General features: G+C 65.4%; 101 protein-coding genes and 2 pseudogenes (1 of these 103 running past the window's edge). 41 read left to right on the top strand and 62 right to left on the bottom strand.

Going from position 1 to position 114,583, the window contains the following annotated elements; all coding sequences use genetic code 11:
* The 4 genes in view from yidC to rpmH are tightly spaced (at most 33 nt apart) and all read right to left on the bottom strand, a layout consistent with a single transcriptional unit that may run on beyond the window.
* On the bottom strand, positions 1-1,164 hold the 5' portion of the coding sequence (yidC, locus tag NX773_RS19565) for a membrane protein insertase YidC (protein WP_258857959.1). The gene continues 495 nt to the left of window position 1, outside the view; 1,164 of the gene's 1,659 nt are visible here — the first part of the coding sequence; the start codon lies at positions 1,162-1,164; its stop codon lies beyond the left edge, outside the window.
* A gap of 10 nt (positions 1,165-1,174) precedes the next feature.
* Positions 1,175-1,432, bottom strand: coding sequence for a membrane protein insertion efficiency factor YidD (yidD, locus tag NX773_RS19560; RefSeq protein ID WP_258824311.1), 258 nt, complete (start codon positions 1,430-1,432; stop codon positions 1,175-1,177).
* Entirely contained in the window at positions 1,429-1,821 is a 393-nt protein-coding gene (gene rnpA, locus NX773_RS19555; protein ID WP_258857958.1) for a ribonuclease P protein component, read from the bottom strand. The genes yidD and rnpA overlap by 4 nt, the downstream gene beginning before the upstream one ends.
* Before the next feature lie 33 nt (positions 1,822-1,854).
* Positions 1,855-1,989 (bottom strand): 50S ribosomal protein L34, encoded by a 135-nt coding sequence (rpmH, locus tag NX773_RS19550; RefSeq protein ID WP_040378179.1) that lies wholly within the window; start codon positions 1,987-1,989, stop codon positions 1,855-1,857.
* Positions 1,990-2,487: 498 nt separating this feature from the next.
* On the opposite strand from rpmH, the gene dnaA reads away from it, so the two are divergent.
* From dnaA to gyrB, 3 genes are all read left to right on the top strand, one after another.
* Positions 2,488-3,870, top strand: a complete 1,383-nt coding sequence (gene dnaA, locus NX773_RS19545; protein WP_258857957.1) for a chromosomal replication initiator protein DnaA — start codon at positions 2,488-2,490, stop codon at positions 3,868-3,870.
* A 190-nt stretch (positions 3,871-4,060) separates the two neighbouring features.
* A complete protein-coding gene (gene dnaN / locus NX773_RS19540) occupies positions 4,061-5,167 on the top strand; it encodes a DNA polymerase III subunit beta (RefSeq protein WP_258857956.1) in 1,107 nt (368 codons plus the stop codon).
* 166 nt (positions 5,168-5,333) lie between these two features.
* Entirely contained in the window at positions 5,334-7,835 is a 2,502-nt protein-coding gene (gene gyrB / locus NX773_RS19535; RefSeq protein WP_258857955.1) for a DNA topoisomerase (ATP-hydrolyzing) subunit B, read from the top strand.
* A gap of 92 nt (positions 7,836-7,927) precedes the next feature.
* On the opposite strand, the gene NX773_RS19530 is transcribed toward gyrB, so the two are convergent.
* Positions 7,928-8,236, bottom strand: a complete 309-nt coding sequence (locus tag NX773_RS19530; protein ID WP_258857954.1) for a hypothetical protein — start codon at positions 8,234-8,236, stop codon at positions 7,928-7,930.
* A gap of 2 nt (positions 8,237-8,238) precedes the next feature.
* A complete protein-coding gene (locus NX773_RS23685; RefSeq protein WP_258857953.1) occupies positions 8,239-8,850 on the bottom strand; it encodes a hypothetical protein in 612 nt (203 codons plus the stop codon).
* A 241-nt stretch (positions 8,851-9,091) separates the two neighbouring features.
* Between NX773_RS23685 and NX773_RS19520 the strand changes: the two are divergent.
* A pseudogene (locus NX773_RS19520) lies at positions 9,092-9,275 on the top strand (hypothetical protein); the annotation flags it as partial.
* Between the two features lie 108 nt (positions 9,276-9,383).
* Here NX773_RS19520 and NX773_RS19515 read toward each other — a convergent pair.
* Positions 9,384-9,803: a very short patch repair endonuclease gene (locus NX773_RS19515; RefSeq protein ID WP_258857952.1), complete on the bottom strand. Its 420-nt coding sequence runs from the start codon at positions 9,801-9,803 to the stop codon at positions 9,384-9,386.
* Between the two features lie 43 nt (positions 9,804-9,846).
* On the opposite strand from NX773_RS19515, the gene NX773_RS19510 reads away from it, so the two are divergent.
* The 5 genes from NX773_RS19510 (at position 9,847) to NX773_RS19490 (ending at position 15,630) form a co-directional block, all read left to right on the top strand.
* Positions 9,847-11,547, top strand: a complete 1,701-nt coding sequence (locus tag NX773_RS19510) for a DNA cytosine methyltransferase (RefSeq protein WP_258857951.1) — start codon at positions 9,847-9,849, stop codon at positions 11,545-11,547.
* Positions 11,548-11,976: 429 nt separating this feature from the next.
* Positions 11,977-12,210, top strand: coding sequence for a hypothetical protein (locus NX773_RS19505; protein ID WP_258857950.1), 234 nt, complete (start codon positions 11,977-11,979; stop codon positions 12,208-12,210).
* A gap of 9 nt (positions 12,211-12,219) precedes the next feature.
* The gene (locus NX773_RS19500) at positions 12,220-14,124 is read left to right on the top strand and encodes a hypothetical protein (protein ID WP_258857949.1); all 1,905 of its coding nucleotides are present in this window, start codon (positions 12,220-12,222) and stop codon (positions 14,122-14,124) included.
* Positions 14,099-14,878, top strand: coding sequence for a hypothetical protein (locus tag NX773_RS19495; protein ID WP_258857948.1), 780 nt, complete (start codon positions 14,099-14,101; stop codon positions 14,876-14,878). Before NX773_RS19500 ends, NX773_RS19495 begins: the two co-directional genes overlap by 26 nt.
* Entirely contained in the window at positions 14,875-15,630 is a 756-nt protein-coding gene (locus tag NX773_RS19490; RefSeq protein WP_258857947.1) for a hypothetical protein, read from the top strand. Before NX773_RS19495 ends, NX773_RS19490 begins: the two co-directional genes overlap by 4 nt.
* Positions 15,631-15,762: 132 nt before the next feature.
* Here the strand turns inward: NX773_RS19490 and NX773_RS19485 are convergent, their stop codons facing one another.
* Genes NX773_RS19485 through NX773_RS19475 form a run of 3 tightly spaced genes read right to left on the bottom strand, consistent with a single transcriptional unit; the run spans position 15,763 to position 17,111 of the window.
* Complete coding sequence (locus NX773_RS19485; protein WP_258857946.1) at positions 15,763-16,242, bottom strand: T6SS effector amidase Tae4 family protein; 480 nt, start codon at positions 16,240-16,242, stop codon at positions 15,763-15,765.
* Between the two features lie 9 nt (positions 16,243-16,251).
* Positions 16,252-16,617 carry a Rap1a/Tai family immunity protein gene (locus NX773_RS19480; protein WP_258857945.1) on the bottom strand — a complete coding sequence of 122 codons (366 nt, stop codon included), beginning with the start codon at positions 16,615-16,617 and terminating at the stop codon, positions 16,252-16,254.
* Positions 16,617-17,111, bottom strand: a complete 495-nt coding sequence (locus tag NX773_RS19475; protein ID WP_258857944.1) for an Hcp family type VI secretion system effector — start codon at positions 17,109-17,111, stop codon at positions 16,617-16,619. The genes NX773_RS19480 and NX773_RS19475 overlap by 1 nt, the downstream gene beginning before the upstream one ends.
* 297 nt (positions 17,112-17,408) lie before the next feature.
* Between NX773_RS19475 and NX773_RS19470 the strand changes: the two genes are divergently transcribed.
* The 3 genes from NX773_RS19470 (at position 17,409) to NX773_RS19460 (ending at position 20,046) form a co-directional block, all read left to right on the top strand.
* On the top strand, positions 17,409-18,206 hold the full coding sequence (locus tag NX773_RS19470; RefSeq protein ID WP_258857943.1) for a hypothetical protein: 798 nt from the start codon (positions 17,409-17,411) through the stop codon (positions 18,204-18,206).
* 108 nt (positions 18,207-18,314) lie between these two features.
* Positions 18,315-18,857 (top strand): hemerythrin domain-containing protein, encoded by a 543-nt coding sequence (locus NX773_RS19465; protein ID WP_258857942.1) that lies wholly within the window; start codon positions 18,315-18,317, stop codon positions 18,855-18,857.
* A gap of 148 nt (positions 18,858-19,005) precedes the next feature.
* Positions 19,006-20,046, top strand: a complete 1,041-nt coding sequence (locus NX773_RS19460) for a hypothetical protein (protein ID WP_258857941.1) — start codon at positions 19,006-19,008, stop codon at positions 20,044-20,046.
* 50 nt (positions 20,047-20,096) lie between these two features.
* Here NX773_RS19460 and NX773_RS19455 read toward each other — a convergent pair whose 3' ends face one another.
* The 18 genes from NX773_RS19455 to NX773_RS19370 form a co-directional block, all read right to left on the bottom strand.
* Complete coding sequence (locus NX773_RS19455; RefSeq protein ID WP_258857940.1) at positions 20,097-21,833, bottom strand: eCIS core domain-containing protein; 1,737 nt, start codon at positions 21,831-21,833, stop codon at positions 20,097-20,099.
* 9 nt (positions 21,834-21,842) lie between these two features.
* A complete protein-coding gene (locus NX773_RS19450; RefSeq protein WP_258857939.1) occupies positions 21,843-23,210 on the bottom strand; it encodes an ATP-binding protein in 1,368 nt (455 codons plus the stop codon).
* A gap of 2 nt (positions 23,211-23,212) precedes the next feature.
* A complete protein-coding gene (locus NX773_RS19445; protein WP_258857938.1) occupies positions 23,213-24,001 on the bottom strand; it encodes a hypothetical protein in 789 nt (262 codons plus the stop codon).
* A gap of 127 nt (positions 24,002-24,128) precedes the next feature.
* Positions 24,129-24,980 (bottom strand): hypothetical protein, encoded by an 852-nt coding sequence (locus NX773_RS19440; protein ID WP_258857937.1) that lies wholly within the window; start codon positions 24,978-24,980, stop codon positions 24,129-24,131.
* A 38-nt stretch (positions 24,981-25,018) separates the two neighbouring features.
* On the bottom strand, positions 25,019-26,689 hold the full coding sequence (locus NX773_RS19435) for a hypothetical protein (RefSeq protein ID WP_258857936.1): 1,671 nt from the start codon (positions 26,687-26,689) through the stop codon (positions 25,019-25,021).
* Positions 26,690-26,768: 79 nt separating this feature from the next.
* Positions 26,769-30,641, bottom strand: coding sequence for a contractile injection system tape measure protein (locus tag NX773_RS19430; RefSeq protein WP_258857935.1), 3,873 nt, complete (start codon positions 30,639-30,641; stop codon positions 26,769-26,771).
* Entirely contained in the window at positions 30,631-33,105 is a 2,475-nt protein-coding gene (locus NX773_RS19425) for a baseplate wedge protein (RefSeq protein ID WP_258857934.1), read from the bottom strand. Before NX773_RS19425 ends, NX773_RS19430 begins: the two co-directional genes overlap by 11 nt.
* On the bottom strand, positions 33,102-36,887 hold the full coding sequence (locus NX773_RS19420; RefSeq protein ID WP_258857933.1) for a baseplate J/gp47 family protein: 3,786 nt from the start codon (positions 36,885-36,887) through the stop codon (positions 33,102-33,104). Before NX773_RS19420 ends, NX773_RS19425 begins: the two co-directional genes overlap by 4 nt.
* Positions 36,884-37,294, bottom strand: a complete 411-nt coding sequence (locus NX773_RS19415) for a GPW/gp25 family protein (RefSeq protein WP_258857932.1) — start codon at positions 37,292-37,294, stop codon at positions 36,884-36,886. The genes NX773_RS19420 and NX773_RS19415 overlap by 4 nt, the downstream gene beginning before the upstream one ends.
* 5 nt (positions 37,295-37,299) lie before the next feature.
* Entirely contained in the window at positions 37,300-37,599 is a 300-nt protein-coding gene (locus tag NX773_RS19410; RefSeq protein ID WP_258857931.1) for a PAAR domain-containing protein, read from the bottom strand.
* A gap of 12 nt (positions 37,600-37,611) precedes the next feature.
* Complete coding sequence (gene vgrG, locus NX773_RS19405) at positions 37,612-39,396, bottom strand: type VI secretion system tip protein VgrG (protein WP_258857930.1); 1,785 nt, start codon at positions 39,394-39,396, stop codon at positions 37,612-37,614.
* Positions 39,389-40,066, bottom strand: a complete 678-nt coding sequence (locus NX773_RS19400) for a CIS tube protein (RefSeq protein WP_258857929.1) — start codon at positions 40,064-40,066, stop codon at positions 39,389-39,391. The genes vgrG and NX773_RS19400 overlap by 8 nt, the downstream gene beginning before the upstream one ends.
* Positions 40,067-40,081: 15 nt before the next feature.
* On the bottom strand, positions 40,082-40,249 hold the full coding sequence (locus NX773_RS19395) for a DUF5908 family protein (RefSeq protein ID WP_258824290.1): 168 nt from the start codon (positions 40,247-40,249) through the stop codon (positions 40,082-40,084).
* Between the two features lies 1 nt (position 40,250).
* Complete coding sequence (locus tag NX773_RS19390) at positions 40,251-40,751, bottom strand: phage tail protein (protein WP_258857928.1); 501 nt, start codon at positions 40,749-40,751, stop codon at positions 40,251-40,253.
* The gene (locus NX773_RS19385; RefSeq protein WP_258857927.1) at positions 40,738-41,205 is read right to left on the bottom strand and encodes a phage tail protein; all 468 of its coding nucleotides are present in this window, start codon (positions 41,203-41,205) and stop codon (positions 40,738-40,740) included. Before NX773_RS19385 ends, NX773_RS19390 begins: the two co-directional genes overlap by 14 nt.
* 59 nt (positions 41,206-41,264) lie before the next feature.
* Positions 41,265-42,656: a phage tail sheath family protein gene (locus NX773_RS19380; RefSeq protein ID WP_258857926.1), complete on the bottom strand. Its 1,392-nt coding sequence runs from the start codon at positions 42,654-42,656 to the stop codon at positions 41,265-41,267.
* A 240-nt stretch (positions 42,657-42,896) separates the two neighbouring features.
* A complete protein-coding gene (locus NX773_RS19375; RefSeq protein ID WP_258857925.1) occupies positions 42,897-43,658 on the bottom strand; it encodes a hypothetical protein in 762 nt (253 codons plus the stop codon).
* 50 nt (positions 43,659-43,708) lie between these two features.
* Positions 43,709-44,275: a Pvc16 family protein gene (locus NX773_RS19370; RefSeq protein ID WP_258857924.1), complete on the bottom strand. Its 567-nt coding sequence runs from the start codon at positions 44,273-44,275 to the stop codon at positions 43,709-43,711.
* A gap of 334 nt (positions 44,276-44,609) precedes the next feature.
* Between NX773_RS19370 and NX773_RS19365 the strand changes: the two genes are divergently transcribed.
* Genes NX773_RS19365 through NX773_RS19345 form a run of 5 tightly spaced genes read left to right on the top strand, consistent with a single transcriptional unit; the run spans position 44,610 to position 49,720 of the window.
* Complete coding sequence (locus NX773_RS19365; protein ID WP_258857923.1) at positions 44,610-45,077, top strand: MarR family winged helix-turn-helix transcriptional regulator; 468 nt, start codon at positions 44,610-44,612, stop codon at positions 45,075-45,077.
* Complete coding sequence (locus NX773_RS19360; protein WP_258857922.1) at positions 45,074-47,125, top strand: FUSC family protein; 2,052 nt, start codon at positions 45,074-45,076, stop codon at positions 47,123-47,125. Before NX773_RS19365 ends, NX773_RS19360 begins: the two co-directional genes overlap by 4 nt.
* On the top strand, positions 47,122-47,328 hold the full coding sequence (locus NX773_RS19355; RefSeq protein ID WP_258824282.1) for a DUF1656 domain-containing protein: 207 nt from the start codon (positions 47,122-47,124) through the stop codon (positions 47,326-47,328). Before NX773_RS19360 ends, NX773_RS19355 begins: the two co-directional genes overlap by 4 nt.
* 7 nt (positions 47,329-47,335) lie before the next feature.
* A complete protein-coding gene (locus NX773_RS19350; protein ID WP_370662266.1) occupies positions 47,336-48,247 on the top strand; it encodes an efflux RND transporter periplasmic adaptor subunit in 912 nt (303 codons plus the stop codon).
* A gap of 6 nt (positions 48,248-48,253) precedes the next feature.
* Complete coding sequence (locus NX773_RS19345) at positions 48,254-49,720, top strand: efflux transporter outer membrane subunit (RefSeq protein WP_258857920.1); 1,467 nt, start codon at positions 48,254-48,256, stop codon at positions 49,718-49,720.
* Between the two features lie 96 nt (positions 49,721-49,816).
* Here the strand turns inward: NX773_RS19345 and NX773_RS19340 are convergent, their stop codons facing one another.
* Complete coding sequence (locus NX773_RS19340) at positions 49,817-50,698, bottom strand: LysR family transcriptional regulator (protein WP_258857919.1); 882 nt, start codon at positions 50,696-50,698, stop codon at positions 49,817-49,819.
* 84 nt (positions 50,699-50,782) lie between these two features.
* On the opposite strand from NX773_RS19340, the gene NX773_RS19335 reads away from it, so the two are divergent.
* Positions 50,783-51,766 (top strand): quinone oxidoreductase family protein, encoded by a 984-nt coding sequence (locus NX773_RS19335; RefSeq protein WP_258857918.1) that lies wholly within the window; start codon positions 50,783-50,785, stop codon positions 51,764-51,766.
* Between the two features lie 9 nt (positions 51,767-51,775).
* Here NX773_RS19335 and NX773_RS19330 read toward each other — a convergent pair whose 3' ends face one another.
* The 4 genes from NX773_RS19330 to NX773_RS19315 all read right to left on the bottom strand — a co-directional run bounded on the left by NX773_RS19330 (position 51,776) and on the right by NX773_RS19315 (position 56,357).
* The gene (locus NX773_RS19330; RefSeq protein WP_258857917.1) at positions 51,776-52,483 is read right to left on the bottom strand and encodes a DUF2076 domain-containing protein; all 708 of its coding nucleotides are present in this window, start codon (positions 52,481-52,483) and stop codon (positions 51,776-51,778) included.
* Positions 52,484-52,570: 87 nt separating this feature from the next.
* A complete protein-coding gene (locus tag NX773_RS19325) occupies positions 52,571-54,781 on the bottom strand; it encodes a xanthine dehydrogenase family protein molybdopterin-binding subunit (protein WP_258857916.1) in 2,211 nt (736 codons plus the stop codon).
* The gene (locus NX773_RS19320) at positions 54,778-55,761 is read right to left on the bottom strand and encodes an FAD binding domain-containing protein (protein ID WP_258857915.1); all 984 of its coding nucleotides are present in this window, start codon (positions 55,759-55,761) and stop codon (positions 54,778-54,780) included. The genes NX773_RS19325 and NX773_RS19320 overlap by 4 nt, the downstream gene beginning before the upstream one ends.
* Before the next feature lie 8 nt (positions 55,762-55,769).
* Positions 55,770-56,357: a 2Fe-2S iron-sulfur cluster-binding protein gene (locus NX773_RS19315; protein WP_258857914.1), complete on the bottom strand. Its 588-nt coding sequence runs from the start codon at positions 56,355-56,357 to the stop codon at positions 55,770-55,772.
* A 203-nt stretch (positions 56,358-56,560) separates the two neighbouring features.
* Here NX773_RS19315 and NX773_RS19310 point away from each other — a divergent pair, with 203 nt between their 5' ends.
* A complete protein-coding gene (locus NX773_RS19310; protein WP_258857913.1) occupies positions 56,561-56,974 on the top strand; it encodes a hypothetical protein in 414 nt (137 codons plus the stop codon).
* Between the two features lie 14 nt (positions 56,975-56,988).
* Here the strand turns inward: NX773_RS19310 and NX773_RS19305 are convergent, their stop codons facing one another.
* The 3 genes and pseudogenes from NX773_RS19305 to folE form a co-directional block, all read right to left on the bottom strand.
* Positions 56,989-57,597 carry a phosphatase PAP2 family protein gene (locus tag NX773_RS19305; protein WP_258857912.1) on the bottom strand — a complete coding sequence of 203 codons (609 nt, stop codon included), beginning with the start codon at positions 57,595-57,597 and terminating at the stop codon, positions 56,989-56,991.
* A 274-nt stretch (positions 57,598-57,871) separates the two neighbouring features.
* Positions 57,872-58,147 (bottom strand): annotated as a pseudogene (locus NX773_RS19300) (transposase); the annotation flags it as partial.
* Positions 58,148-58,216: 69 nt separating this feature from the next.
* A complete protein-coding gene (gene folE / locus NX773_RS19295; protein ID WP_258824265.1) occupies positions 58,217-58,783 on the bottom strand; it encodes a GTP cyclohydrolase I FolE in 567 nt (188 codons plus the stop codon).
* A 145-nt stretch (positions 58,784-58,928) separates the two neighbouring features.
* Here folE and NX773_RS19290 point away from each other — a divergent pair, with 145 nt between their 5' ends.
* On the top strand, positions 58,929-59,810 hold the full coding sequence (locus NX773_RS19290; RefSeq protein WP_258857911.1) for a hypothetical protein: 882 nt from the start codon (positions 58,929-58,931) through the stop codon (positions 59,808-59,810).
* Here the strand turns inward: NX773_RS19290 and nudC are convergent.
* The gene (gene nudC / locus NX773_RS19285) at positions 59,807-60,628 is read right to left on the bottom strand and encodes an NAD(+) diphosphatase (protein WP_258857910.1); all 822 of its coding nucleotides are present in this window, start codon (positions 60,626-60,628) and stop codon (positions 59,807-59,809) included. The genes NX773_RS19290 and nudC overlap by 4 nt on opposite strands.
* 61 nt (positions 60,629-60,689) lie before the next feature.
* Positions 60,690-61,463, bottom strand: coding sequence for a DUF4142 domain-containing protein (locus tag NX773_RS19280; protein WP_307728695.1), 774 nt, complete (start codon positions 61,461-61,463; stop codon positions 60,690-60,692).
* Between the two features lie 163 nt (positions 61,464-61,626).
* Between NX773_RS19280 and NX773_RS19270 the strand changes: the two genes are divergently transcribed.
* Genes NX773_RS19270 through NX773_RS19255 form a run of 4 tightly spaced genes read left to right on the top strand, consistent with a single transcriptional unit; the run spans position 61,627 to position 66,747 of the window.
* The gene (locus tag NX773_RS19270) at positions 61,627-63,306 is read left to right on the top strand and encodes a carbamoyltransferase family protein (protein WP_258857909.1); all 1,680 of its coding nucleotides are present in this window, start codon (positions 61,627-61,629) and stop codon (positions 63,304-63,306) included.
* On the top strand, positions 63,303-64,658 hold the full coding sequence (locus tag NX773_RS19265) for a N,N-dimethylformamidase beta subunit family domain-containing protein (RefSeq protein ID WP_258857908.1): 1,356 nt from the start codon (positions 63,303-63,305) through the stop codon (positions 64,656-64,658). Before NX773_RS19270 ends, NX773_RS19265 begins: the two co-directional genes overlap by 4 nt.
* An 8-nt stretch (positions 64,659-64,666) precedes the next feature.
* Positions 64,667-65,683: a radical SAM protein gene (locus NX773_RS19260; protein WP_258857907.1), complete on the top strand. Its 1,017-nt coding sequence runs from the start codon at positions 64,667-64,669 to the stop codon at positions 65,681-65,683.
* A gap of 11 nt (positions 65,684-65,694) precedes the next feature.
* On the top strand, positions 65,695-66,747 hold the full coding sequence (locus NX773_RS19255; protein WP_258857906.1) for a glycosyltransferase family 9 protein: 1,053 nt from the start codon (positions 65,695-65,697) through the stop codon (positions 66,745-66,747).
* A gap of 262 nt (positions 66,748-67,009) precedes the next feature.
* Here the strand turns inward: NX773_RS19255 and NX773_RS19250 are convergent, their stop codons facing one another.
* From NX773_RS19250 to NX773_RS19240, 3 genes are read right to left on the bottom strand one after another with little or no spacing between them, the layout of a single operon-like run.
* Positions 67,010-68,182, bottom strand: a complete 1,173-nt coding sequence (locus NX773_RS19250; RefSeq protein ID WP_258857905.1) for a glycosyltransferase family 9 protein — start codon at positions 68,180-68,182, stop codon at positions 67,010-67,012.
* Positions 68,179-69,024, bottom strand: coding sequence for a glycosyltransferase family 2 protein (locus NX773_RS19245; RefSeq protein ID WP_258857904.1), 846 nt, complete (start codon positions 69,022-69,024; stop codon positions 68,179-68,181). The genes NX773_RS19250 and NX773_RS19245 overlap by 4 nt, the downstream gene beginning before the upstream one ends.
* Positions 69,021-69,653, bottom strand: coding sequence for a DUF4254 domain-containing protein (locus tag NX773_RS19240; protein ID WP_258857903.1), 633 nt, complete (start codon positions 69,651-69,653; stop codon positions 69,021-69,023). Before NX773_RS19240 ends, NX773_RS19245 begins: the two co-directional genes overlap by 4 nt.
* Positions 69,654-69,789: 136 nt before the next feature.
* On the opposite strand from NX773_RS19240, the gene NX773_RS19235 reads away from it, so the two are divergent.
* On the top strand, positions 69,790-71,574 hold the full coding sequence (locus NX773_RS19235; protein ID WP_258857902.1) for a glycoside hydrolase family 2 protein: 1,785 nt from the start codon (positions 69,790-69,792) through the stop codon (positions 71,572-71,574).
* A 118-nt stretch (positions 71,575-71,692) separates the two neighbouring features.
* Here the strand turns inward: NX773_RS19235 and NX773_RS19230 are convergent, their stop codons facing one another.
* Positions 71,693-72,850: an MFS transporter gene (locus tag NX773_RS19230; protein WP_258857901.1), complete on the bottom strand. Its 1,158-nt coding sequence runs from the start codon at positions 72,848-72,850 to the stop codon at positions 71,693-71,695.
* 112 nt (positions 72,851-72,962) lie between these two features.
* Positions 72,963-73,193, bottom strand: coding sequence for a hypothetical protein (locus NX773_RS19225; RefSeq protein ID WP_258857900.1), 231 nt, complete (start codon positions 73,191-73,193; stop codon positions 72,963-72,965).
* Between NX773_RS19225 and NX773_RS19220 the strand changes: the two genes are divergently transcribed.
* Entirely contained in the window at positions 73,186-74,214 is a 1,029-nt protein-coding gene (locus NX773_RS19220) for a lysozyme inhibitor LprI family protein (RefSeq protein WP_258857899.1), read from the top strand. The two genes, NX773_RS19225 and NX773_RS19220, sit on opposite strands and share 8 nt — an antisense overlap.
* On the opposite strand, the gene NX773_RS19215 is transcribed toward NX773_RS19220, so the two are convergent.
* Positions 74,211-75,110 (bottom strand): LysR family transcriptional regulator, encoded by a 900-nt coding sequence (locus tag NX773_RS19215; RefSeq protein WP_258857898.1) that lies wholly within the window; start codon positions 75,108-75,110, stop codon positions 74,211-74,213. The two genes, NX773_RS19220 and NX773_RS19215, sit on opposite strands and share 4 nt — an antisense overlap.
* A gap of 93 nt (positions 75,111-75,203) precedes the next feature.
* Here NX773_RS19215 and NX773_RS19210 point away from each other — a divergent pair, with 93 nt between their 5' ends.
* Positions 75,204-76,007, top strand: a complete 804-nt coding sequence (locus tag NX773_RS19210) for an isocitrate lyase/PEP mutase family protein (protein ID WP_258857897.1) — start codon at positions 75,204-75,206, stop codon at positions 76,005-76,007.
* Positions 76,008-76,014: 7 nt separating this feature from the next.
* On the opposite strand, the gene NX773_RS19205 is transcribed toward NX773_RS19210, so the two are convergent.
* Positions 76,015-76,608, bottom strand: coding sequence for a hypothetical protein (locus NX773_RS19205; protein WP_258857896.1), 594 nt, complete (start codon positions 76,606-76,608; stop codon positions 76,015-76,017).
* A 56-nt stretch (positions 76,609-76,664) separates the two neighbouring features.
* Entirely contained in the window at positions 76,665-77,582 is a 918-nt protein-coding gene (locus NX773_RS19200) for a helix-turn-helix domain-containing protein (RefSeq protein WP_258857895.1), read from the bottom strand.
* Between the two features lie 110 nt (positions 77,583-77,692).
* Between NX773_RS19200 and NX773_RS19195 the strand changes: the two genes are divergently transcribed.
* Genes NX773_RS19195 through NX773_RS19180 form a run of 4 tightly spaced genes read left to right on the top strand, consistent with a single transcriptional unit; the run spans position 77,693 to position 81,754 of the window.
* Positions 77,693-78,412 (top strand): ABC transporter ATP-binding protein, encoded by a 720-nt coding sequence (locus NX773_RS19195; RefSeq protein WP_307728693.1) that lies wholly within the window; start codon positions 77,693-77,695, stop codon positions 78,410-78,412.
* Complete coding sequence (locus NX773_RS19190) at positions 78,409-79,797, top strand: ABC transporter permease (RefSeq protein WP_258857893.1); 1,389 nt, start codon at positions 78,409-78,411, stop codon at positions 79,795-79,797. The genes NX773_RS19195 and NX773_RS19190 overlap by 4 nt, the downstream gene beginning before the upstream one ends.
* Before the next feature lie 11 nt (positions 79,798-79,808).
* Positions 79,809-80,570, top strand: a complete 762-nt coding sequence (locus tag NX773_RS19185) for an outer membrane lipoprotein-sorting protein (RefSeq protein ID WP_258857892.1) — start codon at positions 79,809-79,811, stop codon at positions 80,568-80,570.
* A complete protein-coding gene (locus NX773_RS19180; protein WP_258857891.1) occupies positions 80,567-81,754 on the top strand; it encodes a hypothetical protein in 1,188 nt (395 codons plus the stop codon). The genes NX773_RS19185 and NX773_RS19180 overlap by 4 nt, the downstream gene beginning before the upstream one ends.
* A 42-nt stretch (positions 81,755-81,796) precedes the next feature.
* On the opposite strand, the gene NX773_RS19175 is transcribed toward NX773_RS19180, so the two are convergent.
* The 8 genes from NX773_RS19175 to NX773_RS19140 all read right to left on the bottom strand — a co-directional run bounded on the left by NX773_RS19175 (position 81,797) and on the right by NX773_RS19140 (position 89,474).
* Entirely contained in the window at positions 81,797-82,558 is a 762-nt protein-coding gene (locus NX773_RS19175; protein WP_258857890.1) for a LytR/AlgR family response regulator transcription factor, read from the bottom strand.
* Positions 82,540-83,673, bottom strand: coding sequence for a sensor histidine kinase (locus NX773_RS19170; RefSeq protein WP_258857889.1), 1,134 nt, complete (start codon positions 83,671-83,673; stop codon positions 82,540-82,542). The genes NX773_RS19175 and NX773_RS19170 overlap by 19 nt, the downstream gene beginning before the upstream one ends.
* Before the next feature lie 78 nt (positions 83,674-83,751).
* Positions 83,752-84,255, bottom strand: a complete 504-nt coding sequence (locus NX773_RS19165) for an ester cyclase (RefSeq protein ID WP_258857888.1) — start codon at positions 84,253-84,255, stop codon at positions 83,752-83,754.
* A gap of 218 nt (positions 84,256-84,473) precedes the next feature.
* A complete protein-coding gene (gene ssb / locus NX773_RS19160; protein ID WP_258824243.1) occupies positions 84,474-84,974 on the bottom strand; it encodes a single-stranded DNA-binding protein in 501 nt (166 codons plus the stop codon).
* Between the two features lie 135 nt (positions 84,975-85,109).
* On the bottom strand, positions 85,110-86,123 hold the full coding sequence (locus tag NX773_RS19155; protein WP_258857887.1) for a glycosyltransferase family 2 protein: 1,014 nt from the start codon (positions 86,121-86,123) through the stop codon (positions 85,110-85,112).
* 13 nt (positions 86,124-86,136) lie between these two features.
* Positions 86,137-86,475 carry a hypothetical protein gene (locus NX773_RS19150; RefSeq protein WP_258857886.1) on the bottom strand — a complete coding sequence of 113 codons (339 nt, stop codon included), beginning with the start codon at positions 86,473-86,475 and terminating at the stop codon, positions 86,137-86,139.
* Between the two features lie 3 nt (positions 86,476-86,478).
* On the bottom strand, positions 86,479-87,186 hold the full coding sequence (locus NX773_RS19145; RefSeq protein ID WP_258857885.1) for a class I SAM-dependent methyltransferase: 708 nt from the start codon (positions 87,184-87,186) through the stop codon (positions 86,479-86,481).
* An 8-nt stretch (positions 87,187-87,194) separates the two neighbouring features.
* A complete protein-coding gene (locus NX773_RS19140; RefSeq protein ID WP_258857884.1) occupies positions 87,195-89,474 on the bottom strand; it encodes a hypothetical protein in 2,280 nt (759 codons plus the stop codon).
* Positions 89,475-89,855: 381 nt separating this feature from the next.
* Between NX773_RS19140 and uvrA the strand changes: the two genes are divergently transcribed.
* The 3 genes from uvrA (at position 89,856) to NX773_RS19125 (ending at position 95,438) form a co-directional block, all read left to right on the top strand.
* Entirely contained in the window at positions 89,856-92,702 is a 2,847-nt protein-coding gene (uvrA, locus tag NX773_RS19135) for an excinuclease ABC subunit UvrA (protein ID WP_258857883.1), read from the top strand.
* Between the two features lie 150 nt (positions 92,703-92,852).
* Positions 92,853-94,490 (top strand): Eco57I restriction-modification methylase domain-containing protein, encoded by a 1,638-nt coding sequence (locus NX773_RS19130; protein ID WP_258857882.1) that lies wholly within the window; start codon positions 92,853-92,855, stop codon positions 94,488-94,490.
* A 9-nt stretch (positions 94,491-94,499) separates the two neighbouring features.
* Positions 94,500-95,438: a XamI family restriction endonuclease gene (locus NX773_RS19125; protein ID WP_258857881.1), complete on the top strand. Its 939-nt coding sequence runs from the start codon at positions 94,500-94,502 to the stop codon at positions 95,436-95,438.
* A 15-nt stretch (positions 95,439-95,453) separates the two neighbouring features.
* Here the strand turns inward: NX773_RS19125 and NX773_RS19120 are convergent, their stop codons facing one another.
* From NX773_RS19120 to NX773_RS19110, 3 genes are all read right to left on the bottom strand, one after another.
* The gene (locus NX773_RS19120; RefSeq protein WP_258857880.1) at positions 95,454-96,659 is read right to left on the bottom strand and encodes a cyanophycinase; all 1,206 of its coding nucleotides are present in this window, start codon (positions 96,657-96,659) and stop codon (positions 95,454-95,456) included.
* A gap of 159 nt (positions 96,660-96,818) precedes the next feature.
* Positions 96,819-99,563 (bottom strand): TonB-dependent receptor, encoded by a 2,745-nt coding sequence (locus NX773_RS19115; protein WP_258857879.1) that lies wholly within the window; start codon positions 99,561-99,563, stop codon positions 96,819-96,821.
* A 24-nt stretch (positions 99,564-99,587) separates the two neighbouring features.
* A complete protein-coding gene (locus tag NX773_RS19110) occupies positions 99,588-100,556 on the bottom strand; it encodes a MurR/RpiR family transcriptional regulator (protein ID WP_258857878.1) in 969 nt (322 codons plus the stop codon).
* A 190-nt stretch (positions 100,557-100,746) separates the two neighbouring features.
* Between NX773_RS19110 and NX773_RS19105 the strand changes: the two genes are divergently transcribed.
* Both NX773_RS19105 and NX773_RS19100 read left to right on the top strand, forming a co-directional pair.
* Positions 100,747-101,865, top strand: coding sequence for a succinylglutamate desuccinylase/aspartoacylase family protein (locus NX773_RS19105; protein WP_258857877.1), 1,119 nt, complete (start codon positions 100,747-100,749; stop codon positions 101,863-101,865).
* Between the two features lie 2 nt (positions 101,866-101,867).
* Positions 101,868-103,250: a YfcC family protein gene (locus tag NX773_RS19100; protein WP_258857876.1), complete on the top strand. Its 1,383-nt coding sequence runs from the start codon at positions 101,868-101,870 to the stop codon at positions 103,248-103,250.
* Between the two features lie 111 nt (positions 103,251-103,361).
* Here NX773_RS19100 and NX773_RS19095 read toward each other — a convergent pair whose 3' ends face one another.
* Entirely contained in the window at positions 103,362-105,224 is a 1,863-nt protein-coding gene (locus NX773_RS19095; RefSeq protein WP_258857875.1) for a phosphoenolpyruvate carboxykinase (GTP), read from the bottom strand.
* Between the two features lie 365 nt (positions 105,225-105,589).
* On the opposite strand from NX773_RS19095, the gene NX773_RS19090 reads away from it, so the two are divergent.
* Positions 105,590-106,588, top strand: coding sequence for a D-2-hydroxyacid dehydrogenase family protein (locus tag NX773_RS19090; RefSeq protein ID WP_258857874.1), 999 nt, complete (start codon positions 105,590-105,592; stop codon positions 106,586-106,588).
* 144 nt (positions 106,589-106,732) lie between these two features.
* Here NX773_RS19090 and NX773_RS19085 read toward each other — a convergent pair whose 3' ends face one another.
* Positions 106,733-107,488, bottom strand: coding sequence for an L-asparaginase (locus NX773_RS19085; protein ID WP_258857873.1), 756 nt, complete (start codon positions 107,486-107,488; stop codon positions 106,733-106,735).
* 135 nt (positions 107,489-107,623) lie between these two features.
* Here NX773_RS19085 and NX773_RS19080 point away from each other — a divergent pair, with 135 nt between their 5' ends.
* Both NX773_RS19080 and NX773_RS19075 read left to right on the top strand, forming a co-directional pair.
* Entirely contained in the window at positions 107,624-108,109 is a 486-nt protein-coding gene (locus NX773_RS19080) for an asparaginase domain-containing protein (protein WP_258857872.1), read from the top strand.
* 79 nt (positions 108,110-108,188) lie between these two features.
* The gene (locus NX773_RS19075) at positions 108,189-109,784 is read left to right on the top strand and encodes a catalase (RefSeq protein WP_258857871.1); all 1,596 of its coding nucleotides are present in this window, start codon (positions 108,189-108,191) and stop codon (positions 109,782-109,784) included.
* A gap of 205 nt (positions 109,785-109,989) precedes the next feature.
* Here NX773_RS19075 and NX773_RS19070 read toward each other — a convergent pair whose 3' ends face one another.
* Together NX773_RS19070 and dinB are read right to left on the bottom strand one after the other, a co-directional pair.
* Positions 109,990-110,886, bottom strand: coding sequence for a recombination-associated protein RdgC (locus tag NX773_RS19070; protein WP_258824225.1), 897 nt, complete (start codon positions 110,884-110,886; stop codon positions 109,990-109,992).
* 66 nt (positions 110,887-110,952) lie between these two features.
* Entirely contained in the window at positions 110,953-112,050 is a 1,098-nt protein-coding gene (gene dinB / locus NX773_RS19065; RefSeq protein ID WP_307728691.1) for a DNA polymerase IV, read from the bottom strand.
* Positions 112,051-112,339: 289 nt separating this feature from the next.
* On the opposite strand from dinB, the gene NX773_RS19060 reads away from it, so the two are divergent.
* Together NX773_RS19060 and ccoG are read left to right on the top strand one after the other, a co-directional pair.
* Positions 112,340-112,480 (top strand): DUF3149 domain-containing protein, encoded by a 141-nt coding sequence (locus NX773_RS19060; protein WP_258857870.1) that lies wholly within the window; start codon positions 112,340-112,342, stop codon positions 112,478-112,480.
* Positions 112,481-112,493: 13 nt separating this feature from the next.
* Positions 112,494-113,942, top strand: coding sequence for a cytochrome c oxidase accessory protein CcoG (gene ccoG, locus NX773_RS19055; RefSeq protein WP_258857869.1), 1,449 nt, complete (start codon positions 112,494-112,496; stop codon positions 113,940-113,942).
* On the opposite strand, the gene NX773_RS19050 is transcribed toward ccoG, so the two are convergent.
* Positions 113,939-114,478, bottom strand: coding sequence for a GNAT family N-acetyltransferase (locus tag NX773_RS19050; protein ID WP_258857868.1), 540 nt, complete (start codon positions 114,476-114,478; stop codon positions 113,939-113,941). The two genes, ccoG and NX773_RS19050, sit on opposite strands and share 4 nt — an antisense overlap.
* Positions 114,479-114,583 lie beyond the last annotated feature (105 nt).

The following is a 114,583-nucleotide window of genomic DNA, read 5'->3' as shown; positions in this document are numbered from 1 at the left end:
CGACAGCGGGAAGAACAGCAGCTTGATCAGGATGGTGAAGGCGATGATGGTCCAGCCCCAGTTGCCCAGGACCTTGTGGATCATGTCCATGCCCCAGAAGATCGGCTTGGCGATGATGGTTGCCCAGCCGTAGTCCTTGACCAGCTCCAGGCCCGGCGCCACTTTCTCCAGCACCTTCTCGTCCTGCGGGCCAGCGTACAGGCGCACGTCGGTCGAGACGGTGGCACCCGGCGCCACGGTGCCCAGCGGGTACACCGTGTTGATCGCGTACAGGTTGGTGCCCTTCTTCTCGGCGGCGATGGTGCGGCTCACCTTTTCAGGCGGGACGAACGCGGACACAAAGAAGTGCTGCGAGACGCCGATCCAGCCACTGGTCGATTTCTTCGCGTACTCGGCATCACCCTTCTCGATCTTCTCGAACGACAGCTTCTGGTACTTCTCTTCCGGCGTGTACAGGGTCGGGGTGATGTAGGTGCGGTTGAAGTACGAGCTGCCTTCCGGCGTGTTGCCGTCGTGCTCCAGCTGCAGGTACAGCGACGGGCTCACCGGCGCCTGGGTCAGGTTGCTCACGTCGTGGCGCATGTCGATCACGTAGTCGCCGCGCTTGAAGGTGAAGGTCTTGGTCAGCTTGACGCCGCCCTGCTCGGCGTCGAGCACGAGCTGCACCTGGTCCTTGCCGTCGATCGCGCGCGCGCCCGGGCGGGCGGTGAACACGGTGTCGTGGTTCGGCAGCGCGCCGGCCGGGCTGGTGCCCAACAGGCCAGTCTGGGCCACGTACAGGTTGTTGCCGGCGATGTTGAACAGCACCTGGTTCTTGCTCGGGTCCTGCTGGTCGCGGAACTTGAGCAGCTCCAGGCGCTTGATCACGCCACCGGCGGTGTCGATGTCGGCCTTGACGACGTCGGTGGTGATGGTGATGGTCTCGGCCTTCACCGGCGCTGCTGCGCCCGGCACGGCCGGCGTGCCCGGAACGGCGTTCGCCTGCGGCGCGGCCGGCAGATCGGACCCGGCCGGCTTGGCGGCGGGCGCGTTGGTGGCGACCTTGGCCGGCGGCGTCGCCGAGAACATCGACTGCTTGCCGTTCGACACCATCCAATCGTTCCACAGGACGATCAGGGAGACGGCGAACACGATCCACAGGATGGTACGTTTATTGATTTCCATTGGATTTCATTCAGTGGTGATTGCAACCGCAAGCGGCTGGATGAGAGTCCTGCCGCGCGGGCGGAACAGGGTCGACGCCGCCCGGATTCCAGGGGTGGCAGCGGCACACGCGACGCAGCGCGAGCCAGGACCCGCGGCCGGCGCCATGCGTGCGCAGGGCTTCCACCGCGTAGTTGGAACAGGTCGGGTAGAAACGGCAGTTCTGGCCCAGCATGGGCGAGACCAGCAACTGGTAGCCGCGCACCAGCCAGACGAGCAGGCGGCTCATGGGGTGGCCGCCGTGGCGCGCGCCTTCTGGGCGGCGAACAGGCGTTCCAGCTCGGAGCGCAGCTCGGCCTTCAGGGCGCTGGTGGTGGCCGGGCCGGACTTGGTGTTGACCGGGCGCGCCAGGCGCACGATGCAGTCCAGCGGCGGCAGCCCGGTCACGCGGAACAGCTCGCGCGTGACGCGCTTGATGGTGTTGCGCGTGACCGCGCGCGGGGCAAAGCGTTTGGCCGCGACGATGCCCAGCCGCGCATGCGGCAGGCTGTTGGGGCGGGTATAGAGCACGAAATGCGCCGTTTTTTGCGTCGGCCGCAAACGAAAAACGGATGAAAACTCATCCGTTTTAACGATTCGCCGAACGCGCGCGAAGTCGTGCAACCCTTCGCCTGTCATGGCCGACCGCGATCGATCGAGGAGCGACTGGCCTTATACGGCCAGGCGCTTGCGGCCCTTGGCGCGACGGGCGTTCAGGACTTGACGGCCACCACGGGTAGCCATGCGTGCGCGGAAGCCGTGCGTGCGCTTGCGACGGACGACGGAAGGTTGGTAAGTACGTTTCATGGTGGTCTCGCTTAAAGCAAATTAATATGCAAAATCGGGTCTGACGTCTCGTCAGCTTCGGGCGCCAATGACAGGATCGCAGTAGTTAAGCCAGCGTCACGCCACAGCAGATACTCGTTTCGCCCGCTCACATCGCCAGGCGCTGTTGACGACCTGACATGGCATACGGACGGGGAACCCTGAATTAGACAGCATTTTCCGTCCAGCTGTCAAGGTCGCTGTTGTTGCGGGAGGCAGTATTGGCGTGAAACTGTCGCCCCGGCGAAGGCGGGGGTCCATGCTGAGCTACGGGGCCTGCGGCGCATCATTTCGACAGCTCACCCGGTCTATGGGTCCCGGCCTGCGCCGGGACGACGGCGCCGGGGATAGAGGGGGAAGGAAGCGCCGCCAGAGCCGCCCTGTCAAGCCCGCAACGGTGAAAAATTCACGACGCTGCCTGTGGATAACTCCCGCCAGTACAGGTAAAATAGCGTGTTACGTATCAATTAGCTGGCATTCATGGAAAATTTCTGGCAGACCTGTTCCGCGCAACTTGAACTCGAGCTGACGCCGCAGCAATTCAGCGCCTGGATCAAGCCGCTGGTCGCCCTCGACTACGAAGACGGCAAACTGCGCATCGCCGCGCCGAACCGCTTCAAGCTCGACATGGTCAAGTCGCAGTTCGCCTCGCGGATCACGGCCCTGGCCTGCCAGTACTGGGAAGCTCCGATCGAAGTGCAGTTCGTGCTCGACCCGAAGAACAAGAAGCCGGTGGGCGCCGCCAGCGCCCCGGCGCCCGCCGTCAACGGCAATGGCATGGCCGCGCCGATGATTTCGTCGAGCCCGGACAACATGAACATCGCCAACTCGCCCAAACGCGAGCAGAGCCGCATCAACCCGGACCTGACCTTCGACAGCTTCGTGACCGGTAAGGCCAACCAGCTGGCGCGCGCCGCCGCGATCCAGGTGGCCAACAACCCGGGCGTGTCTTACAACCCGCTGTTCTTCTACGGCGGCGTGGGCCTTGGTAAGACCCACTTGATTCACGCAATCGGCAACCAGGTGATGGCCGACCAGCCGGGCGCGCGCATCCGCTACATCCACGCCGAGCAGTACGTGCGCGACGTGGTGACGGCCTACCAGCGCAAGGGCTTCGACGACTTCAAGCATTACTATCACTCGCTGGACATGCTGCTGATCGACGATATCCAGTTCTTCGGCGGCAAGAGCCGGACGCAGGAAGAGTTCTTCTATGCGTTCGAGGCGCTGATCGCGGCCAAGAAGCAGATCATCATCACCAGCGACACCTACCCGAAAGAGATCACCGGCATGGACGACCGCCTGATCTCGCGCTTCGACTCCGGCCTGACGGTGGCGATCGAGCCGCCGGAGCTGGAAATGCGGGTGGCGATCCTGCTGAAGAAGGCGCAGTCGGACGGCGTGACGCTGTCGGACGACGTGGCCTTCTTCGTGGCCAAGCACCTGCGCTCGAACGTGCGCGAGCTGGAAGGCGCGCTGCGCAAGATCCTGGCGTATTCGCGCTTCCACGGCCGCGAGATCACGATCGATATCGTGAAGGAAGCGCTCAAGGACCTGCTGTCGGTGCAGAACCGCCAGATCAGCGTGGAGAACATCCAGAAGACGGTGGCGGACTTCTTCAACATCAAGGTGGCGGACATGTACAGCAAACGCCGGCCGGCCAACATCGCGCGGCCGCGCCAGATCGCGATGTACCTGGCCAAGGAGCTGACGCAAAAGAGCCTGCCGGAGATCGGCGAACTGTTCGGAGGCCGCGACCACACCACCGTGCTGCATGCGGTACGGAAGATTGCGCAGGACCGGGCCAAAAGCCCGGAGGTGAACCACGAGCTGCACGTGCTGGAGCAGACGCTGAAGGGCTGATGGCGGATCGTAGGGTGGGCGGGTTTCCCGCCCACGCGTTCAACCTGCTTTGGCGCTGTCACGGCGCCTCACGCTGGGATTGAACGCGTGGGCAGGAGACCTGCCCACCCTACGGTGATTGCTGTAGGAGAATTCTGGCAAAATAGTGCTGGAAAGACAGTTTTTATAAATACATACCTGAGGGATACCTATGCAACTGGTCAAAACTACCCGAGACACGCTGCTCCGGCCACTGCAAATCGTGAGTGGTATTGTCGAGCGTCGGCACACGATGCCGATTCTGGCCAATATCCTCATCCGCAAGGACGGCGAGAACGTGTCTTTCCTGTCGACCGACACCGAGGTGCAGATCACGACGCACGCGGCGATCGGCTCGGGCGCCGAAGTGACCGGCACCACGGTAGCGGCGCGCAAGCTGCTGGACATCCTGCGCGCGCTGCCGGAGTCGGGCGACGTGTCGCTGACCCTGCTGAACAAGCGCCTGACGGTGCAAAGCGGCAAGTCGCGCTTCGCGCTGCAGACCCTTGCCGCGGAAGAGTTTCCGACCGTCTCGGTGGCCGACAGCTACAACGCCAGCGTGACCCTGCCGCAGAAGACCCTCAAGCACCTGTTCAACATGGTGCACTTCTCCATGGCGCAGCAGGACATCCGCTACTACCTGAACGGCCTGCTGCTGGTGCTGGACGGCTCGCACGTGATCGCGGTCGCCACCGACGGCCACCGTCTGGCCTTCTGCCAGGTCGAGACCGAGCAGTCGTTCGAGCGCCAGGAAGTGATCATCCCGCGCAAGACCATCATCGAACTGCAGCGCCTGCTGGAAGAGAACGACGATCCGGTTCAGCTGGACATCGCTGCTTCGCAGGTGAAGCTGACCTTCGCCGACATCGAGCTGGTGTCCAAGCTGGTCGAAGGCAAGTTCCCCGACTACACGCGCGTGATCCCGAAGGGCTACAAGAACGACTTCACGATCAGCCGTGACGAGCTGCTGCGTTCGCTGCAGCGCGCCGCGATCATGACCAGCGACAAGTTCAAGGGCGTGCGCTGCATGATCGAGCCGGGCATCATGAAGATCAGCTCGACCAATGCCGACCAGGAAGAGGCGGTGGAAGAACTGGAAATCGACTACGGCGGCGACAAGATCGACATCGGTTTCAACGTCACCTACCTGCTCGACGTGCTCAACAACCTGAAATGCGAGCAGGTGAACATCGCGCTGGGCGACTCGAACTCGTCGGCGCTGATTTCGATTCCTGATAACGGCGACTTCAAGTACGTCGTCATGCCGATGCGGATTTAAGAGAATACCTCTCCCTCTGCCGTCGTCCCCCCGCGAAGGCGGGGACCCATGCTGAGCGTCCCGCACGCAAACACCTGGGTTCCCGCCTGCGCGGGAACGACGGTTTTTAGGCCAGGGGCTATGGCCAAAAGCATCGGCCCGAACACAGTTTTAAGAGAAAGCAGTCATGTCCGAGAACACTGAAGCAATCCAAGCCGCCGCGAAAGCGGACGAATACGGCGCAGCCTCGATTCAAATCCTGGAAGGCCTGGAGGCCGTGCGCAAGCGTCCGGGCATGTACATTGGCGACACGTCCGACGGCACCGGCCTGCACCACCTGGTGTTCGAGGTGCTGGACAACTCGATCGACGAGGCGCTGGCCGGCTACTGCTCCGAGATCCAGGTCACGATCCACTCCGACAACTCGATCTCGATCACCGACAACGGCCGCGGCATCCCGACCGGCGTCAAGATGGATGACAAGCACGAGCCGAAGCGCTCGGCAACCGAGATCGCCCTGACCGAGCTGCACGCCGGCGGCAAGTTCAACCAGAACGCTTACAAAGTGTCCGGCGGCCTGCACGGCGTGGGCGTGTCGTGCGTGAACGCGCTGTCCAAGCTGCTGCGCGTGACCGTGCGCCAGCACGGCAAGATCCACCAGATGGAATTCGTGCGCGGCGTGCCGCAGGACCGCCTGATCGAAATCGTGGACGGCTTCGAGGTCTCCCCGCTGAAGGTGATCGGCGACACCGACAAGCGCGGCACCGAGGTGCACTTCTGGGCCGACGAGGACATCTTTGGCACCGTCGAATTCCACTACGAGATTCTGTCCAAGCGCATCCGCGAACTTTCGTTCCTGAACAATGGCGTGAACATCAAGCTGTCGGACCAGCGCACCGGCAAGGAAGAAGTGTTCGCGTTCGAAGGCGGCACGCGCGGCTTCGTCGAATACATCAACCGCGCCAAGACGGTGCTGCACCCGACCATCTTCCAGGCCACCGGCGAGCGCGTGTCGGATAACGGCACCAACATCTCGGTGGACGTGTCGATGCAGTGGAACGACTCCTACAACGAGCAGGTGCTGTGCTTCACCAACAACATCCCGCAGCGCGACGGCGGCACCCACCTGACCGGCCTGCGCGCGGCAATGACGCGCGTGATCAACAAATACATCGACGAGAACGACTTCGCCAAGAAGGCCAAGGTCGAGATCTCGGGCGACGACATGCGCGAAGGCCTGACCTGCGTGCTGTCGGTGAAGGTGCCGGAGCCGAAGTTCTCGTCGCAGACGAAGGACAAGCTGGTGTCGTCGGAAGTGCGCGGCCCGGTCGAGGAAATCGTCGCCAAGACGCTCACCGACTTCCTGATGGAAAAGCCGAACGACGCCAAGATCATCTGCGGCAAGATCGTGGAAGCAGCGCGTGCGCGCGAAGCGGCGCGCAAGGCGCGCGACCTGACCCGCCGCAAGGGCGTGATGGACGGCCTGGGCCTGTCGTCGAAGCTGGCGGACTGCCAGGAACGCGACCCGGCGCTGTGCGAGCTGTACATCGTGGAGGGTGACTCGGCAGGCGGCTCGGCCAAGCAAGGCCGCGACCGCAAGTTCCAGGCCATCCTGCCGCTGCGCGGCAAGGTGCTGAACGTGGAGAAGGCGCGCTTCGAAAAGATGCTGTCGTCGGAGCAGATCACCACGCTGATCGCCACGCTCGGCACCTCGATCGGCCCGGACGAATTCAACGTGGACAAGCTGCGCTACCACCGCATCATCATCATGACCGACGCGGACGTGGACGGCGCGCACATCCGCACGCTGCTGCTGACGCTGTTCTACCGCCAGATGCCGCAGCTGGTGGAGCGCGGCCACGTGTACATTGCGCAGCCGCCGCTGTACAAGGTGAAGGCCGGCCGCGACGAGCGCTACCTGAAGGACGACGTGGAGGAAGCGAGCTACATGATGAACGTGGCGCTGAACGGCGCCTCCTTGATCCCGCGCGACGGCGCCGAGCCGATCACCGGCGAAGCGCTGACCGAGCTGGTGCGCCAGTACAACCTGGCCAACGCGATCATGATGCGCCTGACCCGCGTGATCGACCGCGCCGCGCTGACCGCGATTGTGGCCGGCGGCGTGAAGCTGGACCTGACGTCCCTGGCGGCGGCAGAGGAATCGGCCAAGGCGATGCAGGCGGCCATCAAGGACCCGGCGGTGAAGGTGACCGTGCGCTCGGACGACCTGTCGGAGAAGCACTCGCTGCGCATCGAGCGCATGCGCCACGGTAACGTGCAGGTGACCTCGATCGATTCGGATTTCGTGGCCGGCGCGGATTACGGCGTGCTGTCCAATTCGGCATCGACCTTCAAGGGGCTGATGGGCGAAGGCGCCATCATCCGCCGCGGCGAAGGCGAGAAGATGAAGGAATCGGCGGTTGTCGACTTCCACCAGGCGATGCAGTGGCTGCGCGATGAAGCGGAACGTGGTGTGTCGAAGCAGCGCTACAAAGGGCTGGGGGAGATGAATCCGGAGCAGCTGTGGGAGACGACGATGGATCCGACTGTTCGTCGCTTGCTGAAGGTGCAGATCGAGGACGCGATTGCGGCGGACCAGATCTTCACCACGCTCATGGGCGATGAGGTGGAGCCGCGGAGGAACTTCATTGAGACGAATGCGCTGCAGGCGGGGAATATCGACGTTTAGACGTCCGAGAGCGCGCCACAACAGAAAACCACGCCTCGTCGCGTGGTTTTTTTTGGCCTCACAGCCTCGCTAACAATCGTTCGGTACCATCGCTACTTTTCAGGTACAGCCGCTTCGATCTGTGGGTCGAACTCGCCTAACCGTTTCATAACGATTGCGCTCGCGGCATATTTCTTCTTTAGCTGTGCAAGTTTTCGATCCGTACCTTTGCACAGCCGGTCCATTTCGCGTTTTAGTTCTCTCGCACGCTGTCGATCACCCGGCTCCGGTTCTTCACCGCGCATGTGATCACAGCCCTCCCGGTCATCGATGAACTTCTGTACATCGCGCGGGAACGCTTCGGTCGCGCGCAAGTCCAGTGCCAGCATCAAAGAACACGCAAAGAAAATTTTACGGATCATGGTTATGCTCCGTTATCGGACCAGTGTGGATCGTCACGCCCGCTTCGGTTGTATTTGATCACCCCGTAGCTTGCACCAACTTCCTGCAAAGTCGGGTTAAGACCGGTGTGGGGCCAGTGCACTATTTCAACGGTATCCCCGTCTGCATCGACGATGGATAGGTGCCCTATCCAGCTGATTCTCATGTCGATCCCGAAGCCGCTGGTATGACGGGACGCCAATGCAGGAGCCACCCCTAAATGATCTATCTCGAAGCCATGCACCATCTCGCTTGCAGCAGCAACGGAAGCCTCCCGCGAGTACTTACCGTCGGTCCCGTTATGTGCCCACTCAATTTCTATACCCGGCATTGATGGCACCTTTGACGGATCAAACCCCTGCTTCACAATGCGCCAGGACCAATGCATCAGGTATGCCCGCTCGGGCGGCCTGAACGTGGCCGCAATTTTCACAGTCGCGTTCGCGCTACGCAAGGCGTCAATAAAGGCTCGAACGCTGTCCCGGAACGGCATTTTAAGATCGCGTAATGAATTGCTCCCTGGGAAGCGACCGGTCCAAGCTCGTCCACTCAGCTCCTTCTGCTCACCTAGTCGGAGTGCTCCGGCTTTCGTCATCGTCTCTCCTCGCGGTACAGGTCATCGACAGGAATCAAGTCCTGCGAACTAAGCCGTTATTTGATCAGGGAAACCAAAGGCGAGAATTGAACTAAGTCAGCGAGCGAACAGATCCACCAACAAGTGCCACAACGCCATTCCAGGCCGTCCTGCCAGTGCGCGGCAAGGTGCTGAACGTGAAAAAGGCGCGCTTCGAGAAGATGCTGTCGTCGGGGCAGATCACCCCCTGATCGCCACGCTCATGAATCCGGAGCAGCTGTGGGTGACGACGATGGATCCGACCCGTTCATCGCTTGCTGAAGGTGCAGATCGAAGATGCCATCGCGGCGGACCAGATTTTCACCACGCTCATGGGCGATGAGGTGGAGCCGCGGAGGAACTTCAATGAGACCAATGCGCTACAGGCGGGGAATATCGACGTATAATGTTGCTGGCCCGAGCCTCGTGTGTGTATAAGCAGGGTCACTGAAACGAGCAGATTTTACGCGAGACGGCCGCAATATGCGGCCGTCATTATCGAATCATTGAAACCGTTAGGGCGAACTACGCTGTATTTCGGCAATAAGGCGCTCCAACCTGTTTTCCCCCTCTCTTCGTAGTTCACATTCCCAGACCGTAATCACTCTCCAACCGAACGCGCTCAAAGCTGCCATGTCTCGCGTATCGCGTGCAACGTTCTGTCTGAATTTATGCAGCCATCGTTCTGTGTTAGAAGAAGGAGTGGTCGCATATTTGCAAGAAGGATGGCGGTGCCAAAAGCAACCGTGAACGAATATTGCGACTTTGTATTTTGACAAAGCCAAATCTGGCGATCCGGGCAGGTTGCGAGCATGCAAGCGATAGCGGAAGCCCCGCGCATGCAAGAACCTGCGCACCACCATCTCTGGTAGCGTATTCTTGGACCGGATACCAGCCATCATCTGCGATCGCTTGGCTGGATCGACTACGTCCATCTTTCCTGGTATCCTAAACCGAAGTTTCTACTCGAGACAAAAATTGGTTATTACAGCGCAACCGCCATTTTCAGATCACATCCCTATTGTCGACCTCTTTGCGGGTCCGGGCGGCCTGGGTGAAGGGTTCTCGTCAGTGGAAAGCGACCCCTTTAGGATCATTGTATCGGCAGAGATGAATTCTGCGGCGCGCAGTACACTTCGTCTCCGAGCTTTCTATCGCTTGCTGAAGCGTCAAGGCGGAAGTGCCTTGGGCTCCTACTATAGTTTTTGCAACGGAAAATCTGATCTGGCTTATGACAACACGACGCGGGAGGCATGGGCCGCCTCTGGGGAAGAGGCATGCCAGTTGGAGCTAGGGAACCCAAATGATAACGACAAGCTTGATCGCCGCATCAACATGCACGGCTTGGGCCCGAATTCCCCATGGGTCCTGATCGGCGGCCCACCCTGCCAAGCATATTCGCTTGTTGGTCGCTCACGCAACCGGGGCAATGCCGAGTACAAAGCGGAAGATGACCATCGGCATTTTCTCTACAAGGAATACCTCAGAATCATTCAGAAGTACAAGCCGGCGGTCTTTGTTATGGAGAACGTCAAGGGAATTCTCTCGGCGCGTGTCGGCGAAAACAGAATTTTCGAATCCATTCTAAGAGATCTGTCTGATCCTGACCGAGCCACTGGCATGGCTGCCTCTGGACATGGCTATCGAATTCACTCGATAAGCCACAACACGTCCTTCTCAAGGGGAGACGACCCGAGCAAGATCGATGTACGCGACTTTGTTGTAAGAGCCGAAAATCATGGAGTTCCGCAAGCACGGCACCGAGTTATCTTACTCGGCGTCAGAGAAGACATCGGGCGGTTGCCGAAGACTATCCCGTTGTTGACACCGATGACCGTCGGTAGTGTTATAAGCTCACTTCCACGCCTGCGCAGCAAACTAAGCAGAGACCCAGATTCAGACGAAAACTGGGCTTATTTAGTAAGGAATCACTTCAGTGAGATGGCGAAGGAGATAAAGGGCTTTAAGAATTTGGATGAGCTCTACCGGATACTCGTGGATTCATCACGGGAGGTGCCCTTGGGGCTCGGGACAGGTGGTAGACAGCTGCCCAAACATGGCAAGGACACCGTTGATTCGCACCAGCTCGCCGAGTGGTACCACGACCCCAAACTCTCCGTGTGGCTGAATCATGAAGCTCGCGGGCATATGTCCGGAGACCTTCGCCGATATGCGTACGCGTCCGCGTTCGCAAAGGCATTTGGGCGATCGCCAAAAGGCCATGACGAGTTTTTCTTGCAGGGGCTGAGACCAAACCACGAAAATTGGGAAAGCGGCAAATTCTCAGATCGCTTCCGTGTTCAGCTGGTAGGGCGGCCTGCAACAACTGTGACCAGCCACATTTCAAAAGACGGGCATTACTTCATTCATCCGGATCCGCTACAGTGCAGAAGCTTAACTGTACGGGAGGCGGCTCGGCTTCAAACCTTTCCTGACAATTATTTCTTTATGGGGAACAGGACGGAGCAGTTCCACCAAGTCGGGAACGCTGTCCCGCCCCTGCTTGCGAAGCGGATTGGCGAGATCGTCCACTCATTATTGAAGGTTTCTGCGGCTATTGAAGTTTCCAAACAGCCCCCGCGGTTGAGCGCTCCATCCGATATAACTTTTCCTCCGAGAGAAATTGAAGTGGAAGTCTCTGTTCCAAAAGCAACGCGAGCAGCGCTGCAAGAATCTTGATGCACATGCAGGCGGCATACTCCCCAAAGTAAGCTGCAAGAGCGATAGCCTCAGTGCTAGCCGCCTTCGAGTTCGGCTGTATTCCCTTCGTGACAGCATTCTTTTTTAGCGCGGACAGCTCCATCCCCAGGGGCTTCCGAACTCGTCGCCTATCAGCGATGAGGTGCGCACCCGGCAATTCCGCCGGGCAAACTTCCCGCTGTCAAACCTTTGCTAACGCCGGCCCGTGGATAACTTTTCCAAGCCCGCTCACCCGAGCGCGGTTAGCCGCCCTGCTCCCCTCGAGCGGACTTTAAACCTTTAACTGGTGATGCCGCGGCCCGGCCCCTTCCTGTCGCTTGGCAATAACATTGCATCATTCGCCATGCCTTGACAGGCCGGTGAAATATAGCCACAATTTTTTCTACATTTTTAATATGTAGGGGCTATATGATTGAAGAGAAGCGTGACCCGAGAGCGAAGTTCTTAGAACTAGCAAATGCACGAGTTTCGCGAACCATAAAAGACTTGCGACTCGTCGGCAACTTGCTCAACAGAAAGAACTATGAATATACTAACGATGAGGCAAAAAAGATAATTAGAGCTTTGGAAGCAGAGCTCGACATCCTCAAGTTGAAGCTCAAGAACCAATCTAACGACAAAGACGAGGTTTTCCGTCTCTAAGGGGGGCACATGATTTGCTGGCAGTTCCGGCCGCTGAATCCCAACGACAACTCGGGAATTAGCACCGTGGAAGACAATTTTGCCAACGAAGAGCGCACCTCAGTCGAGATACTCGTCCGAGAGACGCTCCAGAACCCGCTTGATGCCCGCCTAAGCGGCGAGCATGTGCGGGTGCGCTACAACTTGGTGTCAGTAGACCGCAACTCAAGTGCATTCATGCCAAGGCTTTTCGACACAAACTGCCTCAACCACTTTGCTGCAGGAGGCTTGATATCTGAACTTCCCTCTTCAGTTGACTTTCTGGTGATCGAAGACTTTGGTACCTGCGGGCTGGAAGGAACCTTCGAGGATTCATCCGTCGATGGTCCCGGCGAAAACTGGAACGCGTTCTGGTTTCGCGAGGGTGAGGGAGCTAAACCATCGAAAGCAAATGGCGGAGCCGGCCAAGGCAAAATCACTCTATATGCGGCAAGCGCCATTCGTTCCGTTCTCGCATTAACACGACGAAAATCTGACAACGTTGAGCTTTTATTCGGTTGCTGTCGCTTTCGTCGTAACTACAAGCTTGCGGGTGATTCCAAGCGCTGGGCAAAGGAAGCACGCTGGTGTAGCACTAAGAATCCAGAAGCTCTCGCATTGCCTATAACTGACTCACAGATAATCGATGCGTTGAAGGCGGAGCTTCAGCTTGCTCGGGGGGAGAAAACTGGAACTACTTTTATAGTCCCTATGCCACACGGCATTGCATTGGACGACGTTCGCCGGGCGGTTCTGAACGAATTTTTCTTTCCGATTCGTAGAGGGAGACTAACAGTCGAGGTCGGGAACGTAAAGATCGACGAGCATTCGGTTGCGCGGTTGGCTGGCCAGTTGGGAATAAACTCAAGGTATTCAACCGAATATCGAAAATTCCTCGAAGCTGCGATAACCGAGCACATCGCTGTGCCCGCAACAACTACCCTGAAACCGGGTTGGGGAGCCGCTGGCAAGCTCAGCGATTCTAATTTCGAGGAAGGGGGCGGTCTTGCGCTCTCGCAGCAGTTCGGCCAAGGCGGTTTGGTAAGTGCTGATTTCCCGGTTCGAATTAGGAAAAAAGGTGAGGCGCCCGAGACGGGCGTGTTTCGTGTCGTCGTCCAGCAGTATAGCGAGAGCGAGCACAGTCAAGAGCTGTTCGTGCGCCAAGACCTCGGCATTGACGGCGAAAAACGTCTGCGAGGGTCCCGCCGTGTTGTGCCTGTCCTCGCATTAACCTTCATCGACGACCTCAACCTGTCCGCTTTCCTCGTTGCGGCGGAAGAACCAACGCATCGCACCTGGAATGCGAGCAGACCAAGGCTGACCTTGCTTTACGACGGGGCCGCCTCATTAATGAGCAATGTGCGCAACGCGGCGCTGCGTTTGGTCGAGTTTTTGACACCAGAGGGAGTGCGTGACCAAACCGCGTTGGCCCCGTATTTTGCGGTACCCGAGGCACAAGATAGTACAGCCAGGGGCGGCGGCGGAAACAAGCCAACCCAGCGCGGCGGTGAAACTCAGTCATTGCAAATTCCGCCCCCCAAGCCCAAACCGGTAGAGGTCAAATCCGAGAAGGACGGGTTTACTGTCCGAGCGCTGAACAATGAAACAAAATCATCCTTCCCTCTTCATTGCACAGTTCAGACCGCATATGCGACGACGTGGGGAAATCCATTCAGCCAATGGGACGCGGCTGAGTTCTGGCTCAATAGCGAGCAGGACTTCCCGATCACCGCGGATGAGGTATCAAACCTCGTCAGGGACGGCAACGAGCTCCGTTTCGATCTGCTCGGCCCGTCCAGCTACCTTCAAGTTCACGGATTCGATCCTCACCGGAGGCTCGAAGTTCAGCTGCAATACAGGGGGCTCAGCGATGCCGAAAATATCGAGGACTACTAATCCTACCGGCCAACGCCAGCTGGATGCAGCACTGTTCAGCGTGCGAGCCCCAGTAGACGAACATGGGCGCAGAAGCTTTTGGCTGGAGCGGTTTGATTTCGCACACTCTGGCTTACGACCGGGCCTCAAATTGGCATGTATAGCCCATGCCGGCAGCACCGAAGAGTACTTCGAGCTAGGAACGGTTGACCTGCCTGATCACTCCACGCGTTCGCTGCTCGAGCTTGCAACCGATCGTCCCCTCAAATTTCGCTTCCTTGTCTATGAGCTCGGCAATCCTTTACTCATCGGGTTCGCCGACAACGTTCGGCCAGTGGATGAGGCAGGAGAGCTAGGCCACAGTCTTGTGGACATCCTGCCCGGTGATCTCCACGGATGTGCCTGGAAACTGGACTTGCCGGCGACGAGCTCTGGAGATGACAAGCCCGTGTTATTGGTTGACCGCGAGTTATTCCCAACCGCTGCGGCCGCCGCTCGCGACCCTTGGGTTGCAGTCCTTGTGATGCCTGAAGTGATGCGACAGATCGCGAAGATACTGGTAAAGGATCCGGGCTCCCTGAATGACGAGAATTCTTGGACCAGTTCTTGGACCGCCTTCTTCGAGGCAGAAGGAATTGGCTCGCCACCTGACGATCTGGACGAGGATGGCCGTACCAGATGGGTCGATGAAGTCGTGGAAACGTTTTGCGCGAAACCTTCGATCAAAGCCAAATTCAGTTTGGTAAGCAAAGAAATAGGCGGAGATAAACCATGACAGTGTATAAAGTTGCTTCACTTAACGCTGGGGGCATCAGTGTGTTCTCGTCATGGCTTGCTGCCCCCAAAGGAGAGCCCCCCTTACAGCTTCTCTCCGACCCTGCATTTACAGATGATCTCCCTTGGGATTTCAGTGTTGATACTGAGAAAACTTTCGATACATCGTACGATCTTGGGCTTTACCTCCACACTACTGCCATCGGCGACGTTAAGGACCCTTTAGCAGTTGAGCGTGCGACAGGCATGTGGGCTTGGCTCTCGCTTGCGATGATCCGCTCGCTCGTCCGCCGTACAGGTGTTCAGAAAGGCAAGCCGTTGGAGTCTGCTCATTATGTGGAAGCCGATACGCAGAGGGGACGCAGATTAGGGTATCGCCTCATCACGCGGACCGCTTGGCGATTGGTTCGGCTTCATGGAGAAAAAGCTCAAGTTGCACTTGGCTCAGCTAGAAGCCCTTGGGGAGAAATGGCTGAGCAGATGAGTTCAAGGCAAGAGATTTTTTCTCATCCAAGCTTTTGGGCCGTTGCGCACAAGTTGTACCGCAACGAACATGGAGAGCTGAAACGTGGTGCCACTAGTCAGCGGCCCGAAAGCGCGAGAAAGGATCCAAACAATAATTCGGGAAAGGGGGGCGTACGTCGATTACCGGCAACCTTTCGTCAATTCGACCGTACATATCTCACCCGGGCAATGACTCTTGATCAGATGCTTCAAGTCTTACCAAATGAATACGAGAGATGGATAAGTTAGCGACAGGCGCCCATCGCGATACCAAAGGAACTGAAGGGCCTAATCCTTTGGCCGTGTGCAGCTACACAATTTACCGTTTCCGTTAGCTCGCCCGAAGAGTCCCTGGCCGCCGCCGCCGTGTGTGGCTACCAGCTATATTAACGGCCAGAACCAAATTTCCCTACTGCTCCAATAGCACCCGGTGCCGCACACACGAATTCCACCCAGCTGCGGTGAGACAATGTCGATGTGGCCGTGCTCGTAGACACCCGGGATCAGTCGGAAGAACGAGACGATCCCGCTGCGCAAGCCGATGCTCGATTCCGCCTGCTTTGTGCTGAACTTCTCGGGCGAGCCGAACATCGAGCGGGTGGCCAGTATGTGAGACAGCTTGTCCTGCCCGGGCTCGATCATCTGGCCCTTGAAAGGCCCCTTCTTGATGGCGATTCTCCCGCCCGGGATCGTGATTCCGGACCTGATCAGCGCAAGGCTGACACGGGTAGCACAGGTGTTCTCATAGGCTGGATTGCCGATCAGATCATCCCATCCGATCTCACGGAAAAGCGCATCGTGATCAACGTCGATCTTGCGTGGGTAATTCTGCTTCAGCACAGCAAACGACAGGCTCTGCATGGTCACCTCCTAGCGATTGCAGGGGAAGCGTGCGGCGTACAGTTCGATCAACGTCTCGGCGGCGTTACCATGCATCATCCCTTGCCGCTTGCGTAGTTCTGCCCAGATGCGATCGTCGACTTCGTCGGGCTTCATGCGCGGCGGCGCGCACCACAACTTGCCTTGGGTGGCGTCCACGACCCCTGCCTGGTAGCCCTCGGCATAGCGTTGGTCATAGGTGGCCTTTGCGCTTTGGTCCCACTTGCTCACGTTCGGCTCGCCCGTGATCTGCTTCAAGAAGTCGTCGCCGGACAGGTGCCAGAACCAGACTTCACGAGGACTTGCAGCCACGGCGCAAGCGACCAGTGCCGCGCCGGCCAGCAGTGCGGCGCGCATTACGATGCCACCTTGTTCGCAGCCAGGTTCCAGCCGCCCGCGGTGTTGCCGCCTGCCCCGCCGCCGATCTTCTGCTGGGTGTACTTGTAGACGACTTCGGCGAATTTCAGGCCAATGGACTCGTGGAGGATGTGGCCGCCTTCGATGCTGGGCGCAACAGAGGCGATGATCACGTTCTTCAGCTCGATGCGGAAATAGCAGATCGGCTTGCCGTCGCCATCGGCGCGCATGAACTCGAAGACGGCTTTCGGAATGGTTTTCCCCATCGCACAGTACTGCGCGAGGATCGGCGTCGAGAGGTCGGCCATCTTGGTGAACGAAATATCGCTCATCTCCACCCGTTCGGCGGTGTGGCCGCCAGCGGTCGATGCGCTCGCGCTACGCGGCTGAAAGATACTCCAGCGGACGCCGGATGCCTCGATCCAATCTTTGTGCTTGTCGTCTTGCGACTCGCCTTTGATGCCCTCGATCTGCAGGTAAACGTCGATAGCCATGGTGATGTCCTTCTGGTCGTGAAATGATGGGATTGCGGCGGTGAAAACTCCTTCCCGGGCTATTCTTGCCCGCGGTTGACCAACACGACTTATCAGCGCGCAAGCTCGGCAGTTTCTTAGTGTCGAAGTGAGTCCGCTCCGCATGGAAGGGAAAGCTGCACGGCACCACCTCCACTGGGCATACCGCTCGGCGCTGCCAGAAGTACTCCCTCGCAGTACCGAGTAAATACAGCTTTCGCACCGGCTACGTTATCGATTAGTCTTTTCCTTTAGTAAATTTCGGCGAAGGAACTCGAAATGGTGATGAGGACGCAAGGATGGCTGGTCTTGTTGCTGATGGCGACGCTCGCGGGCTGCTACACGCCGGCGCCAAAGCCGGGCGAGATCATCTACCTGAAAATTGATGAGCCTGTAAAACTCCCATTCCACCCCACCAGCTCCGCGATCACCGCGCGCAATGCGCTTACCCAAGGTCTCTCGCGGGAAGACATCGAGAAAGGTCGCCTTGGTTTCGCGGAGTGTGCGGAACAGACAGCGGCTGGCCCCAAGGGGCGCCTCTGGGTCGTGACGGTTCCCGAGAGCATGCATTTCCCGCCGTATTGGCGCATGGAGCCGTTTGCCGAAATCGTTCCCGGCGTGGGGTACGCCGAATCCGGGCCGTTGGGGCGTGCAATCGCCAAGACGCCGGCGCCGCAGGAAAAAGAGCTTGCCCAACTCTCCTATCGAAAACTCGTCAGGTGCGATGCGACCAATACACCCGGGGCACTGCGCGCGGAGCTCACGAAGCTATCGGATCGCTTTTGGCTAACGGATCTGGAACAGCAAGACGGCTGGACCCGTGCATTGCCCAAGGATGCGGTAGCGGACGGACGAGTGTACGACGCGCACTGTGCGCTGGGTACCGACTACACCCGGAGCTGGTATGTGCTGGCCTTGCCTGGCCAGGTCCTGAGCGAGGGACAACTCATCAAGGCGCGGGCCGGGACTGCGGTCGATGATGGGCCCGGAGCGCTCTCGCAGGTGCTCGAGCTCAACCTGAAGGGCTATCGAACGGAAAAAGTATTTAGTCGGCCCGTCATCAGTTGCTCGCAGTAGGCCGTTCCTGCTGACTCCCGGCCGGGCGCACTTGAGGAAGCTCACGCGTTAAAGCTGCAGGCGTGCCACGATCTGCTCCAATTGACTACAACTGGATAGGAGAAAGGCATGCTGCTGCGAAAACTCTTCCAGATGATTGCGGGTTCGGCATTCCTTTATCTGGGCATCGCGAGTCAGGGCACTGCAGCCGCGCAGGAGCCAAAGCATGGCGTCAGGGCGCCGGCGTCCATCGAGGCCGAACACAAGGAACTGCACGAAGAGCTGGCCTCGGCGGTTCGCTCGGGCGGCCGAACCGCCGAGGCAGCGCGCAATGTCGAGAAATTGCTGCAGCCTCATTTCGTCAAGGAAGAGCAGTTCGCACTGCCGCCGCTTGCGGCGCTGTCGGACCTTGCTGCCGGCAAGATGCCGCCGAACGCCGGCGACATCATCCAGATGTCCGATCATCTGCAGCAGGAGATGCCAACAATGCTGGCCGAGCACGCGTCGATCGGAAAAGCCCTGGAGCGCTTGCGCGCGGCTGCGCTGGAAGAGCACAAGCCAGCCGCGGCGCTGTTCGCCGACCACCTCATGGCCCACGCAAAGCAGGAAGAGGAAATCATGTATCCCGCCGCAATCCTGGCAGGCCGATATCTCAAGCTGAAGGAGCTGTAGGCTCGCGCTGCACGCTTGCCGGGCTCGCGCGACCAGCGGCGGCACGCGCCGACCACGTTCCTGCATCTTGTTTGAGTTGCCTTCGCAACAATGCCATGCAAAAATGGCCGCCGACGTTGCTGCATCGTAACCAAACAAGGGGAACGACATGGGCATGTACGCGGGGAAGAGTTTCAAACGACAGCTCGACCAGGCCGGGATTGGCCCCGAGCGCCACGGAAAGCGCGCCGCGAGGCTTGCCGACAACCGTGCGCAGGCAACAGCGCAGCGGCAGCAACAAGCGACGGCCAGGAGTAGCCCCGGCCTCCAGCAGGCGGCCCAGCTACGCAGCGCGACCAGCGCAAGGCCGGCACCGCAATCGGCCTCCCCGGTCGTACAGCGGGTGGTGGACCCGTACAAGGCGGGCCGCGCGCTGCAGTCCAACTACAAGGTCATGCGCGGCCTGTCGCCGCAGCAGATGAAGTATGTCCAGGGCCTGCACGAGGAAGCAAAACACTACTCGAGCGACGAGGCGGTAAAGCTGGCCCAAGGCACCAGCGGGGCCAACAAGTACGAGTGGGACGTCGACAACAACCTCGGCAGTTATCAGTCGCCCCACGCGGACATCCAGAGCATCCTGAACAGTTATGGGCATCCGACCACGGACGTGGTCAAGGTCTATGACGACCTGGCCAATCGCATCAAGTTCGATGTCGGCTCAAACGGAAAAGGGAAGCTGCAGCAAGGAACCGCAAGCGACCTGCATCTCATGTTCGACGCCGCAGAGCCGCTGCACTTTGCCACCAACAACACGCTGGGCAACTGGTGGCAAGACAATCTCGATGGTTACGGTGGCAAAAAGACCGGCAGCGGACTGTACTCGGTGCTGCGCAGCGAAATCACCAAGGATTTCAAGGCCGAAGACTTTGGGAAGAAGACGCTCAACGATTTGCTCTGGAGCGTCAGCGGCAAACCGCCCGAATTGCACCACCTGGAATACAGATCGCTCTTCCCACAGCACGCCCATAAAGCCAACAACCTGATGCTGACCGAGCGCAGCGACAGCGAGTCGCGGTCCGGCATGGGACAACATGAGCTGATGCACTGGGTGGGCTCGGGCGCGAACCCCAACAAGTTCAAGGTGCTCTTGCCGCAGTATCAGGAGGAGTACGAAAAGTGGCTCAAGAACAAAACCGGCGGCGGGCTCTGATCAAGCCGCCTCGCTGAATCCCGTCAGGGCCGGTGTTTTCTCGACGGCGTTCACTGCTGCGCCGGCACTACTGGTGGCGGCGGCGGTTTCATTTCCGTCAGCTTGGCGGGAGTGATCGCGAATGCGAGGTCTTCGCTTTGTGGGGCGATCGACTTCAGGTTAATGGTCACGTCATATTCATACTCTTCGCCGTCGTCTAGCTCGATCTTGTTGAACTCGCTCGTGGCCTTCCCTTGGAAAAACAACTTCCCCTCAGCCTGCGACCAATCTGCCGTGCTGGTCTCGCCAGCATCGACGTTGGCGACCGGTTTGGAAAAGTTGAAGTGTTTTTTCAGGAGTGAGGTCAATTCGGTAGTCAGCAACGCCTGCCCGGCCGCACCTTGCAGATAGGTGACGGGATTGGTCTTCCAGAACGTGTTGACGGCTTGGATGTCCCACTTAAATGTGGACAAATAGTGGCGTTCAAAAATATGGGCCCAGGTGGCAGGAGGGACGTTGACCGTCACTTGAACGGGCACGTCCACGAACGTGGGTCGGGCTCCGTCCTTCGTCAGCGATTTGGCGTCGAAGGTAAAAGTGAATGACCAATTGGCCACCGCGGCGGCGGCGGGGCCACGACCGACCTGGTCGGCCTGTGGATTGTCGAGCCAGGTAGCGCTTCGCTTTTTCACCCATTTGCCGGCATGCTGATACCAGTGCTCAGGCGTGTAAGTGGGGATCTTCTCCGCGTTCAGCGCAGTGAGTTGGGTGCTGACGACGGTTAACAGGGTCACCAAATATTCTTCGACAGCGCTGTTGTGATGTGTGTTCTTCTTGGAGTCGGCTGCCTTGGTTGGCAAGATCTCCGCATACACCAGTTGGTTCAGCTCCCGGATGGCGTCGTCGAGCTTGCGCATTTCCAGCGAAAAGGCGCTTTCCTTGATCACTCCGTTGGCGCCGCTCTCCATTTTCGGATCGAAGAAGTTCCCGGCGCCCTGGATCTGGTCTGCTCGTCCCGGTACGATATTCTCTTGAATGTTGACCAAATGCCCTTCGGTCAGCAATTCGTGCGCGCCTTTGCTGGCCCCGGCCTTTTCCCTGATTAACTCGAGGGCCTCCTTCAGTCCTTCCCATCTGCTTCTCGGGTCACTCGCTACCTGATCCAGCGTTTTGAGCGTGGCGCTGAATGTGCGGAGTGTTTCTTGCGGCACCATGTGGTCGAGCTGCACCTGGTCTTTGGCAAGGCCCCTGATCGTTCGGCGTTCATCGTTTTCCGCGTCAGGGAAATTGCCCTGCAACACACGCCCTACGGAAACAGCGGCTGGCCGCGGCTCAGCGCTTGCGCCGTCGGCGCGCCGTTGCACCGGCAACGCGGCGGCGCGAGCGCCCATGCTGTCCGCTTCCGCCTCCAGCCCGTGATCGTCGTTAACGGACGTACCGCCCATCTGCACCGTCGGCCTGACCCGCCCCTGCGCCTGCTGGACCACGTGCCATGCCTCGTGCGGAAGTTGATGCGACTGTCCGGGAGCCATATGAATTTCGTTTCCCTGCGCATACGCATGCGCATTGAGCTGCGCCGGTTTGGGCGAGCTGTAATGCACCCGCACATGGTCCATGCTCATGCCGGAAAGGGACTCGATGCCGCTTTTCAAATCCTCGGGGAGGCCGCCGGGCTTGGCCGCGGTGCGCTGCGCCACCGGTTCGGCCGCAGCGCGGTTGTCCTGCAAGACGGTCCCGCGCCTGCGCCCGCTGTCCTGCGTTTGCTGGTCCGTCCCTTGCTGCCGCCGTTGGTGCGTCAACTCGCCCATGCCCTGCTCCTAGTGGATCTGGATCGTCTTGTTTTCTTTTCGGAACTCGCGCTTGATGCCTTCCATCAGGTCGTCACGCGTCACCTCACGCCGTTCGCGGCTGATCGCGTGCAGCGCGCAGTGGCGCAGCACGTTGATGATGGCGCCGCCGGCCAGTTCGTAGTCCTGGGCCACCTTGCGCAGGTCGATCTCCGGCGCCAGCTCGCACACGCCGTGGAACGCGTTGGCCCACAGTTGCAGCCGCTGCGCGGCCGATGGCATGGTGAAGTTGATCATGGTCTGGAAGCGGCGCGTGAAGGCTTCGTCCAGGTTGGCCTTGAGGTTGGTGGCCAGGATCACGGTGCCGGGAAAATCCTCGATCCGCTGCAACAGGTAGCCGGTTTGCTGGTTGGCGTGGCGGTCGTTGGAGTTGTTCGCGCTGGTGCGCTTGCCGAACAGCGCGTCGGCTTCGTCGAAGAACAAGATCCAGTCCTTGTAGCTGGCCGCGTCAAACACCTTGCCCAGGTTTTTCTCGGTTTCGCCGATGTATTTGGACACGATCATCGACAGGTCCACGCGGTACACGTCGCGCCCCGTCGATTTGCCCAGCAGCGCCGCGGTCAGCGTCTTGCCGGTGCCGGGCGGTCCATAGAAGGCGGCGCGAAAGCCCGGCTTGACCTTGCTGGCCAGCCCCCAGTCGCGCATCAGCGTGGGGCCGTGCGTGAGCCAGGCGCGGATCTCCTGCACCTGGGCCATCACCTGGTGGTCCAGCACCAGGTCACGCCACTCCAGCGGCGTGCTGATGGGGCTGGCCGGGAACGAGGCGCTCAGCTCGGGCCGCACCTTTTCACCGCTGAGCAGGTAATGCAGCCATTGCTCGGACATGCCGAGCACGCCGGACAGCGGCGGCAGCCGTTCGTCCTCGCGCTCCAGGGTAAGCACCTGTTCGGCACGCAACCGGTGTTGCGGAGCGAGGATGCGCAGGGCGTCCAGCTGCAGCGCCGGGTCGTCCGCGCCGAGCACGAAGGCGAGCGTCTGCCCGGTCGGCAGGAAGCCGCTGAACGACTTGCTGGGACAGCCGCCAAATTCGCTGAAGCCGCGGTCGATCAGCCCGTTGATGCCGAAGAAGATGTCGAGCGCCTGCGGACGCAGGTGCGGCGCGATCGCCAGCGCCAGCGCCAGCCGTTCGCAGCTGTCGAGCTGCCATGCCAACACTTGCGCGGCGTACACGCTTTCGTCCGCCACGAGCGCGGGCGGCTCGATCTCGCGCCAGCGCCGTTCGTGCCCTTCGTGCTTCAGGTAGCTGGCGATGGCCTGACGCACCACGACGTCCAGCCAGTCCAGCTCGCGCTGCAGGGCGGCCAGGTTCTGTGCGGGCGACGGCGCCTGTTCCACCATCGCTAGGCCTCCAGCCGTTCCACGTCGTCCAGCGACAGGTCGGCCCAGGAGAAAAACTCGATGCAGGTATTGAGCGTGAGCTCGTTGGCGCGGCTCAGGTTGAGCAGGCTGGCTTTGTTCCAGCTCGCGATTTCCAGGTGGCTGTGGCGCGCTTCGTTATCGAACAGGTGGTTCAGGTAGCGGTCGTGCATTTTGTCGCTCAGGATGAGCTTCTTGGCCTTGAAGAAATACGCGGGCTGGCCGCGCCCCACTTCGTAGCTCGCCATGCCCTGGCTGCGCTCGGTCCTGGCGCTGGCATGGCCAAGCAGCGCATGCCAGTTGCCGTCGTCGCCAGCGGCCGACATTTCGAGCCTGGCGCCGGGCTGTCCCGCCACCGCCAGCGCCCATTCGTCGGTGCGGGCGATGCCGGTGACAACATACACTTCGCGAAACCCGAAATGCGTCTGCGTCAGCTTGATGGTGGCGTCGTCACGCAACTGGTGCCAGTTGCGCAGCAGGCGCGCGCGGGCCTCCTTGCAGTAGAACAGGAAGTCGCCGGCCTGCGCGAACTCCAGCGCCTGCCGCGTCCATTGCCGTTGCTCGCCCTCGCCGTCGTCGCTCCAGCGCGCCTCGCTGGCGGCAAGAATCACGTTGCGTGCCAGGCTGAAGTCGGGCGGCGCAAGGGGAACCGGGGCGCTGGTATGCAGTGGCTCGACCAGGTGCGCGTGCTCCAGGTTGAGCAGGGGCTGAAACCGGCCCTGCAGCACCTGGCAGACATCGCCGACCGCCACCGCCTGTGTGAGCGGCTGCATGGGTAGCCATCCCGTTTGCAGATAGCAATCCCGATAGAAGTTCTTCTTGAACATGGGCGCCTTTCGTAACAATGGGCAGGCGGACCGGCCGCCTGCCCTGTGCGGGCCTGTTGTCGCGCGTGGCCGGTCAGGCGGCGTACGCAGCGGCGGTCGCGGCTGCAAGCCCCGCCTGGTACGAGTTGAGCCTGACCTGTGCGTCCGCGAGCTCGGCCTGGGCGTGCGACAGCTGGCTGGTGACGATGTTGTTGCTCGTCAGGGCCTGGTTGTAATTGGCCTTGGCGTCGTCGTAAGCCTGCTGCAGCATCGCCACGATGCCGGGCACTTCCATGCTCGAGGGCGCCGCATTGGCCGCCATCAGCACCTTGCCGGACTGCGAATCCCACAGGTAGGACATGCGTTCGCGCAGCTGTCCGGACTGCCGCGAACCCAGCGCGAGCACCTCGCTCGATTCGAGCAGCGTTGCCTCGGCCACATAGCAGCTTTGCAGCGCCGCGAGCGAGAGCGCGATAGCGTTGTTGGCATTGGCGGCGGCCTTGGACATGTTGTCGATCAGCTTGTCGGGCACGAGCGGGTTGTTGGCCTTCTGCTTGTTGACCAGCTGCGCAGTCTTGTTGATGTACTCGATCGACAAGATCAGCTTGTTGACCAGCTCGGCCATCTGGGCGGCCACGTCCGAGGCGCCGGAACTGGCTTCGTTCACCTTGCTGGTGGCGGTCGTCATGCTGGCGACCAGCGAGGTCGCGCTCGACAGCGCGTCCTTGCCCAGGTTCAGGTTGGCCAGGGCCGACTCCTGGTCGTCGTCTGCCTGCGTCAGGTACAGGTTGAATTGTTGCGACTTCGCCTGCAGGGAACTGACGATGGCCTGCTGCTCGGCCACATCGTACTGCGCCTGGGTTACCGAGCTGGTCAGCGACTGGATCTCGGAGTTCTTCTTGTCGGCCACACTGAGTGCGAGGCCGGGTGCCGAGGTATCACGCATGTGTTTCTCCTTGTTTTGGGTATTCGATGGATGGACGGTCAGGCGCCGGGCAGTTGGATGGTGTCGCCGAACGCAAGCGTGCTCACGTAGGCGCTGGCGCTGGCCCCGGTCACGGTGGCAAGGACGTACGGCCGGTAGGTCGCGCCGGGGCGCAACATGTTGCCGTAGTTATCGGTACTGCAGGAATTGAAGTCGATCCTGACGTTCGGCTTGATCGGGCGCGGCCTGCTCGACGGCGCGGCCGCGGCTGCTTCCGCCTGGCTGGCATCGGCGGGCTCCTCCGCCGGGGCAGCCGGCGCCACCACGAACTTTTCATAGTTCGCCGGCGCCACCTGCAGGGCGATGTCCAGGTCGAAGTAGATTGGCGACGGCTCCTTGCTCAGCAGGCCCAGCGCGAAGTCGTTCTGGTCTTCCTCGACCAGGATGCAGCGGTACTCCAGCTGGCCGCCGGCCGGGTAGAACGGCGCGGCGTAAAAGTTCACGAACAGCGGACGGTCCGGCTCCGCCGGCTGCGGCAGTTTCGGCGTGATGTTCTGCGCCGTCGGCAGCACCTCGGCCACCATGAAGCGTGCGCTCGGCGCCGACAGCCAGTCCGAGTAGTTGTTAATGAAGAACTTGTACTCGTTGGAGAGCACCGCGTACAGGAAGGCAACGTAGGGCTGGCCCGGCACAATGTTGTTCAGGTACACATCGGTGGCGAAGCTCAGCTGCATGCCGGTGGCCCCGATTGCCTTGAACTGGGTATTGCCATCCTGCGCGTTGAACAGCTGCTCGGCCAGGTCGGTCGTCAGCGTGGTCTTTTTCGCTTCCGGCACCAGGGCCACGAAATATTGCGGGGCCATCGCCGGAATCTTGAGGTCGCCGGGCACGGAGTAGAAGTCCGGCGTGGCCAGCCCGTTGTAATTCACCGTGACCGTGCAGCTCGGCGGGGTCGCGGCCAGGTCTACCGATGCAACGGAGACCGACAGGCCCACGTTCAACTGGGCATTGGCGTTCTGGTACGCCGCATCGATGGCGGCCGCTTCGCAATCGGCGTCCTTCACCGCGCCCTCGGCCTGGCGCTCGGCAATGCTGGCCTGGCCCACCGCGGCTTTTTCGGATACGTACAGGTCATTGAACTTGTCGAACTCGGCCTGCGTTGCCTTGAGCAGGCCGTCGACCTTGCCCTTGAATGCGGTAGCCTGCGTGAGCACCGGGCCGGAGATGATTTCCGAGGTATTGCTGGAAGCCATCATCGCCATGTCGGACACGCGCCGCGATTCGTTGGCAACCTCGTTGATCAGCGCGTTCGCGTTCAGGAGCTTGCTGTACACATCGGTCTTGTACAGCGACGCGGTGGCATTGTTGAGCGCCGCACCGATTTCCGCCGCCACCATGGCGATGGCATTGGAGGCGATCTGCACGTTGGACGCGGCGGTCGCCATGTTGGTATTGCTGGTGGTGACGGTACCGTTGGCCATGGTGGCGGTGGCCAGCAGGTTGACTGCCGCATTGTCGTTGGACAGGCACTCGGTGTTGATGGCCCCGGCCGACTTCAGGGTGTGCTTGGTGGCGCCCACCTTGTCCAGCGCCGTGAGCTGTGCGCCCTGCGCGTAATACAGGTTGTAATGCTCGGAGGTTTGCGTCGAATCGAGCCGGTCCTGTTCGGCCGCCAGGGCCCCGAGGGTGGCGATCGCCGTGCTTTTCAGGTTTTCTTCATAGGTATTCATCAGCTTCCTGTCCCTTCCACGAGTTATTGCAAATCACGACGGCGTGCGCGCTTTTCCGCCAACAATCCCGGAAAACCGCTCATACCGTCGGCCAGGTTACGTACACCGCTTTTTCCATCCAGGGCAGCTTGATGAAGGAAAAGGTAAATGGAGAGCGTGCCAACAGCACGTCGTAGGCACGCCTTTCCTCCACCACCAGGTTCCACCGCTCGCCGCCCTCACTCAAAGAACCGCCCCGCACCAACCAATTACCTCTGAAACCTTGTATCGAACTACTGCCGGCTGCACGCCAATACCCGATCGCCGCTTCCAGCAGGCTCTCGCAGAGCGCCCTGTCGTTTGCGGACAGGTCGATGCCGGCTTCCACCGGCTCGTGCCATGCCAGGCCACACAACACCTTGTTCAACAACAGCAAATGCTCCGGCGTCTCGCTGTGGCCGGTCGCCAGAAACTGCAGGTAGTGCACGGCGCGACGCTGCGCGTGCGCGCTCACGAAGCGGTCGCCCGCCACCAGCCCAAGCCGGGTGAACAGGGGCCGGAACCAGTCCTGCAACAGCACCAGGCCCGCGTTGTGGATGCTCCACGGGGCCGCCACGCGTTCTTCCACCGGATCGGGCCGGCGTGCCGGCTGCTTCGGCAACCTGGCGAGCGGCTTGATGGCATCCGGCAAACGCGCGAGCGGCGGCTCCCCGCGGCCGGACAAGGCCTGCGCGAGGGGGGCGCGCAACGCGGCGGGCGCGGCCTGCAGGTGCGGCTCCATGGCCTGCCGCAGCGCGCCGGTGTCCAGGTCCAGCTCGCGCGCCAGGCGCCACGACAAGCCGGCGGCGAGCTGGTCCGGCGCAAGCGCAGCCCAGTCGCCACCGAGCCAATGTTCGAGCACGAGCCGCAACAGCACCGCCTGCCTTTGCTGCGCGCCAGTGCCGGCGAGCTCCAGCCCGGCCAGCCACTCGTGCAGTTGGTCCAGCAGGGCGGCCTCGGCGTGGCGCGCGGGCGTGGCCGAGCGCATGGCGTCAAGCAGCCAGCTGAACGGCATGGTGCTGGACAGGCGGAACATGACCGCGCTGTCATGCTCCAGCCCGCGCAGGATCGATGGCAGGCGGCCCGCGCCGAGCGTGCACAGGTCGAACAGCAGGCGCGCCAGGTCCAGCGGCCCCGCGAGCCAGGCGGGCGGGCGGCCGTGGCGCAACAGGTAGCGGGCAGCCTCTGCCAGGCGCGGGTGGTCCAGGTAGCGGCCCAGATAGTCCTGCTGGAACGCGCGCGGCGCCGCCGGCCGCGGTGGGGCGACAGGAGCCGACGGATCGAGCCGCACCGGGGCCGGCGCGCGCGCCGACATCAGCACAAAGGCCTTGCGCCAGTGCGATTGGCCGAGCAGCGGCAGATGCGCCAGGCACGCGGCCACACACGCCTGCACGCGGATCCCGAGGCGCAGGCAGGCGCTGGCCGCGACCCTGGCCAGCAGCTCGCCGGCATCGAGCCCGTGCCGACGAGCGTCGAAGCTCACCATCCAGAACACCTCGTGCAACTGCCGGTCCAGCACGGCGGCGGCGCCCTGCCAGCAGCCGCTTTCGCGCAGCAGGGCCGACCACTGCCGCAGCGCCTCGTCCGGCGCGCGCAACCCGGCCGGCAACTGCGCCGCCAGCCAGCGTTCGACCGGTTCGACGTGGCGCAGACGGCCCAGCCGTTGCAGCAGCTGGTACTTGTCCGGCTGCGCGGCCAGCCAGGTCCGGATCGCATCGCCATGGTCGGCCTGCCGCCACAATTGCTCCAGCGCCTGAACGGAAGGCGGCGTGCGCCCGGCCAGCAGCTGGCGCAGCGCGTCGAACAGCTGGGTGCGCGGCGATTGACCGGCGCTCTGGGGAACGACCGGCGCAGCGTCCGCCGCCTGGGCCGGGCCCAGCAACGGCAGCAGCCATGCGCGCGGCTCGCCCGGCGCCCCGGTGGCGGCCTGCCCGTCCAGGCCGCCACCGGGGTCGAGACAGGCCCGCAGTTGCTGTTCGAACGCCTCGATGTCCACGCCGCCCGCCTGCCGCAGCAAGGCGGTCAGCGTGCGCCAGTACGCCCGCGGGTGGAAAGTCGTTCCACTGCCGTGGCGGCCCTGGCGGAACGCGGGCAGCGCTTGCAACAGCAGCGCCGGCAGCTCGAGCGCCAGGTCGATCCGGTCGAGGCTGGGCAGCAGGCCCTGCCGGTGCCAGCGCGGCAGGAGTTCGGCCAGCGACGCGCTGAATTCGCCGGCGGCCGGCTCGAACATTGCCAGCACCGCCTGCCAGTCGGCCGCGCCGGCCAGCGCCAGCAAGCGCTGGGCCAGCACGGCATCGCTGACGCCGCGCAGCACGGGCTCGCGCAGCAGGGTGCTTGCGCGCGCCGGCTGCTGCGCCAGCTTGCCCAGCAGCACACGACGGGCACCAGCGGCCGCGCCCTGCGCCACCCGGCCGCCTTTCAGGAAGTCGAGCAGGTCCAGCCAGTCGTCGCGCCCCAGGCCATGCGCAGCCTGCGAACGCCCGTGGCTGCCGCGCAGCTCCTGCAAGATCGACAGCAGCTCGAAGCGGTGGTGCGTGGGATGCTCGGCCAGCACGGCGTGGATCAGCAGGTCGAGGAACAGGCCATAGGCATAGCCGCGCTGCTTGCACACTTGCTGCACGGTGTCGTGCACCAGCTGGCGACGGTTGAAGTGCGAGCCGCGCTCGACCAGCAGGTAGGCCAGCAGCACCTGCCATACCGTCCGTCCGCCCCAGCGCTGCCGCTGCGCAACCGCCTGGGTGTGCTCGGCGTGGGCAACGATGAATTCGTGATCCTGCGGTTCCAGCACGCGCACCACGCGCGCAAGCTCATCCGTGGAAAAATGCTGCAGCATGCCGTGCCGCACCGAAGCCGCCCGGCCCTCCCGGCGCAGCAGCCCTGCCATCCGCTGGGCATCCTCGTCGCTCAATACGGTGAACATCTGCCCCAGCCGCAGGCTTGCGCCGCCCGATGCCTGCCGCGCGCGGCTGTAGCGCAGCATCGCCGCGAACTGCGCCCATTGGTCCGGCGCCGCGGCGGCTGGCGCGCCAGGCGCGATCGCGCGCGCGGTGCGCTGGCGGTGCACCGCCTTGATGGCCTGGATGAACACCGGGGTAGCCAGGCCCATCGGCTCGAGCGCGACGGCGGCCGCGGACATCTGCTCGAGCAGCGTGTCCTCGTCGATGTGGTAGCGCTGCGCCATGGCGCGCAGGCTGGCCTGCACGAACGCCATGGTGTTGAACAGGCTGCCGCGGTCCACCAGCAGGTATCCGAGGATGTCGATCCAGGTGTCGCTGCGGAACGCGCGGCTGTCGACACTGTCCAGCCTGCGCTGCGCCTGCGCCGCGAACAGGCCGTCGGCGTACGAGCAGATGAAATCCGCGTGCCCGGGCTCGAGCAGGCGCACCACGCGCCGCACCCGGGGCTCGCCGGCCTGCCACACCAGCCGCTGCCGCACGCTCTGTGCACGCCCCAGGTCGCGGACCAGGCCGATGACAGCGTCGGGAAACCGGTCCAGCTGGCCATCGAACACCTGCAGCAGGTCGGCATTGCCGGTGAGCCACCACGGCATGCTGCCGTGTTGCAGGAAGCTCGCGATCAACTGCTGCGCCCTGGCGTTTTCATCCAGCACCAGCAAGTTATCGCCGAACACTTCCGCCAGGCCCCTGTCGTGCTGCGCCAGCAGGCCGTCCAGGGCCTGCTGCAGGCTCGCCCGCAGCCGCCGGGGCAACTCCAGCGGCAGCTCTTCCAGCGCGATGTCGCCCAGCTCCAGCTGCAGGCGCTCGATGCGCCATGTCGTCCCGGGCGGGCACCGGCGCTCGACAGACGCCGCGATCTCGCCGGGCAGCTCGCTGTTGCTCCAGTGGCTGAGAAAGTCCTGCAGCGCCACCCCGGTGGCCTCGTGATCGAAGGTGGTTTGCCAGCGGCATTGGGCAATGACGTGGTCAGGCGGCATGCGCAACCTCCTTCCCGATGCCCAGCAACTTGGCCAGCGTCGGCCCCGGGAACACGGCGTCCGGCGCGTTCGCGGCCGGGCTTGCGTTGAGCCCGTTGTGCCATTCGACGAACAGCGGAATGAGCGGCTTGAGCACGGTGCACGACGCGTCCAGCCGGCGCAGGCGCACGTGCGCCGGCCAGTGCAGTTGCACCAGCGTGTCCAGGTAGCTGGCAAAGGCGGCCTGCTGGAACAGAGTGACGTACGCCGGCAACACCAGCGTGGCCGCCAGGTAGTAGCCGGCGTCGTTGAACGCATACGTCGGCAGCAGCAGGATGTGCTCGACCAGCAGCACGCCCTTGCGCTGCGTGGACAGCCAGGCCAGTTGGTCGGCGTGCACGCGGTAGGTGTTCTCGCCGATCGATTCGGCCGATACCGGGCCGATGTCCATCAGGCGCTGCGCGCCATCGAACAGCTGCTGCTGCTCCTTGCCGCTGCTGTCCACGCCGCGCACCACGACCACGTCCGTGTCCTTGAGCTGCCACGACGATCCCGGATCGCCGCCCTGCCGCAGCCATGCCAGGAAATCCTCCTGCCGCAAGAGCGTCTCGAGCTTGTCGGCCAGGCTGGCCAGGTGCGCCGGCAGGCCGAGCAGGATCGCAAGCTTCAGCTCGAAGGCAGAGAAGTTGCGCAGGATGCCCGCCGCGATCTTGTCATCCGGCCCGGCGCGCACACTGCCGGGTGCGGCGAACGGGCCGGGTGCCGTCAGGGGATCGGCCGCCTGGTAGTTGAACCCGTTGGTGCGGTGGCTGGACAGCTGCTGGTAGTTCTGCAGCCAGACCGACTTGACCACCACGCGCGTCTTGAGCTCGCTGCCATACCACTGGGTGGCCTTGAACATCGGGTGGTATTCGGACGCGTCGTCGCCGTGGCGCGCCATCAGGTGGGTCAGCATGGCGTCGCGGCGGCGCACTGCCTCATCTTCGGTTTCCGTGATCGCGCGCAGGCCGTGGATGTATTCGTTGAACGGGAAGTTGCGGTAGCGCTTCCACGCGCCGCGTTCCACCTGGGCGTCGGGCTTGTTCGGGTCGAGCTGGTAATGGAAGGACTCGCTGCCACGCAGCAGGGCCTGCACGTCCGGCACGTCGTACAGAGGCTGCGAATGGTAGGTGGTGCAGAACGTGCGGTGCAGCGGCCAGCGCTCGCCGGCCGTGCCGCCTTCCACCGGCTGCGGCGCCGCGAACGAGAACAGGTCGCCCACATGCGCGAGCTGGGCAAACTCGTTGGCCAGCAACTGGTCGTACACGAGCAGGTAGCCCTTGAGCTGGCGCGCGCTGGCAACCCGGTAGCTGGGGGTGTCCGACTGCAGCGAGTTCGGCCCGATGCCGTAGATTTCGGGAAAGGTGTTCTGTACCGAGTAGTACTGCTCGATGTTGCGGTAACTGCCCTGCGGCGCGTCTGGCGCCAGGTCGACCTGCGACTCGACGCTGGCAGCGTCGTGGCTGGCGCGCAGGCTGGCCAGTTCGAGCGCGGCGGCATCCAGCGGGCGCGCCATGGGCTGCCCGATGCCCTGCAGGCCGAACCCGGGGCCGGGCGTGAGCTGCGGGATCCGGTCGTCCGCGACCGCCACCTCCTGCCCGTCGTGGTCGGTAAAGGCCAGGCCGTCGAGGTGCGACACGCCATCGACCGCAGCAATGAGCGTGTTGAGCTCGTACAGGCTGACCGCCGTGCGCTTGGCGCCGAGCGCGTCGGGGCCGCCGATCCAGCCGTTGTCCAGGCGCGGGCCGTTGAAAATCTGGTCGGCCGTGAATCCCTGTGCACGCAGCTCGCCGTAGCCAGACTGGACCACCGGCGGCACCTCGTACTCGCACAGCACCTGCAGGATGCGGTTGTAGACGGCGCTGGCGTCCGCCCCGTCTTTCAGGTAAACCGATCCGGCCAGCGTGATCACCAGCGGGCGCAAGGGCTGCGGCGCGAGGAACTGCTCGCCCAGGTTGCGGTGCTGGTTGAGCAAGGCGTCGATGCGCGCGCCGACCAGTGCCTCGTCCGCGTCGGTGCAGAAATACGTGAGGTAGCGCCCGCTGAGGCGGCCGCTGTCGGTGCATTGGGGCACCAGGTACACCGCGCGCACCTGCGCCAGCCGGTCGTGCACCAGCCTGCGGTAATCGTCGGGCGTGACCGGCGAGCAGGTCAGGATGTCCTGCGGCAGGAAGAACTGCCCGTCGTAATTGATGGTGCCGTCCGCGCGCGTGAGCACATCCTCGATGGGAAATTGGGCGCAATAGCCGAGCTCCGTCAGCGCATAGCAGAGCTGGTCGAGGATGGTGACGCCCGGGTCGCTTTCGTTGAAATTGGTCCAGACCTGGCCGGCCAGGGCCTTCAGGCGCGCGATCCCTTCGTCCTTGAGCACGTCGAAATTGACGGCATCGGGCAAGGGTTCGTCGACGATGTAGCGGTCGTCGTCCATGAGGTCGTCGTCGCTCATGCGGCCACCTCCTCCCCGGCCGCCACAGCGTCGGCGTCATCGCCTGCGCCCGCTGGCGAAGCCGGCGTGTCCGGGCTGGCAACCGACAACGCGTGCTCCATGGCCGTGACAAACATGGCCCCCGGCTCTGGATTGAACAGTCCGCCCGCTCCCGGCTCCAGCGCCGCGCCATCGGCGCCCAGCAGGCTGAACGCGGCGATCGACAGCACTTGCGGATGGCTGCGCAGCACGGCGATCACGCCCGAGCTGGTCAGCCCCAGCGCCATGTCCATCTGCGCCAGGTCGCTGTCGATCCACGGCGACAGGTAGAGCCGCAGCCACTGGCCCAGCTCGGCCAGCAGGGTGGCCGGGCTGGCGTCGCTGGCAATCACCAGCGTGGCCTTGACCGTGACCTCCTGGTGCGCGAATCCGGCCACGCAAGGCTGGGCCATCGCCGACACGCGCTGGGCGAAGTACTGTTGCAGGGTATCGAGCTCGGCCGCATTCATCACGGGCCGCCAGGCGTTGGGCAAGGTGGCGCTGGCGTAGCGGCTGACGAGCGCGACGGTGACCTGCCCATCGTCGTCCGCCGAGGCGCGCGCGAAATACAAGTCCTGGCTGGCCCCGTAGGCCATGTCCTCGTAATTGCGCAGGCTGCTGCAGCGGTCTTTGTGGTTGAGCCTGGCCGCGACGCGCCGGTAGAAGCTGGCGAAGCCGCCGAACGAATCCTGCGTTTCGGCAGGCAAGCCACCGCCCGACGGGAACGGCTGGACGATTGCACCAATCGTGGGCGGCTGGTTGCGCATCGCCGTGATGGCGTTGGCATCGATATGCGGGACCTGGCCCGGCGCGAACATGGATGCGTCGGCGCGGCGCAGCCTGAGCGCCTGCGTTTGCACATATCCAAGCGTGACCTTCGGTGCGGTTTTGCCGCTTGCCAGCGCCAGCCAGTAGTTCCCGGAGGCCATGACCGGGCACGGCGTCGGCGCGGGCAGCGTCAGGCGCACGATGCCGGAACGACGCAGGCCGTCGGTGCCGTCTTCCAGCAGCGTGACTGTCTCCCATCCGGTGGCGCCCCAGCAGAACCAGCCCACGCTGTCCCCGCCGGCACCGGAGCAGACTTCCAGAAAGAGCGAGAGCGTGCAGGCAGCGCTGACGCCGGCCAACTCAAGGTACAGCGCCCCTTGGCCGCCGACGCCGGGGAACAGCGGCAAGCCGCCTGCGGCCGCGCCCGGAGTGCACGCGGCAAAGCCCTGGCCGCCTGCCACCTCGGCGTCGAACGCCAGCCAGGATTGGAACGGGCCGACGTGGAACAGTTGCAGCGGCTGGGCGCCGGCTGCCGGCGCGGCGGAGGACATTGTGGCCGTGCTGCTGGCCGTGTAGTCCACCGACACGCCCGCCTGGCGCGGGCTGTAGGGCGTGTTCGGCATCTCGAGCAGCGCCGGGCCGGGCGCCGGCGTGGGCTGCGCAGTGCTTGCCGTGCCGGCATCGTCCTCGGCAGGCTTGCCCAGGATCTTCTTGAACCATGCCCCGATCTTCTTGAACGCCGCCGCAACCGCCGCGCCGATCTTCTTGAGCGCGGCCCCAATGCCCGCCACGAACTTCTTGATCGACGCCCAGATTCTGCTGAGCAGCGACGGCTGCCTGGCCATGTCGATCAGCGTTTGCGCGTTCAGCAGGGTGATATGGGACACCAGCTTGGGATAGAGCTCGTAACCGAAGGCCCAGGCCGGCGCCTGCAACGCAAAGCGCAAGTATCCGGCCGTAGCCTGCAGCGGCGGCGGCAGGGCCGAGCGGGCAAGGTCCGGCACCGGCGGGAACGGCGCATCTTTGCTGGGCGCGAACCTGAACGTGCTCTGGGCAAGATTGGGCGGGACGGCCGGGGCAGGCGTAGGTGTCGGCGCAGCGGTCGGTGCCGGCGCGGCTGCCGGCGCCGGGGCCGCTTGCTGGAACAGGCAGGTCGGGGCCAGCGAGTCCTCGACCGGCGACCGGCTAGTGGGCAGCAGCGGCTCCCATCCCTGCGCGAGCAGCAGGCTCCATTGGCCGCGGAAGGCGCTGTTGTCGAAGGTTTGCAGCGGCGGTACCGGCGCCGGCCGCGACATCAAATAGGTGTTGTAGTCCTGGTAGTAGGCGGCGAAGTCCGCGGGCAGGTTGTCCCAGTGGATAGTGACCCCGAGTGTTTCGAGCGGCTTGGCAAACACTTCGCGGCTGCCTACGTAAAAACCATTGCCCAAGGCAGGCACCGGCCCGAACATCTCTGCCGCCCCGGTGTCGGGCAGGGGCGACACGTCGTTGGCGAGCGACAGCTGCGAAAGGTCAGTGACCGTGACGTCGATCTTCACCTGGCTCAGAATTGGGGGTTCGAGCAGGTTGGCCGATGGCCCCAGCAGCAGCCGCAACATGGGCCAGTCGCTGGACAGGCCATCCTGCGGCTGCGTGAACGCGACGATGGGCGGATCGGTGGCCAGCAGGCCGATCCCGATCGACGTCGGCGTCAGCGACACCTGCGCGGACGGCACCGCCAGCCATGCGGCGCCGGTGCTCAGGTAGCAGGTAGCCCCGTCGAACAACCCGGCGGGTGGCGCGGCGGCGAACTCCAGCGTGATGGTGATGTTGCGCGATCCGCCCTGCAACAGCAGCATGGGCGAGGCCAGCGCAAAGCCCTGCCGCAGCGGCGTGCCGCCGGCGTCGCCGAACGCAGCCCACGGTTGCGGCAGCTGAGCCGGGTTGCCACAGTCCGTGAGGTACAGGCCGGGATCCGGCGCCTGCGGCTGGTAATACAGCGCCCAGGCCGACGCAATGGCCGCGCGGTTGATCTCCGCCGGCGCATCGCTGGTGAACACGATGTCGCTGTTGTCGGGATAGGTGCCCGCGGTGAACTCGGCGCCCTGCGGCAAGGCCAGCGTGCCGGCCGCCGCTTTGAGCGACAGGAACACGAACACCTCGTCGGGTTGCGCCGCCAGCGGCGTCTCCTGCAGCACGCGGCTGTAGTAAAAATCCAGGTGCTGCTGGCCGTAGCCGTTGACCAGCGCGCGCTGCTTGTCCATCAACGCGCTGAACGCGATGAGCAGGGCGGTGTCGGGAAAGCGGGTCGGGTTGTCCACCTGCGCGTAGAACTGCACGCTCGCCTGTTCCACCGTCTGCACCAGCACGTCGAACATCGCCAGCCAGGCGGCGCACAGGGTTTTCCATCCGTCCGCCAAGGGGTCGCCCTCCGGCCGCCAGACCGGCATGTCGCGGGCCCAGGCCGCTTCGAAGCCTTGGTAGGTGGCGCTGTCGGGCCGGTCGACCTGGCCGTCCGGGTTGTTGCCGGTCCGGATGCTGAGAAACTGCTGGCAGGCGACCATCGTCCACAGCTGACCGGACAGGCTGGTCGCGATTTTTTTCTTGAGAAAGGCGCCCAGCGGGTAGTCGCGCCCGCCGCGCTGCATGAAGTGCAGCCAGCGGTTGAGCGTGACGAACGCCTCGCGCAGCAGCCGGCACAGGTCGTTGATCAAGGCAATGCGCTCGCCGTCGCCCGAGGACGTAAAGCGCTGGTCCAGCTGCACGAACTGGACATGGCCGGCTTTGTAATCGGTCTTGCCGATCGCCGCCAGCAAAATCGCCGGGTCTTTCAGGAAGAACGGCTGCCAGTCCCCTGCCAGCCGGTTCTGCGCGTCGTAGTACAACACCAGCCGCGCCAGTTCGGCCACGAATGCGAGCCGGTCGCGGCTGTCGCGCGCATCGACCGGGCAGCTCGCCGGGTCGAGCGCCTGCGCAAGCCGGGCGGCGCGGCTGTTGGCATTCGTGCTCGGGCCGCTCACAGGTTGGTCCCCTCCGCGAGCGAGAACGGGAACACGTGGTTGTGGCGGGTGTTGGTGGTGCGGATGTGGTAGGTCACCGCGATGTACACGATGGTCCCGTCGGGGCTGGACACGTCCACCTTGTCCACGGTGATCCGCGGCTCGCCATTGAGGAGCGTGGTCTTCACCGACTGGACGATCTCTTCGGTCATGGTGGCGTCGAGCCGGCGAAAGACATAGCGCGCCAGGTCCGAACCGATGTCCGGCTGCAGGCTGCGGCTGCCGCGCGGCGTGCCCAGCAGAAGGTCGATCGACTGGTTGATGTTGGCTTCGCCCGAACTGAGCAGCAGGTGCATGCTGGCGTTGTCGAAACGCGGCGGGAACGTCCAGCCGGTGCCCAGGAAAGTGCGTTCGCTCCGCTCGTCCATGCCGCTCAGCCCCCGATGAGGACGGTTGGCAGTCCGAGCACGATGCTGCCGCCGTGGGCCGTGGTATCGCCCATCCGCGCCGCCGGCATCCCGCCAATCATCACGGTGGCCGAGCCCTTGACGATCGCGTCCGGCGGCCCCACGCACACCAGGCTGTCGCCCACGCGCGCGGCCGGCAGTTTGCCGATCAGGACAGTCGGGCAGCCCGGCCCCACCACCGGCCCGCCCACGTGGGGCACGGGCGGCACGCCTGGCGTTACCATCGGGCAGGTGTGCATGTCGGTCAGGCGGGCGGCGGGCGGCATGGTCGGTTCCGGTTAGTTGATCATGACCATGGCGCCCTTGAGCGTCAGCGTCGCGCCCCCCTGCACTTCGGCGGTCGCGCTGCCTTTGGCGGAATACTGGAGCTGGGCCGCTTCCTTGATGTTCAGGCCCGAGGTGCTGACGTCGCCGCCGGAACTTTGCACGTCGATGCCGGTGGTGCCCTTGATCGTGACCTTCTGGCTGGCTTCCACCGTGATGTTGCCGTTGCTCTTGATCGTGATGCCGGACTGGGCCATGACGATCGAATTGCCGTTCTGGTCCTTCAGCTCGACCTGCTTGCCCTGGTCGTCCAGCACCAGCGTGTTGCCGGCGGGTGTGACCAGCGACAGGATCTTGTTCTCGTCGTCGAACATGACCCGCAGCTCGCTCTTGCTGACGATGCCCTTCATGCTGTTCTTCTGGTTCGGCGTGAAGGCCGAGTAGGTCTTGTTCTTCTGGCTGTACATGCTGCCCAGGATGACCGGATAGCGCGGGTCCTGGTTCAGGAAGCCGAGGATCACCTCGTCGCCAACCTCGGGCAGGAAGAACACGCCCTGCCCGTTGGTCGAATAGAAATTGGCCAGCCGCGCCCACAGCCCGGTGGCGTTGTCGTTGAACAGCGCCACCTCGACCAGGATGCGGTACTCGTTGTCCTCGTCTTCGTAGATCTTCTGCACGGTGGCGTTGTACAGGCCCTGTATCCCGGGCAGCAGGCCGGCCGCCGAGGGCGCTTCGACCTGGTTCTCCTGCGCAAACCAGGTGGGCGCCATGCCGATGCTGGCCTGCGTGACCCAGTTTCCTTGCGAGACCTCGTGGCGCACGGCGGACACGAAATGGTCGCCGTCAAAGCGCGCGCCGAGCCCGTCGAGCGTCACGTACTTGCCCGGCGCCAGGGCGGTGCTGCCCTGGAAGCGCACCGTGCCGGTGATCTTGGACAGCGAGCTCCTGAGCATCTGAGCCTTGGCCCAGGAGGTCAGTTCCGCGCTGGTTTCGGTGGCGGTGGTCTGCAGCTCGTAACTGGCCAGGCCGACGACGCCGGCCAGGGTCTTGCTGGAGAGGTTGCCGGGCCCGGCCAGCGTGTTGGCGGCCTGCGCAGAAATCAGCTTCTGGGTCTGGAAGTCCCAGGCGCTGGCCTTCACCTGCGACACCTGGGTCAGCGCGTTGAGCTCGGCTTCGAAGTCGAAAATGTCGCTGCCATAGGTGAGCGTGAGCGCCGCTGTGGTGTCGGCGGTCGGATCGAACACGCTGACCTTGTTGTTGATCGTGGTGACCAGCATGCCGTTCACTTCCGCGCGCGAGAGCATGAAGTCCCAGTCACTCACGTAGTACTGGACCAGCGTGGGCAGCTGGTTGCTGGTGGCGGTGACGGCGGCCGACAGACCGGCATTGCCGATCAGGGTCTGGATGACGTCGCTATCGGTCTTCTTGCTGAAGTTGGCGCTCTTGCGGCCCACGGTCATTTTCACCGCCTGGTCCTTGCATTCGATGTCGAGCACCGGCCCCATCGCATTGATGACCCGGATCGCTTGCTTGGTCACGATGCCGGAAAAGACCACGGTGTCCTGGCCGTCGTAGCCAAGCTCGATCGAGATCGTGTTGCCAGGAACGAAGTTGGCCGAGGCGCTGATGGCGAAGTTCTCGGCCGACGGGTCGCCGTCGAGCACGGTGATGGTGGCGGTGGCGATCCGGTTCACCGCCTGTTCGATGCGGATCGCATGCACAAGGTAGGTGCCGGGAATGCTGGCGCCGCCCACCTTGATGTCGTAACTGACGACGCCGCCGGCTTTGGAATCAGGCATGGTCGGCCTCTGCGGGAAGTAGTGGCGGGACCGTCAGCACCATGCCGGGGGCAAGGCGCCGGAACTTGTCCAGCCCGTTGTATTGGGCAATCTGGATGTAGTGGCTGGGCGAGCGATAGATGCGCTGCGAGATCGCCGGCAAGCTGTCGCCCTCGACCACGGTGACCAGGTGGGTCAGGTCGGGCGAGGACTTCTTTTCTTTTTTGGCGAGCGTGGCCAGGTCGATGTACGAGCTGAATTCCAGCGCTGCGCGCGCGCGCAGCGGCGTGCCGTCGGGCTTGAACAGCGTGTAGGACAGGTTAAAGCTGGTCAGCACGCACTTGAACGCCAGCCCGCTGCCCCAGTTGATGATGAGGTAATTGGGGCGGTGGATGTCGCCGTTGTAGTCGTAGATGACCTTGGACAGCTGCTTGACTTCGGTGGGCATGTCGACCCGGGTGTCGTCCACCACACCGGTACAGTCGATCACCAGCTCGAAGCTGAGTTTCTCGCTGAGCGTCTTGTTGTATTTGGTCGCGGGGGCGCTGGTGTCCACCGCCGCGTCTTCGTTGTACTGGATGCTGCGGCCCCATTGCAGCTTTTCGGGGTTGAGCATGACCTCATACTCGCCGCCGGCCAGCGTGCTGGTGAATTTCTCGTCGGTGTACGCGACAATTTTCATGTTGCCCATGTGGCGCCCGTGTCCTTAGCGGTCCAGTCCGTTCCTCGGCGCCTTGTCCTTGATCGCTTTCAGGCATTCCTGCACGATCTGCTGCTTCAACAGGGCGAGCTGGTCGCTGCCCGGCGCCTCCTGGGTCCGGGCCGGGCTGACGATATTGGTCTGGATGACCAGTTCGCGGATTTCGACAGGCATCTCACTCATCTCCAAAAAGGGCGGCCACGCCGGCGTACTCGTTGTCGCGGCTGTCATCCACCTCGAAATAGCGGTACGCAAACTCGATCGTTTCCACCAGAATGCTGCTTTCCTGCGACTTCAGGTCGCTCATTTGCCATTTCACCGGATAGGCCTTGGCGAAGGTCCAGCTGATGCAGGTCTGGCCTTTTTCGTTAAGCAGGCTGACGAGGACGTCGTGGGTTTCGACCGGCTTGCCCAGCCCGCCATCGAGCGTCATCTGGCACCACTCGATCAAGGGCGAATCGGCCAGCACCACGCCCCGCTTCAACACCAGGTTCTGGTAGCTGGTGCCGGCCGGGAGCCGGTAGCGGAAGCGGTTTTCGCCGCCGCTCCCGACATCCTCGGTCTTGATCTCCTTGCCCAGGCCGGAAGCCTCCTGGAAAGCAGCGTCGTTGGCGCTGCTTTTCCCGGTGACCTTCACACTGAAATAAAAGCTGGTGAGCAGGTCAGGACTTGCCATTCGTGATGATCAGCTGTTCATGCGCGATTTCGATCGTGTCCACGGCGACCTCGTTGCCGTCCGACTTGAGGTCGGTGCCGGTGATCTTGGTCGGCCACGCATTGTTCAGCTGCCACTGCATGGTCACCTCGCCCGCCTCGTCCAGCAACTTGATCAGGACGGTGCGGCGCGCGACCACGTTCATCTTGATTTCGTCCATCCACTTCCAGAACGTGTTGTCGTTGACGAACACGCCCCGTTTCATGGTGACGTTGCCGTATTTCGCGATGCCCGGCATCTTGATCGTCGAGAACAGCGGGTTGTTGCTGTGCCGGTATTCGATGACCTGCACTTCCTTGTCCATTCCCGACACTTCCTGGAATGCGATCTGTTTCAGCTGCGTTCCGAAGTCGACTTCGAAACGGAATTTGGGCATCGGCCAGGTTGCGCCTTCCTTGCTTCCATCATCTGCCATGGTGGTCCTCTCAGCTATAGGGTTCTACGGATTCAATGGGAACGCCGGATCGGGCCGGATCAGCCGGATTTGGCTTGCTGCTGTTGGAAGGTGAGGACCAGGAATTCGGCCGGCCTCACCACCGCCACCAGCACCGTCACCCGCATGTAGCCGTCGAGCAGGTCGTCGGCCGTCATCGTGCTGCCCAGGCCAACCGACACCTGGAAGGCATCGGCCGGGGAAGCGCCCTGCAGCCCGCCCTCCTTCCACACCGTGGTCAGGAAGCTGCTGATCATGCTCTTGACCGCGGCCCAGGTATTGGCGTTGTTCGGCTCGAACACGTAGGCGCGCGCGGCCAGCTTGACCGACTGTTCGATGAAGGTCATGGTCCGGCGCACCGAGACATAGCGCCAGTCCTGGCTGTTGCCGTCCAACGTGCGCGCGCCCCAGACCAGGATGCCCTGGCCGTTGAAGAAGCGGATCGCATTGACCGACTTGCCGGAGACGGCGTCGATGTTCAGGTTTTCCTGCTGGGTGTCGGTGAGCCGGATCGGCAGGCTCACCGCGCCCACGATGCTGGTGTTGGCCGGGGCGTTCCACACGCCGTTCTGGTTGTCATTGACCGCGTACACCCCCGCCATGGCGCCGCTGGGCGGCAGCAGGTTGGCGGTCTCGAGCACATGCTTGATGATCTGCGAGTAGGTCTGGCTGGCGGTCAGCAGCGCCGCCTGCAGCTGGCTGTTGGAAAGCGGGTTGGCCGGCGGATTCTGGATCTGCCCCAGGATCGTGGCCACGTCGGCGTTGGGCGCGGAGGGCGGATTGATGAAGGCCGCCAGCTGCTTGGTGTCACCGCCGAACAGGTTGGTGAAGTCGATATCGGACGACTGCATGATGGTCGTGCCGATGAAGGGGTAATAGCAGGTGCCGAACTTCAGGCCGTTGTTGCCGGTGCTGTTGCGGAAGTTCTCGATGTCCTGGGTGTACATGATCGGGTCCGGGTTGGCGCCCCCGATCACGTCGAACAGGCAGACGGCCGTCTGCATCTCTTCGGCCTGCAGCAGCATGCCCTGCATCAGCGTCTGGTTGTCCGCCGGCGCGAGCAAAGTCGCTTCCGGGCAGATGTACATCGTCGGCTCCTGCTCGTTCTTCAGCAGGGCCAGGCCGCGCTGCAGGTCGGCCAGCTGCACGTTGGGGTTGACCGGGCGGGCGGTGGGATCGGTCAGCGGCTTCTTGCTGGCCGCGCCGTAACCCCCGACCGAGACGATGTAGGCGTCGCCGCCGCCGTTCTGGAAGAACAGGCGGATGCTGTTGTAAAGGTGATAAATCGTGTTGGGGTCGGGCAGGACCGAGTAATACTGCCCGTTGATCGTCATGTAATTGCCGACCGCGGGCTCCTGGGCCTGCGCCACCAGGTAATACTCGGGGCTGTATTGCCGGGCAGGATCGGCCGGGGGTGGCGGATTATCCAGCATGAACATCGCCTGGAAATCGGCGAATGAGGTGATCTTCTGCGGTTTATTGCGTAATGATTTTCCCTGGTATTCAGCCTTCGGGGTATAGCCGATAAAAGCCGGAACCGCCGTGGCTATCGGCACGACTGAATTGGGAAAGGCATTAACCTCGTTAATATAAACTCCGGGAGTTGCATAGGTAGCCATCGATCACCCTGTTTTGGTTAGATATTAATTTCTTATTCCCGTCTGCTAATCCGCCTACAAATAAACATGCATCGCACAAAAAACGTACGGGGCACTGCCGCCTTTTCGCACTTCCAGCTGGTTTCCGCCCGGGACCGGCAATCCCTTTATTACGCAATATTCCGCGTTGTCGCCGTTATCCACTGAAATCCCGGGGGGCTTTGCCACCAAATCGAACATGACCGTCGGCTTTTGCTGCAAGGGGAAAGCGGTATCGCCTGAATCAAAACACATCGCCTTTTCGCCGTCGGGCAATATTGCGGGCTGCGGGCCGGCGAAAACAAAGCCGTTTTTGCCGATCGCGGGATCGTCCAGGCGAGTCTGGCCGCGATTGACCAGGTAATACACCCAATGGACCTGGCGAGCGGCGAACCCGGCGCTGAACACGACGTCCTGGCCGCCCATCGCCAGCAGGTCGTCCATGTACACCGACAGCACCCCCGCCACGCCATCGCGCTGGACGGTACGCGCTCCGGGTACGGGTGCAAGACGCCATTCGCCCGCCTCGTGCGTGCAGGATTTGCTGCTCAGGTCGAGTTGGCCGGCCCAGTCGAGCGGCAGCTCGGTCACGGTGAGGAATTGCTGCTGGTCGCAACCGAGCCAGAACACCAGCGGCGCCCCGTCCAGCTGGTCGTTCAGGAAGCGCACCAGCGCCACGGGGTCCGATTGGAACGTGGTCAGCGCAAACACCCCGTCGCGCAGGCCCGGCACCAGGCCGTAGCGCTGGAGGATCGCCCGGGTGGCCGGGTCCGGCGCCAATGTCCAGCCCTCCAGCATGCCGCTGGCAAAATAGCCATGCGATATCTTGAGCTGGAAGAGGCAGGCGGTCATGGCTGCGACGAGGCGGTATAGTCCTGCACCGAGGGAACACTGCCCTTGACCTGGCCGGATTGCATGCTGACGTGCCTGATCTTGTAGACGATCGACGGCACGTAGCTGGTGCCGAGGGCGGTCCACAGGTTGTGCATTTTCTCGGACGGGGAATTTTCAATCTCGAACTTCAGCGCCGAAATCCCCTCCGGCATTTCCGGATTGGAGGATCGGGTAAAAGCGAGATTTTCCTGGAAATAGCCGATTACCGCACTCAGGAATTTAAGTGATTCCCCATAATCGTCGAAATTCGCGGAAACGAGAATATCGAGATTAAAACGAACGGCCGGATTGACCTGGATCGAGCGGTCGCCCTCGCGGCGGGTGCCGCCGGAGAATTGCTTGTTGGTCTCGTACTCGAGATTCACCAGCGTCAGCACCACCCGGTTGCGATTCTTTTGCGGTTCGGGCGAATCCGAACCCGACAGGTTATCCATCACGACGATGCCCGGGGCGGCGTCCAGATAAGACACCAGATATTGGTCCAGAACCTTCCTGACGTAGCCCAACGACACATCAATCATCTGCCTGTCCTATCGCACAACGCGCTCGCTACCTTGCCGCAATTATCGGGGCCGACCCGATAGATTAGATGGATGGGAGAACTGGCGGTGACAATATCACGAAAGAAACGTTTCTGGCATATTCTTTCAGGACGTCGTTACAAAAAACCCGGCGAGCATGAAATATGCCGAATGGGCATTCAAACGGCATATTTTTTCTATTTGCAGAGCGCGTTTCGCGTCAAAAAAACTTGCCAGTATATCACTGCCATCCTTGACGTAGGATAAGTCCTACTTGAGGGAAATTACTTAGGATGCTAAACTTTCGAACTCTAACGAATATTGACGATCGCGGATGCCGACTCCTTACGACCAGAGCCTGATGACCCTCGCCTCTTCCCTGGGGCCGGTCGCGCGCGCCTACCGCGCCGCCGTCGACAAGGTGGCGGCCGAATACAGCCTGTCGCAGGCGACCGGGCTGCCGGTGCTGCTGATGGGCCGCATGGGCGAAGGCGTGCGCTGCGGCGTGCTGGCCGACTTGCTGGGGGTCGAGGCGCCGTCGCTGGTGCGCGTGACCGACCAGCTGGTCGACAGCGGCCTGGTCGAGCGCCGCGAAGATGCGCACGACCGCCGGGCCAAGACGCTGCACCTCACCGAGGAAGGCAAGCGCCGCGCCGCCGCGATGGAAGAGGCGCTGGTGCCGTTCCGCCGCCAGCTGTTCGCCGGCGTGGCCGAGGAGGACGTGCAAGCCTGCCTGCGCGTGCTGCACGGCCTGTCGGCCGCCATCGCCACCCACCACGCCTGCGGGCGCAAGGCCGCGTGAGGGCGCCCACCCTTCAAGAGGCGCTCTTTTCCGTCAAAAGCTTCGCCGCCTCGATGCTTGCGCTGTACGTGTCGATGCGTATCGGCCTGCCGCGCCCGTTCTGGTCGATGATGACCGCGTATATCGTGTCCGCGCCGTTCGCCGGGCCCACGCGATCGAAAGCGATTTTTCGCCTGGCCGGCACCTTTCTGGGCGCGCTCGGCGCGGTGGTGCTGGTGCCGAACCTGGTCGATTCGCCCGAGCTGCTGTCGCTTGGCATTGCGCTGTGGGTGGCGGGGTGCCTGTACATCTCGCTGCTGGACCGCACGCCACGCTCGTACGTGGTGATGCTGGCCGGGTACACCTGCGCGCTGATCGCGTTCCCGGCGGTGGACCGGCCGGAGACGATCTTCGACGTGGGCCTGGCGCGGGTCGAGGAAATCCTGCTGGGCCTGGGTTGCGCCACGCTGATCCACACGCTGGTGTTCCCGCAGAGCTTTGCGCCGGTGCTGCTGTCGCGCCTGGACCACGCGCTGCGCGACGCGCAGCACTGGATCTCGGACGCGCTCTCTCCCAACGGCGACGAGCGCAGCGCGCAGGACCGGCGCAAGCTGGCCGCCGACATCACCGAGCTGCGCATGATGTCCACCCATCTGCCGTTCGACACCTCGCACCTGCGCTGGACGTCGAATGCGATCCACGCGCTGCAGGACCGCCTGGCGACCATGGTGCCGCTGCTGTCCGCCATCGAGGATCGCTTGCTGGCGCTGCGCGAGCTCGGCGCGGGGGGCGTGTCGCTGCGCTGGAACGCGCTGCTCGACGATATCCGCACATGGACCGGCGCCCACCGCGGCCAGGCCGAGCCCGGCCGCGAGGTGGCGCTGCGCGCGCAGATCGACGCGCTGACGCCGGCGATCGGTCCGCATTCCGGCTGGCAGGAGCTGGTCGAGGTGAACCTGGCCGCGCGCCTGCGGGCGCTGATCGACCAGTGCGCGGCGGTGCAGGCGCTGCGCGGCCACATCGACGCGGGCGCGCATGGCGAGTTGCCGGCGGCCGCGCGCGACGTGCGCCCGGCCGGCTCGGCCGCGCTGCACCTGGACCACGGCATGGCCGCGATGTCCGCGCTGGGCGCGGTGATCGGCGTGCTGGCCGGCTGCGCGTTCTGGATCCTCACCGGCTGGCCGTCCGGTTCGGTGGTGCCGATGTTCGCGGCCGTGATGTGCTGCTTCTTTTCGACGCAGGACGACCCGGTCCCGTTCATCAAGAGCTTCTTGCGCTTCACCCTGTGGTCGGTGCCGGTGTCGGCGCTGTACGTGCTGGCGATCCTGCCTGCCCTGCACAGCTTCGAGATGCTGATGCTCGCCTGTGCTCCGGCCTTTTTGGTGATCGGCGTGCTGATCGCGCGCCCGGCCACGTTCGGCAAGGCGATGCCGTTCTTGTTCGGCATTGCCGGCACGCTCGCGCTGGTGGACACCCAGAACGCGGACATGACCGGCTTCGTGAACAGTACGGTGGCGCAGCTCGCGGGCATCTGGCTGTCGGCGCTGGTGACGCAGCTGTTTCGCACCGTGGGCGCAGGCTTTACCGCACGGCGCCTGCTCAAGGCCGGCTGGAGCGAGCTGGCGCGCATCGGCAGCGGCGAGCGCGCGCCGTCGGTGACGGAGTTCTCGGCCCGGATGGTGGACCGCATTGCGCTGCTCACGCCGCGCCTGGCGCTGGCGGGCAAGCAGCAGGACCTGCCGGCGGCCGACGCGCTGGTGGACCTGCGCATCGGCCTGAACATGACGCAGCTGGTCGAGGCGCGCGCGCAGCTGGGCCGCAGCCAGGCCGCGTTGTGGCCGCTGATGGAGCACCTGTCGCAGCATTTCGAGGCGCGCCCGCGCGTGAACGAAGACGGCGAAGCGCGCCTGCTGGCGTCGCTCGACAACGCGCTGCGCTCGGTGTGCGCGGCGCCGCCGTCCAGGGGCCAGCGCGACGCGGCGACCGCGCTGGCCGGCATCCGGCGCGACCTGTTCCCGCAGGCCCCGCCCTACCAGAGCTCACCTGTGATTGAAAAGGAAATCCGATGATCGGCGAAGTGAACCTGTTCGGCATGTACATGCCCCCGCTGCTGCTGTTGATGCTGCCCGCGCTGCTGGTCTCGCGCGTGCTCGCGGGCGTGCTCGGGCGCGTGGGTTTCTATCGCCTGGTGTGGCACCCGGCGCTGTTCGATCTTTCGCTGTTCGTCATCGTGCTGGGCAGCCTCGCTTTTTTCGCATCCAACTGGTTTTGACATGGTCATGAAAAACATCTTTCCGGCCGCGGGCCGGGTAGCGATTACCTTGCTGGCCGCCGCCGGCGCGGTGTACGCCGGGGCGCAGCTGTGGCGCTATTACGAGGTCGATCCGTGGACCCGCGACGGCCGCGTAAAGGCATACGTGGTGCAGGTGGCGCCGGACGTGACCGGCCCGGTCACCAAGGTGTACGTGCACGACAACCAGGTGGTGAAGGCAGGCGAGCCGCTGTTCGAGATCGACCGCGCGCGCTTTGAACTGGCGCTGCGCCAGGCCGATGCCACGGTGCAGGCGGCGCAGGCCGCGCTGGCGCAGGCGCAGCGCGAGAACAAGCGCAACACGCAGCTGGACGACCTTGTCTCGCAGGAGACACGCGAGCAGGGCCAGACCCGCACCGACCAGGCGCGCGCCGCGCTGGCGCAGGCCGAAGTGAACCGCGACACGGCGCGGCTGAACCTGGAGCGCACGCGTGTGGTCTCCAGCGTGGAAGGCTTCGTCACCAACCTGGACCTGCGCGTGGGCGGCTATGCGACCGCCAGCCGCCCGGTGATGGCCGTGGTGGACCGCAAGTCGTTCTACGTCGAGGGCTACTTTGAAGAGACCAAGCTGCCGCGTGTACACCTGGGCGACCCGGTGCGCGTGACGCTCATGGGTTCGCGCGACACGATTTCCGGCCACGTCGAAAGCTTCGCCGAGGGCATCGCCGACCGTGACCGCACCACCGGCGCGAACCTGCTGCCGAACGTGAACCCGACCTTCAACTGGGTGCGCCTTGCCCAGCGCATCCCGGTACGCGTGGCGATCGACGCCGTGCCGGCGAACGTGCGCCTGGTCGCCGGCCAGACCGCCACCGTGCAGGTGCTGCCGCCGGCCAGGCCCACGCTGCACGCGATGGCCTCCACCCCGAACAAGCAGTAAGCACACATGACTTCATACCGATCCAGCCTGACACGAACGGCAGTGGCCGCCGCAGCGGCGCTGCTTGCCGCCTGCACCACGGTCGGCCCGGACTACCACGTGCCGGACGAGGCGGTGGTCAAGCGGCCGGCCGCGGCCGCGCCTTTCATGGGCGCGGCGGAACAGCCGTTCAAGTCCGAACCGCTGCCGGCCGACTGGTGGCGGCTGTACCACGACAGCACCCTCGACAAACTGATCGAGAAAGCGTTCGCCGCCAACGCGGACCTGCGCATGGCGGCGGCCAACCTGAAGCGTTCGCACGCGGTGCTGGAAGAGGTCGAGGAAAAGAAGCGTCCCGAAGTGGAGATGGAAGCGGCGCCGGCCTACGGGCGCATCGCCGGCATGTCGCTCGGCCTGCCCGAAGTGCTGCCGGATACCGGGCTGTATTCGGGCGAGGTGAAGGTGTCGTACCAGCTTGACCTGTTCGGCAAGATCAAGCGCGGCATCGAGGCGGCGCAGGCCGACGAGGAAGCGGCGCAGGCGGCGAGCGACATCGCGCATGTGACGGTGGCCGCCGAGACCGCGCGCGCGTATGCGGACGCTTGCTCGGCTGGCTACCAGGTCAAGGTGGCGCAGCATTCGGTGGACCTGCAGCAGCAATTCGTCGACCTCACCGCCGACCGTGTAAAGAAGGGACGCGGCATCGCGCTGGACAACAGCCGCGCACGCGCCCAGCTCGAGCAGCTGCGCGCGGCGCTGCCGCCGCTACAAGCGCAGCGCCGCACCGCGCTGTACAAGCTCGCGGTGCTCACCGGCGAGGTGCCGTCCAGCTTTCCCGCCGAGGTGGCCAGGTGCGAGGTGCCGCCGCACGTGGCCTCGGCGATTCCCGTCGGCGATGGCGCCGCGCTGCTGCGACGGCGGCCGGACATCCGCCAGGCCGAGCGCATGCTGGCTGGCGCCACCGCCCGCATCGGCGTGGCGACGGCGGAACTCTACCCCAGCATCAACCTGGGCGCGTCGTTCGGCAGCATCGGCATGATCCCGGGCGTGGGCGATGCGAACACCTGGCACTATGCACTGGGGCCCCTGATCCGCTGGAGCCTGCCGGCCACCAGCCCGGCACGCGTGCACATTGCGCAGGCCAGGGCCGGCACCGAAGGCGCGCTCGCGCGGTTCGACAGCGTGGTGCTGGGTGCGCTGCGCGAAACCGAGAGCGCGCTGACGGTGTACGCGCGCGAGCTGGATCGCAATGCGGCGCTCAAGGCTTCGCGCGACCAGAGCGCGCTGGCGGCCCGTCAAGCGGACAAGCTGTACCAGTTCGGGCGCGCGGACTTCCTCACCAAGCTCGATGCGGACCGGGCGCTGGCAGTTGCCGAGAGCGCGGTCGCAGTGTCCGACACGCAGCTGGCCACGGACCAGGTGAACCTGTTCCTGTCGCTCGGCGGTGGGTGGGAAAGCACGCGCAAGCAGCAGCGCCAGGAAGAAAAGCACTGAACAGCTGTCTGTAGGGTGGGCAGGTTTCCTGCCCACGCGTCCGGACAGCGGATGCTCTGCTGAACGCGTGGGCAGAAGACCTGCCCACCCTACGTGTCAGGCCAGCAGCGCCTCTTCGCCTTGAATCAGCTCGGCGACCAGATCGGCCACCATCTTCACACGCGGCGACCGGCGCACGTCCGGGTGGACCGCCAGCCAGACCTCGCGGTGCACCGGACACGGATGCTGGTCGAAGCGCGCCAGCGTATCGTCGCCGCGCGCGAGGAAGTGCGGCAGCGCCGCCAGGCCCAGCCCACCGCGGCACGCCATCCACATCGTGGCCAGGTCGTTGGTGCGCATCCTGAACGGCCGCCCGGCCGCCAGCTGCTCCAGCCATCGCTGCTGCGGCGTCTCGCGCAGCAGCTCGTCGTAGCCGACGAATTCCCACGCCGCTTCCGGTTTCGATGCCCATGGCGTCGCGCCGTACAGCGCATACCCCATCTGTCCCAGGCGCCTGGCCGCAAGCCCCTCTTCGTGCGGCCGTGACAGGCGCAGCGCAAGGTCGGCTTCGCGCCGGTACAGGTTGGCCTGGCGCGGCTCGCCGATCAGCTCGATCGAGATGCCGGGCCAGCGCTCGCGCGCCAGTGCAAGCCTGGGCGCCAGGAAGGCGCTCGTGAACACGGGCGGCGCGGAGACGCGCACCGTGCCGCGCAGCGCGCCATAGCCTGCACCGGCGCGGCTGAAGGCAAGCGCCTCTTCTTCGATGCGGCGCGCGTAGCCGAGCAGGCCTTCTCCCTCGCTGGTCAGCACCCAGCTCTTGGGCAGGCGATCGAACAGGCGCAAGCCAAGCTGGGCTTCGAGCGCGCTCACGCGCCGCGCCACGGTCGAGTGCTCGACACCGAGCACGCGCGCGGTTGCGGTGAGCTTGCCCTGGCGCGCCAGCTCCAGGAAGTAGCGCACGTCATCCCAGCCGAGGGGAGTTTCGGTCGATTTTTGCACGATAACTGTTCATTTTTAAGGATTTCGGTCGATTTTTGCACGGACTACCATTGCCTGCAACATCAACCCCGACAGGAGAACCTCATGAACACCGCAATCGAACACGTGCGCATCCACGCCTACGGCGACCGCTCGGAACTGAAGACCGAGCTGGTCGCACTGCCCCCGCCCGGCGCGGGCCAGGTCCGCATTCGCCACGCCGCCATCGGCGTGAACTTCGTGGACGTGTACCACCGCACCGGCCTGTACCCCTTGCCGGTCCTGCCGGCCACGCTTGGCGCGGAAGGCGCCGGCATCATCGAGGCGGTCGGCCCCGGCGTGACGGACCTGGTGGAGGGCCAGCGCGTGGCCTATGCCGGCGCGCCGGTGGGCAGCTACGCCGCGGCGCGCAACCTGCCGGCCGAGCGCGCCATCCCGCTGCCCGACGCGGTTTCGTTCGAGGCGGCGGCGGGCGCCATGCTGCGCGGGATCACGGCGCACATGCTGTTTTCGTACGTGCGCCCGCTGCGCCCCGGCGACTCGGTGCTGGTGCACGCGGCGGCCGGCGGCCTTGGGCTCGTGCTCGTGCAGTGGGCAAAAGCGCTGGGCGCGCGCGTGATCGGGACGGTGGGCAGCCTGCCCAAGGCGGAGCTGGCGCTTTCGCATGGCCTGAACGAAGCAGTGCTGTACCGCGAGCAGGACTTCGTGGCGGCCGCGCGCGCGTTCGGCGGCGGCGAGGGCGTGCACTTTGCGATCGACGGCATCGGCGGGACGACGCTCAGGCAGACGTTGGAAGCCGTGCGGCCGTACGGCATGGCGGCGAGCATCGGCCAGGTGGCCGGCGAGATCGATGCGATCAACCCGGCGGACATCGGCCCCTACCGTTCGATCGCGTTTGCGCGGCCGGGCGTGTTTCGCTTCATGAGCGACATCGGACGCTATCGGGAAGGCGCGCACGCGACGCTGCAGCGCCTGGAACAAGGCATGCGCGTGCAGATCGGCCAGGAGCTGCCGCTGGCGCAGGCGGCAGAGGCGCACCGCCTGATCGAGTCCGGCCAGACGACCGGCTCGGTGCTGCTGCGGCCGTGATGGATTGGGTCAGCTGAACAAGTCGTCGTCCGGCCCGAGGTCGTCGGCCAACTGGTCGAAGTCGTTACCCGCCTGGTCGGACGAATCGAACAGGTTGCCGCCGTCCTGCGTGTCGGCCAACCGATCGGTCCTGCCGCGCTCCGGGTCGTCGTAGTAATTGTTGACGATGGTGGTTTCCTCCGGTGGCCGGTTCAGCGCGGATTGCGGACCCAGGAAGCCATTGCCGGCGTGGTTGCCAAGCAGGTGCTCCAGTCCCTGGAACAGGAATGCACCGCCCGCAACGCCGGCCGCCGTGGCCGCGATGTTGCCGAGCATGCCGCCCCCCCTGCCGCTCAGGAAGCCGCCGGGCGTGGCGGGCACCTGCGCCTGTGCCGAGCCGGGATGCGGCTGCTGGTACTGCTGCTGGTAGGGCGCCGGGGCCACCGGTTGCGATGCGGACGGACGCGACGTGCCGCTGTTGCCCCAGGTGTTCGGGTCAAGGAAGGCCGGGGCGGGCTGGGCGCGCAGCTGGTTCTGCAGCGCGGCGATCTCGGCCCGGGCGTTGTTCAGGGCCTGCTGCATGAGCAGCGCGCGCTGCACGAGCAGGTAGGCCGCGTCGGGCTGCCGGGCGACGGCGCGGCTGATCAGCGCCTCGGCTTCGGGGTCCTTGGCTACACCGCGCGCCTGCACGAGCTGGTACAGGAAGTCCTGCAGGAGTTGGGAATCTTGGGGGCTCATGTGCGGCTCCTTGTCGGGTCATTCACGGTTGCAGGTGGGCGCGCTGCGGCGCGTTTTCAAGTTGCGGCCAGCCGCTTGCGTCGCCGCTCAGAGAAGCTTGTCGAGCGTGATCGGCAGGTGGCGTATGCGCTTGCCGGTGGCGTGGTACACGGCATTGGCAAGCGCGGCGGCCACGCCGGTGATGCCGATCTCGCCGATGCCTTTTGCGCCCAGCGGGTTCGCATGCGGCTCGTCCTCGTCCACCACCAGCACGTCGATCTGGGCCACGTCCGCGTTCACCGGCACGTGGTACTCGGCCAGGTTGCCGTTGACGGCGCGTCCGTTGCGCTTGTCGTACACGGTCTGTTCGAACAGCGCCATGCCCATGCCCCAGACGATCCCGCCCATGAGCTGGCTGTATCCGGTCTTCTGGTTCAGCAGCCGGCCCACGCCGTACACGCCCGTCACGCGCGGCACGCGGATCTCGCCCAGCACCTCGTCCACGCGCACCTCGACGAACACGGCGCCGAATGCGTGCATCGAGTAGTGCTCCTTCTCGTGGCCGGGCGCGGCATCGGCCGTTACCTCGACCGGGCCTTTGCCGTGGCGCTTGACGATGCTGGACATGCGTTCGCGCTTGGCGGGCTCGCTCTTGAGGTAGAGCCAGCCGTCTTCAACGCCAACCTGGTCGGGAATGGCGCCGTGCAGCGGGGAGCGCGCGTCCGCCGACGCGATCCAGATCAGTTTCATGCGCAGCGCCGTGGCCGCCGCGTGCACGGCGGAGGACACGCTGGCCACCGTGGTCGAGCCGCCGGATACTGGCGCCTCGGGCATGCGCGAGTCGCCCAGCTCGAAGCGCACCAGCGCGACCGGCACGCCGAGCGCATCGGCCGCCACCTGCGTCATCACGGTGTAGGTGCCGGTGCCCAGGTCTTGCGTGGCCGAGCGCGCGCGCACGTGGCCCTCCTCGTCGATGGCGGCGCTGGCTCCAGCCGGCGAGCGGCGCGTCGGGTAGGTGGCGGTGGCCATGCCGTAGCCGACCAGCTTGTCGCCGTCGCGCATCGAGCGCGGCTGCGGATTGCGGCGCGACCAGCCGAAGCGCTCGGCCCCGGTCTCGTAGCACTGGCGCAGCGACTTGCTCGAGAACGGCAGGTTCTTTTCCGGATCGTGCTCGGCGTAGTTGCGCAGCCTGAGCTCGACCGGATCGATGCCGAGCTGACAGGCCAGCTCGTCGAGCGCTGCTTCCAGCGCAAACGTTCCGGTTGCCTCGCCGGGGGCGCGCATGAAGGTGGGCGTGCCCAGGTTCATGCGCGCGAGCCGGTGCGTGGTGGCCTGGCAGGGCGACGCGTACAGCATGCGGGTGACGAGCGCGGACGGCTCGATCCAGTCCTCGATCGTCGAGGTGTAGGCCAGCACGTCGTGGCTCGACGCGGTCAGGCGTCCGTCGGACATGGCGGCGAGCTTCATGCGCTGTGCGGTGATGGGCCGCGTGCCCACCGGGCCGAACATCTGATTGCGGTCCAGCACCAGCTTGACCGGGCGCCCAGCCTGCCGCGCCGCCATCGCGGCCAGCACCACGTGCGACCACACCGAGCCCTTGCAGCCGAAGCCGCCGCCGGTGAAGGGGCACAGCACGGTCACCTGGTCGGGTTCGATGCCCAGCGTTTGGGCCACGATGCGCTGCACGCCCTTGATGTACTGGGTCGAGTCGTACAGCGTGAGCCGCCCGCCGTCCCATGCGGCGACGGTGGCGTGCGGCTCGATCGGGTTGTGCGTCTCGTACGGGGTGGTATAGAGCGCGTCCAGCCGCGCGCTGCCCGCCAGCAGCCCGGCCTGCAGGTTGCCGCGCGCGCTGTCGGCAGGCTCGCCAAGCACCTTGTCGGGCGGGTGCGTGTGCTCCTTCGCTTCGTCGAAGTCGAGCACCGCGGGCGCAGTTTCGTATTCCACCGACAGGCGGGCCGCCGCCTCGCGCGCGTGCTCGAGCGTGTCCGCCACCACCACGCCGATCGGCTGGTTGTTGTAGTGGACCTGGTCGTCCTGCAGCAGCGAGAGCACGCGGCCGATCGGCGGCTGGACCTTGCCCGATCTGGTCTCGTCCGGCAGGCGCGGTGCGTTCTGGTGGGTCATCACGAGCAGCAGGCCCGGCACCTGTTCGGCGCTGCCGGCGTCGATGCGCAGCACGCGGCCGCTGGGGATGGTGCTCGTCACCAGCACGGCATGCGCCATGCCGGGCAAGGTGTGCTCGGCCGCATAGCGCGCAGCGCCGCTTACTTTGGCCCAGCCGTCGGTGCGGTTGATCGGCTTGCCGAGAATGCTCATGCCATGCCTCCCGCCGTGCGCAGCGCGCGCTCGATGGCGCGCCGCGCCAGTTCGACCTTGAAGCCGTTATGGGCCAGCGGGCGCGCGTGTTCGACCGCCGCTTCGCTCGCGCGCTCCAGCACCGGCGCGGCCAGCGCTTGGCCGCGCAGCGTGTCCTCGGCCGCGAAGGCACGCCAGGGTTTGTGCGCCACGCCGCCCAGCACCACGCGCGCGTCGCGCACCACGCCGTCGTCGAAGTCCACGGCTGCGGCCACCGAGACCAGGGCGAACGCATAGCTCGCGCGGTCGCGCACCTTGAGGTAGTGGGTATTCGTGAAACGCGGCGGCGGCAGGTCGATTGCCGTGATCAGTTCGCCCGGGGCGATGACCGTGTCGTCCTGCGGGCGCTCGTCCGGCAAGCGATGGAAGTCGAGCACGGGCAGTGCGCGCTCGCCGCCGGGCTGCGCAATGCGCACCACCGCATCGAGCGCCACCAGCGCCACCGCCATGTCGGACGGGTTGACCGCAATGCAGTGCGCGCTGGCGCCAAGGATCGCATGGATGCGGTTGAAGCCATCGAGGGCGGCGCAGCCGGCGCCGGGCGTGCGCTTGTTGCACGGCCCGAGCGTGGGATCGGTGAAGTAGTAGCAGCGGGTACGCTGCAGCAGGTTGCCGCCCACGGTGGCCATGTTGCGCAGCTGGGCCGAGGCGCCGTTCAGGAGCGCGTCGGACAGCAGGCGGTAGCGCTCGCGCACCAGCGGGTGGTTGGCCGCGGCCGTGTTGGTGGCGGTGGCGCCGATGCGCAACGCGCCGTCCGGCAGCTGGCCGATGCCGGACAGGTCGAGGCGGCTCACGTCCACCAGCCGCAGCGGCTGTTCGATCCCGCTCTTGTACAGGTCGAGCAGGTTGGTGCCGCCGCCAATGAATTTGGTGCCGGGGTCGCGCCCGAGCTGCAGCGCATGCGGCACGTCGCGCGCGCGTTCGTACGAGATCGACTGCATGGCCTCCCCTAGGCTCCGGGCGCGGAGCGTTCGACCACGCCGCGGATCGCGGAAACGATGTTGGGATAGGCGCCGCAGCGGCACAGGTTGCCGCTCATGCGCTCGCGGATTTCGTCGTCGGTGAGTTCACCCGCAAGGAGCGTGTCGCCTTGCGTGAGGCGGCTTGCGTCGCCGCGAGCCACTTCGCCAAGCAGCGCCACCGCCGAGCAGACCTGGCCCGGGGTGCAGTAGCCGCACTGGAAGCCGTCGCAGTCCGTGAACGCCTGCTGCACCGGATGCGGCACGCCGAACTCGCCCAGCCCCTCGACGGTGACGATGTCGCGCCCCTCCTGCATGATCGCGAGCGTCAGGCAGGCGTTGATGCGCTGGCCGTCCACCAGCACGGTGCAGGCGCCGCACTGGCCGCGGTCGCAGCCCTTCTTGGTGCCGGTCAGCTCGAGCACCTCGCGCAGCGCGTCCAGCAAGGTGACGCGCGGCTCGATCATCAGGTCGTGCAGCGCGCCGTTGATGCGCAGCGTGACTTTCTGCGGCGGCACATGGGGCGCGGCGGCGAGCGGCTCGTGGACGGCGCGCTGGTTCAGTTGGTCTTCAGGCATGGCGGTGCTCTTTCAAGGAGTTGCGCGGAACGTGTCTGACCGGGGGCCAGGCAGGCGGTTCCCGTGCCGGGAGCGGGCGCCCCCACGGGCCGGCTTATCATCGCGCAAATCAAAAATCCGGGGAGCCCGGCTGACACCCGTTGCGTGTGCGGCTTGCCAGTGAAGAGTTCTATACTGGATATGTCCAACCAAGCGAGCCCGTCATGCGCAACGCACTCGTCCTCCTTGCTCCACTGCTGCTGTCCGCCTGCGTCGATGGCGCGGCCGGCTATCTGGTGGCTGGCACCGAGCGCGCGCTGGTGGTGCACGCGCAGCAGGACTATTTCTGGAGCAAGGACGTGAACCTGGACCTGATTGCGTCCAACCTGCCGGAATGCCAGCGGCGCTTTTCGTTAGGAAAGGTTCCGTCGGAACGGCTCGATGTCGCGCTGTATGCCAACGGAAATGGCATCTTCACCGTGCAGGCGGGCGAGCGGCTGCTGCGCGTGGAAACCAGCCGCTGCGGCCAGCTAGCCACGCCGGCGGCCGCAAGCGGCACGCCGCTTGGGGCGTTCCGGCTGATGGCGGACAAGCTGGTGTTCGTGGAAGCCGGTTCGACGACGATGGCGCTGCGCTGAGCCGCAAGGCCTGCTTACGGACGCAACCAGCCGCGCGCGATGGGCGCGGCCAGCACGCGGCGGTACACGGTTTCCATGGCCGGCACCAGGGTGGCGCACAGCGCGGCCGGAGTCCGCGTGTTGACCAGCGCCAGCATGCCAAGCGCGACGACCAGGGCGCCGATCATGTCAGCCGGGTAGTGCACGCCGAGGAAGACGCGCGACCACGCCACCACGATCGACACCGGCAACAGCCAGGTGCCGATGCGGCGCGCGTTGACGGATTGGCTGAAGGCAAGCACCAGCGAGACGGTGAACATGATGGTCGCGTGGTCACTGGGGAACGAGCTGTCCGGCGCGTGCTGCATGAAGGTGTGGCCGATGCCGGCGACGAACGGGCGCGGGTGGAACCAGAGCAGGCCGATGACGGCGTTGGCCGCCAGCGCGCCGGCGGTGGCCATGGCGGCGCGCACCGCCGCCTGGCGCTGCAGGCTGTCGCCGCCGAGCCACAGCAGCAGCAGCATCAGGGGCACCAGCAGGATCAGCCGCTCGGCGGCAAACAGGGCGGCGGACAGGGGCCAGCCGTGCAGGCCGGCGTGAGCGTTGAAGATGGAGAACAGGTAGAGGTTGAGGTGTTCGAGCATGATGGCCGCCGTCCGCATTGATATCGAAATGACAATAGATAGGACTAGCTTAACGCAAGCTGGACGGGGCTTGCCACGCGAAATCGCAACAGAGTGTTACAGGACGGGTTGATGTAGGGTGGGCAAGTTCCTTGCCCATGCGTTCAACTCACGTAAGCATGGCCTGTCAGGCGGAATTTGAACGCGTGGGCAGGAGAACCTGCCCACCCTACGCGCGTGTGTTGTTCTATCGCGGCCCAAGCAGTTTGTGCAGGCGGTCGATTTCCTTGCTGCGGCCGATCCGCTCCAGCGCCTGCTCGAGCAGGGTCTTGTCGCCGTCGCGCAGCATGGTCCATTGGGTGAAGTATTCGTGCACGGTGCGCCAGGGCGGGAACTCGGGCGGCATGCTGCGCCACGCCGCGCCGGAATCGAGGAAATACAGCACCGCGCAAAAGACGTCGTACAGGTCGTGCTTGCGCGGGCGCGTCTTGCGCCGCGCCGCTTCCAGCATGTCTCGGATGTGCTCGAACTGCTCGCGCGAGATGTCGCTCGGGAATTCTGGCCTGGCCATGTCGGTCGCCCCAAAATCCCTTGGAGACGCCCGATCTGGAACAGGTTCCCGAACCCCGCTCGAAATGGATCAGTCGCGCGCCAGTGCCAGGAATTCGGTACGCAGCGCCAGGTTCGGCTGCAGTTCGCCCAGCATGGCGGAGGTGATGGTTTCCTCGCCCGGGGTGCGGATGCCGCGGCTTTCCATGCACATGTGGCGGCACTTGACGACCACGCCCACCGCCTTGGGCTCGAGCGCTTCCATCAGCGCGTTGGCGATCTGAATGGTCATGCGCTCCTGCACTTGCAGGCGCTTGGCGAACACATCGACCAGCCGGGTCAGCTTGGACAGGCCGACGATCTTACCGTTGGGCAAATAGCCGACCGTGGCCTTGCCGAAGAACGGCGCCAAGTGGTGCTCGCAGTGGCTATAGACCGGGATGCCGCGCACCACGATCAGTTCGTTGTACTCCTCGGCGCCGTCCTCGAACGCCTTGAGGATCTCGACCGGGTCCTGGTCGTAGCCGGAGGTCCAGTGCTTCCAGGCTTTGGCAACGCGTGCCGGCGTCTCGTGCAGGCCGGGACGGTTCGGATCTTCGCCGAAGCTGGCCAGCAGGCGCCGCCAGTCGTTTTCGGTGAAGGCTTCTTTGTCAGACATGGTCAACCCTGATTTTCTGCGATTGCCGAGAGTATATAGAAAATGCGCGGAATCGACCGGAGAGGCCCATTCTTTGATCCAGCCGAACTCGTCATTTGCAGAAACGGGCTAGCGTTAGCGGGTACCTTTCCTGAGGAGAACACCCATGCTAGGCAGCACAGTCCTGGAAGTTGCCATCGGCTTAACTTTTTGCTTCGGCACCGTCGCGCTGATCGTCACCACCATTCAGGAAGCGCTGGCCTCGATCTTCCGGTTGCGCGCCAACACCCTGCTGGCGGGCATCAAGAGCATGCTCAACGACCCCGGCTTCACCCAGCTGGCCCAGGCCGTGTACGGCCACCCGTTGGTCAATCCGCACGGCGACGGCGCGGCGGCCGACGAACGCGACCTCAAGTCCAAGCCATCCTACATCGAGCCTGCCCACTTCGCGATTGCGCTGGTGGACACGATCCAGCAGAACGGGCCGGCCACCTACGAGGCGCTGGGCAGCGCGATCGAGCAGATTCCCGATCCGCAGGTCAGGCGCGTGCTGCAGGGGCTGTACAAGCGGGCGGCGGGGCTGGAGCAGTTCCAGACGCTGGTGGCGGGCTGGTTCGACAACGCGATGGAGCGCGTGTCCGGGGCCTACAAGCGCCAGCAACTCCTGATCTCGTTCCTGATCTCGCTGCTGGTCGCGATCTTTTTCAACGTGGACAGCATCCACCTGTTCCGCACGCTATGGCAGCATCCGGTGCTGTCGGCGGGCATCAACGGTGCGCCGGGCGCGCTCGACCAGGCCACGGTGCAGGCGTTCATGGCGCTGCCGATCGGCTGGACCAGCTTCCCGCCGCACCTGGACAACGCCTTCCTGCTGCAGGTGGCGGGCTGGCTGATGACCGCCTCGACCACGCTGTTCGGGGCGCCCTTCTGGTTCGACATCCTGCAGCGCGCGGTGCAGATGCGCGGGACCGGCAGCAAGCCAGAAGAAGTGGCGCGCGAGCGACGCCAGGCAGCGGGCACGACAGCGGCAGCGGCCGCCGCGAGCTAGCGGCCAGGGGGCCGGTGCGCGTCCACCAGCACGCTCGAAATCGAGATGTGGGGCACGCGTTCCGGCCACTCGTCGTGCGGCCCGAACCAGCGCGCCTCGCTGATCTCGTTCGGGTCAACGCGGATCTCGCCGTCAAGATAGTCGGCGGTGAAGGCAATCATCAGCGAGTGCGGGAAGGGCCAGGACTGGCTGCCGAAATAGCGCAGGTTCTGCACGCGCAGGCCCACCTCCTCGAACACCTCGCGGTGCACGGCTTCCTCGATCGATTCACCGGCTTCCAGGAACCCGGCCAGCGGCACAAAGCGCTTGGCCGGTGACTGCACGTGCATGGCGAGCAGGACCGAATCGCCCTTGCGGATCAGCACCATCATCGCCGGCGAAATGCGCGGATAGGCCATGTGGCCGCACGAGGGGCACTTGAAGCAGCGCTCGCCCGTGGCCTGTTCGGTGCTGCCGCCGCAGGCGCCGCAGAAGCGGTGGGTGCGCGCCCACTCGGCCACCTGGGCCGCGCGCGCGGCCACGCCAACCAGGGTCTCGTCCATGCTGCCGAACATCAGGCCGCGCAGCGGTTGCAGGGCGTAGCCGTCCGGGACCGTTTCGGTGTCGAGCCAGCCGGCCTGGGCATAGCGGCGGTCGAGCAGGCCGACCGGCTGCATCCGGCGCAAATCGAGGTCGAGGGCGCGCAGCACGTCCTGGCCAGGGAGGGCCAGGTCGTGCTCGCGCACCAGCAGCCTGTTGCCATGGAACAGGAAATTGAGCGGATCGTCATGCTCCTGCCGGACCAGGAGGGGCGTGAAGGTGGCGGGCGTTTGCAGCATCGTTGGTATCGTCGGAACAAGATGCCTTGATGATACCGTTTTCGCGCCGCGCCCGCCGGGCTCAGGGTCTTGCCAGCTTCTTGCCCAGGTCGTGCGCGGCCTTCAGGTGCTTGCCCAGCGCATCGCCATGCTTTTTCGCCAAGGTGGCAATGTCGCGGTCGGGCTCCTCCTGCGCATAGTGGCGGAACACCTTGGTGTCGCGCTCGTGCACATCGATGTTGTACTGGATCCAGCGCTGCTCGAAGTCGCGTCCTGACAGGCTGGACAGCTCGTCCACCGTCAGCTCCTGCTCGGGCCGGATCTGGCGCGGCACCTCCAGGCCCTTGCCGCTAGCCAGTTGTTCCAGCTCGCGGCCCATGCGGCCATGCTCGTCGATCATGGACTGGGCGAACTTCTTCACGTCCGCGTTCTCCGACTTCTCGATCGCGATCTCGCAAATCTGTATCTCCGCCATGGAATCCTGCATCGCCTCGATCAGGAACTCGTTGCCGCCGGTGTAGCGCTGGCCGCCCTCGCGGCGCGCATGGGCCGGCTCCTTGTGCGCGCCTTCTTCCCTGGCCCCGGCCTGCTTGCCGCCGGGGCGCGCTTCGTCCTTGCCGGCGGCGGCTTCGCGGCCCGCCGCCGGCGCGCCGGCCACCTCGTCGGGCAGGCGGCCGAAGGCCTGGCTGACGTCGGCCGGGGTCTGGAACTGTTCATCCGGCAGCTGCTCGAGCGAGGCGCACACGTTCTCGTCCGCGCCCTCGCGCCTGGCCGTATCGAGCAGCGTTGCTTTGGAAGCCGGGTAGTCGACGCCCTTCAGGTACTTCTGGATCTGGATCGGATTGACGCGCGCCATGATGCCCTCCCTTGGCAATGGACTGAAAAAACAGGTCTGACCTCGTTGCGGCGCACAGGTTTCGCGCTTTTGCATGCGCTCGCCACGAACTATTTGGAACTCATCATGCTCAAAGGGGGGCTGGACCGCTTCACCGCTTGCGCCAACCAACCAGGAGAACAAGATGAACGATGGCCCCGTGGTGCTGGGACTGAACCGCACGCAAGATGCGAGCGCCTGCCTGCTGCACGGGTCAACGCTCATCTGGGCCATCCAGAAAGAGCGGCTCACGCGCCGCAAGCACCACTGGGGCCGGCCGGGCGACCTGCGCAACATCTACCGCGAACGCCTGCCCGGGCTCGACCGGCCCATCGACGTGCTGGTCGAATGCTTTTCATCCGACGAAGAGGTGGCGCGCCTGCCCGAGTACGAGGCCGAGCTGCAGCAAACCTTGCGCCTTGCGCCCGGCTGCCGGCGCGTGCGCATCTCGCACCACCTGGCGCACCTGTACAGCGTGTTCCATCCGTCGCCATTTCACGAGGCGGCGGTGATGGTGGTGGACGGCCAGGGCAGCCCCGTGTCCGAACTGACCGAGCACTGGAGCGGTGCGGCGGCCGTGCCGGGCGACTGGCGCGAGGTGTCGTCGTTCTACCGCGCCAGCCGCGAGCGCATCGACTGCATCGGCAAGCAGGTGTGGGACCGCGACGAGCACCGGCTGGCGGGGCTGGGCATGTTCTACTTCATGCTCACCCAAACCATGTTCCCGGGCGAGGGCAACGAGGGCAAGGTGATGGGGCTGGCGCCGCACGGCAACCGGGCCGCGTTTTCGCTGCCGCCGCTCGACGTGGACGGCGGCCAGGTCAGCGTGCCGGCCGCGTGGCGCGCGCTGCTGGACGAGCGCAAGCGCTTTCGCTACGGCTCGCCCGGGGTGCGCTTTTCCGATTGCGCCAACCTGGCCGCCGCCGGCCAGCACGCGTTCGAGGAGGCGCTGCTGCAGGTGGCGCGCTGGCTGCACGCGGCCACCGGGTCCGAGCACCTGTGCTTTGCCGGCGGAACCGGGCTGAACTGCTCGGCCAACGAGCGGCTGCTGCGCGAGACGCCGTTCCGGCAGGTGTTCATTCCGCCCGCGCCCAGCGATGCCGGCACCGCCCTTGGCTGCGCCGTGTACGGCCTGGCCGAACTGGCGGGCGCGCAATGCGAGTTCCGCTGGACCAGCGATTACCTCGGCCCGGAGCCCGCGCTGTCGGCCATCGAGGCGGCGGTGTCCGATGCGCCCGACCTCATCGTCGAGCGCCTGCGCGGGCGTGGCGCGCTGTGCGAGCGCATGCTCGACCTGCTGTGCGCCAACAAGGTGGTCGGGCTGTTCCAGGGCAGGAGCGAATTCGGGCCGCGCGCGCTCGGGCACCGCAGCATCCTGGGCAATCCGCGCCACGGCTACATGCGCGACTGGATCAATGCACGCGTCAAGCAGCGCGAGTGGTTCCGCCCGCTCGCGCCCATGGTGCTGGAAGAGCATGCGGCCGACTTCTTCGAGCTGGCGGGGCCGTGCCGCTTCATGCAGTTCGCGGCGCCTGTTCGGCCGGCGCTGGCGTCGCTGGTGCCGGCGATCACCCATGTGGACGGCACCGCGCGCCTGCAGACCGTGGGCCCGCAGGACGATCCGCTGCTGCGCTCGCTGCTGGCCGGCTTTCATGCGCGCACCGGCATTCCGGTGCTGCTCAACACCTCGTTCAACGGCAAGGACGAGCCGATCGTCGAGACGGCGCTGGATGCCATCACCTCGTTCCGGCGCATGCCGCTGCATGCGCTGGCGATGCCGCCGTTCTTGCTGCGCAAGCGCATCGAGCCGGAGCTGCCCGAATGATACGCGGCTACCCGGGCCGCGCCAGTGTCCTGCCGGGCGAGCGGCTGGTGCTGCACGTGGCCACCGACAGCCCGCGCTTTCACGTGGGCTTTTACCGGTGGGCCGACGGCCCGCAACTGCTGTGGCAGAGTGAATGCCTGCCCGGCGAGCGCGCGCCCGAGCGCGGCGCGGCCGAGGACTGGCGCTGGCCGCCCTACACGTTCACGGTGCCGGCGGACTGGCCTTCCGGGGTGTACATCGCCCATTTGCAAGAGCCGGGCGGCAGACCGCTCGACCTGGCGCTGGACACGGCGGCCGTGCTGTTCGTCGTGCGCGGAATGCGCCAGGGCGGCATGCTGTACAAGCTGCCGCTGGCGACCTACCACGCCTACAACTGCACCGGCGGCGGCTGCTATTACCTCGATCCGCCCCGTTCGGCCGATCCGCCGGGGGCACGGGTCTCGCTGCAGCGGCCCGGGGGCGGCATCGGCGGCACCGTCTGGTGCGCGCCCGACCACTACGACGCCAGCTCGCCGCGCCAGACCTTCGCGCACTGGGACGCGCGCTTTCTGCGCTGGCTGGCGCGCAAGGGCTACGCGCCCGAGTGCTGCACCGACCTCGACCTTCACGACGATCCCGAGCTGTTGTACCGCTACCGCTTGCTGGTCTCGGCCGGGCATGACGAGTACTGGAGCGAACCGATGCGCGACGCGGTCGAGGACTTCACGCGGCGCGGCGGCAACCTTGCGTTGTTCGCCGCGAACGTGTGCTGGTGGCGAATCCACCTGGTGGACGGCGGCACGGCCATGGTTTGCCACCAGGGCGGGCCGCGCGGCGCGCGCGACCACTGGTGGCCGCAGGGCGGCGCGGGTCGTCCCGAGGACGGCTTGTCCGGAGCCAGTTACCGCCACGGCGGGGGCTGGTGGGACGGTGCGCGCACCACCGCCGGCTACATCGTCCAGCAGCCGGCCCACTGGGTATTCGAGGGCACGGGACTTGCGCGCGGCGAGGCATTCGGCCAGCACACCTGGCCGCCGCTGGCCGGCTATGAATGCGACGGCGTGCCGCTGGACAGCTTCGATCGCGCAACCGGCATGGCGACCCTGTCGGCCTGGCGCGACGAGGAAGGCACCCCGGCCGACTACCAGTTGCTGGCCGCCTGCCCGCTCGACGCGCGCTGGCAGGAGCTGCCGCCGCGCGCGCGCCATGGCGCCGGCGAAGGCGTGCACGCGGCCGCAATGGGCCTGTTCACGCGGCCAGGCATGGTGTTCGCGGCCGGCACCACCGACTGGGCGCAGGTGCTCGACAGCGGGCGCGACCAGCGGGTCGAGCGCATCACCCGCAACGTGCTCGACCGGCTGCTGAGAAGGTGAGCAATGCCATGGACGAGCAGAGCATCCGCCCGCCGCTGCCGCGCTTCGTGCAGATCGAGCCGGTTGGCCAGTGCAACCTGCGTTGCCGCATGTGCCCGGTCCAGTTCCGCGCCGACGGCCAGGCCGGACCGCCCGCCTTCATGGCCGAGGACACCTTTCGCGCGCTGCTCGACCAGTTTCCGGCGCTGGCCGAGCTGCACCTGCAAGGGCTGGGCGAGCCGCTGATGCACCCGCGCTTCTTCGACATGGTCAGCCTCGCGGCGGCACGGGGTATCCGCGTCTCGACCAACACCAACATGACGGTGATGACCGACGAACAGGCGCAACGCTGCGTGCACAGCGGGCTGGACACCCTGCACGTGTCGATCGACTCGGCCGACCCGCGCGCGTACGCCTGGGTGCGCGTGGGCGCGCGGCTGCCGCTGGTGCTGCGCAACCTGCGGCGCGTGCTGGCCGCCCGGACCGCCGCGGGGGGGCGCCAGCCCCGCATCGTGCTCATCGCGGTGCTGATGCGCAGCACGCTCGACGGCCTGCCCGCCCTGGCGCGCCTGGCGGCGGAACTGGGCGTGGACAGCCTGGCGGTCCAGCAGCTGTGCCACGACTTCAGCGAGGACACGCTGCCCGAACGCTACCTGCCGATGCGCGCGTTCATCGACGCCGAACTGCTGGGCAACACCGACCGCGCGCATGCGGAAGCCGTGTTCGACGCAACGCGCGCGACCGCGGCGGCGCTTGGCCTGGCCCTGCGCCTGCCGCGCCTGGCGCCGCGCCCCCACGCCCCGCAGGTGCCGGGGCCGGCGCGCTGCGACTGGCCATGGCGCGGCACCTACATCAGTTACGACGGCAAGGCCATGCCCTGCTGCATGGTGGCAACGCCGGACCGGATATCGATGGGCGACATGGCCCGGCAAGGCGTGGCCGCGGTCTGGGCCGGCGAGCGCTATGCGGATTTCCGCGCGCGCTTGTCCTCGTCCGAACCGCCCCAGGTGTGCGCCGGCTGCGCCATTTACCGGGGAACCTTCTGATGGAGGAAACTGTGAACCGCCGACCACTGCTGCACCGGCTCGAAGTGCGATCCGTCGTCGTGTTCCGCGCGCTGCAGCTGGGCGACATGCTGTGCGCAGTGCCGGCGCTGCGTGCATTGCGCAGCGCGCTCACCGACGCCCACATCACACTGGTGGGCCTGCCCTGGGCCGGCCAGTTTGCCGAGCGCTTCAGCCGCTACATCGACGAGTTCATCCCCTTCCCCGGCCACCCGCTGCTGCCCGAACAACCGGCTCGGCAACACGACCTGACGTCCTTCTACGCCGAAATGGGCGCGCGCGACAACAGCCTGGCCATCCAGATGCACGGCAGTGGCGACATCACCAACGAGATCGTGGCCGGCTTTGGCGCGCATGCGATGGCAGGTTACACGCGGGGCGACCCGGTGTGCACCGACACCACCGCGCTGCTGCCCTATCCCGAGACCGGTACCGAACCGGAGCGGGTGTTGGCGCTGGTGGAGAAGATTGGCGCTCACCCGGCAGGCAAGCACCTGGAATTTCCCCTGTCTCCGAAAGACGAGCGCGAGCTGCACGACAGCGGCGTTGCCGAAGGGCTTGAGCCCGGTAGCTACATTTGCGTGCATCCCGGCGCGCGCTATCGCGACAAGTGCTGGCCGCCGGAACGGTTCGCCGAGGTGGCCGACCAGCTGGCCGATGAATTCGGCGTGGACGTGGTGCTGACCGGATCGGCCGCCGAGGCCGCTCTGGCCGGGCAAGTGGCGGCGCACATGCGCAACCACGCGGTCAACGCTGCCGCGCCCATCTCGATCGGCGCCATGGCCCACCTGATGCGCGGCGCCCGTCTACTGGTGTGCAACGACACCGGCGTGTCCCACCTTGCCGCCGGGCTCAAGCTCAAGAGCGTCGTCATCTTCAGCAAGGCCGACATCGCGCGCTGGGCGCCGCTGGACCGGCACAACCATCGCTGCATCTGGGACCCCGGCGCGGAAAGGGCGGCCACCGTGCTGCAGCACGCGCGCGCCTTGCTCTCCGGCGCGGAACCCGACAGCGAGCGCGCGACAGGGATGTGGCCGTACTGGTGATGGCGGGACGGCGCGCGATCTCCGCTGCCGCGGTGCTGGCGCGGACCGTCGAAGGCCTACCGTTGGCAGGTTTCACACGCGGGCGATCTGACGTGAGGTGAACGCGTGGGCAGCGAGCTGCAGCCGGACGCGAGCGCTGCAGTTCCCAGCTTGACTGGACCCGGTCGAGTGTGTGGGCAGGTCCTCCTGCCCACCCGTTCAATCTGCGCTGGAGAGCCCGCGCCGGCTCCCGGGTGCAAGCGTCTGGATCGGCACGTGCGCTTTAACTGGCGCTGCGCAGCAGCGACACCGCCAATTCCGTCACCTGTTCAACCGGCACGTCCGACACGAAGCTCGGATCGTGCGGGCAGCGGTAGCGCACATTCTCGGCGCCGCACACAGGGCAGTGCAGGCGCAGCGACAGCGCGGAGCGCAGCAAATGCTGGCGCAGCGGCGTGCCATCGATCAGGTTGGTGAACCAGAAGATGCCCACGCTCGGCGTGCCGATCGCCAGCGCCAGGTGCAGTGGGCCGGTATCGTTGGATACCATCAGCGCCGCGCCGTCCAGCAAGCCGCACAGGCCCGCCAGCGACAGCCGGCCGGTCAGGTCGATTGCCGGCCACGCCATTGCATCGATCACCGCGCGGACCACGGCAGCCTCGCTGGCCGTGCCGTTGACGGCGACCGCCGCGCCGGCCTTGGCCAGCGCGGTGCCCACCGCGGCAAAGGACTCCGCCGGCCAGCAACGCCGCGGATCGGTGGAGCCCGGCTGCAGGACGGCGAGCGGACGCCCCGCGCAGACCCGGAATACCTTGGCCGCCTCGGCACGGTCGGCCTCGGTGACGGCGAATTCATCGCCCAAGGGCGGCGGCGGCGCGCCCGCCAGTGCCGCTACTTCGAGCAGGGCAAGCCTGCGGTTGTTCGGCACCGCGTAACGAACCCAGCGATCCAGCGGCGGCGCATCGTCGGCCCGGTGGCCGACCGCGAGCCGGGCGCCGAAGCGCTGGACGAATGGATTGGAATAGCGTCCACCGCCAAACAGCTGTACAGCGAGGTCAATACGCGCGGCCTGCATCTGTTCGAGGAAGGCCGCAGCCGCGCTGTCGCCGCATGGGTCGTCCGCGGCCAGGCCCACGCCCGGATACGGCGGCATCAGCACCACCTTGTCCACCGGCCCGGGCCGCCCATGCAGGAGTGCGCATTGCCAGGGCTGGCCGACCAGCGCCAGCTCGGCTTGCGGGTAGGCCAGGCGCAGTGCGTGCAGTGCCGGCAAGGTGAACACGAAGTCGCCGACCGAATGCGGCACGAGTACTGCGATCCTGTTCACGTTGTCGAGCTTGTCGCGAACCTGCGCCGGCGCCTGCAGCTGTGCCTGCGCCGCCACTGCGGCCCCGGCAACGCTGCCAGATGCACGGGACGTGCCGCGTGTGTTCGCTTGTGCGCGCCGGCTGCTCATGCCGTCCGGTCCTGCCCGCAAGCCGCGCTGTGCCCGCCAAGCAGCACCTGAGGCGCATCGACCTCGCGCGTGTCCACCGTGGTCGGCAGCTCCATGTGGTAGGCGCCGGACGGAATCAGTCCGCATCCACCGTAGCGCTCCATCACGCGCAGCTGGGCCACCACGTCCTCGCCGCAATGCTCGGCAGGCAGGTCGCGCCAGAAATCGAAACCGCCGCACGCGCGCAGCCTGGCGGTATCGAACAGTACGCAGCCGCCGACCCACGCGACCCGGTAGTGGCGCTCGGTGTCGCGCGTCAGCCCCAGCCGCCCCTGCACGTGAAACAGGTTGGCCGCGCTGTGCAGGTGGTGCCGCGCCCACGCCTGCCCGTCCGGCCGCACCACCTCGGGCAGCACCGGGCCGTCCCAGAACGCAATGTGCTCCTGCCACGGCCGCACCTGCCCCAGGTAGCTGAGCCCGTGCAGCGCGCTGCCGACAAAACCGCAGCCCTGGGCGACAAGCGAACGGTACAGCCGCTCCACCAGGTCGGGCTCCAGGATCACGTCGTCGTCCACGAACAGGCAATAGGGCGCCTGCGCCTGCGCCAGCAGGAAGGCGCGCTGTTCGGCCATGCCGCGCCGCGGCAGGTGGCGCAGCGTTTCCACCGGGTGGCCGCGCGCCGTCAGGTAGCGCAGCACGGCCGCGACCTGAGCGTCGTCATACACGCTCGCGCCATCGGACTGGTCGGACACGACGATGCGCAGCGGCCCGGCGGACTGCGCGCCCAGCGCGGTAAGGGTGACGGCCAGCGCCGCCGGCCGGTTGCGGGTGGGGACCAGCACGTCCACCGGCAGCGGCTTCACGGCGCCGCCTTTCCGGCCTCCGCGCCCTGCCCGGCTGCCTGCACATACAGGCAGGGGTTGAGGGCCGGATCGTTGTACATCTTGAACTGGCGGTAGACCTTGAAATAGGTGTCGCCGGCACGCGCCTCGCCAAGCAGCCGGTCCAGGCAGCCGGCCAGGTCGCGCCGCTGTGCGAGCAACTGCTCGAGCTTGGCGCCGCAGGCCTGCACATGGGCGGCGCCAGCCTGCACGCGCTCGGCCTGCAGCCGCATGTGGTGGATCTTGAGGGCGAGGATCGACAGCCGGTCCACCATGGCGCCCGCCGTTTCGCTGGACAGGCGCGCGCCGGGCTGCTTGCGCACGTGCGCCAGCCCGGCCAGGATCGCCTCGTCGATCGCCTCGACCGCGTCGTTGCGCTCCTGGTTGTGCTGGTCGATCAGGCGCTTGCTCGCGGCGATGTCGCTGGCGGGCACGTTGCGCCGGCGCGCGCGGTCTTCCTCGCGCCACAGCAGGCAGTTGCAACGGTGGTTGGCGCCGATCCAGTGCCAGGCGCCGGGCAGGCCGGGCGGCAGCGGCGCGGGCCAGCCGGCACGCGCCAGTTCGCGGTCGTGGAACCGCACGATCGCCCACGCATCGAGCATGGCTTGCATCTGCGCCCTCCCTTCAGTTTGGCGGTGTCAACGCCCACGTTGGAGAAGGCTGAGCCGCCTGAAGTTCTGCGCAACGGCCCCGGCGCATTTGGCGCAGCGCAAACACCTGGCCGTGACGCGCCCTACCATCGTTCCAATGGACCCGCCCGACACCGCCTCCCCCTATCCGCGCCCGCAGCTGGTGCGCGCCGGCTGGGCCAGCCTGGACGGCTGGTGGGAGTTCGCGTTCGACGACCAGGACCGCGGCCTGGACGAAGGCTGGTACGACGGCCGCCCGCTGGCGCGCCGCATCCGGGTGCCGTTCCCGTACCAGTCCGGCACCTCGGGCGTCGGCACGCGCGAGGTGCACGAAATCATGTGGTACGGCCGCAGTTTCGAGGTGCCCGCCGGCTGGACCTTCGGCGAACTGCTGTTGCACTTCGGCGCCGTCGACTACGCGGCCGAGGTCTGGGTCAACGGCCGCATGGCCGGGCGCAACCGGGGCGGGCACGTGCCGTTCTACTTCAATATTGCGCCCTACCTGCGGCCCGGCGCCAACCGCATCGCGGTGCGCGTCGAGGACCGGCAGGATCCCTACCAGCCGCGCGGCAAGCAGTCCGCGTCGGGCAAGCCGGTGCGCATCTATTACTGGTGCACCAGCGGCATCTGGCAAAGCGTCTGGCTCGAGCCGGTGCCGGCGGTGCGCATCGACCACCTGCGCATCCTGTCGGCCCAGCCCGACGGCATGCTGGCCGTGCAGGCCAACCTGCACGCGCCGTTCGGCGCCTGGGAAGCCGAGCTCGACGTGTTCGACGGCATCGAGTCCGACCGCCTGATCGCGCGCACCCGCGCCGGCACCCACGCCGCCCACATCGTGCTGTCCACGCGCATCGCCTCGCCGCAGCCGTGGACGCCCTCCAACCCGCACCTGTACCGGCTGCGCGTGCGCCTGTACCACCAGGGCGCGCTGCTCGACAGCGTGGAGTCCTACACCGGCCTGCGCAAGATCGAACTGCGCGACGGCTATTTCCACCTGAACGGGGAGCGCATCTTTCTGCTGATGGTGCTCGACCAGGGCTACTGGCCCGACACGCTGCTGGCCGCCCCGTCCGACGCCGCGCTGCGCGCCGACATCGGCTGGATCAAGCGCTTCGGCTTTAACAGCGTACGCAAGCACCAGAAGATCGAATGCGAGCGCTGGCTCTACTGGTGCGACCGCATGGGCCTGATGGTATGGGAGGAAATGCCCAACGCGCGCGGCTGGTCCACCAAGGCCGAGGAAAGGCTGCTGATCGAATGGCTGCGCGCGATCCTGCGCGACCTGAACCACCCGTCGATCATCGCCTGGGTGCCGCTGGTGGAAAACCTCGGCTTTCCCGAGCTAAAAATGCATCCCGAACAGCACTCCTACCTGGAACAGATGGTCGGGCGCACCCGCATGCTCGATGCCACGCGCCCGGTGATCGACAACGACGGCTGGCACCACACCGACCTGACCGACGTCTGCACCATCCACGACTACACCTACCCCGTCGACAAGCTGCTGGCGCGCTACACCGACACGCTGCGCACCGGGCGCCCGCCCGACAAAGGCTGGTCACGCGACACCTCGCTGTTCCTCGACGGCGCGCGCTACCGCGGCCAGCCGATCGTGCTGTCCGAAGTGGGCGGCTACCTGATGGAAGCGTCCGAGGTGGCGCCCGAACGGCGCGACCGGCTGTACGACGCCTACGGGGTAGTGCGCAGCGATGGCGAGCTGGCCGAGCGCTACCGCGTGCTGATGGAGGGCCTGGCCACGCTGCCGTTCCTGGCCGGGGTGTGCTACACCCAGCTGGCCGACATCGAGCACGAGCGCAACGGCTTGCTGACCGCAATGCGCGAACCGAAGATCGACCCCGACGAGGTGCTTGCGCTGCACCGCCGCCTGTGGCCCACCGCCTGAGTGTTGAGTCAACACGTCGGCCCCGCAAAAGGCGGGAACGACGGTTCGACACTGAATACAGACAGCGCAAAGAAAAGAGGCGCCCCGCGGGGCGCCTCTGTGGCGGAGACAAGCGCGCTTACTTGAGCAGGCGAGCCCGGTTGGCGACCCAGGCGATGGCCAGCGCCAGCGCGCCGATCCATGCGATCGCGGCCTGCATGCCCAGCCCTTGAGCGATGGCGCCGATCGCGGGCGGCCCCATCAGGCTGCCGGTGTAGGCCATGCTGGCCACGCCGGCCAGCGCCATCGGGCCCTGCGCGCCGGCGGCCGAGAACACGAACGGGAACACCAGCGACAGGCCAAGGCCGGCCACGGCAAAGCCAAACAGCGCGCAGAATGCGTTGGGCGAGAGCACGGCGAAGAACAGGCCGGCCGCGCCGAACATCGCACCGCCGGTCACCAGCGGCTTGGCGCCGTAGCGCGCCTTCAGGCGGTCACCGCACATGCGCGAGGCAAGCATCATCACCGAGAACGACGACAGGGCCAGCGGCGCCAGGCCGTCGGTGGCGTGGAAGTGTTCGCGCAGGAACACGCCGCTCCAGTCGGCAATGCTGCCTTCGGCCATCGAGCCGAGGAAACCGATCGCGCCCAGCAGCGCAAGCGGGCCGCGCGGCAGCGCGAATTTCTTCTTCTCGACGTGTTCGGCGGCGTCGTCGATGTCCAGCACCTGGCAGGCGCCCCACAGCACCAGGGCCAGGGGACCGGCCAGCATGACGAAGTGGGTGGCCGGGGCAATGTGCAGGCTCGCCATCAGGCTGCCCAAGGTCGCGCCCGCCAGGCCACCGGCGCAGCCCAGGCCGTGCAGTCGGGACAGTTCCGACTTGCCACTCTGCTTTTCGCGACGGGTGGCGGCCGAGTTGACGGCCACGTCGAAGGTCGAGGCGGTAATGCCGAGCATCAGCACGGACAGCATCAGGCGCGACACGGTGGGCGCCATGCCGATCGAAACCAGGTCGGCCAGCAGCGCCAGGCCCGACACCAGCAGCGTCTTGCGGGCGCCGTAGTTGCCCATCAGCCAGGACGAAATTGGGTAAGAAACGACGGCGCCGAGGCCGCCGCACAGCAGCACCATCGACAGTGCGGCGTGCGACACGTGCACGCCGGCGGCCAGCGCCGGAATGCGGCCCGCCCACGATCCCATGATCAGCCCGAACAGGGCGAACAACAGGGGCAGGGCGAAGCTTTGGATTTGTACTTGGGTGAGCGAAAAGCGTTGGCTGGAGACAGGAGTTTGCATTGTTCCGGTTGGTCGGTTGGGCGGGCCTGCGGGGCAGGACGTTTCAACTTCGTTCAGTAAAGAACTGCTAACAGGGCCTAAAAATGCGAAACGCCAACCGAAGTGGTTGGCGTCAGGAATAATTTACGGGAGGAATTTTAAAGAGTTTTTCGGCCGTCTGCTTTGCCAACCGGAAAAAAATTTGCGTGCGTTGCGAAGCTTGCAGCAGTTGATTTTGAACACACAACATGCGAAGAAATTGCGCCACGTCACCTCCGCCAGGATCAGCCTGGTTTAGGTTTGAATCTTCCATTCGGAAACTAACTGCATCCGAGAAGCAAATGAGGAGGTGGGCGATGGCCACGACTTCAACCCTGCTGCGCGTGCTGCGCCTGGCGATGGTCCCGGCGGCGCTGCTCGCGGCTGATACCTGGGCCGCGAACCATCCCGCGGCGACGCACAAGGGCGCCACCACCGAGCCCGGCCTGCAATGCCAGCAGGTGCGCTACCTGCGCCCGCCGCCGGGCGACCTGGCGCGGGCAGGCGGGCCGGCACGCTGCGATGCCGCCGCGCTGTATTACGACACCCGCGCGATGCACCGGCCCGGCGACGCCGACTGGGACAAGGTGCGCGAGTGCGCTTTCCGCACCGGCGACAGCGCGGTGTTGATGATGTTGTATGCGAACGGCGCGGGCGTGGCGCCCAACCTCGGGCTGGCGATGAAGTACGCGTGCGCCATGCCATCCACGCCGGCCGAACTGCGCAACCGGCTGGCGCGCCTGAAGCGGCGCGACGCGCGCACGGTGTTCGACCAGTGCGACGACGCCGGCCCGGCGCTGCGCGACTTTTGCGCCGCCGCGCGCGAGCGCCAGGGCGACCGCCTGCGCAATGACGACCTGGCCGCGCTCACGCGCGCGTGGACACCGAAGGAACGCGTCGGGCTGGACATGGTGCGCGAGGCGATGCAGCACTTTGCCGAGCATCGCGGCGACTACGAGACCGACCAGGGCAGCCTGGCCCGCGCGCGCCTGCGCGCCGAGGCCCTGAGCGCGGAGCTGGACCGCTTCAACGAGGACCTGTCCGAATTCCAGCGCGGGAAGACGCCACGCTTTAGCGAGGGCGAATACAAGGCGCTGGACGACAAGATGAACCAGTTGTACCAGCAGTTCATGCAGGCCGTGCCCGGCCCGGACTCCTACCTCGGCTCGATCCGCAAGTCGGGGGTCGAGAAGACCCAGCGTGCCTGGCTCGCCTACCGCGACGCGATGGAGCTGTTCGGCTCGATCAAGTACCCGGACGTGCCGGCTTCCGGCTGGCGCGCGCTGCTCACCAGCCGCCGCATCCGCCAGCTGGACGAGCTGGAAGCGGCGGCCGAAGGCCGCTAGGCCGTGCCATCCTCGGCCCAGCGCGCCGCCAGGTAGTCCAGGAAGCTGCGCGCAACGGGCCCCAGCGCGCGCGCCGGATAGACCGCGTACACGCCGGTCTCGCGCCCGGCCCACGCAGGCAGCACCTGCACCAGCTCCCCGGCGCGCATCGACGGCGCCATCGTCACCGCCGAATGGAAGGCGATGCCATGCCCGTCCACCGCCAGCTGGCGCACCGCGTCGCCGTTGTCGGCCCGCGCGCGCGGACGCGGACGCACCAGCCGCTCGCCCTCCGGGCCAAACAAGCGCCAGGCCTCGCCGTCGTGGCTTGCGGTCGAGACCAGGCAATCGTGCCGCGCCAGATCGTCCACGCTCGCCGGTTCGCCATGCCGCTGCAGGTACCCGGGCGCGGCGACCAGAATGCGCCGGTTCGGCAGCAGCTTCTTCGCGATCAGGGTCGAGTCCTCGAGCCGGCCGATGCGGATCGCCAGCGTCACGCCTTCGCCGACGATATCGACGTAGCGGTCGGTCATGATTAGATCGATCTCGATCTGCGGGTAGGCGCGCATGAACCCGGACAGGTGCGGCACCACGTGGCTGCGCCCGAACACCAGCGGCGCCGACAGGCGCAGCGTCCCCTGCGGCAGTTCGTGCTCGTCGCGCAGCCGCTCCCAGGCCCCGCGCAACTGCTCGAAGCCGGCCGCGCAGTCGGCGTAGTAGCGCTGCCCGGCCTCGGTGAGCGACATCGCGCGCGTGGTGCGGTTGATGAGCACGATGCCCAGCGCCGCCTCGAGCTGCTTGACCAATCGGCTCACCGACGACGGCGTCATCCCCAGCTCGCGCGCCGCCCTGGCAAAGCTCTGGTGCCTGGCCACGGTGACAAAAGCGCGCACCAGCGCCAGCGATGGCTCCTGCATTCGGTCCTCCTGCGAATGAATGAATTGCTTACCCAGCTATTATCGCCACAAATCGAGATTATTAGAATGTCCTTCTCATCACAGGAGAAACACATGGACATCGCAGAGCGCGCCCTCGCCTTCCACGACCTGCACTCCCAACCCGCGCCACTGCGCCTGCCCAACGCCTGGGATGCCGGCAGCGCGCGCCTGGTCGAACACCTCGGCGCGCAAGCGATCGCCACCACCAGCGCGGGCGTCGCCTGGTCGCTCGGCTACCGCGACGGCGACGTGCTGCCGGTCGGTCAGCACCTCGCGGCCATCGAACGCATCGCGCGCATGCTCACGGTGCCGCTGTCGGTGGACATCGAAGGTGGCTACGCGGACGACCCGCACCAGGTGGGCGAGCACGTGGCGCGTTTCATCGCGGCCGGCGCGGCCGGCATCAACATCCAGGACGGCGCCGGATCGCCGGAGCGGCTGTGCGAGAAGATCGAGCAGGCGCGCAAGGCGGCGCAGCGGCTCGGGGTCAAGCTGTACATCAACGTGCGCACCGATGTGTACGCGCGCGGCCTCGTCGAGCCGCAGGCGCGGGTGGCAGAGACGCTCGATCGCGCGCGGCGCTACGCCAGCGCGGGCGCGGACGGCCTGTTCGTGCTGGGCGTGGTCGATCGCGAGGAGATCCACGCGATCGCCGCCGGCACTCGCCTGCGCCTGAACGTCATCGCCTGGCCGGGCCTGCCGCCGGTGGCCGAACTGGGTGCGCTGGGCGTGCGCCGCGTCAGCGCCGGCTCGTGGTTGCCGCAGCAGCTGTGGGCGCGCACCACCGAACTGGCAAGCGGCTTTTTGGCCGATGGCCGCTCGCAGCCGTTGATCGAAGGCGCCGCGCCCTACGCGCAGGTCAACGGCTTCTTCTGACCTGCCGCTACAGTGCCTTGAGCGTATAGAACGAGCCGTCGGCCGGGAACCTCACCTCGCGCGACTTGCCGTCCGCGGCCTTGATGTCGTGGATCGTCAGCGCCAGCTTCCACTCGCCGTGCCCGAAGCGCTGCTTGGCCAGCTGGAGTTCGCGGCCTGCCGCGTTCTTCCAGCGGTAGCGCGGCTGCGGGCCGCTCCTGTCCATCCCGTTCAGCCAGATGATATTGGCGGTCCAGCCCGAGAAGTTCCACCACAGGTCGCTCTCCGGCGAGTGCGGCGTCAGGTCGTCGCGCCCCACGGGCCACTCGCCCAACTGGGCCGAGACGTGCAGGTTCAGCGGCGCGGCCAGCTTGCCGGTACTGACCTGCATGTCGAGCTGCCCCATGCTGCCGGGCGGGTAGGTGTAGCACAACCAGACGTGATGCTCGTCTTGGTATACGTACAGCGTCACGCCGCTGCCGGCGTCGATCGCCTGCGCGGGCAGGCGCGCGTACTCGGAACAGTCGCCGTCAACCAGCGGGGTCGGATGGCTGGCCGCACGCGCGGGCAGCGCCAGGAACAAGGGGAACACCAGAAGCGTCAACGCAAGCGCACGAAGCATGTGATTCTCCTTTCATCAGTGGTCAACAGCCTGTATTGCCCCGCACCCGCGGTGGCTCATTCGGTGTCGGTCGTGCGCAAGGGCTGTTCGCTCATGCCCCACAGCCGGTAGGCCCAGAATCCCTCGTCCTCGAAGGTGCGGCGGCGCAGCTCCTCGGGCGGAAAGCCGGTGATGCGCACCGTCTGGCGGCACAGGTGCGACTGGTCCGAATAGCCGGCGCCGTCGGCCAGCTCGCTCCAGTTGGGCCGCCCCGAGCGTTCGGCCACCACCGCATCGAAGAACACGCGCTCGGCGCGGCTGATCCCGTGCAGCTCGCGCAGCGGCAGGCCGGCCCAGTGCTTGATGCGGCGCTCGACCTGGCGCAGGCTGCGTCCCAGCCCGGAGTTCGCGGCCCGCATCATCAGGTTGCGCGTCCAGTCGGCATATGCGCGCGCCGGCAGCCAGCTCTCGGGCCGGCGCCGCTGCCACAGCGGGTCGAGGAACTGCTCGATCAGCGCCACCCGCGCATCGTCGTCCGGCGCCGCCTGCACCGCCGCGCACATCGCCAACCATTCGCCATCGAACACCTCGGCGGCCGGGACGATCCGGTTGACGTAATCGCCGGGATCGATCCCGAGCAGGTGCGCCAGCGCGTCCGCCTGCAGCAGCAGCACCATCACGTGCATCGGCCCGGGGTTCCAGCTGACGGTCGGTCGGCTGAACGGGCCGCAGAATATGACCCTGCCGGGCAGCGGCTCGCGCGGACTGGCGGCAGCGGCGGGATAGCCGGGCGCGAGCAGTTCGGCCTCGCCCGTGAGATACCAGATGATCGAACACAGCGGCGTGGCCGGCAAATGGTTGTAGCGCTGTTCGCTCGCCAGCGCCACGGCGCGCGTGTCGCGGCTCATCACCGCGCGCACCAGCGTGGACAGCGAGGCGCGCGGCAACCACATCTCGCAACGCGCGGCGGACAGTGCCGGCGCAGCGAAGCCCAACGAGGATTCATCGACCTTGTGCATCCGCCCAGTATAAGCAATCCGGAACGACATTTGCTAAAAAGTAAATGTCGCAAAAGTTCAAGACTTGCCACAATCGCATCGTTACGATGGCTGGGTTCAGATTTCAGGAGATCGCAGTGCATCCGGTCAGTTTGCGAAACGTTGGAAAGACTTACCGCCTCGATTCGGTCGAGGTGCCGGCCCTGTCCGACATCAGCGTCGACATCCGCCAGGGGGCGTTCACCGTGCTGTCGGGACCATCCGGCAGCGGCAAGACCACCCTGCTCAACCTCATCGGCTGCATCGACGCGCCCGACCGCGGCGAGATCGTGGTCGCGGGCCGGCACGTGAACGCAATGCGCGACGACGAGCTGTCGGACTTTCGCGCCCGCCACATCGGCTTCATCTTCCAGAGCTTTAACCTGCTGCCGGTCTTGAGCGCGTACGAGAACATCGAATATCCGCTCGTGCTGGCCAGGGTGCCGGCCGCGCGGCGCCGCGAGCGTGTGCGTGAACTGCTCGATGCGGTCGGCCTGTCGGACCGCGCGCGCAACCGCCCGGGGCAGCTGTCCGGCGGCCAGCGCCAGCGCGTGGCGATCGCGCGCGCGCTCGCCACCGGCCCGGCGCTCGTGCTGGCCGACGAGCCCACCGCCAACCTGGACAGCCACACCGGCGCCGAGATCATCGCGCTGATGCGCACCATGCAGCGCGAGCGCGGCGTGTCCTTCGTGTTCTCGTCGCACGACCCGCAACTGCACGCGCAGGCCGACGACCTGATCCTGATGCGCGACGGCCGCATCGTCGCCACGCAAGGAGCCAACGCATGAACACCTTCTCGCTCGCACTGCGCAACCTGCTGCGCAACCGGCGCCGTTCGTTCACCACGTTGCTGGCGATGGTGGTCGGGCTGGTGGCGATCCTGCTGTTCGGCGGCTACAGCTCCAGCATCAAGTACGGCACCCAGACCGGCTTCGTCCAGTACAGCGGCCACCTGCAAATCCAGCGCAAGGGCTATTTCGTCGATGGCGGCGACAACCCGACCGCCTACGCCATCGCCGGCTACCAGCGCCTGATCGACAAGATCCGCCAGGACCCGCAGCTGGCCCCGATGCTGGCCGTGGTGACGCCCACGCTGCAATTGGGCGGCATCGCCGGCGTGTTCGCCACCGGGGCCTCACGTTCGGTGATGGCCACCGGGCTGGTCGCCGAGGACCGCAACCGTATGCTGGAGTGGAACGACTACCAGCTGGTCAGCTACGCACAGCCGCTGCCGCTGGCCGGCGCCGCCCCGGACGCGGTGGTGGTGGGCACCGGCGTGGCGCGCAAGCTCAAGCTGTGCTCCCTGCTGGACGAAGCCGGCTGCGCTCCAGGCGCGGTCCCCGTGGCCGCGCACGCCGCGGCCCTCCCGTCGGATATCGCCGCGCTGGCATCGCTGGACCAGCCCGCAGCCCAAGGCGCAAGCGCCAACCGCATCGAGATGCTGGCCGCCACCGCGCATGGCGCGCCGAACGTGGCCAGCCTGGACGTCATCAAGGCCAACAACATGGGCATCAAGGCGCTGGACGACGTGTACATGGCGATGCACCTGGCGCAGGCCCAGCGGCTGGTATTCGGCAGCGAAGCGCCGCAGGTGACCGCGATCATCGTGCAGCTGAAGCACACCGCGCAGCTGGAGGCGGCGCGGCAGCGCCTGGCCGCGCTGCTCTCTTCCGAACTGCGCGCACAGGACCTGGAAGTACTCGACTTCGGCACGCTCAACCCCACCTATGGCCAGACCAACGAATTCATGGATTCGATGTTCGGGTTCATCGCGCTGCTGATCGGCGTGATCGTGCTGTTCACGATCGGGAACACGATGAGCACCGCCGTGGTGGAGCGCACCGCCGAAATCGGCACGCTGCGCGCGATGGGCTTGCGCCGCTCGGACATTCGCAAGCTGTTCCTGTGCGAGGCGGTGGTGCTGGGCGCGGCCGGCGCGGTAGCCGGCGTGGCATGCGCCCTGGTGGTTGCGCAGGCCATCAACCACAGTGGCTGGACCTGGACGCCGCCGGGCTATTCTTACGCCTACCTGGTGCAGGTGCTCATCGGGCAGAACCCGCGCATGCTGGCCGGCAGCGTGGCCGGGATGCTGGCGGTGACCTTGCTGTCGGCGTGGTGGCCGGCGCGGCGCGCGGCCCGGCTGGCCATCGTCGACGCCCTGCGCCACGCATGAAAGGAACGACCATGAAACGACTTCTTGCAGCCCTGCTGGCAGCGGCCAGCGTGGCCCACGCCGCGCCCAATCCGCAGGAGATCCTGGCTGCCAGCGACGCGGTGCGCAACCCGGACTTCCCGTTCGGGCTGACCAACACGCTGGTCGAGTACCGGCAGGGCAAGCAGACGGACACCAGCGTGCTGGCGATCTACTCGAAGTCCGACCCGAACGGCGGGCAGTTCCGCAGCCTGGTGCGCTACACCGCGCCGGCGCGCGACGCCAACAAGCTCATTCTCTACAACGGCCGCGACCTGTGGTTCTTCGACCCGGCCAGCAAGGCCAGCATCCGCCTCTCGCCGCAGCAAAGGCTGCTCGGGCAGGCCTCCAACGGCGACGTGGTGACCACCAACTTCGCGCGCGACTACCGCGCCACCGAAGCGGCCGAGGAAGAGACGCTGGATGGCGAACGTGTCAAGCGCAGCTGCTACCGGCTCAATCTTGCGCCGTCCACGCCGGACGCTTCGTACCACCAGATCGAGATGTGGGTCGAGAAGGGCAGCGCACGGCCGGTCAAGGCCCGCTTTTACGCCGAGAGCGGCAAGCTGCTCAAGAGCGCCTACTACCGGCGCTACCAGAAGGTGTTCGGCACCGAGCGCCCGACCGAGACCGTGATCATCGACGGGCTCGAGCCGGACTGGGTAACCGTGCTGCGCTTTTCGGACTGGGTCAAGCGCGACGTGCCCGAAGCCTGGCTCCAGCGCGACTACCTGCCGCGCTTTAAACCAGAATGAGGGCGCTGCGCCACGCCCTGCTTGCCGGCTGCGTGCTGGCGCCACTGGCGGCAGCGGCCCAGGACCTTGACGCCGCCGCGCTCGCATTGGCGGACCAGGCGCCGGTGGTGACGCCAGCCGCCAGCGACTGGCGCAGCTTCGTCGAGGTGGGTGCGGGCAGCGGCGCCAGCCGGCGCCTGTCGCTCGACCTGCAGTACGAGCACGCCGTATCTGCACAATGGTCCGTTTCGCTGGCCGACCGGCTCGACTTCAACTGGCCGGGCCGCCACGGCATCAACACGCTCAAAGATGCCTTCGCCAGCTGGCGACCGGATGCAGGCACGATGCTGGACGCCGGGCGCATCAACCTGCGCAACGGCGTCGCGCTCGGCTACAACCCCACAGACTATTTTGGCCGCGCGGCGGTGCGCTCGGTGGTGTCGATCGACCCGGCCAGCCTGAAGGAGAACCGCCAGGGCAGCACGATGCTGCGCGGGCAGAAGGTGTGGGACAGCGGTTCGTTCACGGCGGTGTGGGCACCGGCGCAGGATGGCGTGGGGCTGGCGCATCCGGCACGCCTGCTGCTTGCGGCGAGCCAGAAGATCGGCCCGCTCGCGCCGCAGGTGCTGGCTTACCGCGAGGGGTCGCAGCCGGCGCAGTTCGGCTTGAATGTCACGAGCCTGCTGGGTGACGCGACGGTCGCCTACGTCGAGTGGTCGGGCGGACGCAGCGCGTCACAACTGGCGGCAACAGCCGGCATCGTGCCGCTGGCGCAGTCGTGGCGCAACCAGGTCTCGGCCGGCCTCACCTACACGGCGCCGAACCGGCTGTCGCTCACCGCGGAGTATCACCACGACGGCCGGGGTGCGGACGACGCGACCTGGGACCAGGTCAGGCGCGGACCATTGCCGCTGTACGGGCTGTACCGCAGGCAGGCGCAGACGCTGCAGGTGCTGCCAACCCGGCGCGAACTGTTCTTCCACGCGCGCTGGCAAGATGCGTTCATTCCCCGGCTCGACCTGTCGGCCATGCTCAACGCCGATCTCATCGACGCCAGCCGCCGCCTTTGGCTGGAGGGACGCTACCATGCCGGACGCTTCGACTACGCGCTACAGTGGCAGCGGCATCGTGGCGAGGCGCTGAGCAATTACGGGGCGCTGTCCGCGTCGAACGGCTGGCAGGTGACGGTGCGCAGTTACTTCTGAGCGGCCGCCACGGCGTCCTCGCCGCAGGCTGCCCCGGCCAGGTCAGCCGAACAGCGCCTCAAGGCCAGCCCGGTAGCGGCGGCTGCCCTGAACCTCGCTGTCGTCCGCGAGCACGACGACGAAATCGCCGCTGAAGTGCGGCTGCAGTTCGCGGATGTGGCGCACATTGACGATGCAGGAGCGCGACACGCGCACGAAAGCGTCCGGTTCCAGTCGCGCTTCCAGCCCGGTCAGCGTCTCGCGCAGCAGATGCATTCGCTCGCGCGTGTGCACTTCGATGTAGTTACCCGTGGCCTCGAAGCGCAGGACGTCCTCGACATCGACCAGCAGCACGCGCCCGTTCTTCTTGATCGGCAGGCGGCGCACATGGCGCCGCGCCGGGCCGCTGCCGAGTTCGCCGAGTAATGCAGCCACGCGCACGGCGAGATCGCCCGGCCTGGCGGCCAGCCGCGCCCGCGCCCTGGCCAGCGCCGTCCGGAGGCGTTCCGGCTCAACCGGTTTGAGCAAGTAGTCGAGCGCGTGGATCTCGAACGCGCGCACTGCGTACTGGTCATAGGCAGTGACAAAGATGGTGGCCGGCATGCAGTCGGCGCCGACCGCCGCCACGACGTCGAAGCCGTCGGCCTCCGGCATCGAGATGTCGAGGAACACCAGGTCGGGCTGCAAGGCCGCGATCGCGTCGATCGCCGCTTGTCCGTCAGCGCACTCGCCAACCACCTCGACGTCGGGCTCAAAGGCAAGATGCTGCCGGATACCGCGCCGCGCCAATGCCTCGTCGTCGACGATCAATGTACGGATGCGCATGGGCCCTCCTGCAGGGGAATCGCCAGCGACACGGCGGTGCCGCCGCCAGGGTTCTCGCCGATATCGAAGGCGTGGCGGGCGCCGAACATCTGCTGCAGGCGCGCGCGGGTGTTGGACAAGCCGATGCCCCATTTCACATCCCGGCCAAGGCCGGCACCGTTGTCGGTGACCGCCAGGCGCAGCATGCCATTGTCGGCGCGCGCGCTGATGACGATGCGGCCCGGCCGCGCGCGGCGGGCCACGCCGTGGCGGATGGCGTTTTCCACCAGCGGCTGCAGTACCAGGCTGGGCACGCGCGCCTGCATCACGTCCGGCCCGGCATCGACGTGGTAGCTCAGGCGGTCGGCGAAGCGGATCTGTTCGATCGCCAGGTAGCTGGCGATGAAGTCGAGTTCCTCGCGCAGCGTGACCTCGCGGCTGCCGTCGTTGTCCAGCACCTTGCGCAGCAGGCCGCACAGCAGCTGCAGCATGTACCTGGCCGCTGCGGGATCGTCGCCGATCAGCACCGCGATCGAATTGAGCGTGTTGAACAGGAAGTGCGGCTGCAACTGCGACTTCAGCGCCAGCAGCTGCGCTTCCGCCAGCTGCGCTTCCAGCCGCAGGTGGCGCCGCTCGCGCTCGTGGATGTTGTGCCGCAGGCGCAGGAACTGGACGGCGCCCACCAGCGCCCAGTACACGGCGAGGTTGGGCAGGAAGGTCATGACGAACAGGCGGGAAAAGTTCGCGCTCCAGTCGGGGCCAACCCCCGGCGCACCGACCAGCGGCGCGGCGGCGGCGTACAGCGCTAGGTTGAACAGCACCGCAACGACGCTGCCCGGCACGTGAACGGCCACCACGCGCCAGAACGCGCGCCGCTCGAAGGGCACGCGCTTGGCCAGGCGCAGGATCGGCAGCGTCAGCAGTGCCCAGCCGCTCGCCCAGACCAACCATGCGGCGAAAGCGGCCCCCCACGGCACGGATTGGCCGCGCACCGCTGCAGCGAAGTGCGATTGGGTCGCGAACACTGCGGCGCACAAGATCCATCCGGCCACCGTCAAAAGGATGGGGCGGCGGGCGCAAGCGAGGCGTTCGGTCGGCACGGTGGCGGCGTTCAGGTGAGCAATGGTCCGGTTCATGTTACACGGGGCGCGTTCAGGCTTCCGATCTTGCCATGGCGCGGCACGCTACGCATTACATTTTTGCAACGCTGCGGCTTACCGGCGGGGGGCCTGCGCACTCGCCGGCCAGAGGCCCAGCTGCTTCATGATGCCGACCGTGTCGCCGGACGCCCACTCCTCGGCAATCTTGCCGTCCACGAAGCGAAACGTCGCCTGCCCGGTTGCAGTGACGGACTTACCGGTGGCCGGCAGGCCGTTGCCGCTGCCGGTATTGGTGCCGCGCGCGGTCCAGCGCACGGCGACCAGGTCGTTCTCGGCGACGATCAGGTCGACGTTCATCTTCAGGTCAGGGAAAGCCTGACGCCAGCCCTTGGCCTCGGCCAGGCCATTGGCGCGCGTGAAGGTGCCGTTGCCGGCATGGCCGACGAAGTCGTTGGTGTACGGCACAGTGAAGATACCCTGGCTCAGACCTTCCTCGAAGACGCGGCGGGCCACAGATTTGTTCAGTTCCTCCTGAGGGCCGGCAAGCGCGGCACTGGTGCCGCACATCGCGATCACGAGAGCGCCGAGGCGCAGAAAGGGCGAGATCTGGTTATGCATTATGAGTCTCCATGGTCAGGCGGGTACGACGTGCACCCGTGACGCCATCGTAGCGGCGGCCCGCGGCCCGATCGGCAGCTTTGTGACAAGCGGTGGACAAACGGTGACGACCGGCGAGGACAACCAGTCGATGGGGCGGCCTTCCCAACAAATGCATGAAAAAAGCGCGCGTCCCATGAGGGTACGCGCGCTTCTATCAACATACTGCAGGGCAGGTTTTAGAACGGAATGTCGTCGTCCATGTCCGAGAAGTTCGGTGCCGGGCGCGGTGCCGGGCGGGCTGCCGGAGCCGGGGCCGGCGGAGCCTGGCGCTGCGGCTGGCGCTGCGGCGGGGCGTCGTAGCCGCCGTCGTCCATGCCCATGTCGGCGCCGCCGCCCATGCCCTGGCGGCCGCCCAGCATTTGCATGTTCTCGGCGATGATGTCGGTCGCGTAGCGCTCGATGCCGTCCTTGTCAGTGTATTTGCGGGTCTGCAGGCGGCCCTCGACGTAGACCGACGAGCCTTTTTTCAGGTACTGGCCCACGATCTCGGCCAGGCGGCCGAAGAAGGAGATGCGGTGCCATTCGGTCAGCTCTTTCTGCTCGCCGGTGTTGCGGTCCTTCGAGCGGTACGAGGTTGCTACCGCGATGTTGGCGATCGCGTCGCCGCTCGGCATGTAGCGGATTTCGGGGTCGCGGCCCAGGTTGCCGACGATAATGACCTTGTTCACGGATGCCATTGCTTGTCTCCTTCAGTAAGTAAACCCTGACTCTGCACTTGACTAAGCATCAGGGTGGTTGTGTGTTCGCTGCGACTCGCTATTATGCCTGCTCTGCCGCCAGCCGCCAGTACTTTTTGCGCGCGCATTCTACCCTCATCCGTCCGCCGGCGCACCCCAGGCGGCCGCGGATCTGCTTTCCGGCTGCGCGGGCTGCGCCGCCTGCGCCGTTTCCAGCGGATTGCTGACCATTTCCTTCACCAGGTAGGTCGGGCGCTGTTTCACTTCCATGTAGATCCGGCCGATGTATTCGCCCAGAATGCCGATCCCGATCATCAGCACCCCGCTGAATCCCACGACCGCCGCCAGCAGGGTCACGTAGCCGGGCGTAACGACGCCGTACAGAATCGCCTGGAGAACAATCGCGAGCAAATACCCAAGGCCGATGAGCAGCACCAGACCGCCCAGGTAGCTCCAGATCCGCAGCGGCACGGTACTGAAACTGGTGATCCCCTCGAGCGCAAAATTCCACGAGCGCCATGTGTTGAAGGACGATACCCCGTTGATACGCCGCCCGACTTCATATTCCACGAACACGGGTTCGTACCCCACCCAGGCGAACAGGCCCTTCATGAAACGGCGGTTTTCCCTCAGCTGGCGCAGCTTGTCCGCCACCTTTCGGTCGATCAGCCGGAAGTCGCCTTCATGTTCCGACAGCTTGACGTCCGAAATGCGGTTGCTGATGCGGTAGAAGACATTGGCAAGCAATCGGTAGGCGCGCGTATCGGTGTCGCGCGACACCCGGCGCCCGACCACGACCTCATGGCCCTGTTCCCACCGGGCGATGAAGTCGCTGACGACCTCGGGGGGATGCTGCAGGTCGGCATCCATGAACACGACCGCGTCACTGTGCGCGTAATCGAGCCCGGCAGTCAGCGCCGCTTCCTTGCCGAAGTTTCTGGTCAGGTTGATGCCCTTGACCCAGCTCTCGGCTGCGGCCAGCGCGCGGATGCGGGAAAAGGTGTCGTCCGCGCTTCCGTCGTTGACAAAGACGACTTCGAACGTATAGCCGGGGTGCCTGGGCAGCAGCGGGCGGAACCGATCGACGAAATGGCTCAGGCTGCCGCTCTCGTTAAAGCAGGGGACAATCACCGAAATTGTCTTGTTCATGGCACCTTCCGCTTCACGAGGCCATCAGGCCCACGCCAAGGATGATCGCAACCATGCCGGCCAGTTTGGTCATGGTGAATTGCTCGCCAAAGTAGAGCACGCCGACGAGGAAGACCCCGAGTATCGACAACGATGTGTAAGTCGGATACAGCACCGACAGCGCAAAGTATTTGAGGATGATGGAGTAGGCAAAAAAAACGGCGGCATACAGCAGCAGCGCCGTGCCCACCCGCAGCATCCACCCCAGCTCGAACGGCGGGTGGCTGGACGAGGCACGCAGGAGTGCATGCGACATCGTCAGCACGGTAGCGAGCGCGCACGCCACAAGGACCAGGGGAAGCATGTTGCGCACGCGTCAGTCCGCATCACCGGCAACATCGATTGCCAGCGCCCAGTCGCCATCTTGCACTGTGCAGGTGACGGGGTAGGGTTGGAACAACCTGAGCAGCGGCTCGATATGCGGATAGAAGTTCAGGTGCTCGTCCAGCGTGTAGTAGAAGTAGCGCTGGCGCGGCACGACGACGAACAGACGGCGCTTCGTTATGCGCAACAATTCCTTCACCGACGCCTCGACATCGAGCAGGTGTTCGATGACATGCGTGCAGGTGACGACATCGAACTCGTTTTCCGCAAACGGCAGCGCGGGCAGCATTCCCGGATAAATCTGGAAGCGCCCGGCCGCGTCTTTGTTGACGACGACATCCGCACCCGCGATACGGCGCCACGGACGGGCTTGCGCCAGACGGCCCAGCAGATAGCCATTGCCGGCGCCGACATCGAGCAAGCTCGCGTCCGGGTCCGCAGGCAGCTTGTCGAGAATGAACCTGACGGACGCTTCGTTCAGGTCGGTGTTGCGACGTCGCGAGATCGATTTGCCCAGCGAAGCGTAAAAGCGACGGTATTCCTCTGCCGTCATGGAATAGGCCATGGATTTGAAATCCATGAAATGCCTGACCGAGAGCGTTCCGTAGGCGAGCACGAAGAACGGCCACATGAACCAGCGACTGTCGCGGACGAGCGGGGGAACCAGCTCATCCAGCACAAAGCGGATGCGGGTCGTCACCTCGCGTCTCATTGCTGCCGCCCCCGGGTGTCGGCAACAACGGCCTTGTCGGGCGCCTCCTCCGCGAGCTCGGCGTAGCCGAAATTCTCGACATTGAAGTAGAGCTCGCGCGGGTCGCCCGGCGCCACCACACGCGCCACCTCGCCCTGGAATGACAGGGTGTGCTGCGCGGCGGGCGGAATGGACAACTCGAGCGAGGCATGGCTGGGCTCGCTACGCGAATCGATGTGCCAACGTCGCGTTCCACTTTCAACCTGGACCGTGCCCGCAGCTTGCGAGGCGACGTCGAAATCGACCCGGATTTTCTTCGTGAGCGGCGATTCATTCACCAGCGTAAGGCTGCTGCGGCGCGACGACCATCGGAAGTGAACGCCCTGCGCACTCGTCTCCGCGTCGTAGAAGCCCGGCCCCCAGGCAACGCGGATGGCCGGGTTCAACCACTGGGCTCGTTGTCGCGCAAACTCGGGCGCCCCCACCTTGGCCAGCAGCCGGTCGCCTGCCGTGCCCAGGTCAAGCACCACGTACCGGGAATGGTCGAATTTCCGGACCGCGCCAGCCGCTTCCAGCGCCGACACCAGTTGCCTTGCATCGTCCTTGTAGGCGTACCGGTCGACCAGGATGGCATCGAAGTTCGAATATACCGCCGCGTCCAACATGGCTGGCGGCGCGGTGCCGGCAAGCCGATCCTGCCAGGCGCGGTGGCGCTGCGAGAACGAGGGCCAGCTCCATCGCATGTTTTCCCCGCTCCACAAGAACGGGCGCAGGTGGTCGTACGACAGCATGCGGTCCTGCAGGTACCCTGGAGGAAAGCCGGTGAGTGGCAGCTGGAGAATACTGGCGCCTGCCGGGTAAAGCGCCTGCAGGTGGGCGGCAATATCGCGGTCGGCCCGGTACTGGTTGGTATCCGCCACTGCGCGCTCGGGCAGGTTGCAGTCCAGCAGTTGATCGTACAAGCCGAGCACACCGAATACGGCGACACAGGGGTAGGCGATCCTCTTGCCCAAGCGGCCACGCGGCCATGCCCGCAACACGAAGCCAAGGCCGGCGAGCGCGAAGAATGCCAGGAAGACCGAGAAGCGGTTGTACGCCCGGATGTCGGAAAAAAAGAACAGGTTGAACACCGCGCCGGCGCCCCCTGCGGTGACGAACAGCAGGGTGAACAGGGACAATGGCGCCAGGCTTGCCAGCATCGCACCGGATTCGTCATTCGGCAGGCGCAGCAGGCGCAGCGAAACCAGCAGCAGCAGGACGAAGCCGGCCGAGGCGGCCAGGCCCAGGCGCGCCATAGTGTTCTCGTTTTCATTGGGGAAGGTGCTGGCCTGGTCCCGGCGCGCCCACTGCGCCAAAAAGCGCACCGGGTTGTGCGGATTCGGCACGATCATCCTGCGAATCTTGGCGCCGTAGATCTCGGCCTCGGCCGGCTTCTTGTAGTTCATTTCGGGCGGCTTGCCTGCGCTGTACCAACTGTACAGGCTTGGAGACAGGTTGATCGACGTGGCGCCAATCACCAGTGCCATCGCAGTGGCGGCGACGGCGAGGACGCGCCGCGAGCGCGTGCCCACGTATCCCACCAGGCCCGCAAATGCAAAGAGCAGCACCGCGAAGAAACTGTAGTAGACATAATCGAACCCCTGCGCAATGCAGGCGCCATACGCGACGCGCCTGATCAGTTTGTCGTTCTCGCTCGCCAGCCCGCCTGCAATGTGCACAGCGAGCAGCGCAAGGAAGGGAACGAGGTAATACACCAGGTTGACGTGCGCGACGTTGCGCAGCAACGCGAATGGCAGGAACGCGTACAGGATGCCGGCGGCAAAGGCATACACGCGGCCCAGGCCCAGCAGCCGCAGCGCGAGCGTCGAGCTGGCAGCGGACAGGGCCAGCGTGAGCAGCCAGAAACCGTTGAGAACCAGCCCCGGCTCGGAGGTGAAGAGCGAGATCGCCTTCATGATGAGCCAGTCGGCATTGGTCATGATCGGGAAGGCGGCCGCGTTCAGCTCGAAGGGCGCGGACAGCTGTGGAATGATGAACGTCCACCCATTGAGCAGCATGCCCTTGATGTACATGAGAATGACCATCGAGTCGCCCTGGTATTCGAACGGGACCCGCAGGTCGTACGAGCGCAGATGCAGCACGTTGTACGCAATGGCGGCGACAACTGCTGCCTGGGCGACGTACAGGAGCGCTTTGCTTGCAGTGGGAAGGCGGCGGTTCATGGATGGCTTGGCACGACACAAGACGACACGGCAATCCCTCGTGGGCGAATTGATGCAGTGGCCGGTAGCGCGCAATGCGAGCTCCGGACGTGGACAAACATGCATCGGCTGGGGTCGCATGATACGCAAGCAAAAAAGGCAGAGTTGGAGATGCATCAACCGAGCGGGGGGCCCTGTTTCAGCCGCGCCCACGAGCAAGTTTATTTTCGCGTTCTGGTGGGTTTGTCATTGGAAAACACTTGAAGCGCACCATCTGCAGCCATCCCTGCCCCCGGCCCATCGCCGTGTTTGCAAGAGTGCATTGCAGGGCTGCAATCGCTGGCCTTCCGACCGGGACCGCAAATTACGGGCGAGAAAAAAACCAGCTATAGTTATGGGTTCTCCCCGTTGGCCCGCTCACCGTTTGCCTTGCGTGCGCCGGCCCCACATTAATTTGCAAGCCAGCTAAGAAGATTAATGGAAGAAATTCGCATCCGCGGCGCACGCACGCACAACCTCAAGAACATCAACCTCGATCTGCCGCGTAACAAGCTGATCGTGATCACCGGCCTGTCCGGCTCGGGCAAGTCCTCGCTCGCGTTCGACACGCTGTACGCCGAAGGCCAGCGCCGCTACGTCGAGTCGCTGTCCGCCTACGCGCGCCAGTTCCTGCAACTGATGGAAAAGCCGGACGTGGACCTGATCGAGGGCCTGTCGCCCGCGATCTCGATCGAGCAGAAGGCCACCAGCCACAACCCGCGCTCGACGGTGGGCACGGTCACCGAGATCCACGACTACCTGCGCCTGTTGTACGCGCGCGTGGGCACGCCCTACTGCCCGGACCACCCGGAAGAGCCGCTGGCCGCGCAGACCGTCTCGCAGATGGTGGACGCGGTGCTGGCGATGCCGGAAGGGACCAAGCTGATGATCCTGGCGCCGGTGGTGGCCAACCGCAAGGGCGAGCACAGCGACCTGTTCATGGACATGCAGGCGCAGGGTTTCGTCCGCTTTCGCATCCAGAGCGGCGTGAACGACGCGCGCATCTACGAAGTGGACGACCTGCCCAAGCTGAAGAAGACCGAGAAGCACACCATCGACGTGGTGATCGACCGCGTGAAGGTGAACCCGGAAATCAAGCAGCGCCTGGCCGAGAGCTTCGAGACCGCCCTGCGGCTGGCCGACGGGCGCGCGATCGCGCTCGAGATGGACAGCGCCAAGGAACACATCTTCTCGAACAAATTCGCGTGCAACGTCTGCGGCTACTCGCTGCAGGAACTGGAGCCGCGCCTGTTCTCCTTCAATAACCCGATGGGCGCCTGCCAGGAATGCGATGGCCTGGGCCACATCGAGTTCTTCGACCCCAAGCGCATCGTCGCCTTCCCCAACCTGTCGCTCGCCTCCGGTGCGGTGAAGGGCTGGGACCGGCGCAACCAGTTCTACTTCCAGATGCTGCAAAGCCTGGCGGCGCACTACGGCTTCGACATCGACAAGCCGTTCGAGCAGTTGCCCAAGCAGGCGCAGGACGTGATCATGTTCGGCTCCGGGAAGACCGCGATCCCGTTCGCCTACGTGAACGAGCGTGGCCGCACCGTGATACGCGAGCACACCTTCGAGGGCGTGGTCAACAACCTGCAGCGCCGCTACCGCGAGACCGACTCGATGGCGGTGAAGGAAGAGCTGGCCAAGTACATCAACGAAAAGGAATGCCCGTCGTGCGGCGGCGCGCGCCTGCGTACCGAAGCGCGCTACGTGAAGATCGGCGCCGGCGAGCAGCAGCGCGCGATCTACGAGGTTTCGGACAAGCCGCTGCGCGACTGCCTCGAGTACTTCGACAAGCTGAACCTGACGGGCGCGAAGAAGGACATCGCCGAGCGCGTGATCAAGGAGATCGTCTCGCGCCTGAAGTTCCTCAATAACGTGGGCCTGGACTACCTGTCGCTGGACCGCAGCGCCGACACGCTCTCGGGCGGCGAGGCGCAGCGCATCCGCTTGGCCTCGCAGATCGGTTCCGGCCTGACCGGCGTGATGTATGTGCTGGACGAGCCGTCCATCGGCCTGCACCAGCGCGACAACGACCGCCTGATCGCCACCCTCAAGCACCTGCGCGACATCGGCAACAGCGTGCTGGTGGTGGAGCACGACGAGGACGCGATCCGCACCGCCGACTACATCGTGGACATGGGTCCGGGCGCGGGTGTGCACGGCGGCGAGGTGATCGCCGAGGGTTCGCTCAAGGAGATCATGAAGAACAAGAAGTCGCTGACTGCGGCTTACCTGTCGGGCGCGCGCAAGATCGAGGTGCCGAAGAAGCGCACCAAGGCCGACCCGAACCGCCAGCTGGTGATCACCGGCGCGACCGGCAACAACCTGAAGAACGTGTCGCTCACGCTGCCGGTGGGCCTGCTCACCTGCGTGACCGGCGTGTCCGGCTCGGGCAAATCGACGCTGGTGAACGACACGCTGTACCCGGCGCTGTCGCGCCACCTGTACGGCTCGCAGGCGGAACCGGCGCCGCACGACGCGATCCACGGCCTTGAGCACTTCGACAAGGTGATCTCGGTGGACCAGGCGCCGATCGGGCGCACACCGCGCTCGAACCCGGCCACCTACACCGGCGTCTTCACGCCGATCCGCGACCTGTTCGCCACCGTGCCGACCGCGAAGGAACGCGGCTACACGGCGGGCCGCTTCTCGTTCAACGTGAAAGGCGGACGCTGCGAGGCCTGCCAGGGCGACGGCGTGATCAAGGTCGAGATGCACTTCCTGCCGGACGTGTACGTGCCGTGCGACGTCTGCCACGGCAAGCGCTACAACCGCGAGACACTCGAGGTCCAGTACAAGGGCAAGAACATCACCGAAGTGCTGGACATGACGGTGGAGGACGCGCACGAGTTCTTCAAGCCGGTGCCGGTCATCGCGAGGAAGCTGCACACGCTGCTGGACGTGGGCCTTGGCTACATCAAGCTGGGTCAGAGCGCGACCACGCTGTCCGGCGGCGAGGCGCAGCGCGTGAAGCTGTCGCTGGAACTGTCCAAGCGCGACACCGGCCGCACCCTGTACATCCTGGACGAGCCGACCACCGGCCTGCACTTCGCCGACATTGACCTGCTGCTCAAGGTGATCCATCGCCTGCGCGACCAGGGCAACACCTTGGTCATCATCGAGCACAACCTCGACGTGATCAAAACCGCGGACTGGATCGTGGACCTGGGGCCGGAAGGCGGCGCGGGCGGCGGCACCATCGTCGCTTCCGGGACGCCGGAGGACGTGGCCGCCAACAAGGCCAGCGTGACGGGCAAATACCTCAAGCCGTTGCTTCGTTAAGCGTTTCGAAATTATGATGCGCTAACGCAACGGGGCTGCGCATTATTACTGTACAAAATTACAGTATAATGCGCGTGCCTCCGCCTGAATGCCGGTGCCATGGGGCTGCGCCGGCTGCTTTCCACTAAGCGGCTGGAAACACTCGTCGATATGAACAACAAACGCGGCAATGACAGTGCTCCGGGGCACCTGGATCTTGGCGACCTGCTGAACATCAGGAGCCTGATTTCCGTTGCGTTTGCGCTTACCGGTGGCGACCGTTTGACGGCGCAGGAAACCGCCGTGGTGGACGAACACCGGAGCGAGGTGCCACCCGAACTGGTCGCATCCGTTCGAAAGGCGATCGAAAGCGGCACGGACCCGCTGGGCTCGGCCTATTCCCATATCCTGTCGCCTGAGTCAAGACGCAGCAGTGGTCAGACCTTCACTCCTGTCGCCGCGGTCACCGGCATGTTTCAATGGGCCGAATCGCAAGGGGACATCTGCCGCATCGTCGATCCGGGTGCGGGAACCGGGCGCTATGTGATTGCGGGGTTGCGGCGCCATCCCAACGCGCGCGGGGTAGCGGTCGAACTTGACCCCGCGGTTGCTCTTCTATTGCGGGCCAATGCCTGCGTCCTGGGACTGCAGGATCGCATCGAGATTCGCATCCAGGACTTTCGCGCGCTCGAGCTCCCGGAAATCGATGGCAGAACCGTTTTCATCGGCAACCCGCCTTACGTGCGCCACCATGACATCGCCGCCGATTGGAAGAACTGGTATAGCGACCGCCTGAAATCGCTCGGCCACGCGGCGAGCAAGCTTGCGGGACTCCACCTGCATTTCTTTTTAAAAGTGCTCGACCTGGCGCGCCCGGGCGATCTGGGCGTGTTCATCACGGCCTCGGAATGGCTCGATGTGAACTACGGTCAGTCGATGCGTGATTTGTTGACGAACGGCCTGGGCGGCAAAGCTGTTTTTGTCGTCTCGCCCACGGTACGCGTCTTCGACGATGCACTGGTTTCGGCATGCATCACCTGCTTTGCGCCTGGCTCGGACAGCGACGACATCGAATTCAAGGCAATCGAGCGTATTGAAGAACTGGCGCTCCTCGGCGCAGGCAGGCGTACACCGAAGAGCGAGGCGAGAGGCGAAAACAAGTGGTCCGGTTTCATTCGCACCACGCCACGCACCGTGAAGGCTGACTGGCCAGAACTGGGTGACTTTTTCAAGGTGCGCCGTGGCCAGGTGACCGGCAAGAACAAGGTCTGGGTCACGAAGGAGAACCGGTTCGGGCTGCCGGAAAAATTCCTGGTCCCGTCCATCACCGATGCGGCCGATATTGTGGGCGCCACCGATCACCGCATCGACGATTTGGGCTCGCTGCGGCGGGTGGTGGATTTGCCCGCTTCGCTCGATGAGCTCCCGTCCGGTGAATTGGGTCCGGTCAAAGAGTTCCTGCGCTGGGCGCGTTCGCAACAGGCAGACAAGGGTTATATCGCCGAACACCGCAGCCCATGGTGGCGCGTGAACATGCAGGCGGTGGCGCCCAGTATTGTGGTCACCTACATGGGCAGGAGACCGCCCGTATTTGCCATCAATTCCGCCGGCGCTCGCTTGATCAATGTGGCCCATGGCTTATACCCGAAGGCTCCCCTTACCGAGGAACATTTGGCAGCATTGGTCGATTGGCTCAACAAGAATGTCAACAAGGAATCCGGGCGCGTCTACGCCGGCGGACTGACCAAGTTCGAGCCATCGGAGATCATGCGGCTCCGGATTCCGAACGCAGAATTTTTCGGGAAGTGAGCGACGCCCGTGGTGATTCAACTATCGAGGAACGGTCGCATCTGGAGCGACGAAGACATTCTGGCGGATTGCACCGAAGCGACGCGCCTCTTCCGTATTCGGCGGCTGGACGAATCGCTCGAGGACTACGTCTCCGAATTCACCAGCGCGGAAACGGCCGCCGCGTCGCTGATTGACCGGCTACCCGAACTGCTCCGTCGTCCCGTTGACCAGGAGCTGCTTGGCTCCATTGTTGGCAATCCCATGTTGTTCACGGCGCTGCGCTATCTGACCGCGCCGCCGGTCTCGGAGGACGACCTGAGGACCTTGTTGTCCGGGCGCGTCTCGCGAAAAGCCATCCGCGGCAGTCGCGAACTGGCCGAACAACTGCAATTCCTGCTCCACCAGACCCTGGACCCCAAGCGGTTCTCCTGGATTCTCGAGAACCAGACAGCGACGCCGGAACAGCGAAGGACAGCGGTGATCGCGACCGCCGTTGCGATGACCGCGCAACGCGTCCAGGCCAATCGGCGCAGCGAGGAAAAGAAGGATCTCGAAAGCGCGGTTGAGGACTTGCTCAAGGCGCTGGACTACCAGCGGGTTCCAACGCCGCGCGAGCCGATCGAATCTGCCGAAGACCTGCCGCAAGCTGGCTTTTACATGACCAATGCCACGCTGGGCCACGACAACGGCGATTGCGTCATTGGCCTGAGAAATCGAAAACGCCTGGTGCTCGAATGTAAGAGCTCCAACTCGGGGATCAACAGCCGCAAGCGTTTGAACAAGGAAGTGGTGAAGGATGCCGAAAATTGGCGCAGCCAGTTCGGCAACCAGGTCATGACCGGGGCGGTGCTGCGGGGCGTATTCAACCCGCGTTATGTGAGCAATGCCCAGGAAACGCCACTGCTGATTTTCTGGGCGCACAGGCTCGAGGACCTGCGCGAGTTCATCACCAAAGAAAACTCCTGAGCCGGCAGCCCGGCCTTAGGGCGCAGTCGAGTACAGCGGCAGGTTCATGCGCACCGGCCGCACGTCCATCCTCACGTTGAATATCGACCAGCCCTCGCCGCGCTGCGACGCGTACTCGCCGTCCTGCCTGCGCGTGAAACTGAACTCGAAACCCTGCTCCGGCGCCGCGCTACGCGGTCCGTCGAAGGCCAGCCCGATGGCCTGCTGCTGGTCGCTGTCGGCCAGCTTCTCCAGCAGGTTCACCACCGCCGTGTTGCCCAGGATGTCGGGGAAGAACACCGGACCGCGGTGCTCGGGCACGCCACCCGTGGCGCGCGCCTTGTCCGGCCCCGGCGTAAAGCTGCGGCTGGCCAGGTTGAAGCGGTCGCCGCTGTCCAGGTAGCTGATGCGGGCGTTGGATAGATTGAATTGCGCCTGCGCGCGGTCGGTGCTGGCCTGCGCCAGGTCGAGCACGATGGCGCCGCGGTAACCGAGCACGGTCACTTCACGCGTGGGGCCGACCACGGCCGCGGTGTTCTCGTCGATTCCCAGGCCCAGCGTGTAGCGCTTGGCCAGCATCACCGGCAGCATGCGTGCAAAGCGCCCGCGGATCAGCAGGTGCTGGTCCACGAACACATCGTCGCCGATGAAACCAAGGCCGGGCGCAACGTCCTTGCCATCCTTGACCATGCCCTGCTTGAGCATCGGCAGGATCGGCGGCGGATCGAGGAACATGGTGCTGCTCATGATGGCCGCGCCCGCGCTGGTGCCGGCGATGACGCCGCCGCGCCGGTACATCGACCACAGCGCGTCCAACACCGCCGTGTTGCTGCCGTCGGCACGCTTGAGCGCGGCGGTGATGCGCGCCTGATCGCCGCCCACGAAGTAGGCCCCGCCGGCATCGCGCACGGCCTGGGCTAGGGCCGGATCGTCGGCCGCCTTGCGTGCATCAAGGCCGGCCAGCTGCGGCGCCACCGGCACCACGAAGGCACGCGCGCCGTAGCGGTTCAGGCGCTCCGCAGCGCTGGTTCCCGACTGCTCGGGATGCTGCGCCGCGGACGGGAACACGGCGATGAGCGCGCCCTGGCCGCCGGCCAGCTCGACGATCTTCTGCCACACCTGAGCGTTGTCGGCGCGCAGTCCGCCGCCGATGATGACCAGCGATCCTTTCGGCGCGTCGGCCGCCGGCGCGCCGGCGCAGGCCAGCGCCAGCAGCAGCGCCGTGCATAGTCTCTTCAACATCCTGCCTCCGAAATGTACGAAGCATCGTAGGGTGGGCGGCTATGCCGCCCACGCGTTCAAATCCCAGGGGTGCTGTGGTAGCCCACGCTTTGGCTGGACGCGTGGGCGGCACAGCCGCCCACCCTACGCAACGGCACCGGACCCGCCTGCAAGCGCCTGTTACTTGAACGAGTAGTTCAGGCTGACGAAGCCGCTGCGGCCGCGCGGGTCGGTGTAGCTCGGGTCGTACCCGGCCAGGAAGAAGTAGGCCTGGTTCGAGAACGGCGGATTGGTATCCGCCAGATTGAGCACGCCGGCGCGCAGCTTGAGCTGCCTGGTGATCGCCCAGCTGCCGGTCAGGTCCCACAACGAGTACGCCTTCACGCGGTTGGGCGCCAACAGCTGGTCGGTGTACGGGTCGTAAGTGGTGTTCTGGTCGGTGTAGCCGCTCGAGTACTGGTTCGCCAGGGTCAGGCTGAACGGCCCGCTGTCCCACTCGAAGTTGACGCGGTGGCGCCACTTCTGGATCACCTGGTCGTTCAGGAACACGCCCAGGTTGCTGCGGTACGGCTCCTGCGGGCCGAACTGGCGGTCGTACTTCAGCACCCAGGTGCCCGACAGGTTCACGCCGAATCGGCCCCAGGCGCCGCGCTCGCTGCGCCATTCGCCGCCCAGGTCGATGCCAGAGGTCTTCAGGCGGCCCTGGTTCTCCTTCATCAGGAGGATGTTGGAGATGAAGCCGTCGCTGTCGCGCTGGATGTACTTGCCGTTGTAGGCCGCCGGGTTCTCGGTGATGACCTGCTCGCCCAGGGTGCTGATCACGTCCTTCTTCTGGATGTTCCAGTAATCGACCGACAGGTTGGTGCGCTTGCCCAGCTCGAACACCGCGCCCAGCGTGAACTGCTGCGACTTCTCGGGCTTGAGGTTGGGGTTCGAGCGGCGCTCGACCGGCCATTGGTCGGTGCACAGGTCGATGCTGCCTTCCTGCTTGACGCACTGCGGGTCGGTCAGGAAGCCGGCCGCGGTGCCGTAGATGGTCGGGCGCTTCAGGTCCGACAGCGACGGCGCGCGAAAGCCCGTGCCGGCCGACGCGCGCACCAGCAGCGCCTTGTGCGGCTGCCAGCGCAGGCCAAGCTTGGGATTGGTGGTGCTGCCCACTTCGCTGTAGCTGTCGTAGCGCAGCGCGAACTGCATCTCCAGCTCCTTGGTGAACGGCGCGTTCACCTCGGTGAACACGGAGCGCACGTTGCGGCTGGCGTCGGCGGTCTCCACGTCGAGCAGGGTGCCGACCGGCAGCGTGCTGTCGCGGTCGCCGCCGAGGTTGTTCGACTTGAGCAGCTCCGACGGGGTGAACTTCTGGCTCTCGCGGCGCAGCTCACCGCCAATTGCGAGCGCCAGGTCGCCGCCTTCCAGCGCCATCAAGGAGCGCGACATCTTGCCGTCGATCGAGGTCGACACGCCCTTGGCCTTGCGCGCCTCGTCGTTGACGCGGATCGCGGCGAACAGGTCCTTGCCGGCCTGCGACGAGGGGCCGAACGGATTGATGACACCGGAACGGATTGCGGCATCGAATTTATCGAACAGGAAGTAGCCGTTCACGTACTTGTCGGTGGCGCGGTTCTCGGCGCGCGACAGGGCCGCGTCGTAGTCCCAGCCGGACAGCACGCCGGTGGCGCCCAGCACCAGGCGCTGGCCGGTGCTGGTCACTTCGTTGCTGCGGTTGCCGGCCTCGGTCATCCGGTAGCGCAGGCCGCTGACGGTGGTCGGCAGCCCCGGCGCCGACAGCACCGTGCGGTACTTCTCGGGCAGCAGGCTGACCGGGAAGTTGCGCACCCGGGTCGGGTTGGGCGAGAGCACGTAGCGGGTCTTCGCTTCCGACTGCACCAGCTCGGCGAACAGCTGGTTGTCCGCGTCCAGCTGGAAGGTGGCGCGGCCGATGAAGCCGACCTTGCGCGAGTCCGGATAGATCTCGGTGTCTTCCATGTAGTCGTAGCTGCAGCCCAGCGCCCCGCCCGGGCCCTTGGCGGCGTACACCGTGGCGGGCGGGTTGCAGTCGGGCGAACTCGGGTTGATCCGGTTTGCGGTGGCGCCGGCAGGCAGCACGCCGGCGGCAATCAGCGCCTTGCGCTGCGCGGTCGACATGTCGATGTTGGCCGGGTAGGTATTGCTAGACATCTGGGCCGGCAAGGTGGTGGCGAGCGGGCGCTCGGCGATGAAGCTGCGCTGGCCGGAACGCAGCGCATCCAGCTGCTGCACGTCCAGCACGCCGAATACGTTGAAGCGGTCGCGCGTCAGGTCGCCTGTGCCGGCGCTGATGCTGGCGGTGCGCTTGCCGGCGCCGCCGTGCTGGGTGCCGGCGGCCGATGCGGCCAGGTCAACGCCGGTGTAGTCCTTGCGGGTGATGAAGTTGATGACGCCGCCGATCGCGTCGGTGCCATAGATCGCCGACGCGCCATCCTTGAGCACCTCGACGCGCTGGATCGCGCCGGCCGGGATGTTGTTCAGGTCCACGCCGGCGTTGTCGCCTGGCGCGGCGAAGTTGGCCAGGCGGCGGCCGTTCAGCAGCACCAAGGTCGAGGACGCGCCGATGCCGCGCATGTTGGCCGCGTTCAGGCCGCGCTGGCCCGAGGTGCCGTCCGAGATGCTGGGGCCGTCCGTCAGCGGCGCGGTGTTGGCGCTGATGTTACGCACCAGTTCGGCCGCGGTGGTCGCGCCCATCTTTTCGATGTCCTCGCGCGTGATCCGCTGGACCGGCAACGCGGTCTCGCTGTCGATGCGCTTGATCGACGAGCCGGTGATCTCCACGCGCGCGATCTTCTGTTCTTCCTCTTGCGCGTGCGCCTGCTGCGCGACCAGGCCCAGCGCGGCCACGACCGCCGATGCCACGACGGTCGGCCGCAAGGTTCTCGAATAGTTCTTATTCATGCATTGCTCCCTCTTGGTGGTGACTCAGGACTGCTTCACAGTGCGGCGCCTGCGGACGCCTTCTTTTTTATGCGTGCTGCTGGAACGAATCTGGTGTTCACCGTAGAGGTAGGCGGCAATGGCCTCGGTATGGCGGGCGGCCTTGGCGACGTTGGCTTTGTTGGAGGTCATCAGCGACACCACCAGCGCCTCGATCAGGGCCAGCACCGCCGTGGAGCTGCTGGGCAGCACCGGGTGCGTGCTGTGCGCGTACAGCACGTGGTGCCCCAGCTCGGCGAGCGGGGATGCGGGCGAATCGGTGATCGAAACGATGGTGGCCCCGGCGTCGCGCGCAAAGCGCGTCAGCGGCACCACGTCGAGCGTGTAGCGCGGCAGCGAGATCACCACCAGCACATCCTTGCGGCCGATGGTGGCCAGGTGGCTGGCGGCCACCTCGGTGCCGCCGCTGGCGGCCACTTCCACCACGTGCTGGCAGAACGGCTGCAGGTGCATGGCGAGCGTGCCGGCCATGAACGAAGACAGGCCGAAGCCGAGCACGTACACGGTGCGCGCCTTGGTCAGGGCGGCGGCGATGCGGTCGACGTCGGCGCCGGCCAGCGAACGGCTGGTGGCGGTAAGGGCCGCTTCGGCGTAGCCCAGGCTTTCGAGCGCCGGCGAGGCGGCTTGCGCGCGCCGCGCGATGGTGCTGCGCAGCTTTTCGACCGGCTGCAGCACCGACTGCAGCGTTTCGGCCACCGCGCCGCGCATCGCTGCATAGTTCTTGAAGCCGAGGTCACGCGCAAACCGGCTGATGGTGGCAGTGGACACCTCGCAGGCTTCGGCCAGCTCCTCGATCCCGAGGGCGGTGACGCGCACCTGGTTGCGCAGGACGTAGTCGGCGATTGCGCGGTTGGAGGCCGAACCTTCGGCCAGCACATGCAGCAGGGACTGGCCGAGCGAGGACTCGGCAAAGCCGATGTCGGGCGAGGCGCTGGGCGGGACTGGATGGGGCATTGCGCGGTCCGGATGTCGGTTTTTTTACTTGTTTATGTGTGATGTAAATATCTAAACATTGCCAACTCTAAACCAGGACCACGCGCAAACTCAACAAGATTTTGAAAGATTTTTTTCAGCGATTTACGGTGTGTAAAAAATCATACATAATCGGCCGGGTAGCCGGACCACGAAGCCAGGAGATTTGCGCATGCATACCCAGACGCACCCGATCGCGACCGAGCAGAGCGTCGCCACCTACCAGCTCACCTCGCTCCACTACGGCAGTCCCGGCGCGGGCAAGAAGGTCTATATCCAGGCTGCGCTGCATGCAGACGAGATCCCGGCGATGTTGGTCGCCCAGTTCCTGCGCCGCGAGCTGGAGCGGCTGGACGCGCAGGGGCGCGTGCGCGGCGAACTTATCCTGGTGCCGGCGGCCAATCCGGTCGGCCTGTCGCAGGTGGTGCAGGGCACGCCGTTCGGGCGCTTCGACCTGTCCACCGGGACTAATTTCAACCGCTCCTTCCCCTACCTCGTCGATGGCCTGAAGACGGCGCTGGCCGGCCGGCTTGGGAGCGACAGTGCGGCCAACGTGGCCGCGATCCGGGCCGAGGCACGCGCAGCCATCGCGCACTGGGAACCGGCCGACCATACCGAGGTGCTGAAGAAGACCCTGCTGGGGATGGCGATCGACGCCGACATCGTGCTCGACCTGCACTGCGATAACGAGGCGGTGCTGCACCTGTATGCCGGCAGCGCGCTGGCCGACAGGGTCAAGCCGCTGGCCGCGCTGCTGGGCGCGCGCGCCCTGCTGCTGTCGGACGCCTCCGGCGGCGACCCGTTCGACGAAGCCTGCAGCCGGCTATGGTGGGACCTGGCCGCGCACTTCGGGCCGGCCACGCCGATTCCACCCGCGTGCGCCGCCATCACGGTCGAACTGCGCGGCGAGATGGATGTGCGCTACGACCTGGCCGAGCAGGACGCGACCGCGCTGCTGCAATTCCTGGCGCGCGAGGGCGTGCTCGACATCCCGCTGCTGCCGCTGCCGGACGCCCTGTGCGAGCCGACCCCGCTGGAAGGCGTGGAGCCGCTGCGCGCGCCGCAATCGGGGCTGCTGGTGCTGCTCAAGCGGTTGGGCGAGCGGGTCAGCGCGGGCGAAGCGGTGGCCGATGTCGTCAACCCGGTGACCGGGGCTACCGCCACCGTGCGCGCCGGCCACGACGGGCTGCTGTTCGCCAGCACCGCGCACCGCCACCTGCTGCGCGGCATGCACATCTGTAAAATCGCCGGCGCCGCCGCCTTCCGCTCCGGGTCTCTGCTGAGCCAATAGCCATGCGCCTGCGACTGCCCAACACCTTCGTGCTGCTGTTCGCAATCCTGGCGCTGATCGCGCTGGCGACGTGGTTCGTCCCCGGGGGCAAATACGACACCCATCTGGTGGGCGGCAAGCAGCTGGTCGATCCCGCCTCGTTCCACTACGTGGCCAGCAACCCGCAGGGGCTGGTGGCGCTGCTGAAGGCGCCAATCAAAGGTTTTGTGGAGGCGGCGCTGATCATCGGCTTCGTGCTGATCGTTGGCGGCGCGTTCGCGGTGCTGCAGCGTACCGAGGCGATCGACACCCTGATCCGCTCGATCGTGCGGGCGCACGAGCATTCGCCGGTTGTGCGCGCGGCGATCATCCCGGTGTTCGTCACCATGTTCTCGCTTGGCGGCGCCACCTTCGGCATGAACGAGGAAGTGATCCCGTTCGTGCTGGTCTTCGTGCCGCTCGCGCTGGCGCTCGGCTACGACTCGGTGGTGGGGGTCTCGATCCCCTTCCTCGGCTCGCAGGTCGGGTTCGCGGCGGCCTTCCTCAACCCGTTCAATGTGGGAATCGCGCAGGGCATCGCCGGCGTGCCGGTGTTCTCGGGCACGCTGTACCGGCTGGTGGTGTGGACGGTAGCCACCGCGGTCACCATCGCCTTTTTGATGTGGTATGCGGCGCGGGTCAAGAGCAATCCGGCGACGAGCCCGACTTTCGTGCTGGACCAGACGCGGCGCAAGGAACAGCCGCCGGCCGTGGGCGAAGACCGCATCACCGGCCGCCACGCGGCGGTGCTGTCAGTCTTTGCGCTGACGCTGTGCGCGATGGTGGTGGGGGTGGTGCGCTTTAACTGGTTCATCGAAGAGATTGCCGCGCTGTTCCTGGCGATGGCGATCATGGCGGGGCTGATCGCCCGCCTGGGGACCGACAGTTGGGTGGGCGCCTTCATGCAAGGCGTGAAGGACCTGGCGCCCACCGCGCTGGTGATTGCACTGGCGCGCGGCACCATGGTCATCGCGCGCGACGCGCAGATCATCGACACCATGCTGCACGCGCTGATGCCGCTGGTGCAGTCCATTCATCCGGTGTTCGCGGCCCAGAAGATGTTCCTGATCCAGTCAGTGATCAACTTCTTCATCCACTCCGGCAGCGGTCAGGCGGCGCTGACCATGCCGATCATGGCGCCGTTGGCCGACTTGGTCGGCGTGACGCGCCAGACCGCCATCCTTGCGTTCCAGCTCGGCGAGCTGTCCACGCCGATGATTCCCACCTCGGGCATTACGGTCGGCGTGCTGGCACTGGCACGCATCCCGTGGCTGACCTGGGCCAGGTGGATGATCCCGCTGCAGCTGATCTACCTGGTGCTGGCCCTGGCGCTCTTGGTGCCGCCCTGCCTGATGGAGTGGAACTGAGCCAGATCCCAGTCCCGACTTGCGTCGGGACGACGTGGGAAGGTTAACAAAAAAAGGAAGAGCCGCTGGCTCTTCCCTCTCTTTGTGCACGGCCTTGACGCCGCGATCAGCTTACTTCAGGTGCTTCTCGAGCTTTTCCTTGGTCGCCACCAGCTCCTGCGGCAGGCGGTAGGAGAGCTTTTCGAACAGCTCGGTGTGCAGCTTGAGCTCCTCGCGCCATGCGTCCTTGTCGATCGAGGTGATCTGCACGAACTGCTCCTCGGTGAACACCACGCCGTCCCAGGTCAGGTCGGCATAGGCCGGGGTGGTGCCGAACATGTGCTCGACGCCGCCGGCTTCGCCCTTGGTGCGGTCCAGGATCCACTTGAGCACGCGCATGTTGTCACCGTAGCCCGGCCACACGAAGTTGCCCTGCTCGTCGGTGCGGAACCAGTTCACGCAGAAGATCTTCGGCAGCGCGGCCGGGTTCTTCTCGGCCACCTTGCGGCCGAGATCGAGCCAGTGCTGGAAGTACTCGCTCATGTTGTAGCCGATGAACGGCAGCATGGCGTACGGGTCGCGCCGCACCACGCCCATCTGGCCGGCGGCGGCGGCGGTGGTTTCCGAGCCCATGGTCGCGGCCATGTACACGCCCTCGGTCCAGTCGCGCGCCTCGGTCACCAGCGGCACCGTGGTCGAGCGGCGGCCGCCGAAGATGAAGGCCGAAATCGGCACGCCGGCCGGGTCGTCCCACGCCGGGTCGATCACCGGGTTCTGGGTCGCGGCCACGGTGAAGCGCGCGTTCGGGTGCGCGGCCTTGGTGCCGGACGCCGGGGTCCAGTCCTTGCCCTGCCAGTCGATCAGGTGCGCCGGCGGGGTCTTGGTCATGCCTTCCCACCACACGTCGCCGTCGTCGGTCAGCGCCACGTTGGTGAAGATGACGTCGCGGCGCAGCGACTCCATGCAGTTGCGGTTGGTCTTTTCGTTGGTGCCCGGGGCCACGCCGAAGTAGCCGGCTTCCGGGTTGATCGCGTACAGGCGGCCATCGGCGCCCGGCTTGATCCACGCAATGTCGTCACCGATGGTGGTGACCTTCCAGCCTTCGAAGCCCGAGGGCGGGATCAGCATGGCGAAGTTGGTCTTGCCGCAGGCCGAAGGGAAGGCGGCCGCGACGTAGTTCTTCTCGCCCTGCGGCGACTCCACACCCAGAATGAGCATGTGCTCGGCCAGCCAGCCGGTGCCGCCTTCCTGCGCTTCCTGGTAGCCCATGTTCGAGGCGATGCGCAGCGCGAAGCACTTCTTGCCCAGCAGTGCGTTGCCGCCGTAGCCGGAGCCGAACGACCAGATCTCGCGCGTTTCCGGATAATGGACGATGTACTTGGTGGCGTTGCACGGCCATTTCACGTCTTGCTGGCCGGCCGCAAGCGGCATGCCGACGCTGTGCACGCAGGGCACGAACTCGCCGGATTCGCCCAGCACGTCGTACACGGCGCGGCCCATGCGGGTCATGATCTTCATGTTGACCGCCACGTAGGGCGAGTCGGACAGCTCGACGCCGATGTGGGCGATCGGCGAGCCCAGCGGGCCCATCGAGAACGGGATCACGTACAGCGTGCGGCCAGCCATGCAGCCGTCGAACAGGCCGTGCAGGGTGCGGCGCATTTCGGCCGGGTCCATCCAGTTGTTGGTGGGGCCGGCCTGCTCGCGGGTGGCGGAGCAGATGAAGGTGCGGTCTTCCACGCGCGCCACGTCGCTGGGGTCGGAGCAGGCCAGGTAAGAATTCGGGCGCTTTTCCGGGTTCAGCTTCTTCATCGTGCCGGCTTCGACCATTTGCGCGCACAGGCGGTCATATTCCTCGGTCGAGCCGTCGCACCAGTAGATGCTGTCGGGTTTGGTGAGAGCGGCGATTTCCGCCACCCAGTTGATGAGCTTTTGATGCTTGATGTAATCGGGGACGTCGAGTGCGGCGACGCCGCCCATCACGGGCTGGTTCATAGGTGCCTCCAATGCCATTTAAGAATTCTTGTGTTGTCCCGGAACGTCAGGATCGTCGTGTGCCCCTTGGGCCGCGCCAGGCGAGCTTCTCGCTGGCGCTATTGAATCCATTCACGCGGATGGGTTCGGTGGGTACGGCGGTCATATCATTGGCCTTGTTGTATTTTTATCTGTTCAAGGCCGGCGTGCGGGTGAACCGTGTCAAAGCTTTAACTTTTCAGGCGATTGTACACCCCATGTGTCCGGATTCAAGCTCAGCACGACAAAAATGTAGGAATAATTGTTGAGCAATGTAGTGTGCTATTTGGTTTTCACCGGAGCGTGTTAGTCTTTTACGAAATCTTGCCTAATTTCAGCTATTAGCTATGAAAATTGCAATTCTTGACGACTACCAGGACGCAGTCCGGAGCCTGGACTGCTTTCGGCTGTTGGACGGCCACGAGGTCAAAGTGTTCAGCAGCTCGGCGCGCGGCGCGGGCCAGCTGGCGATCCGGCTGGCGCCGTTCGACGCGCTGGTGCTGATCCGCGAGCGCACCGCCTTCCCGCGCGCGCTGCTGGCCAAGCTGCCCAACCTGAAGCTCATTTCCCAGACCGGCAAGGTGAGCGGGCATGTGGACGTGGCTGCGGCCACCGAGCGCGGCATCGCCATTGCCGAGGGCGTGGGCTCGCCGGTGGCGCCGGCCGAACTGACGTGGGCGCTGGTCATGGCGGCCAGCCGCCGGATCGTGCCCTATGCAAACAACCTGAAAGACGGGCTGTGGCAGACCGCCTCGATCAACCCGCAACTGAACGGCCTGGGGCGGGTGCTCAAGGGGCGCACGCTGGCGATCTGGAGTTACGGAAAGATCGGCAAGCTAGTGGCCGGCTACGGCAAGGCGTTCGGCATGCGCGTGCTGGTGTGGGGTGGCGAGAAGAGTCGCGCCGCGGCGGTGGCCGACGGCTGCGAGGCCGCCGCCAGCCGCGAGGCCTTCTTCGAGCAGGCCGACGTGCTGACGCTGCACCTGCGGCTGGCCGACGGAACGCGCGGCATCGTCACCGCCGACGATCTGGCGCGCATGAAGCCGGATGCGCTGTTCGTGAACACGAGCCGGGCCGAGCTGGTGGCGCCTGGCGCGCTGGAAGCGGCGCTGCGCCACGGCCGGCCCGGCTGGGCCGCGCTGGACGTGTTCACCGACGAGCCGCTGCCGGCCGACGCCGAGCTGCTGCGCATGCCGACGGTGCTGGCCACGCCGCACCTGGGGTATGTGGAGAAGGATAGCTACGAGCTGTACTTCAGGGCGGCGTTCGAGAACGTGGTCAGTTTCGCCAACGGCAACCCGACGAACATCCTCAATCCCGAAGCGCTCACCAAATCCCTACCCTGAACACCGTCATCCCGGCGAAGGCCGGGATCCATGCTGAGTGCGAACGGCATGCGGCTTATGCACGCAGTTCGACGGCGTTCACGGTCTATGGATCCCGGCCTGCGCCGGGATGACGGTTCATGAGGTAATGGCTGCGAGGAAGCTTTAGCGCAGCTCGGGCTCGCCCGTGAGGTTGATCCGGCGCGTGGGCATCGCATGCGTGCGCGTCCACAGCCCGGCCCAGCCCGGCGGCCAGCTGATCGACGGGCCGCTGTAGTGCGGCAGGCCGGCGCGCACGGGCACCACCGGCACCGCCGGCATGTCGCGCAGGCCGCCGGCGGTGGCGCGCTGCATGTCCAGGCTGTACATGTAGCCGGGCAGCAGCAGGTCGCACACGTCGGCGAACCACGCGGTGTGGTCTTCATCCTTGCCCAGCGCCTGCGCCAGCCCTTGCGGGTCGAACTTGGCCAGCGCGTGGATCAACTCGTCGGTGGTGGCGCCGGGCGAATCGCCCCAACCCATCACCGGATTGTTGTTGTACTCAGCGCCCGAGCCGTACCAGCCCTCGCGCCACGGCCGCTGCATCCAGTCGCGCTTGCCCGTGAACAGGTGCCAGCGCCAGTGCAGGCCCGACGGCTTGGGCCACGAATAGAGATACAGCTTTTGGTAGCCGGCCTTGTGCAGCTCGCGCACCATGGCCATCAGGCGCGCGTGCGGCATGCGGTCGGGCGGCATGCGGCGGAACAGGATCGGTTCGCCGTCGGCGTGCTGGACTTCGTCGCTCGACAGGTTCAGGTCGAGCGTGCGCGACTCGTTGCCGAAGCGGGCCGAGATCCAGCCCGTCAACAGGTTGACGTGCACGATCACGCCATAGCCTCGGTGACGGTGGAAGATGACGGTTCCTGGGGCAACGGCTTTCATAAGTTAAGTCGGTGTTCTGGAAAAAGCGACGAGTCTACTCATCGGACCGGGAGGATTCTAGCGCAGACACATGTGGATACAGGTCGTTTGCAGCTATCATTAGCCACCTTTTTTTCACCGAGTTTATAAACGATCATGACTTTGCGCCTCATCGCCACCGGCGGCACTTTCGACAAGCACTACAACGAACTGAACGGCAGCCTGGGCTTCGCGGACAGCCACTTGCCGCAAGTCATCGCCCGCACGCGCATGACGATTCCGGTGGCACTGGAAGTGCTGCCGCTGCTCGACTCGCTGGACATGCAGGACGCCGACCGCCAGCGCGTGCTGGCCTCGTGTCAGGCGGCAACGGAAAAGGCGATCGTGATCGTGCACGGCACCGACACCATGCGCGAGACCGCGCAGGTGCTGGGCGCGGCCGCGCTGGACAAGACCATCGTGCTGACCGGCGCCATGATCCCCTACGAGATCGCCAACTCGGACGCGCTGTTCAACCTGGGCGTGGCGGTGGGCGTGGCCCAGACCCTGCCGGCCGGCGTGTATGTGGCGATGAACGGCAAGGTGTTCACCTGGAATAACGTGACCAAGAACCGCGCCGCCGGCGTATTCGAGCCGCTGTAATTGCGACGGGGCAGCGTGGCGCTGCCCTTTCCGCTGGTTTTCTATACTCCGCTCTCACCCCAGAGAGAGGAGAGTCACGATGGCAGACCAGCGCCCCACGCTGACGACACGTCAGGGTCATCCCGTCCGCGACAACCAGTCGCTGCGCTCGGTGGGCGAGCGCGGCCCGGCCACGCTCGAGAACTACCAGTTCATCGAAAAGATCACCCATTTCGACCGCGAGCGCGTGCCCGAGCGCGTGGTGCACGCGCGCGGCACCGGCGCGCACGGCTATTTCGAAGCGTACGGCAAGATCGGCAATGAGCCTGCCAGCAAGTACACGCGCGCCAAAGTGCTCAACCAGACGGGCGTGCAGACGCCGGTGTTCGTGCGCTTTTCCACCGTGATCGGCGGCAAGGATTCACCGGAGACGGCGCGCGACCCGCGCGGCTTTGCGGTCAAGCTCAAGACTGTGGAGGGCAACTGGGACCTGGTCGGCAACAACCTGAAGATCTTCTTCATCCGTGACGCGATCAAGTTCCCGGACATGATCCACGCCTTCAAGCCCGACCCGGTCACCAACCAGCAGGAAGCCTGGCGCTTCTACGACTTCATCAGCAACACGCCGGAAGCGCTGCACATGCTCACCTGGGTCAAGAGCCCGTGGGGCATCCCGGCCAACTACCGCGAGATGGAAGGCTCGGGCGTGAACACCTACAAGCTGGTCAACGACCAGGGTGTGGCGCACCTGGTCAAGTTCCACTGGGTGCCCAAACAGGGCGTGCGCAACCTGACCGCGCAGCAGGCGGCCCAGATCCAGGCGCACGACACGAGCCACGCCACGCGCGACCTGTACAACGCGATCAAGGGCGGCAACTATCCCGAGTGGGAGTTCTGCGTGCAGCTGATGGCGGACGGCGAGCATCCGGAGCTGGACTTCGACCCGCTCGACGACACCAAGCGCTGGCCGGAAGACCAGTTCCCGCTACTGCCGGTGGGCCGCATGGTGCTCAACAAGAATCCCGACAACGTGTTCGCAGAGACCGAGCAATCGGCCTTTGGCACCGGCGTGCTGGTGGACGGCATCGACTTCTCGGACGACAAGATGCTGCAGGGGCGCACGCTGTCGTACTCGGACACGCAGCGCTACCGCGTGGGCGCCAACTACCTGCAGTTGCCGATCAACCAGCCGCAGGACGCGGCCAGGGCGCACACCAACCAGCGCGACGGGCAGATGGCCTACTACGTGGACGAGCAAGGCGAGGACAAGCACATCAACTACGAACCGAGCCTGATGGGCGGGTACAAGGAAGCGGACAGGCCCGAGCACGAGTACCGGCCGCACGTCGAGGGGCAGCTGGGGCGCTACCAGACCTCGCGCACGCAGGACGACTACAAGCAGGCGGGCGAGCGCTATCGCACGTTCGAGGACTGGGAACGGGAGGATCTTGTTGCCAACATCGGCGCCGACCTGAAGCAGTGCCCCGAGCCGATCCAGCTGCGCATGGTATGGCACCTGTGGCACTGCGACGAGGACTATGGCCGGCGCGTGGCCGAGGTGGCGGGCATCGACCTGGAAAAAGCGAAGGCGCTGCCGCCGATGGAAGGCAAGCCGGCGCCGCATCAGGCGCGCGAAGGGATGGCCGGCGTTGGCGAGGAGCCGGCGACCACTGAGGAAGTGGCCGCGGCGAAGTGACCGGCTGACTGGCGTAGGGTGGGCAGGTTTCCTGCCCACGCGTTCAACGAACGTTTGAAAGACCGCGGCCTGCTAGCGCGCCCTGAACGCGTGGGCGGGAAACCCGCCCACCCTACGTGTGCGTCCATCCAGTCGTAGGGTGGGCTCTCGAGCCCACGCGGGCCGTCACAAAGCGCGTACCACCGCGTGGGCGCAAATGAAGACCCTACGCCTTGGCTTCGCCGCCCAGCGCCTCGACCACGTCGGCCAGCAGCTTGGCCAGCTCGCCGGTCATCAGCGCGATATCGTTGTCAAAACGCTCGTCGTCGCTGTAGGTGACGGCCTCGCCTTCCTTGATCACGTCCAGCGGCTTGACGCCCTTGATCGCCAGCGACTCGGTCAGCACGAACGAGATGCGGTCGTTCCAGGTCATCGCCAGGCGCGTGCACTGCTTGCCGGCCGCGATGTGGCGGCGGATGTCGTCCGGCTCCAGCGTGTGCTTCACGTAGCGCACCGCGGCCTTGCTCTCGCCGGTGGCGCGCAGTTCGGTGTCCTGGTCGATGGTGAAGCCGTACGGCGCCTCGTCCGCCTCCAGCCAGCCGGTCATCACCGCCACCGGCGAACGCTGCACGCGCAGCGATTCGAGCGGCATCTTGTCCACGGCCTTGAGCAGCAGCTTGATCACGTCGTCCGCCTTGCTCGGGCTGGCGGCGTCCACCACCAGCCAGCCGTTGACCGGGTCGATCCAGACCCACACGTTGCTGCGGATCGAGAAGGCGCGCGGCAGCAGCTCGTCGGCCACGCGCTCTTTCAGTTCCTTCATCGCCTTTTTGCCCGGCGGGAAGCCCTGCTGCTCTTCCAGCTCGGCGGCCTTGGCCTTGGCGACCTGGTTGATCACCGAGCCCGGCAGCAGTTTCTTCTCGGTGCCGAGCACCATCAGCATCTGCTTGTTGACCACGTGCACCAGGTTGCCGTTGCCGCGCGGCGAATCCCAGCCCTGGCGCAGCAGCTCGTTGCTGCTGGCGGGAACAAAACTTTGTGGCTTCAGCGCCGCTTCCAACTGTTCAGGAGAAAACGCCCACGGCGCGGGCAGGCGGTAAATCTGGAGATTCTTGAACCACATAAGTTGTATTTCCGGTGTCTCAGTTTTTCAGAGGAACGATATTCTACACGCTGCCGAGCCGCAATTTCACAGTCCGGACAGTCCAATTTTGAAGCTTGTTTCATCGTCAAACAGCCGCAGCTGCTCGACCTTGTCGGTTTCGCCAAGCCGCACGCCCACGCCGAGCAGGCGCACGGGGCGGCTTGCGCGCTGCCAGCCGGTCTCCATCAGGCGCGCGTAGGTGGGGATGTGCGGCGCGCTGCCCACGCACTCCACCGTGGTCTGCTGGAAGTCGGCGAACTTGATCTTCACGAACAGCTTGGCGATTTGCTTTTCGGCGCCGGCGCGCTTGATCCGGCCCAGCAGCTGTTCGAACAGGTCCGGCAGCAGCGCCAGGCAGGCAGGCAGGTCCGGCACGTCGGGCGTGTAGGTCTCCTCGGTGCTGATCGACTTGCGCTCGCGCGCATTGCTCACCTCGCGGTGGTCGATGCCGCGGCACAGGTCGAACAGGCGCAGGCCAAAACTGCCAAAGTGGTGCTGCAGCTCCTGCTCCGTCCAGCCGCGCAGGTCGGCGCAGGTCTGCACGCCGAGTTTGTTGAGCTTGGCCGCGGTCACCTTGCCAACGCCGAACAGCTTCTTGACCGGCAGCGCCGCCACAAACGCGTCCACCTCGTCGGGCCGCACCAGGAACAGGCCGTCCGGCTTGTTCCAGTCGCTCGCGATCTTGGCCACGAATTTGTTGGGCGCCACACCCGCCGACGCGGTGATGCCGACGGTCTCGAAGATGCGCTGGCGGATCTCCTGCGCGATCAAGGTTGCGCTGCCCTTGCAGTGCGGGGAGTCGGTCACGTCGAGATAGGCTTCGTCCAGCGACAGCGGCTCCACCAGGTCGGTGTAGGTGCGATAGATGTCCATGATCTGGCGCGACGCCACGCGGTACTTTTCCATGCTTGGGGGCAGCACCAGCAAGTGCGGGCACAGCTTCATGGCCTGGGCGGTCGCCATGGCCGAATGGATGCCAAAAGCGCGCGCCTCGTAATTGCAGGTGGCGATGACGCCGCGCTGGTCCGGCCGCCCGCCCACCGCGAGCGGACGCCCGCGCAACGACGGATCGTCGCGCATCTCGACGGACGCGTAAAAGCAATCGCAATCGCAGTGGATGATTTTGCGGACCGGGGCGTTCAAGGGCGGCGCGGGGAACTTTACTGTAAATTTATACAGTATTCACCGAAACCGACATTCGCGCAAGCCTCGGCCGGTATCCGCTGGCGTCGCTCCTCCAACTGCCACACTGCCACATGGCGGCAGCGCTGGCAGTAGTGGCAGTGACGGGTCGACCACTACTTCTGGTTTTTCAACAACTTGGGCCGCTCCCCCACCCGGGCCCGCGGTGGCACGCTTGTTGCAACTCCCTGATGGCGATGCGGGTATTTTCCCGCCGCTGACACCACTTCATCCAAGGAAGGGAATCATCATGCAAGCACTGCACCTGCTCTTCAGTTCCGACTTCGGTTTGCTCACCGTCGCTTTCTTCGCGCTCATGCTCGCGATGGCCGTTTACTTCGTGCGCATCTTCAGCTCCCGCAACGCGCCCGCCAGCGCCAAGAATAAGTAACGGAAGGGACGGCATGGACGTGCAAGACAAGTCTGGCCTGCAGGCTGCTCCGCAGGCCCACGCCGCCAGCACCGGAGCGAAGATCGTCGAGCTGGAGCTGTACACCTCGCAGCAGAAGATCTACCCTCGCACCTCCACCGGCTGGTTCGCCAGCTGGCGTTGGGCGATGGTCTGGTTCACCCAGCTCCTGTTTTACGGTGCGCCGTGGCTGACATGGAACGGCCGGCAGGCAGTGCTGTTCGATCTGGTCCACCGCAAGTTCTACATCTTTGGCGTGGTGCTGTGGCCGCAGGATTTCATTTACCTGGCGATCCTGCTGATGTTGTCCGCGCTGTCCCTGTTCCTGTTCACCGCCGTCGGCGGCCGGCTGTTCTGCGGCTATGCCTGCCCGCAGACGGTGTACACCGAAATGTTCATGTGGGTCGAGCGCAAGATCGAAGGCGAGCGCGCGGCCCGCATCCGTCTGGACCAGTCGCCCTGGGGGCTGCGCAAGCTCGGCATCAAGGGGGCCAAGCAGGGCGCCTGGATCGCCATGGCGCTCGCGACCGGCTTCACCTTTGTCGGTTACTTCACGCCGATCCACACCCTGGCACACGAAGTGGCGAGCCTGACGCTGGGGCCATGGGAGACGTTCTGGGTCCTGTTCTACAGCTTCGCCACCTGGGGCAACGCCGGCTACATGCGCGAACAGGTATGCAAGTACATGTGCCCCTACGCGCGCTTCCAGAGCGCGATGTTCGACAAGGACACCCTCATCATCACCTACGACGCGCAGCGCGGCGAGCCACGCGGTGCGCGCGGCAAGAAGGTGGACCCGAAGGCCGCCGGCCTGGGCGACTGCATTGACTGCGGCCTGTGCGTGCAGGTCTGCCCGACCGGCATCGACATCCGCAAGGGCCTGCAGTACGAGTGTATCGGCTGCGCCGGCTGCATCGACGTGTGCAACGACGTGATGACCAAGATGGGCTACCCGAAGGGCCTGGTGCGCTATACCACGCAGAACGCGATGGCGGCGGGATGGGCGCGCAAGCAGGTCTGGTCCCGCGTGCTGCGCCCGCGCGTGCTGGTCTACACCACGATCCTGCTGTCGGTGGCGGTGGCGGCCGGCCTGTCGCTGGCCCTGCGCCAGCCGCTCAAGGTGGATGTGCTGCGTGACCGCGGAATGCCACGCATCATGGACAACGAAGCCGTGGAGAACGTCTACCGCCTGCAAGTGATGAACACGGATGAGCGGGACCACACCTACACGGTATCGGTCGAAGGGCCCGCGGGCATGGCGCTCGCCTCCGAGCCTGTGATCTCCGTGCCGTCGACCACCACGCGGGCGGTGCCGGTGCGCGTGCAGTGGGCGGCGCCGCCCAATGCCGACAAGTCGCAGCGCATCGAATTCAAGGTGCGCGATACGGTTGACGAGTCGATCGAGGTCGAGGAAAAGGCAGTGTTCATCATGCCGCCGCGCTAGGGTTCCCCCACGTCCAGGGCCAGCCGCATGGCCTGCGACAGCAGCACCGAGCCCGGACGCAGCGGCTCGGGAGCACCGACTGGGCGGAAGCCTGCGCGCGCATACAGCCGCATGGCCGGCGTGTCGCCTTGTGCGACACCAAGCTGCACGGCGCGCGCATCGGTCGAGCGCGCCCAGCGGATCGCTTCGCGCAGCAGCGACGTGCCCACGCCGCAGCCACGGCTTTCGGGCGCAACCCATACCTGGAACAGGTTCACCACCGCAGCGTCGGCGGCATCGCGCTTGGCCCACAACAGGCCGACCGGGACGCCGCCCGCCTCGGCCACGAGCGGCCGGTCGTTTCCGGATGCGGCCGCCGCGGACAGGCGCGCGGCCCAGGTCTCGGCGGGACGCGCCTGCTCTTCGGCCAGCGTGCTGCCGAAGGCATCGGGCGAATCGGCGAGGGAGCGCAGCCGGATGGCGCGCCAGGCCGGCCAGTCATGTGGTTCGAGCGTGCGGATGATGAGCTGTTCCATCTGGCCCAGCTTACGGAACAAGCTTGTGCGTGTCCAGCATCGGCCGATGCGTTCAGGCATGCCGTGGTTGAACGCCTGGGCGGGAAACCCGCCCACGCTACAGCGGCACGCAGCATGCATGTCGCG

Source organism: Massilia solisilvae, assembly GCF_024753215.1.
Classification (GTDB): Bacteria; Pseudomonadota; Gammaproteobacteria; order Burkholderiales; family Burkholderiaceae_D; genus Telluria; species Telluria solisilvae.
The sequence above is the reverse complement of the archived record's forward strand: the minus strand, read 5'-3'. Positions and strand labels throughout refer to the sequence as shown.

Coding starts and splice junctions, on each gene's coding strand:
- NX773_RS19480 (WP_258857945.1), bottom strand. CDS start 16,617: ATGCGCGCCGCACTGCTGGCCGGCGCGGCACTGGTCGCTTGCGCCGTG.
- NX773_RS19390 (WP_258857928.1), bottom strand. CDS start 40,751: ATGGCAAGTCCTGACCTGCTCACCAGCTTTTATTTCAGTGTGAAGGTC.
- NX773_RS19130 (WP_258857882.1), top strand. CDS start 92,853: ATGAACAACAAACGCGGCAATGACAGTGCTCCGGGGCACCTGGATCTT.
- NX773_RS19265 (WP_258857908.1), top strand. CDS start 63,303: ATGATACGCGGCTACCCGGGCCGCGCCAGTGTCCTGCCGGGCGAGCGG.
- NX773_RS19080 (WP_258857872.1), top strand. CDS start 107,624: ATGACTTTGCGCCTCATCGCCACCGGCGGCACTTTCGACAAGCACTAC.
- NX773_RS19270 (WP_258857909.1), top strand. CDS start 61,627: ATGAACGATGGCCCCGTGGTGCTGGGACTGAACCGCACGCAAGATGCG.
- dnaA (WP_258857957.1), top strand. CDS start 2,488: ATGGAAAATTTCTGGCAGACCTGTTCCGCGCAACTTGAACTCGAGCTG.
- NX773_RS19240 (WP_258857903.1), bottom strand. CDS start 69,653: ATGCAAGCCATGCTCGATGCGTGGGCGATCGTGCGGTTCCACGACCGC.
- NX773_RS19385 (WP_258857927.1), bottom strand. CDS start 41,205: ATGGCAGATGATGGAAGCAAGGAAGGCGCAACCTGGCCGATGCCCAAA.
- uvrA (WP_258857883.1), top strand. CDS start 89,856: ATGGAAGAAATTCGCATCCGCGGCGCACGCACGCACAACCTCAAGAAC.
- NX773_RS19485 (WP_258857946.1), bottom strand. CDS start 16,242: ATGCAGAGCCTGTCGTTTGCTGTGCTGAAGCAGAATTACCCACGCAAG.
- NX773_RS19070 (WP_258824225.1), bottom strand. CDS start 110,886: ATGTGGTTCAAGAATCTCCAGATTTACCGCCTGCCCGCGCCGTGGGCG.
- NX773_RS19495 (WP_258857948.1), top strand. CDS start 14,099: ATGCCGAAAATATCGAGGACTACTAATCCTACCGGCCAACGCCAGCTG.
- NX773_RS19205 (WP_258857896.1), bottom strand. CDS start 76,608: ATGCTTCGTGCGCTTGCGTTGACGCTTCTGGTGTTCCCCTTGTTCCTG.
- NX773_RS19305 (WP_258857912.1), bottom strand. CDS start 57,597: ATGCTCGAACACCTCAACCTCTACCTGTTCTCCATCTTCAACGCTCAC.
- NX773_RS19280 (WP_307728695.1), bottom strand. CDS start 61,463: ATGGCGCGCGTCAATCCGATCCAGATCCAGAAGTACCTGAAGGGCGTC.
- NX773_RS19230 (WP_258857901.1), bottom strand. CDS start 72,850: ATGCAAACTCCTGTCTCCAGCCAACGCTTTTCGCTCACCCAAGTACAA.
- NX773_RS19085 (WP_258857873.1), bottom strand. CDS start 107,488: ATGAAAGCCGTTGCCCCAGGAACCGTCATCTTCCACCGTCACCGAGGC.
- NX773_RS19090 (WP_258857874.1), top strand. CDS start 105,590: ATGAAAATTGCAATTCTTGACGACTACCAGGACGCAGTCCGGAGCCTG.
- NX773_RS19355 (WP_258824282.1), top strand. CDS start 47,122: ATGATCGGCGAAGTGAACCTGTTCGGCATGTACATGCCCCCGCTGCTG.
- NX773_RS19175 (WP_258857890.1), bottom strand. CDS start 82,558: ATGCGCATCCGTACATTGATCGTCGACGACGAGGCATTGGCGCGGCGC.
- NX773_RS19425 (WP_258857934.1), bottom strand. CDS start 33,105: ATGAGCGACGACGACCTCATGGACGACGACCGCTACATCGTCGACGAA.
- NX773_RS23685 (WP_258857953.1), bottom strand. CDS start 8,850: ATGACGAAAGCCGGAGCACTCCGACTAGGTGAGCAGAAGGAGCTGAGT.
- NX773_RS19315 (WP_258857914.1), bottom strand. CDS start 56,357: ATGCCTGAAGACCAACTGAACCAGCGCGCCGTCCACGAGCCGCTCGCC.
- vgrG (WP_258857930.1), bottom strand. CDS start 39,396: ATGCCTGATTCCAAAGCCGGCGGCGTCGTCAGTTACGACATCAAGGTG.
- NX773_RS19105 (WP_258857877.1), top strand. CDS start 100,747: ATGCATACCCAGACGCACCCGATCGCGACCGAGCAGAGCGTCGCCACC.
- NX773_RS19445 (WP_258857938.1), bottom strand. CDS start 24,001: ATGCAGCCGCTCACACAGGCGGTGGCGGTCGGCGATGTCTGCCAGGTG.
- NX773_RS19110 (WP_258857878.1), bottom strand. CDS start 100,556: ATGCCCCATCCAGTCCCGCCCAGCGCCTCGCCCGACATCGGCTTTGCC.
- NX773_RS19365 (WP_258857923.1), top strand. CDS start 44,610: ATGCCGACTCCTTACGACCAGAGCCTGATGACCCTCGCCTCTTCCCTG.
- NX773_RS19060 (WP_258857870.1), top strand. CDS start 112,340: ATGCAAGCACTGCACCTGCTCTTCAGTTCCGACTTCGGTTTGCTCACC.
- NX773_RS19350 (WP_370662266.1), top strand. CDS start 47,336: ATGAAAAACATCTTTCCGGCCGCGGGCCGGGTAGCGATTACCTTGCTG.
- NX773_RS19370 (WP_258857924.1), bottom strand. CDS start 44,275: ATGATTGATGTGTCGTTGGGCTACGTCAGGAAGGTTCTGGACCAATAT.
- NX773_RS19460 (WP_258857941.1), top strand. CDS start 19,006: ATGGGCATGTACGCGGGGAAGAGTTTCAAACGACAGCTCGACCAGGCC.
- NX773_RS19530 (WP_258857954.1), bottom strand. CDS start 8,236: ATGATCCGTAAAATTTTCTTTGCGTGTTCTTTGATGCTGGCACTGGAC.
- NX773_RS19470 (WP_258857943.1), top strand. CDS start 17,409: ATGGTGATGAGGACGCAAGGATGGCTGGTCTTGTTGCTGATGGCGACG.
- NX773_RS19345 (WP_258857920.1), top strand. CDS start 48,254: ATGACTTCATACCGATCCAGCCTGACACGAACGGCAGTGGCCGCCGCA.
- dnaN (WP_258857956.1), top strand. CDS start 4,061: ATGCAACTGGTCAAAACTACCCGAGACACGCTGCTCCGGCCACTGCAA.
- NX773_RS19430 (WP_258857935.1), bottom strand. CDS start 30,641: ATGCCGCCTGACCACGTCATTGCCCAATGCCGCTGGCAAACCACCTTC.
- NX773_RS19120 (WP_258857880.1), bottom strand. CDS start 96,659: ATGTTGAAGAGACTATGCACGGCGCTGCTGCTGGCGCTGGCCTGCGCC.
- NX773_RS19250 (WP_258857905.1), bottom strand. CDS start 68,182: ATGAGCAGCCGGCGCGCACAAGCGAACACACGCGGCACGTCCCGTGCA.
- NX773_RS19075 (WP_258857871.1), top strand. CDS start 108,189: ATGGCAGACCAGCGCCCCACGCTGACGACACGTCAGGGTCATCCCGTC.
- rnpA (WP_258857958.1), bottom strand. CDS start 1,821: ATGACAGGCGAAGGGTTGCACGACTTCGCGCGCGTTCGGCGAATCGTT.
- NX773_RS19380 (WP_258857926.1), bottom strand. CDS start 42,656: ATGCTGGATAATCCGCCACCCCCGGCCGATCCTGCCCGGCAATACAGC.
- NX773_RS19415 (WP_258857932.1), bottom strand. CDS start 37,294: ATGGACGAGCGGAGCGAACGCACTTTCCTGGGCACCGGCTGGACGTTC.
- NX773_RS19195 (WP_307728693.1), top strand. CDS start 77,693: ATGGCTGGGTTCAGATTTCAGGAGATCGCAGTGCATCCGGTCAGTTTG.
- NX773_RS19455 (WP_258857940.1), bottom strand. CDS start 21,833: ATGGGCGAGTTGACGCACCAACGGCGGCAGCAAGGGACGGACCAGCAA.
- NX773_RS19190 (WP_258857893.1), top strand. CDS start 78,409: ATGAACACCTTCTCGCTCGCACTGCGCAACCTGCTGCGCAACCGGCGC.
- NX773_RS19165 (WP_258857888.1), bottom strand. CDS start 84,255: ATGCATAACCAGATCTCGCCCTTTCTGCGCCTCGGCGCTCTCGTGATC.
- NX773_RS19320 (WP_258857915.1), bottom strand. CDS start 55,761: ATGCAGTCGATCTCGTACGAACGCGCGCGCGACGTGCCGCATGCGCTG.
- NX773_RS19335 (WP_258857918.1), top strand. CDS start 50,783: ATGAACACCGCAATCGAACACGTGCGCATCCACGCCTACGGCGACCGC.
- NX773_RS19410 (WP_258857931.1), bottom strand. CDS start 37,599: ATGCCGCCCGCCGCCCGCCTGACCGACATGCACACCTGCCCGATGGTA.
- NX773_RS19330 (WP_258857917.1), bottom strand. CDS start 52,483: ATGAGCCCCCAAGATTCCCAACTCCTGCAGGACTTCCTGTACCAGCTC.
- NX773_RS19290 (WP_258857911.1), top strand. CDS start 58,929: ATGCTAGGCAGCACAGTCCTGGAAGTTGCCATCGGCTTAACTTTTTGC.
- NX773_RS19435 (WP_258857936.1), bottom strand. CDS start 26,689: ATGAATACCTATGAAGAAAACCTGAAAAGCACGGCGATCGCCACCCTC.
- NX773_RS19475 (WP_258857944.1), bottom strand. CDS start 17,111: ATGGCTATCGACGTTTACCTGCAGATCGAGGGCATCAAAGGCGAGTCG.
- gyrB (WP_258857955.1), top strand. CDS start 5,334: ATGTCCGAGAACACTGAAGCAATCCAAGCCGCCGCGAAAGCGGACGAA.
- NX773_RS19465 (WP_258857942.1), top strand. CDS start 18,315: ATGCTGCTGCGAAAACTCTTCCAGATGATTGCGGGTTCGGCATTCCTT.
- NX773_RS19170 (WP_258857889.1), bottom strand. CDS start 83,673: ATGAACCGGACCATTGCTCACCTGAACGCCGCCACCGTGCCGACCGAA.
- NX773_RS19440 (WP_258857937.1), bottom strand. CDS start 24,980: ATGCGTGATACCTCGGCACCCGGCCTCGCACTCAGTGTGGCCGACAAG.
- NX773_RS19325 (WP_258857916.1), bottom strand. CDS start 54,781: ATGAGCATTCTCGGCAAGCCGATCAACCGCACCGACGGCTGGGCCAAA.
- NX773_RS19505 (WP_258857950.1), top strand. CDS start 11,977: ATGATTGAAGAGAAGCGTGACCCGAGAGCGAAGTTCTTAGAACTAGCA.
- NX773_RS19215 (WP_258857898.1), bottom strand. CDS start 75,110: ATGCAGGAGCCATCGCTGGCGCTGGTGCGCGCTTTTGTCACCGTGGCC.
- ssb (WP_258824243.1), bottom strand. CDS start 84,974: ATGGCATCCGTGAACAAGGTCATTATCGTCGGCAACCTGGGCCGCGAC.
- folE (WP_258824265.1), bottom strand. CDS start 58,783: ATGTCTGACAAAGAAGCCTTCACCGAAAACGACTGGCGGCGCCTGCTG.
- NX773_RS19450 (WP_258857939.1), bottom strand. CDS start 23,210: ATGGTGGAACAGGCGCCGTCGCCCGCACAGAACCTGGCCGCCCTGCAG.
- NX773_RS19395 (WP_258824290.1), bottom strand. CDS start 40,249: ATGCCTGTCGAAATCCGCGAACTGGTCATCCAGACCAATATCGTCAGC.
- NX773_RS19100 (WP_258857876.1), top strand. CDS start 101,868: ATGCGCCTGCGACTGCCCAACACCTTCGTGCTGCTGTTCGCAATCCTG.
- ccoG (WP_258857869.1), top strand. CDS start 112,494: ATGGACGTGCAAGACAAGTCTGGCCTGCAGGCTGCTCCGCAGGCCCAC.
- NX773_RS19375 (WP_258857925.1), bottom strand. CDS start 43,658: ATGCTGGAGGGCTGGACATTGGCGCCGGACCCGGCCACCCGGGCGATC.
- NX773_RS19400 (WP_258857929.1), bottom strand. CDS start 40,066: ATGGGCAACATGAAAATTGTCGCGTACACCGACGAGAAATTCACCAGC.
- NX773_RS19185 (WP_258857892.1), top strand. CDS start 79,809: ATGAAACGACTTCTTGCAGCCCTGCTGGCAGCGGCCAGCGTGGCCCAC.
- NX773_RS19515 (WP_258857952.1), bottom strand. CDS start 9,803: ATGGACGTAGTCGATCCAGCCAAGCGATCGCAGATGATGGCTGGTATC.
- NX773_RS19235 (WP_258857902.1), top strand. CDS start 69,790: ATGGACCCGCCCGACACCGCCTCCCCCTATCCGCGCCCGCAGCTGGTG.
- NX773_RS19115 (WP_258857879.1), bottom strand. CDS start 99,563: ATGAATAAGAACTATTCGAGAACCTTGCGGCCGACCGTCGTGGCATCG.
- nudC (WP_258857910.1), bottom strand. CDS start 60,628: ATGCTGCAAACGCCCGCCACCTTCACGCCCCTCCTGGTCCGGCAGGAG.
- rpmH (WP_040378179.1), bottom strand. CDS start 1,989: ATGAAACGTACTTACCAACCTTCCGTCGTCCGTCGCAAGCGCACGCAC.
- NX773_RS19490 (WP_258857947.1), top strand. CDS start 14,875: ATGACAGTGTATAAAGTTGCTTCACTTAACGCTGGGGGCATCAGTGTG.
- NX773_RS19155 (WP_258857887.1), bottom strand. CDS start 86,123: ATGAACAAGACAATTTCGGTGATTGTCCCCTGCTTTAACGAGAGCGGC.
- NX773_RS19210 (WP_258857897.1), top strand. CDS start 75,204: ATGGACATCGCAGAGCGCGCCCTCGCCTTCCACGACCTGCACTCCCAA.
- NX773_RS19500 (WP_258857949.1), top strand. CDS start 12,220: ATGATTTGCTGGCAGTTCCGGCCGCTGAATCCCAACGACAACTCGGGA.
- NX773_RS19095 (WP_258857875.1), bottom strand. CDS start 105,224: ATGAACCAGCCCGTGATGGGCGGCGTCGCCGCACTCGACGTCCCCGAT.
- yidD (WP_258824311.1), bottom strand. CDS start 1,432: ATGAGCCGCCTGCTCGTCTGGCTGGTGCGCGGCTACCAGTTGCTGGTC.
- NX773_RS19180 (WP_258857891.1), top strand. CDS start 80,567: ATGAGGGCGCTGCGCCACGCCCTGCTTGCCGGCTGCGTGCTGGCGCCA.
- NX773_RS19220 (WP_258857899.1), top strand. CDS start 73,186: ATGGCCACGACTTCAACCCTGCTGCGCGTGCTGCGCCTGGCGATGGTC.
- NX773_RS19260 (WP_258857907.1), top strand. CDS start 64,667: ATGGACGAGCAGAGCATCCGCCCGCCGCTGCCGCGCTTCGTGCAGATC.
- NX773_RS19310 (WP_258857913.1), top strand. CDS start 56,561: ATGCGCAACGCACTCGTCCTCCTTGCTCCACTGCTGCTGTCCGCCTGC.